Below are 112,046 nucleotides of genomic sequence, written 5' to 3' on the forward strand. Positions count from 1 at the left end.
GCATTCGCCGATGCATTCGGCGCCGCATCGCGCGGAATCGCGTTGCGATCGCGCAGGACGCTCGCACGCGCCGCTTCTTCGCTTGCGCGCGCTCGGTCTTCGTCGCTCGGCGCGCCTTCGTGCACGACTTCTTCCTTCGGATCGGCGCGGCCCAGAAAGCGTTGCAGCAGGATCGACACGGCGATCAACACCGCGCCGATGCCGATCAGCACCGCGAACGAGCCGACCGTCGGATGCCGCAGCGAAGCGATGAGCTGATGCGCGAACGCGACCGTCAGCACGATGCCGGGTCCCATGCCGAGCAGCGTGCCGATGAGAAAGTCCCGCATGCGAATGTGCGACGCGCCCGCCACCATGTTGACGATGGAAAACGGCGCGACAGGCAGCAGCCTCAGCACGACGACCGCGACAATGCCGCGCTTGGCGACGCGTTCGGAGAGCCGGTTGACGCGCGCGCCCGCGAGCTTGCGCACCGCATCGCGGCCGAGCCAAAGACCCAGCAGATACGAGACGGCGGCCGATGTCATGGTGCCTGCGAATGCGTACACGCAGCCCCATCCTGCGCCGAACACGAGGCCGGTCGTCGCAATGAGCAGCGTGACGGGCACCGAAACGACGGCCGCCGCCGCGAAACACAACACGATCCATAGCGGCGCGAGCGGCAACGCGTCGATGCGCCGCGTCGCGCTCGTGAGCGACTTGAGGTTCACGTACTCGCCGAGCGGCGTCCAGTGCCATGCAGCCGCCACGCCGACCGCCAGCAGCGCGAGCACGCCGAGCAGCGCGAAGCGGCCGATGAGCGGCCGCGTCTTTTCGGCGGGCACGAACTGATCGACGAGTTCATCGGCGGCAATGGGCGTTTCGGGATCGATGAGCGCGTCGGGCGGAATGAGCTGATCGAGTTCGCGCGACACCACGGGATCGAGCGGCACCAGCGTGCGGTGTTCGTCGCGATCGCGCGAAAGAGCCGTGATCGCCGCATTCAGGCCGCCGCGTGCTTCGCGCTCCCGGACGACATCCTCGACTTCGCAGCCGAGATGTTCCGCGAGCAGCGTGTCGCGCATCTTCGCAATCGCGCGGCGGATGCGCGCGTCCGCGCCCGCATCGATGGAGACATTGCATTCGCTGTCGAGCACCATCGAGCGATTGTTCAGATTCGCCGAGCCGACGATGAGCAGGTCGTCGTCGACGATCATCAGCTTGCTGTGCACGTTGACGATCTGCTCGCCGAGATCGGGCACCGTCGGACATAACAGACGATACCGGCCGTGCCGGTCCGCCTGCTTCAAAAGCGCGTGCAAACGGGCGCGCAGCACGCCCATCGTGACTTCCTGAAGCCAGCCGCTCTGATTGCGCGGCACCACGATGGCGAGATCGGGACCGTCCTCGCGCGCGAGCGAATCGGAGAGCGCCGCGCCGATGGAGCCCGACGTGAAGTACTGGTTCTCGATATAGATGCTGCGCCGCGCACGCGCGATGGCGTCGAGGTATTGCGTGCGAATCTGCTGCACGGCGGGGCGTCCGAGATACGCGGGCTCGGTGAGCGAAAGCGCGATCTGCACATCGTCGATATCGACCGCGCGCGAAGGGGGCCACGGATCGCCCTGCCACGCCGCGCGATGCGCGCGGATCGCAAGCCGTCTGCCGCATGCGCGCGACCAGCGCTCGCGAGCGAGCAGGCCGACTTCTCGCGCGGCGTCGCCATCGAACATGGAGTGGACATCGTGAAACGGCTGATACGCGGTACCGTTCGCGTCGCGCCGATGCGGGTCCGCCGGCGCATGCGCGGGCGTGTCCCAGCGCGAGCGCGTCAGGTCGAGGCCGCCCACGAACGCGAGCCGGTCGTCGATCACGACGACCTTCTGATGCTGCGAGCCGCCGAGCGGATGCTTGCCGTCCATCTGGAACGCGACGCGCCGATGCGTGCGCCAACCCATCTTGTAGACGGGCAGCCATTCGCGCTCGAAGGCGTACAGCATCGCGAAGTCCCACGCGAGGATGTAGATGCGCAGCCGGCGCTTCTCCGCCGCGATGGCATGCAGGAAGTCGCCGAGCGCTTCGGGATAGCCGTCGTTCGCGCCTTCGGGCGTGAGCTTCATGCGGCTGTCAATGTCCCAGCCGAGAATGAACACGGTGCGTTCGGCGCGCGTGATCGCCTCGCGCAACACGCGAAAATAATCCGACCCGTCGATGAGCAGGCTGAAGCGGTCCGCATGACGCACGCTTGCGCAGTTGCGTCCGGGCTCGAAGAAGGAAGCGCCGAGGTCGTCGGTCGTCGTGGCGTTCGCACGGGAAACGCCCGTGGATGTGTCGTTCAAATGCTCTCCGTGTGAGAAGGCATGCGCAAGAGGTCTCGCGTCAGCAGTTTGCAAGCCGCATGCCCGCGAGCCGCAGTGGCCACAGTCGCCGCTGCGCGCGAACGGCGCTTGCGGTAGTCTCGTCAATCGACGTTATCGACGTTATCGGCGTTCACTGCAACGCGTGAACGACATCCTTCTTCAACGCAGCGTTCAACGACAAGGACACGCAATGGAATATCGACACTTAGGCGCTTCCGGCTTCAAGGTTCCGGTGCTGAGCTTCGGCACCGGAACGTTCGGCGGCAAGGGCGAATTCTTTCAGGCCTGGGGCGAGACCGACGTGAGCCAAGCGCGCCAGCTCGTCGACATTTGCCTCGATGCGGGCGTCACCATGTTCGACTCCGCCGACATCTATTCGCACGGCTCGTCGGAATCCATTCTCGGCGAGGCGCTCAAAGGCCGGCGCGACAAGGTGCTCATCTCGACCAAAGCCACCTTTCGCTTCGATGCGGACGATCCCAACAGCGTCGGGTCCTCGCGCTTTCATCTCATCAACGCGGTCAACGATGCATTGAAGCGCCTCCAAACAGACTACATCGACCTGTTTCAGCTGCATGGTTTCGACGCGAAAACGCCGGTGGAAGAGACGCTTTCGACGCTCGACGATCTCGTGCGCGCGGGCAAGATCCGCTATACGGGCGTATCCAACTTCTCGGGCTGGCATCTGCAGAAATCGCTCGATGTCGCGGACCGTTATGGCTATCCGCGCTATGTCGCTAACCAGACGTATTACTCGCTGATCGGCCGTGACTACGAATGGGAACTCATGCCGCTCGGTCTCGATCAGGGTGTCGGCGCTGTCGTCTGGAGTCCGCTCGGCTGGGGGCGTCTGACGGGCAAGATCCGGCGCGGACAGCCGCTGCCCGAATCGAGCCGGCTGCACAAGACGGCCGACATGGGGCCGCCCGTGCCGGACGAGTATCTGTACCGCGTCGTCGATGCGCTCGATGCGATTGCCGCGGAAACCGGCAAGACCGTGCCGCAGATCGCGCTCAACTGGCTGTTGCAGCGTCCGACGGTGGCCACCGTGCTGATCGGCGCGCGCAACGAGGAACAGCTGAGGCAGAACCTCGGCGCGGTCGGCTGGAAACTGACGGCCGAACAAGTCAAGCGGCTCGACGAGGCGAGCAAGGTGCGCCCTGCGTATCCGTACTGGCATCAGGAAGGCTTCTCGGAGCGTAATCCTTCACCGGTGTAACGGCCGGCGCGCGCCGTACCGGGATTCATATGCGCATCTGTACCGGTACTGTACAGATGCGCGCCCGTACACTGGCAGCAATCCACCTTCCATTCGGATTGCGCCATGTCCTCTACTCTCCTCAGCGCCCTGCCCGCTGCCGCGCTTTTCGCGCTCGTCATGAGCATCACGCCCGGCCCGAACAACACGATGCTGCTCGCCTCGGGCGTCAACTTCGGTCTGCGGCGCACGGTGCCGCATGTGCTTGGGATCAGCGCGGGCGTGGCGCTTCTGATGCTGGCCGCAGGCTTCGGTCTTGCCGAGGCGTTCGGCCATCTGCCGTGGCTTTATACGGTGCTGGAAACCGCGAGCGTCGCGTACCTGCTGTATCTCGCATGGAAGATCGGCACGTCTTCGTCCGTGCAGACGCGCGACGGCGAGCGTCGCCCGATGCGCTTTCACGAAGCCGTCGCGTTCCAGTGGGTCAATCCGAAAGCGTGGATGATGGTGCTGACTGCCGCGACCACCATTCATCTGCACGCGAGCCTTTCGCTGAATGCGGCGTTCATGGCGCTCGTGTTCATCGTGATCGGCCTGCCGTGCATCACGGCGTGGGCAGCGTTCGGCGTGTCGCTGCGGCGCTTTCTCGCCAATCCGCGACTGTTGCGCCTCTTCAACCTGACGATGGCCGCGTTGCTTGTGCTGTCGCTGTATCCGATCGTCGCGCATTTCTTCGAATGACGCTCGTCTTGAAACGCGAGGCCCGGCGGCAATAAAGCGCTTTGCCGCGACGCAGGACCGGCGCATACTCGGCGTACGCGCCGGCCAGGCAAAACTTGCCGTCCCGCTTGCAAGAATGGGACGGCATTTTTCTATCCGCGTCTCTGTCAGACTGCCAAGACGATCGCGCGCAACGTCCCGTAAGCGATCCTTTAAGGCAGCTTGACCTGCCGCTTCATAGCCGATGCGGCATGCCGGTCTGCTCGTTCTTCGCGCCATATGCGATGGCGCGGCCTCGCAATCCGTTCAAGGAGTACGCCATGTCTGGAGCCAACCGCCCATCCGGTCCCGCCACGCGCAAAGCCCTCGACCTCGCCGATCAGATCGAGCGCGACGAATTGGAGAACCACTTGCTGGATGCGCAAAGCCGCGTCGACGACGACGACGAAGACGACGAGGAAACCGACTCCGATCGCACGCCGGGACGTTAGCCCGCTGACGAGCGCGCCCGACGCCGCAATGCCCTTTCGCACGGGGCGTTGCGGCGTTTTTGTTTCTGCGGCCGGCACATCCGCCGAATTAGGCACAGCGGTTGCTTTGACCCTCGTGCCGCCAAACCCTGAACAAAAGCGCGGCACGACCGATGAGCGAAGGCGGCAACGGTTTCAGTCCGCATGCAAATCGAACTACCAACCGAACCCCGTAGGAGGCCTCATGCTCCGTTACGCTGCAATATTTTTCATCATCGCGATCATCGCGGCCGTTTTCGGCTTCGGCGGTATCGCAACGGGCGCGGCGGAAATCGCCAAGATCCTGTTCTTCATCTTCATCGTGATTTTCCTCGCGACTTTGCTGCTCGGCGTGTTCAGGCGATGACGATTGGTTCATCGCATGCGTTGCAAGCGGAACGCGCGGGCCGGATGGCCCGCGCGTTTTGCAAAGTGCTTATTGCTACGGCGTGCTTACGGATTTCTGCGCGACCGGCGCATCGAGACGAACCGTTTGTCCATGCATGAGCACCGTGAAGGCATCGGCGGGCAGACCTGCTTTTCCAACCGCTTCTGCCAGACGACGCGGCGGCTCGTCGAGCGGTTCGTCGGTAAGTTCGAATGTGCCCCAGTGGACGCCGATGGCCCGCTTCGCATGGATGTCCTCGAAGATGCGCACGGCCTCTTCCGGATCGACGTGCTGCGCATGCATGAACCAGCGCGGGTCGTAGGCGCCGACGGGAATTAATGCGAGATCGAAGCCGCCGAAGCGCGCGCCTATGTCGCGAAAGTCCGGCGAATAGCCGGTGTCGCCCGCGAAGAAGAACGAATAAGGACGCGCCGATCCCGGCGGTGTCTTGACGACCCAACTGCCCCATAAAGTCTCGGCGCGATCGAACGGCGTGCGAGCCGACCAGTGTTGCGCGGGCGCGAACCAGATATCGAGGCCGGCGGCGTGTGTTTCATCGCCCCAATCCAGCTCTTCGGCGTTCGTAATGCCGACGCTCGTCATCCACGCTTTTACGCCCATTGGAACGAGAAAACGCGGCGGGCCTCCCGCTTGGCGGTTCAATGCCTCGACGCTCGCTTTGTCGAGATGGTCGTAGTGATTGTGCGAGATCAGCACGACATCGATATGCGGAAGCTCATCGAGCGTGAGTCCGGGCGGCGTCTTGCGCTTCGGCCCGATGAATGTGAACGGCGAAGCGCGCTCGGAAAATACAGGGTCGGTCAGCACGTTGACGCCGTTTATCTGCACGAGTGCAGTCGAATGACCGATCCACGTGAGCGTATCGACGCTACGGTTCGACTTGAGGAACCCAACGTCCGGACGCGCAACAGGAAAGCGATAACCGTTTGCGGGCGGCTTCGGCAATCCCTGCGTGAAGCGTTGCCATTGCCACTTCCAGAATGATTCGCGCGGCAAATGCCCGTAGTTGTTCTCGAAGCCCGACGACGTGTGCTTCGCGTGATGCAGCGGCTGCGGTTCGTTGGACGTTGGCTTCGCTTCGTCACCCACGGCATGTCCTCCGGCGGCGCAGCCAGTCATGAGCGCAAGCGTACAGACAGCCATACGCACGTATGGCTTGACGAAACTGGCAGCAGCATAGGCGAAGCGCATGTCGTGATCTTGAGATGAGATTTCCGCATTGCACATTCGTTCATACGGAATGTAGAAAGGGAGGCCATGCCCCGGTTGACAGAACGTCCACGCGAACGACACGGTAGACGCCAGCCCCATGAACAAAGGCTCAGGAGCAATATGCGCGCCCTCGGCCCGCTTCTTGCCTCTGTCTGCGGCGCTGATCTCAGCGACTCAAAGAAACCAACAGCGGCGCGCATGCAGGATCGCGCAGTACGCCAGCAATACACGGGGGCCCCATGGGCAGCAGCAAATACAGAAGTCTCGCGTCACGCACGTTCAACCCACAACTTCACCCGATGCACGCGATGCTGGTTTCGCGCAGCGCGTCGCATATTGCGAGCGCGTTCACGGAAACCGGACGCGACGAAGCCCTTGCAGAAGGCATCGCCGCTGTCATCGCGCATTGCGGACACGCGGGGCTCGGGCTCTTTCTCGCGGCTGTGTGGCACTGGCTCGACGAGCGCGACTATTACGACGCAGCGGACGCGGTTCAGGACTACATCGAGAAGGGCAAGATGCCGAAGTTCAAGGCCAAGCCACAGACCGCGCGCCCGCGTGACGCGCGTCTGTGACCTGACTGCTCAGTGCGAATGCCGCGGATTGCCGCGCGTTTCGATGACCTTCAGGTAGAGCGTCGCGGGCTCGAGACATCCGCCCGTCGATAGCTGACCCACGGTCTGCCGATAAAGCTCCTGCCACGGCGTTTGCGCGACCGGCACGGCAAACGCCGCGTCCTTGCTGCGGCTTTGCAGTTCCGCTTCATCGATCAACACGTTGACGGAGCGCGCGTTCAGATCGACGCGTATGCGGTCGTTGGTGCGCAACAGCGCGAGGCCGCCGCCGACCGCTGCTTCCGGCGACATGTTGAGAATCGACGGACTTGCCGACGTGCCGCTTTGCCGGCCATCGCCCATGCACGGCAGGGAATCGACGCCTCGCTTGATCAGGTCCGCGGGCGGCGCCATGTTGACCACTTCCGCGCTTCCCGGATAACCCACCGTGCCGCAGCCGCGAATGACGAGAATGCAGTGCTCGTCGATTTCGAGCGACGGGTCGTTGATGCGGGCGTGATAGTCCTCGGGGCCATCGAAGACAATGGCACGCGCTTCGAACACGTTCTCGGCGCCCGGCTCGCTCAGATACGTCTTCCTGAATGCCTCGCCGACCACCGACATCTTCATGATCGCGCTGTCGAAGAAGTTGCCCGACAGGACCATGAAGCCCGCGCCGTGCATCAGCGGTTCGTCGGCGGTACGGATCACGTCCTGATCGGCGACGGGCGCTTCATCGGCGATCTCGCCGATCTTGCGGCCGGAAACGGTAAGGCAACCGCGACGCAAAAGCCCCGCTGCATCCAGTTGACGCAGCACGGCAGGCACTCCGCCCGCGCGATGGAAGCTCTCGCCCAGATATTCGCCCGCGGGCATGCAGTTGACGATGAGCGGAATCTCTTCGCCGTAACGCTGCCAGTCTTCCAGACTCAGTTCGATGCCCATGTGCCGCGCAATCGCGATCAGATGCGGCGGGCAGTTGGTCGACGCGCCGAGCGCGGACGCCACGACGATCGCGTTGATGAACGCATCGCGCGTCATGATCTTCGACGGGCGCATGTCCTCTCGCACCATGTCGACGATGCGCTTGCCCGTTGCGTACGCCATCTGTCCGCGCTCGCGATACGCGGCGGGAATGCTCGCGCACGTCGGCAAGGACATGCCGAGCGCTTCGGCAAGGCTGTTCATCGAGAGCGCGGTGCCCATCGTGTTGCAGTGCCCAATCGAAGGCGACGAAGCCGTCGTCAGGCGCATGAAGCCTTCGTAGTCGATCTCGCCGGCCGCGAGCAAATTGCGCGCATGCCAGATGACCGTGCCGGAGCCGACGCGCTTGCCTTCATACCAGCCGTCGAGCATCGGGCCGCCGGAGAGCACGATCGACGGCATGTCGACCGTTGCCGCCGCCATCAGGCAGGCGGGCGTGGTCTTGTCGCAACCGGTCGTCAGCACGACGCCATCGAGCGGAAACCCATGCATGATCTCGACGAGGCCGAGATAAGCGAGATTGCGATCCAGCGCGGCGGTCGGGCGGCGACTCTGCTCGGCGAGCGGATGCACGGGGAATTCCATCGGAATGCCGCCCGCATCGCGGATACCAGCTTTCGTGCGCACCGCAAGCTCGATGTGATGCCGATTGCACGGCGCAAGGTCGCTGCCGGTCTGCGCAATGCCGATGATCGGCCGGCCCGACTGCAACTCTTCGCGCGTGAGACCGTAGTTCATGAACCGCTCGACATATAGCGCGGTCATGTCGGCATGCGAAGGGTCGTCGAACCATTCCTGACTGCGCAGGCGGCGGGGTGTCTGTTGGGACATGGCGTCTCTCTCCGTGGGGTTTGCTCTCGCGCTCTCGCGTTCTCGGCGCGCGAGCCCGGTATAGTTACCGGTAACATCGGAACATGTTAGCACGCATTCGTGCGACGTCTAAGGCTCAGGCGCTCTCTCGCGCCAGCACCTGATACGCGATTCGCACCCGCTTGCTCGCGTGCTTGACGGCGCCCTGTTCGCGTTCTTCGAGCGCGGCCAGCAATACCTCGCCCGTGCGCAAGCCGATGCCATACGCATCGACGGATACGGTCGTGATCGAAGGCGTGCAACATGCCGCGACCTCGAAGTTGCCGAAGCCGGCTACCGCGATGTCGCCGGGCACCGAAAGCCCACGCCGGTGACACTCCATTATCGCGCCAAAGGCCGACATGTCGCTCACGCACATCACGGCCTGCGTGTCCGGCCACGCGGCGAGCAGCGACGCGATGGCGGGTCCGCCGTGGCTCATCGTAATCGGCGATTCCCCGAGACGCACGACGCGTTCAGCGTCGAGACCGAGGGCCTTCATCTCCATGCGAAAGCCCTTGAGGCGGTCGAGGCCGCGTCGATCGAGTTCGCTCGCCCCGCCCACGAAGCCGATGCGCTGATGGCCGCGCTCGGCGAGATAGCGCACCATCTCGCGCGCGGCGTTGACGTTGGAAAAGCCGACCGCGGCATCGATGGGATCGCCCGGGAAGTCCCACATCTCGACGACAGGCACGCCTGAGCGGCGCAGCAAGGTGCGCGTCGCATCCGTATGACGCGAGCCGGTCAGCGCGATGCAGCGCGGCTGGTGCCGCAGCATCGAGCGAATCAGGCTCTCTTCGCGGTCGAGGTGATAGTCGGTGTCGCCGATCAACAATTGCAGGCCGTGCGGCTCCAGCGCGGCGGCGAGGCCGCGGACGGTATCGGAGAAGTTGGAACTGGCAAGCGACGGCACCATGACCGCGACGAACTCGGAGCGCCCGGAGGAAAGCGCGCCTGCCGCGGCATCGGCCACGTAGCCGAGTTCGTCGATGGCCTGCTGTACGCGTTCACGCGTCGCCGATGCAACGCTATGACCCGCCAGCACGCGCGACACGGTCATCTTAGACACGCCGGCAAGCCGCGCGACGTCCGACATGCGCGGCGGGACGCGCGGGAAATCTTCGGTAGGAGCAGATACGTTGCTCAATCGACCCTCGCCCAGCCGTCCGGACGCTGCTCGAGCGTGACGTGCAGCTTCGTTTCGCCGGCTTCGCGGTCGGCGGCGGTGAGGTCGGAAAACGCGCGCTTGATGTCGCGGTCGTCGGCCCAGGGCGCGACGTTGTCGAGCTTGTACGTGTAAGTGACGTCGGAACGATGCGTGGTCGGGTCGGGCTCCGTCCACGCGGTCACCTTGTCCAGCTTGACGCGCGCGTAACAAATCATCGAGACGCGGGAGTCCGCTGTGGCGTTGGGATCGCCCGCCTGGCGCACGGTTTCCACCGCATATTTCTGACCTTCGCCGGTCAAGCTGTAGGCGACGCCGTCCTGCTTTGCATTGGCGTTGGCGGGCGCCGCAGCAGTGCGCGCGATTAAGCCGCTCTTCTCCAGCGCCGCCAGTTGCTCGCGCAAGGCCGCGGCCGAATATTCGTTGAGATCGCGATTGCTATAGGTAGACGGAAACGTGAAGGGACCCCGGCCGCTGCGATTCAGGCATAGCAGGCCGCGGTTGGTCTTCATGTCAGCGGAAATAGCATCGCCCAAGGTGGACTCGCTCGCATCGTTCTTTTTGCCACAGGCCGCAGCCAACAGCACGACGCTGACAGCGGCGATCAACAGGCTCGTTCTCATGTGCGCTCCGGTGGTATCGGCGTAGTAGTACACCTGCCGATGCCATTCTACCGACAGAATTGTCGCCTCCGGGAAGCGTCGGCGTCGGGATTTTTGCTGAATCTGCCGCCTCAAACGCAAAAGCCCCACCTTTTCGGGGTGGGGTTTTTGTTTTGCAAGGGGGAGCCTGACGATTACCTACTTTCACACGGGCAATCCGCACTATCATCGGCGTGGAGTCGTTTCACGGTCCTGTTCGGGATGGGAAGGGGTGGGACCGACTCGCTATGGTCATCAGGCTTTAAGGGGATGTTGTCTCGCGTTGAGGGCGCGACAACCAATCGGGGAAGAAGTAGTGGTTTGGGGTAGTGACTGTGGGCACAGTCGCTACTCAACCGGTGGCGCACCCGCTTCGGGGTGGCTTAAGACACACCAGTTATAGGATCAAGCCTTACGGGCAATTAGTATCAGTTAGCTCAATGCATTACTGCACTTACACACCTGACCTATCAACGTCCTGGTCTGGAACGACCCTTCAAGGGGCTCGAAGCCCCGGGGATATCTCATCTTAAGGCGAGTTTCCCGCTTAGATGCTTTCAGCGGTTATCTCTTCCGAACATAGCTACCCGGCGATGCCACTGGCGTGACAACCGGTACACCAGAGGTTCGTCCACTCCGGTCCTCTCGTACTAGGAGCAGCCCCCTTCAAATATCCAACGCCCACGGCAGATAGGGACCAAACTGTCTCACGACGTTTTAAACCCAGCTCACGTACCTCTTTAAATGGCGAACAGCCATACCCTTGGGACCGGCTACAGCCCCAGGATGAGATGAGCCGACATCGAGGTGCCAAACACCGCCGTCGATATGAACTCTTGGGCGGTATCAGCCTGTTATCCCCAGAGTACCTTTTATCCGTTGAGCGATGGCCCTTCCATACAGAACCACCGGATCACTATGACCTGCTTTCGCACCTGCTCGACTTGTCGGTCTCGCAGTTAAGCACGCTTATGCCATTGCACTATCAGCACGATTTCCGACCGTACCTAGCGTACCTTCGTACTCCTCCGTTACGCTTTGGGAGGAGACCGCCCCAGTCAAACTGCCTACCATGCACTGTCCCCGATCCGGATCACGGACCAAGGTTAGAACCTCAAACAAACCAGGGTGGTATTTCAAGGACGGCTCCACCGAAACTGGCGTTCCGGTTTCATAGCCTCCCACCTATCCTACACAGATCGGTTCAAAGTCCAATGCAAAGCTACAGTAAAGGTTCATGGGGTCTTTCCGTCTAGCCGCGGGGAGATTGCATCATCACAAACACTTCAACTTCGCTGAGTCTCGGGAGGAGACAGTGTGGCCATCGTTACGCCATTCGTGCAGGTCGGAACTTACCCGACAAGGAATTTCGCTACCTTAGGACCGTTATAGTTACGGCCGCCGTTTACCGGGACTTCAATCAAGAGCTTGCACCCCATCATTTAATCTTCCGGCACCGGGCAGGCGTCACACCCTATACGTCCACTTTCGTGTTTGCAGAGTGCTGTGTTTTTATTAAACAGTCGCAGCCACCAGTTTATTGCAACCCTTTCACCCTCCTGGCGCAGGCCAGTCAAGCTACCAGGGCGTACCTTATCCCGAAGTTACGGTACCAATTTGCCGAGTTCCTTCTCCCGAGTTCTCTCAAGCGCCTTAGAATACTCATCTCGCCCACCTGTGTCGGTTTGCGGTACGGTCATCGTTAGACTGAAGCTTAGAGGCTTTTCTTGGAACCACTTCCAATTGCTTCGTGACCGAAGTCACTCGCGCCACACCCTTGAATTACGTGCCCGGATTTGCCTAAGCACCTTCTCCAATGCAGCGACCGGGACGTCCAACACCCGGACAACCTTCCGCGATCCGTCCCCCCATCGCATCTAACAATGGTGCAGGAATATTGACCTGCTTCCCATCAGCTACGCATTTCTGCCTCGCCTTAGGGGCCGACTCACCCTACGCCGATGAACGTTGCGTAGGAAACCTTGGGCTTACGGCGAGGGGGCTTTTCACCCCCTTTATCGCTACTCATGTCAGCATTCGCACTTCCGATACCTCCAGCACGCTTTTCAACGCACCTTCGCAGGCTTACGGAACGCTCTCCTACCATGCGAGTAAAACTCGCATCCGCAGCTTCGGTGACTGGCTTGAGCCCCGTTACATCTTCCGCGCAGGACGACTCGATCAGTGAGCTATTACGCTTTCTTTAAAGGGTGGCTGCTTCTAAGCCAACCTCCTGACTGTTTTAGCCTTCCCACTTCGTTTCCCACTTAGCCAATCTTTGGGACCTTAGCTGGCGGTCTGGGTTGTTTCCCTCTTGACACCGGACGTTAGCACCCGATGTCTGTCTCCCGTGATTGCACTCTTCGGTATTCGGAGTTTGCTATGGCGTAGTAATCCGCAATGGACCCCACAACCATGACAGTGCTCTACCCCCGAAGGTGATACACGAGGCACTACCTAAATAGTTTTCGGAGAGAACCAGCTATTTCCAAGTTTGTTTAGCCTTTCACCCCTATCCACAGCTCATCCCCTAACTTTTCAACGTTAGTGGGTTCGGTCCTCCAGTACGTGTTACCGCACCTTCAACCTGGCCATGGATAGATCACTTGGTTTCGGGTCTACGCCCAGCAACTGATCGCCCTATTCGGACTCGCTTTCGCTACGCCTGCCTTAATCAGTTAAGCTCGCTACTGAACGTAAGTCGCTGACCCATTATACAAAAGGTACGCCGTCACCCCTTACGAGGCTCCGACTGTTTGTATGCATGCGGTTTCAGGATCTATTTCACTCCCCTCCCGGGGTTCTTTTCGCCTTTCCCTCACGGTACTGGTTCACTATCGGTCGATCACGAGTATTTAGCCTTGGAGGATGGTCCCCCCATCTTCAGACAGGATTTCACGTGTCCCGCCCTACTTGTCGTACCCCTAGTTCTTTCATACTGTTTTCGCTTACAGGGCTATCACCTGCTATGGCCGCACTTTCCAGAGCGTTCAGCTAACAATACAAATAAAGAGTACAGGCTCTTCCCATTTCGCTCGCCACTACTTTGGGAATCTCGGTTGATTTCTTTTCCTGCGGTTACTTAGATGTTTCAGTTCACCGCGTTCGCTTCACATAGCCTATGTATTCAGCTATGGATACTCCATACGGAGTGGGTTTCCCCATTCGGACATCTTCGGATCAATGCTCGTTTGCCAGCTCCCCGAAGCTTTTCGCAGGCTACCGCGTCCTTCATCGCCTGTGATCGCCAAGGCATCCACCACATGCACTTGTTCGCTTGACCCTATAACGAGTGTGTCTCGCGACACCTCTGTCATAGGCTGAGTATTCGCGTTGTGCCGTATTCCAAGTCATCAATGAAGATCACTTTTCATACTCGATACAATCACTACCCTGACTACCCTACTCACACCCATCTCTAAGTGCTTTCAGATAATCTCTTTACTACTTCTTCCTGATTGTTAAAGAACGTTTAGCCGATAGGTGTCTTGCAATACCTACAGCATCAACTGGCTAGCAATCGCCAATGCTTAACATTCACTGCTCGTGAACGCTAGGCATTGAAGATTGATGGTGGAGGATGACGGGATCGAACCGACGACCCCCTGCTTGCAAAGCAGGTGCTCTCCCAGCTGAGCTAATCCCCCGCGTCTATTGACCCTGCCCTCTTCGAGGGTGGGGCCTTCGTAAGCGCTCACGCGCTAACGACCGCCGACATGGTGGGTCTGGTTGGATTCGAACCAACGACCCCCGCCTTATCAAGACGGTGCTCTAACCGACTGAGCTACAGACCCTTAGCCTGTTTCTAAACCACAGCCGATAAGCGTGAGCGCTTAACTTGGTGTGCGAAGCTCGAGAAAGGAGGTGATCCAGCCGCACCTTCCGATACGGCTACCTTGTTACGACTTCACCCCAGTCATGAATCCTACCGTGGTGACCGTCCTCCTTGCGGTTAGACTAGCCACTTCTGGTAAAACCCACTCCCATGGTGTGACGGGCGGTGTGTACAAGACCCGGGAACGTATTCACCGCGGCATGCTGATCCGCGATTACTAGCGATTCCAGCTTCACGCAGTCGAGTTGCAGACTGCGATCCGGACTACGATCGGTTTTCTGGGATTGGCTCCACCTCGCGGCTTGGCAACCCTCTGTTCCGACCATTGTATGACGTGTGAAGCCCTACCCATAAGGGCCATGAGGACTTGACGTCATCCCCACCTTCCTCCGGTTTGTCACCGGCAGTCTCCTTAGAGTGCTCTTGCGTAGCAACTAAGGACAAGGGTTGCGCTCGTTGCGGGACTTAACCCAACATCTCACGACACGAGCTGACGACAGCCATGCAGCACCTGTGCGCCGGTTCTCTTTCGAGCACGTCCGCCTCTCAGCAGACTTCCGACCATGTCAAGGGTAGGTAAGGTTTTTCGCGTTGCATCGAATTAATCCACATCATCCACCGCTTGTGCGGGTCCCCGTCAATTCCTTTGAGTTTTAATCTTGCGACCGTACTCCCCAGGCGGTCAACTTCACGCGTTAGCTACGTTACTAAGGAAATGAATCCCCAACAACTAGTTGACATCGTTTAGGGCGTGGACTACCAGGGTATCTAATCCTGTTTGCTCCCCACGCTTTCGTGCATGAGCGTCAGTGTTGGCCCAGGAGGCTGCCTTCGCCATCGGTATTCCTCCACATCTCTACGCATTTCACTGCTACACGTGGAATTCTACCTCCCTCTGCCACACTCAAAGCCTGCCAGTCACCAATGCAGTTCCCAGGTTAAGCCCGGGGATTTCACATCGGTCTTAACAGACCGCCTGCGCACGCTTTACGCCCAGTAATTCCGATTAACGCTCGCACCCTACGTATTACCGCGGCTGCTGGCACGTAGTTAGCCGGTGCTTATTCTTCCGGTACCGTCATCCTCCACCGATATTAGCGGCGAAGTTTTCTTTCCGGACAAAAGTGCTTTACAACCCGAAGGCCTTCTTCACACACGCGGCATTGCTGGATCAGGGTTGCCCCCATTGTCCAAAATTCCCCACTGCTGCCTCCCGTAGGAGTCTGGGCCGTGTCTCAGTCCCAGTGTGGCTGGTCGTCCTCTCAGACCAGCTACAGATCGTCGCCTTGGTAGGCCTTTACCCCACCAACTAGCTAATCTGCCATCGGCCGCCCCTACAGCGCGAGGTCCGAAGATCCCCCGCTTTCCTCCGTAGATCGTATGCGGTATTAATCCGGCTTTCGCCGGGCTATCCCCCACTACAGGACACGTTCCGATGTATTACTCACCCGTTCGCCACTCGCCGCCAGGCCGAAGCCCGCGCTGCCGTCCGACTTGCATGTGTAAGGCATGCCGCCAGCGTTCAATCTGAGCCAGGATCAAACTCTTCAGTTCAATGCCTGTTACTGTTTTCGGTTCCGTTAGAAACCGGTCGCTCACTCAACGTACTGACGATGATTAATCCGTCCTAAGACAGATAAACCTTCCTCTGATACTTCGTGTGAGACTCTTGATACTTTTGCTTATGCCGCAGCGCCTAAGCACCGCAACCGCACTCGCCATCAAGCGCCCACACTTATCGGCTGTTAGTTTTTAAAGAGCAATTGCACAAGAATCGCGTTGCTTATTTGCTTGCTTTCTTGCGCGCCGTCATTCAACGGGAGGCGAATTATGACTGGCGCAAGACAGGTAGGTCAACCCCTTTTTCCAAATTATTTTCGGGCGACGATTAGGCACTAAAAACGAGAGGTAAAAACGCGCCAGTGCGTGCATTCACAGCACGATATCCGTCTGGCGCGCAGAGCATCGCTATGATTCGGGCGCTCAGTTTCCGAAGAATGGTACGCAGAAGTCCGCCGGACCGACGCAATCCGCCGCCGCAGACGACGAGCCGCCGCGCCGCATAGACCCCGAGGCACCTCCGCCCGAATGCATGCCGCCGTAAGCCTCTTGCGCATTCCGCGCTGCGACCTTGGCCTCCGCCGCCTGAATGTCCGCGGGGTACGTCGCGTTCTCTCCCGTGGCCGGCGAGAATCCGGCCCGCTCCAGCTGCACGAGTTCAGCCTTGACTTGTGCGCGAGTCACCGGGCCCGTCTGGGCCTGAGCGAATGCAAACGCCGGCGCGACGAAAGCGGCGACCGACAAGACAACTTTAGCGATGGTGTTCATGGTGAGTGCAAACTCCGACGAGTAGGGTAGACGTGGATCGCACGCGATCCGCTAACCTCGCTCGGCCCGGGTTCCAAGCATTGAGGCTTCGAATGGTTAACCGCGGCACATCGCGATCTATTCCATCGCGAGAAAACTCGCATGCCGTGCGTGTTCGTCAAATCGTTGGCTATCACCCAACACGTCTGGCGCTCGCGAAGATACGCGCCGGCGACAACGTCGATGCATGCGCCGGCGGGGGCTGTCGTCTCGGACGATCGAAGCGATCACATATCACCACAGCTTCACCGTGTTTATATGTAGGTGTCCTTACGAATCGAAGCGGAGGTGGCTCACACGGGAAACTCCTCGACACTGCGAGCGATATGTGATGGAACACGCGTCACACAGCCGAAATACAGCCTACATCTCCGCGCCCCGCCGATGCCCAAAGCGCTCCGTTGCCCGCCACGAGGCAAAAAACGAAAGACGCGCGCCGCCCGATCCCGCAACCGTTGCCGCCACGCGCATCACAATCGCTTGAACCGGATCGCACGCCGACACCATCGCGAAGGCCGATCACCCCCCAAACCGCCCCTGCACTGCCTTCAAAATCTCCGCGAACGCCACCGGCTTCACCAGATGGTGATCGAAGCCCGCCTCCCTCGATCGCTGCCGATCATTCGCCTGCCCATAGCCCGTTACCGCGAGCATCAGCGCATCCTTCGTCGCAGGACGCGAACGCATCTCGGCCGCGAGCGTGTAGCCGTCCATTCCCGGCAGTCCGATATCGAGGAGGATGATCTGCGGCGCGAAGCTGTCGCTGATGGCGAGCGCCGTGTTCGCGTCATGCGCGGTGCGCACATCGAAGCCATCGGCTTCCAGCAACAAGGACATCGCCGTTGCCGCATCCACGCTGTCATCGACGAGCAGCACGCGCATGCCGCCGCTCACGCTCGCCGGCTCGCGCTCCACCGCACGCGGCGCGACTTCCGCTCCCTTCGCGAGCGGCAGCCACACGACGAACTCGCTGCCCTGATGCGGCCCGGCCGAATGCGCGTCGATACGTCCGCCCTGCAGTTCGACGAGCGTCTTCGCCAGCGGCAAGCCGATGCCGAGCCCGCCTTCCGAGCGTTCGAGCGACGTTTCCGACTGTACGAACAGATCGAAGATATGCGGCAGCATGTCCGCCGCGATGCCGATGCCCTTGTCGCGCACGGTGATGCGCACTTCGTCGCCGACCTGCTCCGTCTCGATAGCGACTTCGCCTTCTTCGACGCTGTACTTCGACGCGTTCGACAGCAGATTGCCGAACACCTGCGCGATCCGCACGCTGTCGCCGATGATGAAGAGCGGCGCATCCGAGAGCTTGGTCGTGAGCCGGTGACGCTTCCTGTCGAGCGCGGGCTGCGTCGTTTCGATCGCCGCTTCCACCGCCGCCGCGATATCCACCACTTCGCGCCGCAGCGTGATCTTGCCCTGCGTGATGCGCGCGACGTCGAGCAGATCGTCGACGAGACGGCTCAGGTGCCGCACCTGCCGGTCGATGATCGAACGCACCGTCGAAAAGTTCTGCGCCGAGGGCGCGCGGTCGGGGTCGAGCAGGTCCACGGCATTGCGAATCGGCGCGAGCGGATTGCGCAGCTCGTGCGCGAGCATCGCCAGGAACTCGTCCTTGCGACGGTCGGCGTCGCGTAACAGCATCTCCGCGGCCTTGCGCTCTGAGATGTCGTTGACGATGCCCGCGATACGCGCCGGCCGCCCCTGCGCATCGCGTACGAGCGACGCACGCTCGGACACCCACCGCGCTTCGCCATGCGCGCGCGGAATACGATATTCGACCTGATACGGCGCGCCGCTCCCGAGCAACTGTCGGTACGCCGCCGCGACATGCTCCCGGTCCAGCGGATGAATCTCGCCCGACCAGTGATCCGGGCCGGGTTCGGGCGTCGGCGCGCCATCGCCGGAATTCCACAGCCGCGCGTAGGCGGGGCTCACATAGAGCAGGCGATTCGCGGCAGGATCGAGCATCCAGAAGACGTCGTCGATATTCTCCGCAAGCTGGCGAAACCGCTCCTCGCTCTCGCGCAGCGCGTTTTCCGCGAGCCGCACGCGCAGCAGCGCGCGCACGTGCGCGATCAGTTCGGCAGGCTCGACCGGTTCCGTCAAATAGCTGTCCGCGCCGCCTTCCAGACCGCGAATGCGATCCATGCTATGGACCGCCGCCGCCGACGTTTGCAGCACGAGCGTTCCCGCCGTTTCCGCCGACGCCTTGATCTGCCGGCACACTTCGAGGCCGTTGATATCGGGCAGCTTCACGTCGAGCAGCACGAGATCCGGCGATTCCGCGCGCACGCGCTCCAGCGCGGCGGTGCCGGTTCCCGCCTCGATCACGTTGAATCCGGCACGCGACAGAATGCGCGTCTTTGCGTAGCGCGCGCCGTCGTTGTCGTCGACGTTGAGGATCAGCACCTCGGTCCAGTCGCTTTTCATGTCGCCAACCCTTCCCCGCGACGCAAGGCCTCCATCGCCTTCGACACCATGTCCAGCACGCCGGCCAGTTCTCCGCCGGAGATCGGCTTCTGGATGAATGCCGCCGCGCCGAGCGCCTCTGCCTCGTTGCGATCCTCGGCCTCGCCGAGCACCACGACCGGCACATTGCGCGTCGCTGCCTGCGCGCGCAATGCGGCGAGCCAGATCCACGCTTCTGACGCCGCGGGCCGCACCGCGAGCAGCAGCGCGGCGGGTGGCGTGCGCGCGAGCGCGCGGCTCGCTTCGTCGAGCGTCGCGGCGCTCACCGTGCGATACGGCGAAGCCTTGAGCGCGGCCTCGCAGTCGAGCCGCTCGATTGGATTGCTCGCGACGACGAGCACCATCGGACGCGCGTCGCCGTGCGCGGCTTGCATGCTGTCCGGCGCGCCGTATTCGGCCGGTATCGTCGCAATGAACGTGGAGCCGCGTCCGAGTTCGCTCTCGAGCGAGACATCGCCGCCGAGCAGCTTGCAGAGCTTTCTGCACAGCGGCAGGCCGAGTCCCGTGCCCTTCACGTATTGCTGGAGCCGGTTCTCGACCTGTCCGAATTCTTCGAAGACGACGTGCTGGTGCTCGGGCGCGATGCCGATGCCCGTGTCCTTCACCGCGAACGTGATGAGGCGCCGCACTTCGTCATAACTCGCCGACACGCGCACCTCGCCCCGCTCGGTGAACTTGAGCGCGTTCGACACGAAGTTGCGCAGCACCTGCGCGACCTTGGCTTCGTCGGTGCGAATGGGCGGAAGCCCTTCGCACGATTCGAAGACGAGTTCGACCGCGCCGCCCGGCGTGAGCGGGCGCAGCATGCCGCGCAGCGCCGAAAAAAGCGTGTCGACCTCGAATTCCGTGGCGCGCACTTCGATCTTTCCGGCTTCGATCTTCGCGAGGTCGAGCAGATCGTCGACCGTTTCGGAGAGATCTTCCGCCGCCTTGCGGATGAAGCGCACCTGCTTTTCCTGCTCCTCCGTCAGATCGCCGTCGATACGTTCGAGCAGCAGCTTGGACAGCGCGCGAATCGACGAAAGCGGCGTGCGGAATTCATGGCTCATGTTCGACAGGAAGCGCGATTTCGACTCATCCGCGCGGCGCAGATGATCGGCGCGCGCGTCGAGTTCGGCGTACAGCGCGACGACGCCGCGATTCGTGTCTTCGAGTTCGCGCGTGAGGCGCGTGAGTTCTTCCTGGCGCTCGCGCAAGTCGGCGAGCGCGCCGATCAGCTCGCGGTTTTGACGCGCGAGTTCCGCCGTCGAATCTTCGCTGTCCTGGCGCGACAGCGTCGCCGATATGGCCTGCACCGCGCTTGCCTCGACAGGCGCGTTGTCGGGCAGCGTCTTCGCGAGCGAAATGGCCGTGCCGCCGCCAACTTCGTCGGCGATCGCGCATTGGTCCATCAGACGCTGCGCGGCGAGCAGGCCGAGCGCGGCTTGCGAGTCGTCGTTCTTCATCGCGCGAAGCCGCTCGCCCGCGCTCGCGCACGCCAGAAATCGCACGACGAAGCGCGGCGGATACGTCGCGTCGTCGACCACGAAATCCGCCCGCGCCCGCGCGCCGGCGGTGAGCACCGTGCGCGCGGCTTCGAGCACCGAGGTCGAAATGCGCGTCTGGTCCTGCGCCGAGAAGCCGAGCGCGGCGCTCGCGTCGCGCGCCTTGCGGCGAGCCGCGACAATGTCGTGCTCGCCGTCGATCTGCATCGAGTAGAGCGGAAGCGTCATCACGCGCTCCCGGCCGCGCGGGCGACGAACACGGTGACGTCGTCGCGGCCACGCGAGAAATCGCGGTACAGCACCGCCGCGACGAGCGCCGGATGCCGCGCGCTCAGGCCCGGATAGCGCGCGAGATCCCAGCGCGAACCGATTCCATCCGAATGCAGCACGACGAGCGCGTTCGGCGGATACGGCACGTCGAATTGCTGCACGCGTCGCGCCCCGTGCCCGACGATGCCGCTGTGCGACACCAGATGCCGGTGCGAATCCTCCGTCCACACGCTCGCCGCGATATTGCCGATGCCGGTGAACGCGACCTTCGCGCCGCTCGCCGACGCGGCATTTGCAAGCACCGGCATGCGCGCGATGCCGACCGCCGCTCCGCGCGTCGGGCGCAAGGCTTCGTTCGCAAGCTCCATGATGCGTTCGAGCGGCGCGTCGCCGTGGCAGCCGAGCACGCGCGCCGCTTCGACCGCCGCGACGTTCGCGAGCGGCCCGTGACCCAGGCCGTCCGCGACGAGCACGGTAAAGCCGTTCTCGCCCGCGCTACAGGACCACGCGTCGCCGCAGACGGTCTCGCTCGGAAGCGGCAGGTTCACGACGCCGTAGGTGACGCGCGCCGCACCGATGGACCCGGCGGCAGGCGCGGCCGCGCGGTTCCAGCAGACGACGCGCATCACCGTGCCTTGCTGCGGCCTGCTCCAGATATCGAGCTCGCCAGACAGACGCCGGATCGCGCCCATGCCGTTGCCGGGACTGCCCGCCGTCGTGTAGCCGTCCTCGAAGCAGCGGTAAAGATCGTGGATGCCGGGGCCGCTATCGACGGACAGAATCTCGATGCCGTAACGGTCGCCCGCATCCAGCAGCGGACGCACGAGCAGCTCGCCGCTGCCCGCATGTTTGAGAAGATTGGTGCCGCATTCGGTGACGACAATCGCGAGCTCGCCCGCGACTGTCTCGTTGAAACCGAGCCCGCGCGCCAGTTCGCCGATCGAGCGTCGGGCGAAGGCGATCTGGCTCGCCTCCGCGATCTCGTGGCGCTGTTGCGCGGCCATCGATTCCTTCAGAACGGTTTCCATTTCGTGATCGAGACGTGCGTACCTTCACCCGGCGCAGAGCGGATATCGAACTCGTCGCACAGGCGTTTGGCGCCGCCGAGACCTAGTCCCAGCCCGCTGCCGGACGTGTAGCCGTCCGAGAGCGCGCGGGCGATGTCGGGAATGCCGGGCCCGTTGTCGACGAATTCGAGTTTGAGGCCACGGCGGCCATTGCGCTCGACGATCGTGCAATGCACGTCGCCGCCGCCACCGTAGATGAGCGTGTTGCGTGCCAGTTCGCTCGCCGCCGTCACGAACTTGGTCTGATCGATGAGCGACAAGCCCTGCGCCACCGCCTTCTCGCGCACGAACTGGCGCAGCCGCACGATCTGCTCGTCCGAGCGGATCGGCAGCGTCTCGGCCGGTGAAGAGGCAGCGCGCGCTGCCGAGGAATCGAAGGTGATCATGGAATGGTTCGCTTGGCGGCCGTCAGACCGCGCCGCCCCCGGTAAGCAGCGCCATGCCTTTTTCCACATTGAGCGCCGTGCGCACGCCCGAGAGCGTGAGCCCGAGTTCCACGAGCGTGATCGCGACTGACGGCTGCATGCCGACGACGACCGTCTCTGCATCCAGCACCCGCGCCATCGCCGCCGTGTTGCCGATCATCCTGCCGATGAACGAATCCACCACGTCGAGCGACGAAATGTCGATCAGCACGCCCTTCGCGCCGTCTTTCACGATGCGGCTCGTCAGATCGTCCTGCAGCGCGAGCGCCAGGCGGTCGTGCATGTCCACTTGAATGGTGACGAGCAGCAGCTTGCCCATCGTGAGAATTGGAATGCGATCCATCGCTTGGTGCCCTGTTCAGTCGCGTTGCATGCGGTTGTCGATCTCGCGCGCCGTCATTCCGGCAGCGACGAATCGTGCAAGCCGCCCGCGCCGTTGCGCGTGGCGTTGTCTTGCGCGCCCGCCGCCGTCACGGACTTGCCGGTGCGCTGCAGCGCGACGATGAACGCCGCCGCGAGCGACGCCTTCGTCGTCACGTTCGACAGGTTCACGCCCAGATGCACGATGGTCTGCGCGATCTGCGGACGAATGCCGCTGATGATGCAGTCCGCGCCCATGAGCCGCGCCGCCGCGACCGTCTTGAGCAGGTGCTGCGCGACGAGCGTGTCGACGGTCGGCACGCCCGTGATGTCGATGATCGCGATGGCCGCGCCGGTTTCCACGATCTTCTGCAGCAGGTTCTCCATCACGACTTGCGTGCGCGCCGAGTCCAGCGTGCCGATGAGCGGCAGCGCGAGAATGCCGTCCCACAGTTGCACGACGGGCGTCGACAATTCGAGCAGTTCCTGCTGCTGGCGCACGATCACTTGCTCACGGCTCGCCTGAAACACTTCGGTGGTGTAGAGGCCGAGTTCGTCGAAGAGCGAGCTGACGGTCCACGTGAGATCCGCGAGCGCGGCGGGATCGGTCGCGAGTTGCTGACGCAGACGCGCGACGAGCGGTTGCTTCAGCGAGAAAACGAACATCGCGGTTTCGACCGGCGAAAAGCCCTGGCGGGCGCGCTGCCCCGACATATCCGCGAGAAACGCGCGTACTTCCTGCCAGTGCGACGCCTTGAAATCGACGCGATCCGACGCAGCGAGCGCGCCCAGCAGCAACGAGATGAACTGCCCGAACTGATTGCGCAACTCGGCTTCCCCGACGAGTCCGCGCCGCGACGCGATGGCATGCTGCTGCGTGATCCACTCGGCGAGCAATTCCGCCTGGTTCGAAGTAAAGAGTTGGGCGAGTCGCGTTCCGCCGACCATTTCCATGCCGAGATCCCTGTGCGAATGATGGTTTTTTTGGGCGCCAAAGCCCCGGATGTCGCCGATATTTGCGTTGAAAGCATCGGGCCGCGTATGCCGCGCCCGCCCCCGCGCAACGCAAAGGCGCTCGGAATGTAGCACGCCATCTTGAAAATCGACAGTGCGCGCGGCCTTGATTTTCAAGCCTTAACGCGATTCCTGCGAAGAATCGTCGTGGAAATTTGGGGATCGGGAAAATGTGCCGGGCGTTCGATAGCGGCTGGACAAAAGACGGTCATATGTCCCTGCCGCGCTTCGAAGAACGTGCGATGCCGCTTATAGCGGCGCGATTATTTTTTTGCGCGTCAGCGGGTGCAATACTCGCTCGCACATCACGCGATTACCCGCCGCCCGGAGCGCACATGGCCCAAACCCATCATCCCGTCGACGAAGTGCTGCCCCTCGGACAGATGCTCGCCGTCGGCATACAGCACGTGCTCGTCATGTATGCGGGCGCCATTGCCGTGCCGCTCATCATCGGCGCGGCGCTCAAGCTGCCGAAGGATCAAGTCGCGTTTCTGATCAGTTCGGACCTCTTCGCATGCGGCGTCGTCACGCTGATTCAGTGCATCGGCATCTGGAAGTTCGGCATCCGGCTGCCCGTCATCATGGGCGTCAGCTTTGCGCCGGTCGGGCCGATGGTCGCGATGGCTTCGTCGGGCGCGGGACTGCCCGCCATTTTCGGCGCGACCATCGCGGCGGGCGTGTTCGCCATCGTCATCGCGCCGTTCTTCGGGCGGCTGATGCGGTTCTTCCCGCCTATCGTGACCGGCACGATCATCCTGACCATCGGCATGACGCTATTTCCCGTCGCGATCAACTGGGCAGGCGGCGGACATGGCGCGCCGCATTTCGGCGAGCCGAAGAACCTGATGATCGCAAGCATCGTGCTGCTCGCCATTCTGCTCATCAACAAGTATCTGAAGGGCTTTGTCGCCAACATCTCGGTGCTGCTCGGCATGGCGATCGGCTTTCTCGTCGCGTTGCCGATGGGCCTCGTGAACTTCTCGGGCGTCGGGCGTGCCGCGTGGTTCGCGCCGGTGCGGCCGTTCGCGTTCGGCTTGCCGACCTTCGACATCGCGGCGATTGCGTCCTTGTGCCTCGTGATGATCGTCATCATGGTCGAATCGCTCGGCATGTTCCTCGCGCTCGGCGATCTCGCGATGCGCCCCGTCACGCGCGCCGATGCCACGCGCGGCCTTCGCACGGACGGACTCGGCACTGTGATCGGCGGCGTGTTCAACACGTTTCCGCATTCGTCGTTTTCGCAGAATATCGGGCTCGTCGGCATTACCGGCGTGAAAAGCCGCTGGGTCGTCGCGGTATCGGGCGTTATCCTGATGCTGCTCGGGCTATTGCCGAAGCTCTCCAATCTGATTGCGTCGATACCGGTCGTCGTATTGGGCGGCGCGGGCATCGCGATGTTCGGCATGGTCGCGGCCACCGGCGTCAAGATCCTCAGCAAAGTGGATTATGAAAACAAGAACAACCTGCTCATCATTGCCATCAGTCTCGGCGTCGGCGTCATCCCGCTCGCGGCGCCGACGTTCTTCGCGCAGATGCCCGCGTGGGCCGGCCCGCTCACGCATAGCGGCATCACGCTTGCCGCGATCTTCGCGATCTGTTTGAACGCGCTGTTCAATCGCAGACAATCTGCGGACACCGTGCAGCGCGACATTGCAGCCGACATGCCGCTGAGTCTGCGGCAAAGCGATGAAGCCCGCATGCGCCCGCGCGAATGACAAACCAATTGCATTGCAGCGACTCATGATCGAAGCACTATGCGTTCTACTGGCGGCCGTTGCTTTGGCGTATCTCTTCGCGCTCGCCGCGCTGTATTGGCTGCAAGGGCGGCTCGTGTATCCGTTGGAACAAATTCAGGCTTTCGTCGATGCGACGCTCGAAGAGGGCACCGAAGTGATCACGCTGCAAACGCAAGACGGCCTCGCGCTGAAGGCGCGTTATCGCGCGCCGCCCGACGCCCACGCGCCGACGGTGCTGCTTTTTCACGGCAACGGAGAAGACCTGACGCAACGCGCGCACATTGCGCTCGAGATGATCGAAGCCGGCTACGGCGTGCTGCTGGCCGAATACCGCGGCTATGGCGGCAATCCCGGCAAGCCGCACGAGGCCGGGCTTTATGCCGACGCGCGCGCCGCTTACGCCTACGCTCGCGCGCGTTCCCCATCTATCGTGCTGCACGGCTATTCGCTGGGATCGGGCGTAGCCGTCCAACTCGCGAGCGAAGCGAGCGTGACCGCGCTCATACTGGAAGCGCCTTTCACCAGCATCGTGGATGTGGCGGCCGCGCGCTTTCGCTTCTTTCCGGTCCGGGCGCTCGCACGCGACCGCTATGACAACCTCTCGAAGATCTCTTCAATACGCGCGCCTATCCTCATCTACGGCGGAACGCGGGACTTCGTGGTGCCGCCTGTTCACTTTCAGCGTCTTTTCGAAGCAGCGCGCGGCGACAAACATCTGGCGATGATCGAAGACGCCGACCATCTCGATGCATGGCGCAACGGCGGGCGCACACACGTCATGCAGTTTCTGGCCTCTCTGAGCGCGCGCGAACGGCAGAAAACCTCCGACGCAACGTGACCGGTCGTGCTTGAAAAAATCGGGCCTCGGACGGGAACCGGCTAGCATGGGCTTCGTCAGAATCAACTCAAAGGCGCGGCTGTCCCGCCCCGCATTTCGTTATTTACCGATTGATATTCGGCTTAAGGAAAGGAGCGGTCAATGTTTCAGTATCCCGGTCTCATCGCTTATCAAATGCCGTCGATCGCAAGCGCCAATCTTCAGGCGTTTCTCAACGCGAGCGAGCGGTTCGCGAACGGCCTGCATGCGCTGACAGAACTGAATGTTCAGACGGTGCGCACGGTCATCGAGGAAAGCACTTCACTGCTGCGCACTGGCGACGAGACGAGCCCCGGCGAAGTGTTGAGCTGGCAGTCGGTGATGCTCGCGCAGTTGCCGCAGAAGGCGGCTTCGTATGGACAGCATGTGCTGTCGATCATCACGTCGACCGAAGCGGACATTCTCGGCGAAGTGCGCAGTCAGTATGAGCGCAACGGCATCACGCTGAAGGGCCTGTTCGATAGCGGCGCGCAAGCTGCGCAGGAGACGACGGAATCGACGAGCCTCATCGTGACCAATCTCGCCGAAACAACGAGCGATGCAGCGGCGAACACGAGCGGCGTAATCCTCGATGCAAGCGGCGAGATCGCAAACGAAGCGGCCAGCGAGTCCGTCGACGAAACCAAGCAACTGGTTCTGCCCGCGGAAGAAGCGCAGAGCGCGCCGGTGAAGCCGCCGCGTTCGTCGTCGCGTCGTCAAGGCTAACTACCCGAGGCGGTCTTACTCGGCCGCCTTCTTCTTCGCACGCGGCTCCTTCAACACGACCCACGCGGGCGCATGGTCGCTCGCGTGCGGCTCGCCGCGCACCCACGTATCGACGCCCGCATCCTGAAGCCGTGGCGCGAGATCCTTGCTGAGCAAGATGTGATCGATGCGCAGCCCCGAGTTCGTCTGCCAGTGCTGGCGGAAATAATCCCAGAAGGTATAGATGCGCTCATCGGGGTGCTTCTTGCGCAGCGCATCCGTCCAGCCCTGCGCGAGCAGCTTCGCGAAAGCCGCGCGGCTTTCCGGCTGAAGCAACGCATCCTTGAGCCATGAGCGCGTGTTGTAGATGTCTTCGTCGGTCGGCACGACGTTATAGTCGCCCGCCAGTACCACCGGATGTCCGCTGTCGAAAAGCGTCTTGGCGTGCGCGTTGAAGCGCTCCATCCATGCGAGCTTGTAGTCGAACTTCGGGCCCGGCTGCGGGTTGCCGTTGGGAAGATAAAGACAGCCGATCAGGATGCCATGCACCGCCGCTTCGATATAGCGGCTGTGCGTGTCGTCTTCGTTGCCGGGCAAGCCGCGACGGCTCAGAACCGGCTCGGCGTCTCTCGCCAGTATCGCCACGCCGTTCCACGATGCCTGTCCGTGCCACACCGCGCCATAACCGGCAGCCTGTATGGCGGAAATGGGGAACTGCGCGTCGGTCGCCTTGAGTTCCTGCAAGCAGACGACATCCGGCGCTTCGCGTTCGAGCCAAGCGAGCAAGGCGTCGAGACGCGAGCGTATGCCGTTGATGTTGAAGGTCGCGATTTTCATCCAGCGGTCTCCATCGGTCATGGCGTCATATCGCCGTCGATCGTACACGCATCGCACGATGCGTGCCGCCACGGTTGACCTTGGAGGATTGGAAGAAAATCAAGTCGATTCGGGCATTCGCAAGTTCTTCTCGATGCCCGAGTCTTCAGTGTGTGCCGCGCCGCATTCAGCCCATTGCAATCTACGACTGAACGCCCCAGCGCCGCACGGTCACGCGTTCGATGGTATCGAAGACGAGATGTTCGACCGCCAACCCGATCACGATGACCGCTGCCAGCCCGGCGAACACGCGGTCCGTATAGAGTTCGTTGCGGTTCTGGAAGATGTACCAGCCCAGTCCGCCCCTGCCCGAACTCGCGCCGAACACGAGTTCCGCTGCGATCAAGGTGCGCCACGCGAACGCCCAGCCCACTCGCAAGCCGGCGAGAATGGACGGCAACGCGGCGGGCACGAGAATCAGCACGACGTGCCGCAGGCCCGTAAGCCCGTAATTGCGGCCGGTCATTCGCAAGGTCGACGGAACGGCCTGGAATCCCGCGTACGTGTTGAGCGCGAGCGCCCACAGCACCGAGTGCACGAGCACGAAAAGAAGACTGCCGGTGCCGAGCCCGAACCACAACAACGCGAGCGGCAGCAACGCAATGGAGGGCAAGGGATTGAACATGGCGGTGAGCATCGAAAGAATGTCACGGCCGATGCGGGTCGATACCGCCAACGATGTCAACACGAACGCGAGCGCCGCGCCGAGCAGATAACCGCGCAGCAGCACGGACAGGGAGATCGCGGTCTTGGCGATCAACTCACCGGAAACAATGCCCTGCGCAAACGCAACGCACGTCGCGCTGAAGGTCGGCAAGAGCAGGTCGTTATCGACCACGCGCGCGACGCATTCCCATAACGCCATGAGCACGAGCGCGATCAGCAACTTACGCAGCCACGCGCGGTCGAAAAGACGCGTCGAAAGCGGCAAGGTCGCGTCGCGCTGCGTCACATCGGCTGCGGGCGAAAGTGTCGACGGATGCCGTTCGAACTCGGGCCGCACCGGCGGTTCGATCAAATGCGGCGTGCTCATTGCGCGATCTCCTCTTCGAACAACAGACGATGGATACGCGCGACGCTCTGTTGAAAGTCGCCTCGGCCCACGCTCTCCTGCGAATACTGATGACTGTTCAATTCGGCGCGCACGCGGCCAGGATGCGGTGTCAACAGCAGAATCCGGTTACCGACGATCAGCGCCTCTTCAATGGAGTGCGTCACGAACAACAACGTGAAGCGTTCATCGCTCCACAGCCGCAGCAGTTCTTCCTGCATGCGGCGGCGCGTGAGCGCATCGAGCGCGGCGAACGGCTCGTCCATGAGAAGCACGCGCGGTTGCATCGCAAGCGCTCGCGCAATCGCGACACGCTGCTTCATTCCGCCGGACAGCGTATGCGGATAAGCGTCGGCCACATGCGCAAGGCCGACCTTGTCGAGATAGTGAAGCGCCCGTTCACGGGCTTCTGCGCGGCCCAGCTTGCGCGCGACACGCAACGGAAAAGCCACGTTTTGCAGGACCGTCTTCCAGGGCGGAAGCTGGTCGAACTCCTGGAACACGACAATGCGGTCCACGCCCGGTCCGCGCACGCGCTCGCCGTCGATTTCGATGCTGCCCGCCACCGGCTGAATGAACCCGGCCACTGCCTTCAGCAAGGTGGACTTGCCGCAACCCGACGGTCCCAGCAGCACGAAGCGGTCGGCGCCATAGACGTCGAAACTCACGTCATGCGTCGCGCGCACGAGACGCTCCGGGGTGCGGTATTCCAGCGAGACATTACGCGCGCTCAACAGCTTGGTGGTCGATAGAACGGCCTTGTTGCTCTCGACCGGATACAGCACATGAGGATTGGCAGCCATGATCGCAGTGCAAAAACGCAAACCATCAAGATACCGGCGCGCGTTTCGGAGCCTAACCAATGAATGCGCATATTAAATGCACGATCGCGGATAAGGCGCTCGCTCGAATCGATCAACTTCCGTCGCGCGTGGCGGGGTCGGAAAAGAAGTAGTCTTGCCACGACTTCGGTTCATTCTTGATGACGCCCACGCGATGCATGAACTGCGCGAGCGCGAAGGTGTTCTGTGGCGCGATCTTGAACTGCACCGAAGGGTCCGTGATGATCTTGACGAGCAAGGCGCGGTCAATCTTGGCCTGATTCACGCGCAGATAGATGTCCGCTGCTTCGTTCGGATGCTGCGTCACGAAGCGCGCGGCATCGGCTAAACCATCGACGAAGGCGCGATACGTCTTGGGATTCGCGTTGCGGAACTTCTCGGTCGCATAGAGCACCGTCGCGGAACTGGGTCCGCCGAGGACGTCGTAGGAACTGAGAACGATGTGCGCCTTCGGGTTGCCCGCCAACTCCTGCTGCTGAAACGGCGGGTTGCCGAAATGCGCGTTTATTTCCGTGCCGCCCGCGATGATCGCGGCGGCTGCATCCGGGTGCGGCACCGCTTGCGTCAGCTTGTCGAGGCGATCGAACTCTTTGTCGCCCCACTGCTTCGCGGCGGCATATTGCAGAATGCGCGACTGCACCGACACGCCCACGGCAGGCAACGCAATACGGTCCTTGTCCGTGAAATCGGCGATGGTCTTCACGCGCGGATCATTCGATACGAGGTAATAAGGCAGATTGCCGAGCGAAGCGACGCCCTTTACGTTCTGGCGCCCGTGCGTGCGGTCCCAGATGGTCAAGAGCGGACCGACGCCTGCCGCTGCAATATCCACGGACCCGGACAGCAGCGCGTCGTTGATGCTCGCGCCGCCGGAGAGCTTCGCCCAATCCACCTTGATATCGATGCCCTGCTTCTTGCCTTCCTGCTCGATAAACTTCTGGTCGCGCGCCACGTTCAGGAGCAAATAGACGACGCCATATTGCTCCGCAATGCGCAGCGTGCCTTCCGCGAAGGCGCTGCAAGTGCCACCGAGCGAAAGCGCCAACGCGCAGACAAAGGCGCGCAACGCGCCCTTCCCTTTTCGAGAATGCATCGAAAAACCCCGTGTTTGTAGGACTATTTGTGGTTCGGCTCAGAAAGGCGCATCGCCTTCGATGGTGGTCCGATACAGCTTGCGGCGCTGATCGTCCGGCGTGCCCGCGGCCAGATGCATGACCGAGCGGTTGTCCCAGAACACCATGTCATGGTCGCGCCAAACATGCCGATAGACGAATTCGGGTCGCACGCTGTGCGCGAAGATTTCGTCGAGCAATGCGCGGCTTTCATCTTCCGGCATATCGACGATGCGCGTGGTGAAGTGCTCGCTCACGAAGAGCGCCTGACGCCCCGTCTCCGGATGCGTGCGCACGATCGGATGCACGACCGGCTTCACTTGCGCGATCTGCTCGGGCGTCAGATTCGGACGCCACGGACTGCGCTTTTGCAGCTCCGCATATTTCGCGAGATAGGTGTGCTCCGCGAAGCGCCCCTCGACCGCGTTCTTCAGATGCGCGGGCAACGTCTCCCACGCGAGATGCTGATTCGCAAACAGCGTGTCGCCGCCTGTCGATGGGAGCTCTTGCGCATGAAGCATCGAGCCGAGGCTCGGCTTCTCTTTGTATGAGAGATCCGAATGCCAGAAGTGGCCGGCGTCGCCGAGTCCAATAGGCTTGCCGTTCTCGATGATGTTCGACACCACGAGCACTTCGGGATAGCCGGCCAGTCCGAACTGGTGCAAGACGTGAATCTGCAATGGACCGAACCGCTTGCTGAAGGCGACCTGCTGCGCGGGCGTGATGCGCTGTTCGCGGAACACGAGCACGTGATAGTCGAGGTGAGCGCGATGAATGCGCGCGAAATCCTCAGCGGACAAGGGCTGCGACAGGTCGAGCCCGATGACCTCTGCGCCCAGCGGGCCGTCGAACGGACGAATGACGATATGTTGCTCGACGGCCTCGGCAGCGTCGTGAGTCGGCGAAAGAATGGTCACGGTGTAGTGAAAAGCGGCGGACAGACGAATAATCTACGCCCGGCGCGCTCGCGCGGCAACGAACGATGCGCGATTTGATTATCTGGCGTGATGCTAAGACCGGGAGAGGTCAGTCTTCGATCGCATCGAAAGGCAATTCGACCTGTACCGGCGCGACGGAAACGCCGGCTTCGTCAGCGGACTCGAGCGCGCTCACGCGCACGCCGAGCAGTCGCAGTCTTTTGTCGAGCACGATTCGTTTGAGGCACTCGGTGGCTGCGCGACGAATCTCGGAGGCGTCGGCCGTGGCGACCGGAATGGTCAGGTCGCGCGTGACGGTGCGAAAGTCGTCGAAACGCAGCTTGATGCCGACGGTGCGCCCCACGTAACCTTTGCGCGCGAGATCGTCCGCCACGCGCTTGCACAGGCCCGTGAATTCCGCCGAGAGCGTGGCGCGGTCGTGTTTGGGATGCAGGTCGCGCTCGAACGTGGTCTCGCGGCTCATGGACTTGGGCGTGGAACTCACGACGACAGGCCGCTCGTCCTGCCCTTGCGCGATCCGCGCGAGCCATGCCGCATAGGTCGGACCGAAGTGCGATTGCAGAAGGCCGAGGTCGGCGGCCGCGATATCGCCCACGGTCACGATGCCTAGCGCTGCGAGCTTGTCATTCGCCTTGGGCCCGATGCCGTTCACCTTGCGCGCGGCCAGCGGCCAGATGCGCGTGGGCAGGTCGTTCATCGTAAGAATGGTGAGACCGTCGGGCTTGTCCAGTTCCGAGCCGATCTTCGCAAGCAGCTTGTTCGGCGCGATGCAAATGGAACACGTAAGGCCGGTCGCTTCGCGCACCGCGTCTTTCATGCGCTGACCAATGTCCGCGGAATCGCCGGGCATGTCGGTGACGTCGATATAAATCTCGTCGATGCCGCGGTTCTCGATCTGCGTGGTGAATCCGGCAATCGCCGCTTTGAAGAGGCGCGAGTAATGCCGGTAAGACTCGAAATCCGTCGGAAGAAGAATGGCGTCGGGCGCGAGCTGGGCCGCTTTCATCATGCCCATTGCGGAGAACACGCCGAACTTGCGCGCTTCGTACGTGGAGGTCGTCACCACGCCGCGGCCCGCGTAGTCGCGCAATCGCTTGAAACGGCGCGTGCCGTCCGCCAGCGTCTCGGGCGCGGCATTCCGGCCGCCTCCGACCACCACCGGCTCGCCGCGCAGTTCCGGATAGCGCAGCAGCTCGACCGACGCGAAAAACGCATCCATGTCGAGGTGCGCGATACGGCGCGGCGGCGTCTGCGAGGCGAACGAGGAAGGCAGTGAGGCGTCCATCGACGGCGAAAGGCGAGCGCAAAAGCAACAGCAAGAGCAAGAGCGCTTAGGGCCGAAGTCGAAAATGGCTTACTGTACATTCATACAGTGCTTTTCGCCAGCGGCCTTTCAGTGACGCTTCAGTGGCTACTCTGCCGCGCGCTGCTCCGCGAGCGCGCGGCGGCAGTCGTCGAAGACCTGCCGGACCACATCCGACTGGTAGTTAAGGTCTTCGCTGTCGAGAATCTCCTCGACGGCGTCGCGCGCCCAGTCGGCCTCGAGTATCGCGCAATGACGCGCGGCCAGATCGCGCGCAATGGCGGCGAGCTTCGCGACCGTCAGCCAGTCCGCGAGCCGTTCATGCCTGTCGAGCCACTTGTGCGCGGCCTGCACATGGAAAGCCGCCGCCGGCCAGTCTCCGTTCAGATAGAACGCGCCCAGACTGCCGCATGTCAGCCAGCAGAGCAATTCGACGCGGTCCCGGGCACTCAAGGTACGAGGCACATCGTTCATGGCGGCGCTCACGAAGGACGTTTCGACGAGAGGTACGTCAGCGAATACGCTGCGTTCCGTATGAATTCCGTATGAAACAAGATAGCACGGGATGGTGCGGCGCGGCAGTGGCTTGCAAGAAAGGCATCGTGTGCTGACGAACGCATGAATCGCGGCTAAGAATTCCCTGCCTCGCGACGAAGGAGCATGTCAAAGGCGGTAAGTTAGACCGCGCCAGCAGTGCGTGGCGCGCCGGGATACCATGACGAGTCGAACCGCGCGTGCCCGCCGCGGATCGCGTCCTCTTTCATCAGATCCCGACCGCATGCCCCAACACAAGCAGACCGTCCGTCCCCTCGTCATTGCCGCAGTGATGGCCTCGATGGCCATGGTGGCGATCGAAGCCACCATCGTTTCGACTGCCATGCCGCAGATCGCCACGCAGCTCGGCGGCCTCAATCTGTATAGCTGGGTCTTCTCGTCGTTCCTGCTGACGCAGACCGCGCTTACCGTCGTATTCGGCAAGCTCGCGGATCTTTACGGCCGCAAGCCCGCGATACTCGCCGGCATTGCCATCTTTCTCGTCGGGTCGATACTCGCGGGCTTCGCGTGGTCGATGCCCGCCATGATCGTCTTCCGCCTGATACAAGGCGTCGGCGCCGGGGCCATTCTGCCGGTTGCGCTGACGGTGGTCGGCGACCTTTACCCGGCACGGGAACGCGGTAAGGTGCAGGGCTACCTCGCCAGCGTATGGGCCGTGTCTGCCGTGCTCGGGCCGATGGTCGGCGGCTTGCTCATCCGGCATCTTTCGTGGAGCTGGATTTTCTGGATCAACCTGCCGATCGGCGCGCTCGCCGCGCTGCTATTCGTGCTCTTTCTGCACGAGGAGAAGCGCCACGAACGTCCGGCAATCGACCTTGCAGGCGCGTTCCTCTTCACGGCCGCCGTCGCTTCGCTGATGATGGCGCTCACCGATGTCAGCACCGCAAGCAGCGCGCGCGTCGGCGTGGAAGTCGCGATATGCATCGTGGCGAGCGTGCTCTTCGTCATGCAGGAAAAGCGCGCCGCCGATCCGATGATCTCGTTCGGCTTATGGGCGCATCGCCCGATCGCGGCGGGCAACGCCGCGACGCTGCTCGCGGGCATGGCGTTGATGGGCCTGACCACGTTCCTGCCGATGTACGTGCAGGGCGTCGTGCATCGCTCGCCGGTCGAAGCGGGCCTCACGCTCACGATGATGATGATCGGCTGGCCCAGCGGCGCCACCTTCACGTCACGCACCTTCAGCCGGATCGGGTTGCGCCGCTTACTGATCGGTGGGACCGTGTTCATTCCGCTCGGCGCGATTCCGTTCGTGCTTCTCACGCCGCAGTCGAGTCCGGTGTGGGCCGGCGTCGGCTCCGCGGTGATGGGCTTCGGCATGGGCATACTGAGCGTGTCGTGCCTGATCCTGATCCAAGAAATCGTCAAGCTGTCCGAGCGCGGGAGCGCTACTGCATCGAACCTCTTTGCCCGCAATCTCGGGAACACGCTCGGCGCGGCGGTGTTCGGCGCCGTGCAGAACTATGGACTGGGTCATGCGAGCGGCGTGCCGGCCGTTAGCGCGGATCAGTTGAAGCGCCTGTTATCGGCCGTGCCGGGCAACTTCGCAAGCAACGCGGAGATTCGCTTCGCGTTGCACCATGCGCTGCATCTGACCTTCACATCGATGTTCGTGATCGCGCTGGGCGCGGTCATTTCGATGCTGTTCATGCCCGCGGTAGACATCGGTCGGGCGCGTCCGACGGTGCAGACGCTCGGCGCGAACGATGCACCGGAACGCGTCGGCATCGACGCCTGATTTGGCGTCGATGCCTTGCACACTGGGTCTCAATCTTGCGCCTGAATGAGCGGGCTGTCCTGCTTGTCTTTGGACACGCTCGCATCTCCGCTTTGGCTTCCCGGCGCAGCGGAATCGTCGGCCGCGATGGTCTGCGTGTTCATGCCTTGTTGCGACGTGGGCGCGCCGGCATCCGGCTTGTAATGCGGCGCAGGACCATAGCCGCTTGCGAGCGCGTAAGGCGCGGCAAGCGAGGCCGCGACGAGAACAATGCCGGTGACTTTGCTGATCATGGTCGTACTCCTGAAGGTTTCAAATGTCCACTTCATCGGCCAATGCACTGCCCTGCCAGCATGCGACCTTCCGAAATGTGCACGCAGTCTACGTGCGTGACTCGACCGTGAAATCCCCCCAGAAGCGCGGATACGAATGGCGGAAGCGCCCTGAATGAAGCGCTTCGCGCACTGGCATCAGACGTTGTCTTCCACCGCTATCGCCACGGCGCCCGCATTGATCGTCAAACGCGTGCGCTTTTGCAAGGGGTTCTGCGGCGCGGTGCCGTCCGCGTTCAGCCCCTTCACCTTGTTGTAGATCGCGACGAACTGCGTGGGCGTGACTGTCGCCGATGCATAGCCGATTGCGTCGTGGTCCGCGTACAGCATGTCCGGATTATTCTGCCTGATGAACGCATCCAGTGCCGACGATGAAGTGATGAGCGATGCCAGCGGCATCCCTGCGACATAGTTCGTCGCATCCTGAAAGAACGGGCGGCTGCTGACGCCCGCCGCCATGAGATCGACGAGCACAGGCGTGCCTGTCGCCGGATCGGGCACGTCGCGCACGATGCCGGCCTGGAACGCGTGGAGATCGCCCGTGATGGCGATGAGATTCGTGATGCCTTGTGCCTTCACGAACGATGTGAGATCGGCCTTATGCGATGGATACCCGTCCCATGCGTCGCAGTCCATCACGAACACGAGGTTGTCGGGCGCAGGGGCGATCGAACGCAGGTCGAGCCACAAGCGATTCATCATCACCTCGTTGCCCCATACCTTCCAGATCGAGGTCGAGGCTTTCAGCGTGTCCTTCCACCATTGCGTCTGCACCGGGCCGAGCATGGACGGAATGCGCCCAAGACGCTGCGTATCCGCCGCCTCGAACTGCGCGAGCACCTGTTGCGGCACCGCGTACCGCGAGCCGACAAGATCGTTGCCGTTCACCGGGTCATGTCCCAGCTTCTGCGCAACAGCCGCTTCGCTGACCACATGATCGTCGCGATAAAGCCGCTCGTCGGTCATGACGAGGTGAATCAGCGAGCCGAAGTGAAAGTCCCGGTAAATGCGAATGTTGTCGTAGCTGGCGTTGTTGAGGTCGAACGACACGTCGCCCCAATCCACCGGCAAATATTCCGCCCACGCCTGATTCGCATTGCGGCGCCGCGCTGTCTGCTGCACGTTCGCATTGGTGTACGTCTGGTGGTCTTGCCAGCAATCGTCCGAGAACTCGTGATCGTCCCAGATGGCGACCACGGGAAAGCGCGCATGAACGGTCTGCAAGCGCGCGTCGCCGCGATACGTGCGATACAGCGTGCGGTAATCGGCGAGCGTGTTCGCATAGACGCCGCCGTCTGACATCGCGACGCCATCGGGCAAGGTGATCTGTGGATGCACCGGCTCGGCGGCATTCTTTTCCTTCGGACTACCGACGGTCTCGTAAATATAGTCGCCCAGATGCACGACGAAATCGAGGTCGGTTTCCGCGGCGAGCAGCGTGAGCGCCTGCCAGTGGTTCACGCTCCAGTTCTGGCAGACGAACCACGCGAAGCGCAGTTGGGGAAGCGATTCGGTGGCCGCCGCTGCGGTGCGTGTCGTGCCGGTCGCGCTGATGTCACTGCCGGCAATGAAGCGGTAATAGTAGGTCGTCTTCGCGCTGAGACCCGTGACCTTGGCTCGCACCGTGAAGTCGTAGTCGGGATTCGCGCTGAGGGGCACGCTCGCCGCGAGTTGCGAGAAATCGGGACGCGTGGAAACTTGCAGCGTCAGGGCGATTGCCGTTTGTGAGGCGTTGCTCGCATTGGCGACGCAGCGTGTCCAGAACACGACGGACGTATCGCGCGGGTCGCCGCTCGCGACGCCCTGCGCGAACGCGTACACGCCCGAAGGCGGTGGCGTGGTGCCGCCGCCCGCGCTGCTGCCGCCCTCGTCATCGCTCGAATGATGACAGGCCGCGAGCGTGCCGGACGCCGCCGCAACGGTATAGAACATGGACAACGACATAAAGCGGCGACGATCCATGACAGCCTCCAGAAAACGACGTGGCAGACAGACCATGCGCGCTCGATGTGTCGACTTCGAATCCGACCGGATAGCGGCTTACGGACGATGTGATGGCTTACACGCTACAAACAGCGGGTGTCAGTGTCAATACCGGACCGGTATAGAACGATCGTTCTATCAAGCATCGCGCTGCGGAACGGTCCGCAGAGGAAAGACGAGCCTTGCGCAAAGCAATCCGATGGCGCCGCCGAGAAGCGTCTCCCATGCGCGCGCGGCGAGTAGCGGCACCGAATGAACGCCGCTCGCGGCCAGCGTCACGACGAGCGCAAAGGCGAAGGCTCCGCACGCGATGTCGTAGCGGTCCGGCAGCGCCATCGCGTAGACGATCATCGCAATGGCAGCCATCGGCCAGACGAGAAGCGGCGCATGCTCAGCAAGCGGCAAGCAAATGATTCCGATGGGGACGCCCACCAGCGTGCCATAGATACGCCTTCGCACACGGTCCGCCGTTCCCACCGCGGACGTCGCGACGACATAGACGCATGCCGTGATGGCCCACGCCGATTCGGCGAGCGCGAACGCCGCATCGAGCAGCGCGACGACGAGCGCGCCGCTCGCTGCTTGCAGACCCATGGCAAAAGCGGGCGACACCGCCTGTCTGCCATAGACCGGCTGCGATGCGAGCGCAGGCGGCACCACAGGATGTTCCGCTGGTCCGCTCAAGAGACGCGGCACGATGGCCGCGAGCATGGCGATCAGCAGGGCGACCACGATTGCCCACGTATCCATCGGCGCGAGCTTCATCACGTAGGCGGCCACCTGGCCGATATAGAACTGCGATCCGATGCCAGCGCCCGTTACGCCGAAACGCTTTAAATAGCCCGCAAAAAAGGCCCCGGAGACGAGGATGAACTCGGCACCGCTGCGGCCGTGTTCGTCGAACCACGGTCCAAGCCATGCAACGGTGAACGCGCCGCACGCCGCCGCGAGGCACAGCACCGCGAGGTCCCGGCTCGATTCACGCCGCGTCGCGCGCGCCTCGGACACGCTCGCCCATAGCGCGAACGTCGCGGCGAGCGAGCCGACCGACACGCTTGCGGGCACGTCGCGCGTCACATCGTGCAGTGCGCCGATGGCCGCCGCAAGGCCATACGCCGTCACGAGCCGCAAGCCCTTGATGCGCCGATGCGTGCCGGGGTCCACGCGTTCGAACCATGCGGTCATTGCCAACAGGTAGCGAGCGTTCATCGCGATTCACCTTGTGCCTCTATCTGCGCTTCTTCCGCGCGGGTCGTTCAACCGCCTTGGCTCGATCTAAACCCGTGCCGTGCGCGGCTGCCTCGGCGATGCATTCGGCAAACCGCGCCGCTGCGTCGTGATCGGCGCGCCGCGCCCGCTCGACGAGACCGATCTCGCGGTGAAACGTATCGTCGCCGAGATCGTGCGCGACGGTGCCTCGCGGCCACGCACCGATGCCCGCCGACTTCGGCAGTAACGCGACACCCATGCCGCGCGCGACGAGTTGCGCGATGCCATGCAGTTCATCGGCCTCGATGGCCTCTCGCACGGCAATGCGCTTCTTGCGCAGGAAGACGTCGACTTGCCGGCCCCCAAACGAGCGCCGGTCGTATCGAATGAACGGCTCGCTTTCTATCAGCTCACGCCATGTCGCGCGCTTCTTTGCGGCCGGCGCGAGCAATACGAACGGCTCCGCGATAAGCGTGCGCCAGCGCAGTTCCGCAGGCAACGAAAACGGCGGGCGAATGATGACGGCCATGTCGGCTTCGGCGGCATCCACCTGTGCGAGCAGATTGAGCGACACGCCCGGCACGAGACGTATCCGCCATGCCGGCATGTCGCGCCGGAACGAAGCGATGGCATCGGGCAACAAGACAGCATGCGCCGATGCGATTGCGCCTACCGAAAGCGTGCCGCCCCGCCCTTCCTCGCCGCCGGGTTCGGCAAGACGCGCATAGAGCGCGATGAGTTCATCGGCGAGTTCGAGCGTGCGGCGCCCTGCTGCGTTCAGCGTCGCTGAGCGGCCGGTGCGATCGAAAAGCGCAAAGCCGAGATGCGCTTCGAGCCGCTGCATTTGCGCGCTCACCGCCGATTGCGTCAAGCCGATATGCGCCCCTGCACCGGCAAAGGTGCCGTGGCGGGCGACCGCCATGAAAGTCCTCAATTCGCGCAGCATGTGATCGATCGATTTCGTTGTTGCTCAGACCCGCAATTTATCGTTTTTCATGGATTTCGCTTATGAATACACTAGCGGCTTCTCTCGATCAACCCTCACGGACCTTCGACCATGAACACCCCGCACGACGCCATGCCGCCGTTTCATCTTGCGTTTCCCGTTCACAGTCTTTCGGATGCGCGCGCGTTCTATGGCGAACTGCTCGGCTGTCCCGAGGGACGCAGTTCGGAAGACTGGGTGGATTTCAATTTCTACGGGCACCAGATCGTCGCGCACCTTGCGCCGGACGAAGTCGGTCATCGCTCGACGAGCGCGGTCGATGGCGACGCCGTGCCCGTGCGCCATTTCGGCGTGGTGCTGTCGATCCCGCAGTGGGAAGCGCTCGCAGAGAAACTGAAGGCGGCGGGGACGCGCTTCATCATCGAGCCGCATATTCGCTTCAAGGGCGAAGTCGGCGAGCAGGCGACGATGTTCTTCCTCGACCCGTCGGGCAATGCGGTGGAAGTGAAGGCTTTCGCCAACATGGCATCGCTATTCGCGAAGTGACTTCCTGACCCTTCGCCCGCTCGCGCTGCAAATGAAACGGGACGCCATCGGCGTCCCGTTTTTACATCATGCGAGCGTAATGCTTACTGACCCGCTTACTGACCCGAGCCGCTTGCGCTGACCGGCGCGCCGGGGCCGCCCGGCGTTGCGCTGTCGCTCTGGCCAGCGGTCGAGCCGCTGTTCGAGGACGAATGCGTGCTGTGCGATTTCTTCTTCGAATGCGAGTGCTTGTGCGACATTCCGGAGCCCTGCGTGGTGGTCTGCGCGTTGTCGCCCGCTTGCAGGCCCGTGGCCGAGCTCGGCGGATTGTCCTGCGCGAAGGCGGATGCGCAAACGAGAGCGAATGCGCCGGCGGCGCAGGAGAGAGCGATACGTTTCATGTCGAATGACTCCTGTTGGCGGTTTGCGAATGCGATGGTTGCAGCTTGTTCTGCATGGCCGTCGAGTGATGCAAGCGACGGCTGGTCGCAAGACGTCTGGAGCATGGGACGTGCCACGGTCTGACGATTCGCAAGCTGACAAGCCCGCATCACCGTGACAATCGACATGACAACGCGGCGCGCGTCACCACGCGCCGCGAATCGCACAACGGGTTCAGTGGCCCACTGGCCCCGTAGCCTTGAGATCGGCATTCACCGCGCGCTGCGGATGAGCGGCCTGTTTGATGAGGAGCGCAACCGCAGAGACGAGCCCCGCGACTGCGATCACCGCGAAGATGCCACCGAAGCTGAAATGCAGGCGCGTGAGTTCGGCAACGAGGAATGATCCGGCAATGCCGCCGAAGCGCCCGATGCCGAGCATCCACGCGACACCCGTGCCGCGCCCCTGCGTCGGATAGAACGCGGCGGCGAGCGCGGGCATCGACGATTGGGCGGTGTTCATCAAGACGCCCGCAAGGAACACTACCAGCACGAGCAAGCCGACGTTGCCCACAGCCTGTCCGATGCAGTAGACGCTCACCGCCGTCAATGCATAGCATGCTGCAATCACGCGGTTCGCGTTGAACTTGTCCATCAGCACGCCGAGCAGCACCGCGCCGACGCCGCCGAGCGGAAACAGCGCGGAAATCAGCGTCGCGCGTTGCGGGCTCAAGCCGGATTCCTTGAGCAGAATCGGCATCCAGTTGATCGATGCATAGAAGATCACGAGGCCCATGAAGTACGCGAGCCACAGCATGATGGAGCCGATCACATAAGAACGCGACAACACCACGCTCATGCCGCTCTGACCCTGCACGGCAGGTGCGGCTTCGGTCATGAAGAACGAGCCGGCATTGCGAGCATCGTCCGAAATGCGGGCAAGCGTCGCGCGAATCTTCTCGACGGGCTTGGACTTCGCCACCATGTAGCGCACCGATTCCGGCAACGTGATGAGGAGCAGCACGGCAAGCGCGAGCGGCGCGACGCCGCCGAGGAACAGCACGCTGCGCCAGCCGAACTGCGGGATCATCCACGCCGCGAGGAAGCCGCCGAATGCAGCGCCCAGCGGAAAGCCGCAGAACATCAGGTTGATGAGCGTGGCGCGACGGTTGTCGGGACAGAACTCGCTCATCATCGTGACGGCGTTCGGCATGGCCGCGCCGAGGCCGAGGCCGGTAATGAAGCGCAGCGTCGTCAAATGCTCGAGGCTCGCGGAATACGCCGATGCAAAGCAGGCGACGCCGAAGATGATCACCGACGACAACAGCATCGCGCGGCGGCCGAGGCGGTCGGACAAGGGCCCCGACAGCAACGCGCCCGCAGCGAGGCCGAAGAGCGCCGCGCTCAACACGGGCGCGAGCGCCGGCCGGCTGATGTGCCACTCGGTCACCAGCGACGGCGCGATGAAGCCGATCGCGGCCGTATCGAAACCGTCGAGCAGCACGATGACGAAGCACATGCCGAAGATGAGCCACTGAAACGGCGAAAACCGGTGCTCGTTGATGAACGTCTGCACGTTCACGTTTGGACTTCTGCTCACTTCATTCCCTTCCGAAAGAGACGATGAATGTTCGCTATGCGAACAGCGATTCACATAGCGAACTATGCGTTTCGCGTGAGAATACGGAATAGCCCCATGTGCCGCAACGCGGGGTTACCCGGAAATGAAAGGGACGTGGCGGCCGACTCGTCAGACTGAATCGACGTCTGGCGCCGTTGCGAACCATACTGACATCACGAGTTGCACTCTACAATCGATCTTCGAACGCGAACATTGCACAGGACATCGCATGAGCAAGATGGAAAGCGCAAGGCTGATCTATGTCATGGGCCCTTCCGGGGCGGGCAAAGACTCACTGTTGGCGTTCGCGCGTGAACGCGTCGGCGCACGCGTGATGTTCGCGCATCGGTACATCACGCGTGCCATGACTGACGGCGAGAACCATATCGCGCTCACGCCCGACGAATTCGCCTCGCGCCTTTCTCACGGCCTCTTCGCGATGCATTGGGAAAGCCTCGGTCTGCGCTATGGCATCGGCATCGAACTGGATGCGTGGCTCGCGCGCGGCATCTCCGTCGTCGTCAACGGTTCGCGGCAGCACGCGCCAGAGGCGCTCGTGCGTTACCCCGACGCATGCTTCGTGCACATCGATGCCGCGCCTGCCGTGCTGGCCGCACGGCTTGCCAGGCGGGGACGCGAAGACGCGCGACAGATCGAGGCGCGGCTCGCACGCAGGCCCGCGTTTGAACTCCCGCGTCATGCGCGCGTGGTCCACATCGATAATTCCGGCTTGCTTGCAGAAGCCGGCAGCCAGTTCTTGAGCATCGTCGGTCACGCCGGGACATAGCGCGCCACGCTCAAATAACGCGTTCTCTGATCCAGCCCGACAATAGTCACGCACGAAGGCGTCAAAATGCATACATGACCGCCGAGGCGACGCCTGCGCGCTTTTACATGCGCCGATAAAATGACCGCATGTCCAAGTCCCAAGAGAACTCGCGGCGGCACGAGCCCGACTTGCCGCTTCATACCCCCAGCACTGCCTCGCTCGCTCTGGCTGCGGCTATCGCAATGGTCGCGTGGCTTGCCATCGCGGCGCAAACGGACCTGACCATCGCACGCTCGCTCGATCGCGGCCTGACCGTCATGGACGGTATCGCGCGGATGAGCAGCTACCTCACGAATCTGACGGTATTGCTCACGGCCATCTGCTTCACGTGTGTCGCCACGCGCGCTCAGGCGCCGCTTGCGCGCTTCTTTCGTCAGCCGACGGTCGTGACGGCAGTCGTCGTGTATATGGTCTTCGTCGGCATCGCGTATAACACACTGCTGCGCTTCTTATGGACGCCATCGGGCTATCGCGCGTTCGTCAATGAATCGCTGCACACGGTGGTGCCCGCGCTTTCCGCGTTGTACTGGCTCTTGTTCGTGCCGCGCTTTCATCTTTCCTGGCGGCGATGCGCGCTCTGGCTCGTCTATCCGCTGGGCTATCTCTTCGTGACGCTATGGCGCGGAAGCGAGTCGGAGTTTTACCCGTACTGGTTCATCGACGTGTCCGAGTTGGGTTACGAGCGCGTGTTTCTCAACGCCGCGATGCTAGTCGTGGTCTTTCTCGTGCTGATGAGCGTCTTTCTCGTTATCAATCACCGGCGCGACGATCTGCGCGTGCCCGATCCGGAAGTCGACTCCGACGACGTATCGGACTCGGGCGCGCCGCATTGAACGACGCTTAGGCGTCCTTGGTATCGAACATCAGCAACTCGACGCCCGCCTGAGCAAAGTTGGACAAATCGCCGGCGGTTGCCCGGCCTTCCGGCGATTCGAGCGCGGACCGGATCGCATCGAGCGAATCGAATTCGAGCACGGCGACGAGGTGATACGGCGATTCGCCTTGCGCCACCGTGACTGGTCCCGTGCTCAACTCATAACGCGTGAGGCCCGGTAGCTTTTTGGCGAGCGGAACATGCGTTGATGTGTAATGGGCATCGAATGCCTGTTTGTCCGACGGCGTTTTATACAGCGCGACCAGCTTGGCCATGTCGTGTCTCCTTGGTGTGGGCCTGCTTGAAAGAACGGGCTACTGCTTTTCCAACTGAAGATAGATGCGTTGCACGTTCTGCGGCTGCGCGGTGGTGTACAGCTTATAGCCGCTGAACGTGGGCAACTGCACTGCGTGCATTGCCTGCGTGAGACTCATGCCGCTCTTATAGGCTTGCTTCACGGATGCATCGAGCTCGCGCAAATACAAGCCGGTCTGCAAGATCGCGTCGCCGCGCAAAGGCGGACCGAACGCGGGCACGACGGTGTTCAGATCGAGCGCACGCAGGTTTTCGAGCGCAGCGAGCCAGCCCGGTATCTGCTCGTTGCGCAGCTCGGGAATTCGGCCATTCGATACCAGACTGCCCGCGAAGAGGACACCGGTTTCGGTATCGAGCACGGCCAGATCGCCGGGTGTGCTCGCGGGGCCGAAATGCAGCAATTGCAGTTTGCGTCCGCCGTTCTCTATCTCAGTGGTCCCGTCGATGGTGCGGTCAGGCACGGTCACGCGCGAGCCCGCCATCTCATCTTCGCCGAGTGTCTTGCGCAGATTCGCAAGACAGATGGAGCAGCGATCATGGATAAGTTGCGCCGCGCGAACATGCGCGAGTATCGGCACGTTCCGGTCGCGAAAGGCAGCGGCGCCGAAGACGAATTCCGGCGCTTGATGCGTGATGATGACGAGCGTCACCGGCAAAGGCGTCACCTTGCGGATGGCTTCGATCATCGCGCGGCCATAGCGATAGGACGGCCCCGTGTCGATCACCGTCACGCCGCTCTTCCCGACGATAAAGCCGTTATTCGCGACGATGCCATGATTCTCCGGCGCCACCGCGTCCCCCGTTCCGATGAACGCGTACACGCCCGGCGCAATGCGCGTTGGCGCAGGCATGCCGGCGAGCGCGGCCATCGCCGGTCCAGCCCACGCACCGCATGCAATCAAAAGCGCGGCGATGACTAGCTTCGCGCAGCGCAGCGTCATTTCATTGCCGACGCTTGCCCGGCCGCTTGCGTCTGAATAGCGATCGCGCCTTCGAACTGCTTGTTCTTGGTGTCCTCTATATGCGCTTTCAACTTCCCACTCCCGGTCGGCAGAAAGTAGAAGCGAAAATTCGGGTTCTCGCTGATCGAGAAGTTGACGTTCGCGGTCATCACCGGTTTATCCGCATACGTGACGGCGACCTTTCGAATGAAATAGGCCGTCGCATAGTTGCGCGTGATCTGGTTCATCGCCATGCCCGTGCGATTCGGGTGCCGCACCATCACTTGCGCGAGTTGCGGCTTGCCGGCGACCGCCGCGCCCTCCGATTGCAATCGAACCGTGCCTGCCGCGCGTTCGGCTGCATCGTCGTCCTTGTCGGCGGGTGCTGAACAACCGCCCGATGCCTTCACGAAGCGCACCGCGCTATACAGGTGCCCGTCGTTGGTTTCGGCGATGGCGCGCATGAACGTATAGTCCTCCACGCGCACACGCGTTTCGACGCTCGCCAGTCCAGACTCGGGCGTGAATTCGAAATAGCCCGCGTATGGCTCGGGATTCTCGTCGATGAAAAGGTAGATCTTCTTGATGTAGTGCGCGGGACTCTGAGCGAACTGTGCGTTGATCGCGATAGGAACGACTGCGGCATCTGCCGCGCGTGCAGGAGCGTCGAGCGTGATGACGGCTTCGCCATGCGTATCGACCGTTTGTCCCTTGAACGCGCCTTCCTTGAAATCGAGCCAGCGAGCGACCTTGTTCGGGTCGTCGTCCGGCTGTGCCGCTTGCGCGAGCGATGCCATCAACGCAAGCAGCGCGAACAGTGCGCCGCGCGCGCGCATAGAGCCAGGCGTATCGGTCATCATGATGCCCTCCATGCTGCCTGTTACTGCTCCCATTCGAGTTCCGCATAAGCCGCCGTCACATTGCGACGATGGTAAATCTCGTAGAGCAGCCACTTCTCGCGCTGATCGAGGCCAACGGTGTCTACGGCTTGTTGAATCGTCGCGCCGCGCTTGATGGCCTCGCGCACGTCACGCGCGAGTTCCGCAAGGTACTGCGCTTCTGCTTCCAGTGACTGCTGCCACGGCGGATCGAGCGGACCATGTCCCGGCACGACATGTCGCGGATTCATCTGCTTAATACGCGCGATGTCTTCCAGCCAGCCGACGACACTTCCATCCACCACCGGAATGCAGCGCACGAAGAGCAGGTCCCCGGTCCATAATGTGCCGCTCTTCTCATCGTATACCGTCAAGTCGTTGTTGGTATGCGCTGTTTGCCATGTCCGCAGCGTCAATGGACGGTCGCCGAGATCGAGCGTTGCGCTGCCATCCACCGTTTGCGTCGGCCCGATAATCTCACTACCTTCGGCGATGTCTCCGAGCTCCCGGTTCAGCGCGCGAAGATAATTCTCCGCGCGCGACGCCTCCGCTTGCGCGAGCTTCACGCTTCCGACGAATTGCGGATGATCGTCCACGAATGCCGCATTGCCGAAGATATGGTCCGGGTGCATGTGCGTGTTGATGACATAGCAGACCGGCAGCGGCGTGATCTTTCGTACCGCCTGCCTCAGCGCGCGTCCCTCTGCGAGCGTGCCGCCCGTGTCGATCACCGCCACGCAGCGCGTACCGACGATGAAGCCCACGTTCGCGATATCGCCTCTGTTCGCGCGTGTCGCAATGTCATCGTGAGCGCGATGCGCGTATTCTCCGGGCGCGATCTGCTGCATGGAGAGCGGCGGTTCCGCGCGCGTCGGTCCGCTAAGAAGCGCAAATAGCGTCAACGCAGGCCATGCCAATGACAGCGCCTTGATGCGTGATCGCGCCGAAATCGCACACATCTGCGGGATGAATGCTTCGCGTCCCGGCGCACGCGTAGTCGAGCGGACGAGATTCACGCGCACCTTGTCGCTCATGCGGCCTTATCGGCTCGCACGCGGCACATTCCCCGCCTTCACAGGCGCGCCCGCGGGCGGCGACAGATTCTTGAGCGCCCCTTGATAAGTGATCGTTTCCCTTTGCAGCGGATGGGCGAAGTCGTTGCCCGCGCCCGGCACTTCGGTGCGAATCATGAGAAGGCCGCCGGGCACATCGTCCGCGATCACGAACGTATAACGCTTGCCCGTGTACTGTGAGAAACGTTCGGCATTGGGATCGTTCAAGTAAGGCTGAATCACGACCTGATGCGCCGTCACATGCTTGCCGCCTCCGATTCCGAGCGCATCGCTCGATACGGGCGTAATCGCCGGAGCGGCTGCCAATGCGAGACGAACGCGCTGCTGAAAATAGCGCCGCTGTCCGCCCGTCAGTTGCTCCATCTCGGCAATGTCGTGTTCCAGAAAATAGATGATGACCGGATTGCAAGGGAGACCGCCGGGTACATTCACAGGACCGGTGCGGTCTGTCACGCGCGCATCGTTCTTGCTGTTGCCGGGACTCACGACGAGCACGCGCACCGTATCGCTGACTTTCGCGGGCGGACCGGAATAGTCCACGGAGTAATCCAGTTCCGTCTGCGGCTCGACGCCGCTCATATGCGGCTGCAGGAACACCAGGCGTTCGGCGGGCGCAATGTCCGCCCCCGGCGCCGAAGCAACCGGCGGTGCTGCGGCCAACGCGCTATGCCCTTGCGTCAGGCCCAGCGCGCACGCGATCATCACCGCGCAAAGAGTGACGGCAGGCGTTCTCATTGTGCTTGCGCGGGTTGCATCGGCTGGAGAGGCAGCAGCGGCACTTGATAGCTCGTCAATATCTGGTCGATCTTCGGCTGATTCGACGCAATCCAGTTATCGACCTTGTCGCGCCATGCTTTCTCTCCGTACCGCACGCCCATCGAGATTTCGAAGTCGAAGCGAATGCCGGGCTGCGGCGGGAACGCAACGAGCCTTACTTTGTTATCCGAACGATTGACAAAATATCCGGCGATCGGTCCCCAGACGAACGCAGCATCGACGTTGCCTTGCGACAGGTCATGCTCGATCATCTCGCCGGGAAACGCCTCGGGATCGCCGCTCTGCCCTTGATACGACACCGCCTGCTCGATAAGGTTATTTCTGAGCAGCCAGTCCACGGCCGGGCTTTTAACGAAGATGCCGAGCTTCATTTTCCTGAGTTGATCCGGCGGCAGACTCATGAGGTCAGCGGGCGTCTTGATGTTCGCGTACTCCGGGCGATTCGGAAAGACCATCGCGTAGGTAGAATGCAGATACGGCCGCGTCGTCGCAGTCAGTTCATAGCCCTTGGGTACGCCGATGATGAGATCGCACTTGTATTGCTCGGTATTCGGCACCTTGTCGCGCAGCGTATTCCTCACGAAACCCATGCGCTGCGGATAGAACGTGTATTCGAGCTTATAGCCGAAATCACTCGCCATCTGGCTCGCGATTTTGTTTTCGAAGCCTTCGCCTTTCTGGTTCGAGAGCGGCATGTTGTTCGGATCGGCGCATACGCGCAACACGCCGTCCGCGCCGTCGTTGTTCGGCAGGTTCGGCGGCGGACCGCCTGCGCCCTGCGCGAACGCGGCGTCGGCCGAAAGCAGAGCAAGCGCTGAAAGCAATGCGGCCATGCGACCGAATCGCACCGTACAACTGGCCTTACGTTGAAACATGAAGCCTCCGGGAGTAGAAGCGGTCATCGTGCGCCGCTCGCGATGCCTTCACTTGGCATCGATTGCTTGCAGGTCGCCCGGATTGATCTTGCCGTCGGACCGTCCCTTCAAATAGGTGTAGAGATTCTCCCAATTCTTCTGCATCATCTGGCTCGCGCTGAAGTCGGGCATGCCCTTGTCGACACGTCCGCCGAAGACCGTGCGATGAAATTCGTTCTTGTCGAGCGTCTTGAAAGCGTCGACCAGCGAGGGACCGACGAGACCTTCCTGCTTCGCCCCGTGACAGCGTTCGCACGCGAGCGCGCGCCAGGTACGCCATCCTTGCAGCGTATCGTTGTCGACCTTGTTGCCATCGACGACCTGATACGCCACCGGCTTCATCTCCCCTGAAGAGGTCTGAGCGAAAGGCGCGGATGACGCAACGAGCGCTATCGACAACACCAGGATGGTTCGGCCTATCATTCGCGTGTCTCCTTCAATATGTTTTTTATGCAAGGCTCTGCTATGCGCGGCGGCACGCATGCCGCCGCGCGATCCTGCTCACGCCTGTATCAACTCGGGACAGCGAAGATGAAGAGCGTGCCGCCCAGCGCCGTATACTTCGCGAGTTCGCGGTACCCGCCTACCGCACCGAGACCTTCCGTCGACTTTTCGAGTCCCGCTGCCATGCCGATGCCGGCCCAGCCGCCGATGCCCGAATACACGCCGACATATTGCTTGCCCTGGTACTGATACGTGAACACGTTGCCGATGATGCCGGACGGCGTCTTGAACTTCCACAGTTCCTTGCCGTCCCTGATGCGTACCGCCTTGATGTAGCCTTCGAGCGTGCCGTAGAACACGATGCCGCCTGCTGTCGCCAGCGCGCCCGACCACACCGAGAACCGCTCGGGCTTGGACCATGCGATCTTGCCCTTGGCCGCATCCCACGCGATGAAGTTGCCCATCGCGCCGTTCTCGTTCGGACCCGGATACATCGAAAGCGTTGCGCCGACGAACGGCTGACCCGACACGTAGTCGACCTGGAACGGTTCGTAGTCCATACAAACGTGATTGGTCGGAACGAGGAAGAGACTCGAGTTCGGATCGTATGCGGCAGGCTGCTGATCTTTCGATCCGAGCGCGGCAGGACAAATGCCCTTCACGTTATGGTCCGGACCCGCCTTCTGTGTCGAATAGCTGGCGTTGCGAATGGGCAGGCCGCTCTTGATATCGACGCTATCGGCCCAATTCACGGCCGGATCGTACTTCTGCGCGACGAGCAGTTCGCCGGTTTCGCGGTTCAGCGTATAGCCGAAGCCGTTGCGGTCGAAGTGAACGATCGCGGGCACTCGCTTTCCGCCGATGCTCAGGTCCGACAAGATCATTTCATTGACGCCGTCATAGTCCCACTCGTCGTGCGGCGTCATCTGATAGACCCACTTCGCTTTGCCGGTATTCAGGTCGCGCGCGAAGATCGACATCGACCATTTGTTGTCGCCGGGGCGCTGGGTCGGATTCCACGTGCCGGGGTTACCCGTGCCGTAGTAGACAAGGTTGAGCTTCGGGTCCCATGCGTACCATCCCCATGTCGTGCCGCCGCCGTATTTCCATTGATCGCCTTGCCAGCTCTTGGTCGACGAGTCGGCGCCCACGGGCATCATCTTGCCGTCGGACCACGTCATGGTTTGCTGCGGGTCCAGCAACATTTCATCGTCGGGGCCCGTGCTATAGGCCTTCCACACTTCCTTGCCGTCCTTGATGTTGTACGCAACGAGACGGCCACGCACGCCGAATTCGCCACCGGATATGCCGGTCAGCACTTTGTCGCCGAACACATGTGGCGCATTCGTATTGGTCTCGCCCTTCTTAGGATCGCCGTTCTGCGCGCTCCATACCACGTCGCCCGTCTTCGCATCGAGCGCGACGAGTTTGGTATCGGCTTGCTGGAGGAAGATCTTGCCGTCGCCATAAGCGAGGCCACGATTCACTGTATCGCAACACATCACGGAGATGACTTGCTGATCCTGCTTCGGCTGGTATTGCCAGATGAAGGTTTGATCCTTGAGGTTGATCGCAATGACTTTGTTGGGAAACGGCGAATGGATATACATCGTGTCGCCGATGACGAGCGGCGATCCTTCATGACCACGTAGCACACCGGTGGACATGGTCCAGGCGACCTGTAACTTGCCGACGTTGTTTTCGTTGATCTGCTTGAGCGTGCTATAGCGGTGATTCGAATAATCGCCCGCCTGCGCTGCCCAATTCGAAGGATTCTTGATAAGGCTGTCGAGTTGCGAATCGGCCTGCGCTACATAGGAATTCAGGCCTGCTGTCGCAACCACCGCCAGTCCAAGAACCAGGGTGCGTAAGTTCATGTCTCCTCCAGAATGGTGATGCCTCCGACCCAGGGATGACCACGCTACCGGGTGCATCGCGCGCGCCTTCTCAATGCGGGTAACGAGCTACGCTGTGCCCGGTCATGGCCGAACGCATGCGTATCGACGCCTTTTGCATATTCCATGCCGGTTTAGTGCGCTCGTGCGCGTATTGCGTTGGGGCGGGAGTGACATCCTGTTCGCTCACGTTAGCGCGTGAGTGCGCGGTGTATCGCGAGACATACTGTGTCAAATACGCGAAATCGCTGGCTTCTATAGCTTCGACTTCTGACGCGCCGCAGCAGTGTTTTGGTTTGCTTGTGTGCCTTTGGCGAAGACGCGCATACTGAATCACTCACGTTCTGTTCCGGACCTGGTCATGACTCAAGCCGAGAAGGTGTACTCCGATGCGGAGATCGCCGAGCGTCTCAACGGTGCGCTCAAACACTGGTACTTCGAGGATGGATGGCTCAGGCGCAGGTTCCGCACGGAAGGTTGGAAGGGCACGCTGATGGTCGTCAATACTGTGGGCCATCTGGCGGAAGCGGCTTGGCATCATCCGGACCTTACCGTTTCTTATGCGTTCGTTATCGTTAAGCTCAAGACGCATTCTGCCAAAGGCATCACCGATAAAGACTTTGCGCTTGCTTCGAAGATAGAAGAAGTCGTGCAGTGGCGGCCCTCGCTCGAAGGAGGGCCTCTTAGCGGGACGCCCACCGATGATCAGCGGTTTCGGTATATCAAGTACGATTGACTTTGTTTGCTTCTTTCTTGAGAGGCGTTTCTTGTCGGGGAACTCGCATTCGTGTCGGTCTATTAGTGTTGCCCCTCCCCGGGGCGGGGGTCACTTTCTTTGCTGCTGCAAAGAAAGTAACCGAAGAAAGCAGCTTTTGTGAGCCCGCAGCAGCGACAGTGTGTGGTCACTCCGCAGAAAGACAATGGCAATCAGTTTGAGACAGCCTTGAATCACCTTCCACGCCCGCTGAACATCAACGTCATGCGAGCCCCTTGGCTCGTCAACACCACACCCCGTTTAGCGCTTCACGCTTGAAATCGCAAACCGTGCCGCGTTAGTTCGTTGAGGCGCGGATCTGCCAGCACTGAGACCAACGTTTGACAAGCACGCATACCGTTGCAAGCGCTCGGTGTTAACGGGCCAAGGGGCTCGGAGGGCTCCGAGGAAGCGGCGCTCAGCGGGCGCGGAAGGTGATTCAGGGTTGATTCAAGCTGAGGGCCAACGACTTTCTGCGAAGTGACCACACCGTTACTGCTGCGGGCGAAAAAAAGCTGCTTTCTTTGGTTACTTTCTTTGCAGCAGCAAAGAAAGTGCCCCCCGCCCCGGGGAGGGGCAACGCCAATAGACCGACACGAAAACAAGTTCCACGAAAAGAGAAGAACGACGAACTTGGTACACCTTTTGCCTGGGCCATGAAAATCCCCGTACGAGCGAAAGCCAAAAGAACATGCCCAATTCCGCCCTGTCGCCACCCCAGGCGATCACCCTTTCGGCGGATGCCCGGCTGCATCTAGGCTTCATCGATCCGAACGGTTCGCTCGGCCGCGCTTTCGGGAGTGTGGGGCTCGTCATCGACGGACATGGCACCCGCATCACCGCGCGCCGCGCACAACGCAAGGCGCGCATAGACGGCGCATCGACGCAAGCGCAGCACGAGCGCATCGAAGCCTATCTCGCGCGACTCCACGCGGCGCTAGGCGTCACGCAACCCGTCGGCATCGAAGTGCACGAAACGCCACGCGCCCACACCGGACTAGGCTCCGGCACGCAACTGGCGCTCGCGCTCGGAACCGCGTTCGCCCGCGTGACCGGGCACGATCTGACCACGACGGATGTCGCACGGCTGCTCGGACGCGGCGCGCGTTCGGGCATCGGCATACATGGGTTCGATCACGGCGGACTGATCGTCGATGGCGGACGCAGCACCGCGCACAGCGAGAACGCAACGCTGCCGCCACTGCTCGCGCGTCAGCGCTTTCCCGATGCCTGGCGTGTGTTGCTCATCGACGACGCATCCCGCGAAGGGCTGCACGGCGAGGCGGAAAAGCGCGGCCTCGCCTCGCTTGCGCCGTTTCCCGCCGCGCTCGCCGCCCATCTTTCGCATCTCGTCTTGATGCGCCTCCTGCCCGCCGTCGCCGAATGCGACTTCGAACCCTTCGCCGACGCAATCTGCGACATGCAGCAGACCATCGGCGAGTACTTCGCGCCCGCGCAAGGCGGCGTGCTCGCGAGTCCCGCAGTGGCGCAAGCGCTGCAAGCGGTCGCGGCCGAACAGAAGGCCGGCATCGGTCAGACGTCGTGGGGGCCGGTGGGCTTCGCGTTCGTCGCAAGCGCGCAGCAGGCCGAGCGCGCGCTCGCCACCGCGCAACGCGCAGCGCCACATGCATCGCTCAGCTTCTCCATTGTCGCGGCCCGCAATCACGGCGCGACGTGGCGCGCAGCCTGTCCGCGCGAATCAGGCGCAAATGCTGCGTGAATCGCGCCGCAACGCATCATTTACCTCACCGACCGAGCCCAGACCATGCCCGATGCCGCCGAAAGACCTTACGTGCTGCACATGTTCACGAGCACGCCGCAAATGAGCCCGTTCGATGTGAACATGGCGGCCGACGCCGGCTATCAGATCGTCGTGCCGTACTGCAACGTCGACGAAGGCAGCGTCGTGCAACTCACGCAGGACGCCATCTTTTCGCGCGGTCCTAGAGGCGTGTCGCGCACGGGCATCTTTCTCGGCGGACGCGACGTCATGCTCGCCGCCGACATGCTGGAACGCGCGCGCAACGCGATGGTGCCGCCCTTCGAAGTGTCCGTGTTCGCTGATCCCAGCGGCGCGTACACGACCGCCGCCGCGGTCGTCGCGCTCGCGGAGAAGCATCTGAAGGCGTCGCATCAGGTCGGGTTCGACGGCAAGCGCGTGTTGATTCTCGGCGGCACCGGCGCGGTAGGACGCGTGGCCGCCGCGATGACCGCATCGCTCGGCGCGGACGTGGTCGTCGCGAGCCATTCGAGTCAGTCGCGCGCCACGCAAGTCAGCGATGAAATCAACCGGCGTTTCGATATCGCCACGACGGGCGTCGCGACCGGTACCACGGAGCAATTGCATCGGGAACTGGCGCGAGCGGAGATCGTCTTCGCCACCGCCGCCGCGGGCGTGCAAGTGATGAGCGCCGCCGATATCGCGCAGGCGAAGCATCTGCTGATCGCCGCCGACGTGAACGCCGTGCCGCCCGAAGGCATCGCCGGGGTCAACGTCATGGACGACGGCAAGCCGCTTGCCGGCGCGGCGCGCACGGATGCGATCGGCATCGGCGCGCTCGCCATCGGCAACGTGAAGTATCAGGCCGAGCACCGCTTGTTCGTGCGCATGCGCACCGGCGGCAAGCCGGTGTACCTGGGTTTTCCCGAAGCATTCGACGAAGCCCGCGCCATCGTCGCGGGACAAGGCGCGTGATGAACGCGCGCGCGCCGCGCGTCGCCGTCGCCGGACTGTCGGCGCGCATGCTCGCGCAGTCGGCCGCGCGCGCGGGCCTGAACGTCGTCGCGCTCGATATTTTCGGCGACCGCGATACGCGCACCCACGCGGGCATGTGGTTCGACATCGGCGGCGAGGGCTTGTCCATCGACCGCGCGCGCCTCTACGACGCGCTGCAGCGCGTGGCACGCATGCCTCGCATGCTGGGGCTCGTCGTGACGAGCGGGCTGGAGCCGCTCGCCATCGAACTGAGCCGCGCGCCGGGCGTGCCGCGTGTCATCGGCAATGGCGCGCAGTCGGCGGCCGTGCGCGATCCGCGGCGCTTCTTCGCCTTGCTCGACGACGCGCGTATCGCCCATCCCGAGGTGCGCTTTACGCGCCCCGCCGATGCGCGTGACTGGCTCATCAAGCGAAGCGACGGCTGCGGCGGCACGCACATCGAATGGGCGCGCGAACTCGACGAAACGCCGTCCGGAGCCTATTTTCAGCGGCTGTCGCAAGGCCGCCCGATGTCCGCGCTCTTCATCGCGGCGCAACGGGAGGCCGTGGTCATCGGCTTCGCGGAGCAGACCACGGTGAGCGCGCATCGTCTGCCGTTCATTCACGCAGGGTCGCTCGGTCCCGTGACGTTGCCGCGCGATACCGCAGCGCGCATCGTTGATGCGATCGAAACGATCGTCTGGCGAACGGATCTCACGGGTCTCGGCAGCCTCGACTTCTTGCTCGATAACGACACGTTCGAGGTGCTCGAAATCAACACGCGCCCGTCATCGACGATGGCGCTCTACGAAGCCGCATGGCCCGACGCGTGGCCGCGCGGTTTGATCGGAGCGCATATGGACGCGTGCCTCGACGGGGAGTTGCCGCACACTGACACGGCGCTAACGCGACCACCGCTGATCGCGGGGCAGCGCGTCGTGTTTGCGCCGCACGGCTTCGTCGCATCGCAGGCATTCAGCGATGCCTGCTTTGCCGATCCCGCGTGCCACGACATACCGCTTCCCGGCGCGCGCATCGAGGCGGGCATGCCTGTCTGCACGATGATGACCACCGCGCCGGAACTCGATTTGCTGCGTACGGCGCTGGACAGCGAATGCGCGCGCATCCTGCAACGCATCAAAAACCATTGAGCCCATGACACTGACTTCTCCCCTTCCCGCTGGATTAAGCGTCAACGCGATGAGCGAGCCGCTCGTCGCGCAGTTGATCGAACGCAGCGAAGAGCTTCGCGTCGGCATCACGCGCACGCCTGCGGGCACGACCATCGTGGATGCAGGCGTCGATGCAGCGGGCAGCGCCGATGCCGGCACGCTCATCGCGCGAATCTGCATGGGCGGGCTCGGGCACGTCGCGCGCCGCATGGCGTCGGAGGCCGCTCCGCTCTGGCCCGTCTTCATCGAAGTGCATACGTCGAACCCCGTGCTGGCCTGCCTCGGGAGCCAGTACGCGGGCTGGAGTCTCTCCGCGACGAAAGAGGAGACCGGCGGCAAGAAGTTCTTCTCGCTAGGCTCCGGCCCGGCGCGCGCGCTCGCGTGCAAGGAGCCGCTTTTCGATGAACTCGGCTATCGCGACAAACACGAACGCGGCGCGCTCGTCATGGAAGTGAACCGCCTGCCGCCGCAAGTGGTGATCGACAAGGTGATCGACGATTGCGGCCTCGCGCCCGACAAGCTCGTCATCGCGGTCACGCCGACACATTCTGTCGCGGGCACGGTGCAGGTCGTGGCGCGCGTGGTGGAAGTTGCGCTGCACAAGACGCACGTACTGGGCGTCGACTTGAGCGAGGTCGTGGAAGCCAGCGGCAGCGCGCCATTGCCGCCGCCCGCGCCCGACGACACGCAGGCAATGGGCCGCACCAATGACGCCATTCTTTACGGCGGCCGCGTGCATCTCACTGTCGAGAGCGATGCGGCCGCAAGACGGCTCGCGGCCGAGCTGCCGTCTTCGAACGCGCGAGACTACGGCAAGCCCTTCGCCGAGATATTCAAGTCGTTCAACTACGACTTCTATCAGATCGACGCCGCGCTCTTTGCGCCCGCCGAAGCGTGGGTGTCGAGTCTCGAAAGCGGCGCGACATATCACGGCGGCAAGCTCGACCACGCGCTGCTTCACGCGCAATGGCACGTCACGCAGGAAACGCCATGACGCGCATCGCGATCATGACCGACGAGACCGGCTGGCACACGAGCCGTCTGAAGAAAGCGTTTCGCGCGCGCGGCGTCGAGGCGCGTTGCGTCGATCTCGCGGATTGCCGCATCGATACGACGTGGCCTCCGCATGGTCTCGCCATTCCCGGCTTCGGCCACGCGCTGCCGGATGCGGTGTTCGTGCGCGGCATCGCGGGCGGCACGTTCGAACAGGTGACGTTGCGGCTCGGCATTCTGCATGCGCTGCGCGAAAGCGGCGTGCCGGTTTATAACGACGCCCGCGCAATCGAACGCAGCGTCGACAAGTCGATGACGAGCTTTCTGCTCAACCGCTTCGGCGTGCCGACGCCCGCGACATGGGCCGGCGAATCGCCCGCATTTGCCAAGCGCGTCTTGATGCGCGAAGCCGCCGCGGGCCGCAAGCTCGTGATGAAGCCGCTCTTCGGCTCGCAAGGCAAAGGCTTGCGGCGGCTCGGCGACGACGCATGCGAAACGTTGCCATCGCTCGAAGACTTCAGCGGCGTGGCTTATCTACAGCGTTATGTCGATGCCGGGCATCCCGGCTTCGACTGGCGCGTGCTCGTAATCGGCACGCGCGCGGTCGCGGCGATGAAGCGCGTGGGCGGCGACGACTGGATTCACAACTTCGCCCGCGGCGCGCGTTGCGAGCCGGCCGAGCTCACGCCCTCGCTCGCCGATACTGCGGTGCGGGCGAGCCATGCGCTCGGGCTGGACTATGCAGGCGTCGATCTGATCGCAGCCGAAGGACGCCCGCTCGTGCTCGAAGTGAACGGCGTGGCAGCGTGGCGCGGCTTGCAGTCGGTGACGCCGCTCGATATCGCCGCGTTGCTTGTTGACGATCTGCTCGACCGCAAGCTCGCGCTATCGCAGCGCACGCTCGCATGGGCAAGCGGCGATGCCCGCGCCTGACCCGATCCACGCGCGCGAAGCGTTCATGCGCGCCTGCGCGCTCGATGTGGAGACGCGCAAACCCGGCAACGTGAGCATCGCGAGCGCGGGCCACGGCATGACGGCTGCGCAGTTCATCGAGAGCGCGGAAATGGCCGCAACGGGTCTCTTTGTCGCGGGCGCAAGCGTCGGCATGCGCATTCTGGACGCCGTGCGCCATACATCTAATGCAGTCGGCTGCAACACGAATCTCGGCATCGTGCTGCTCGCCGCGCCGTTGTGCGCCGCACTCGAACGCCTGCCGCGCGATCATCCTGTCGACCTCGGGCACTGGCATGCCGCGACCGAAGCCGCGCTTGCAACGCTCGATCTGGACGATGCCCGTCTCGCCTATCGCGCGATCGCGCTCGCGAATCCCGGCGGCCTCGGCGAAGCACGCGAGCAATCCGTGCATGCGCCGCCGACCGTGGACCTGCGCGCCGCGATGACGCTCGCCGCGAACCGCGACAGCATCGCGCGGCAATACGCGAACGGGTTCGCCGACGTATTCGGCGCGGGCCTCGATGCGGCGCGAGACGCGGGCATCGCGAATCCGCGCGCAGCCATGCTCGATGCGTTCCTCATGTTTCTCTCGCGTTGGCCGGACTCGCACATTGTGCGCAAGCACGGCGCGACGACGGCGCAAAGTGTCACGCGCGATGCAGCCGTTCAACGCGCGAACTGGCGCGCAGCCGGCCGTCCTTCGCACGCGCCCGCGCTCGACGTATGGGACGCCGAACTCAAGGCGCAACGCATCAACCCGGGAACGAGCGCGGACCTCGCGGTGGCGACGCTTTTCGTCGCGCTGATGACCGCATGACTCGTCGATGCGCGCGCCGCTGTACCTGAAAAATTGGCACGGATCATGTTTAGGACGTACGCGGTTATGCCGCCCTCTGTGCAGCCGTTTGCATCGAGGATGCGTTGCGCGGTCTTCGGGTTATCGACCGTGGCCGCCTGAGCCCTGGAGCAAGTCGATCGTCCCAAGAACCCTTCACTGGAGGAACAGCATGGCCAAGATCAACCGCGTCCTGATAGGCGAGTCGCTCGTCGGCGACGGCAACGAGGTCGCACATATCGACTTGATCATCGGACCGCGAGGCTCCGCTGCGGAGACCGCGTTCTGCCACGCGCTCACGAACAACAAGGACGGCTTCACGTCGCTGCTGGCCGTGGTCGCGCCCAATCTCATCACCAAGCCCAACACGATTCTCTTCAACAAGGTCACCATCAAGGGCGCGAAGCAGGCCGTGCAGATGTTCGGGCCGGCGCAGCATGCGGTGGCGCTCGCGGTCGCCGACAGCGTGGAAGACGGCACCATTCCCGCCGACGAAGCCGACGACCTCTTTATCTGTGTCGGCGTGTTCATTCACTGGGAAGCAACCGACGACAAGAAGATTCAGGAGTTCAACTATCAGGCGACGAAGGAAGCCATTCAGCGCGCGGTAGCGGGCGAACCGAAGGCATCCGAAGTGGTGTCGAGGAAGTCATCGGTCGCGCATCCGTTCGCGGCGGCCTGATCGTCACTATGCCGTCGATAGTGCGGCCGGCGTCGCCGTTGAGCGCCGGCCGCATGTCATCGACCACGATACGAGGTTCATCGAATGAGTCCACGTTGTAGCGCGCTTAGCGTGTTCGTCGCGTTGGCGTCCGTGTGCTCGCTGTCGTTCGCGGCCGCAGGCGTGCCGGCGCAAGGGCACGACTATCCGACCGAAGGCCGCGTGGAATACGTGCTCGCCTGCATGGACGACAACGGGCATGACTTCGTGAACGTCTACAAGTGCTCGTGCGCCATCGACAAGATCGCGCAAGTGCTCACCTATGACGACTTCGTGGAGCAATCGACGTTTTCGAAATACGCCGCGCTGGGCGGCGAAGGCGGCGCCGAGTTTCGCGTCGATCGCGCGAAGGCGCAGACGAAGAAGTATCGCGAGTTGCAGCGCGAAGCGTTCAGGGCGTGCGGACTCGTGAAGCCCGCAGCGGCCGCGAAATAACGCTTCACGCAAGGCTTATTGCGGCACGTAGCCCAGGCCGATCCACCCGAGCCCGCCTTGCATCGACGGCGCGCGCCGCCGCTCAATCACGACGCCGACTGCATCGACATCATTGAACTTGGCGGGTTTCGCCAGCGACACCCTCACCCAATGCGCGCCGAATCGCGCGATGACGAGTTGCGCGATGTGCTCGGCCAGCGCCTCCAACAGCTGAACGCCATGCGACGCAAGCAGTGCGTGAATGGCCTCGCGCACCGCGGCGTAGTTCACCGTGTCCTCGATGCGATCCGTCGTGCACGCACGCAACGACGGCACGCCGATCGCGAGACTCATGCGTACGGGCTGCGCGATGTGCAGTTCGCTCTTGTCGATGCCGATCACCGTCTGCCCTGTGAGTCCCTCGATAAAAACAATATCCATCGGCGGGTTTTCCTCGGCAGCGCGCGGCGCCATGTCGCGAACGGCTTCGCGGATCGGATCGAATCGGCCCATGTGCGTGTCGCCGCGCGAGCGGCCCGGTGAGTGATGAAAGCGTGAAACGCGGGTGATTCGAGGACAAAAGCAAAAACCGCGCGCAGCGCCAAACTCTATGCGACTACTTATTGAACCGGCGCGCCATCGGATGTAGAGTTTTTGGGAACCGGGCCAGATCGGGGCGGAAAACCTGACCGAACCGCACGCCCGGCCACGAGGCGCGCACGCGTGCGGCTAACAGCACGACGGCAACGAGACGGCCGCGGCGCCCGCGGAAAACACAAACAGATTCGGCGTCGGACGCAACGCGCGGCTCATGCGCGACCGCAACGAAAAACGCCACGGAGACACGGCCCCATGTCGTCGCTAGCTGACGTAGACACGCATGTCCGGGAAGTGCTGAACATCGTCAATAACCCGCTCGCCACGCGGCGCGCGAGCGATTCCGTCGCGCAATCGTGGATGCGTTGCCTCACCGAGTTCCACCTCGACCCGGCGCGCTTCGTGATGCCGCCCGTGCTGACATCGCGCGAACTCACCGAGCGCCGTGAAGCCGCGAGCGACCTCATCGCGTGCTCCAAGCTCGAAATGACGACGCTGTATCAGCAGCTCGCCGATCCCGAGCTCGCGGTCGTGCTCGTCGATGCGGACGGCGTGATCGTGCATCAGGTGTCCTCCGTGCCGTTCGGCGAGGCTGTCGCCGCGGACGGCCTGCGCGTGGGCGCGCTGTGGAGCGAGCGCGAAGCCGGCACCAACGGCATGGGCACGTGCCTGATCGAGCGCGACTGCATTGCCGTGTGCCAGCACGAGCACTTCTATCCGCGCTATACGTCGCTCACCTGCTCCGCCGCGCCGATCTTCGACGAACGCGGCACGATCGCCGGCGCGCTCGATGTCACGAGCCGCTCGAAGCTCTTGCAGCAGCATTCGCTGGTGCTCGTCGGCATGTCGCGGCAGATGATCGAAAATCGTCTGATCGATGCGCGCTACCGGCACGCGAACATGATCCACTTTCATAGCCGGCCCGAATTCGTCGGCACGCTGCACGCGGGCAAGCTCGCGGTCAGCGACGATGGCGTGGTGCTGGCCGCGAGCCGCAGCGCGCTCTTTCAGCTCGATCTGCGCACGCCCGCGGAACTGTGCGGCAAGCGCATCGAAGAGGCGTTCAACGCGTCGCTCGAAGACATGATCGCGCGCAGCATACGCGGCTCGTTTCATCCGGTCACGGTGTATAGCGCGAAGGCGAACAGCCGCTTCTTTCTCACCGCGCAGACGCCCCGCGAAGCGGCGGGCGGCGCAACGCGCATCCTGATGAACGACTCCGCGCTGACGACACGCGCGAAGCCCGCGCGCAAGGAGTCGCGCGAGAACGCCGGCTCGGGCGCAGGCCGTCTCGACAAGCTCTCGCATCTGGAATTCGGCGATCCGCGCATGGCCTCGCAGATTCAGCTTGCCGCGCGCGTGATTCAACGCAAGATACCGATCATCCTGCGCGGGCAAACGGGCACCGGCAAGGAAGTCTTCGCCAACGCGCTGCACAGCATCAGCCCGAACGGAGCGGGCGCGTTCGTCGCGGTGAATTGCGCGTCGCTGCCGGAGAACCTCATCGAGAGCGAACTGTTCGGTTACCGCGCGGGCGCTTTCACCGGCGCGCAGCGTGAAGGACGGCGTGGCAAGATCGTGCAGGCGAACGGCGGCACGCTCTTCCTCGATGAGATCGGCGACATGCCGCTCACGCTGCAGGCGCGGCTGCTGCGCGTGCTCGAAGAACACGAAGTCACGCCGCTCGGCGCGGAAACGACCGTGAAGGTGGACTTCCAGCTCATTAGCGCGAGCCACCGCAATCTCGCGGAACTCGTGCAGACAGGCCTCTTTCGCGAAGACCTGTATTACCGGCTCAACGGCATCGAGATCAACTTGCCGCCGCTGCGCGAACGCGCCGATGCGCTCGCGCTCATCGCCCACATTCTCGAAACCGAATCCACCGACCCGCCCGCGCTGAGCGCCGAGGCACGACAGGCGTTGCTGAGTTATTCGTGGCCCGGAAACATACGGCAATTGCGGCACGTCCTGCAGATGGCGATCGCGCTTTGCGACGGTCCCGAGATTCGCTGCGCGCACCTGCCGCCCGAGATCGTGAACGGCGCGCGTGCCGTGAGCGCGACGAATGCATCCACGGCAAGCGCCACGGCGCCACTGCCGCATCTCACCGACGACGCCGACACGTCCGCGCTCAACGCGATACAGGTGAGGGAACGCGAGACCGTGTTGCTGCTGCTCGACGAACATCGCTGGAACGTGAGCAACGTCGCGAAGGTGCTCGGCATCAGCCGGAACACGTTGTATCGCAAGATGCATCGGCTGCATATCAGGCTGTCGCACGATTCGGCCACGCCGGATCACGCATGACGCAGCCCGCGCCCGCTCGCCGGCTCGACGAGTTCAAGCCCGACGCGCGCTTCGCGTGGTGCGTGACCGGTTCGGGGCACATGATCGAGGAATCGCTCGAACTCGCCTTGCGCCTGCCGCGCTGCGATCTCTTTCTGTCACGCGCGGGCGAAGAAGTGTTGCCGCTCTATGGCTGGCCCATCCGTAAGCTGCGCGAGCACTTCAAGGTCTTTCGCGACAACAGCGCGAGCAGCGTGCCCGTGGGCATGCTCTATCACGGCGAATATCACACCGTCGTGATTGCGCCCGCAACCAGCAACACGGTGGCGAAGTGCGCGCTCGGCATCTCCGATACGTTGCCCACGAATCTCTATGCGCAGGCCGGCAAGCAATGCGTGCCGGGCATCGTTTTCGCATGCGATACGGCGCCGAGCGTCATCACGCAAACGCCCCACGAATGGGTCGAAGTCAGGCCGCGCGCCATCGAGTTGGATAACGTCGAACGCCTGGCGCGCATCGAATATACGACTGTCGCGCACACGCTCGACGACCTGAAGGCCGCCCTCGAACAACGGCTTTCGGACCTGAATCTCGCATGGAACACATCGTCTTCCTGACGGGCAGGCTCGCCGAACAGAGCCTTCGTCGCGTGCTCGAAGGCATTGCGCCGACGAGCACTGCATCGCCCTTTACATGGGAAGTGCGCGAGATCGGTCTGCAAGTGGCAGGACTCATGACCGCCGACATGATCCGCCGGCGCGTCGCGACGCCGCTCGGCGAAGGCACGAGCCGCATGATCGTGCCGGGCCGATGCCGCGGCGACCTCGATGCGCTGACCGCGCACTACGGCGTGAAGGTCGAGCGCGGCCCGGAGGAAGTGAAGGACTTGCCGCAGTTTTTCGGACGCGAAGCGAGGCATGTCGATTTATCGCGCTACGAGACGGAGATCTTCGCCGAGATCGTCGATGCGCCGCGACTCGACCTCGCAGGCATCGCCGCCCGCGCGCGCGACTACGCCAAACAGGGCGCGGATGTGATCGACATCGGCTGCCTGCCCGAGACGCCGTTCCCGCATCTCGAAGACGCCGTGGCGATGCTCAAGGAACAGGGTTATCGCGTGAGCGTCGATTCGATGCTCGCCGACGAACTGGTGCGCGGCGCACGCGCAGGCGCCGATTACCTGATGAGCCTGAACGTCGATACGCTGTGGATCGCCGACGAAACGGCATCGACGCCCGTTCTCGTGCCGCGCGAGCCGCACGACATGGCATCGCTCGAAGCGGCGATCGACGCGATGAAAGCACGCAATCGCCCGTTCCTCGCCGACCCGATTCTCGATCCGATTCCGTTCGGGCTCGCGGCATCCATCGCGCGTTATGTGAGCTTGCGCGAGCGTCATCCGGATGTTGCGATCATGATGGGCATCGGCAACGTGACCGAGTTGACGGAAGCGGACACGACCGGCATCAACGCGGTGCTGCTCGGCATGGCGGCGGAACTGCGAATCGCGGCCGTGCTCACGACATCCGTGAGCCTGCATGCGCGCCGTGCCGTGCGCGAAGCCGATGTCGCAAGACGCGTGATGCACGCCGCGCGCGAAACGCAGAGGCTGCCCAAGGGCCTGTCGGGCGACCTGTCCGCGCTGCATGCAAAGCGCCCCTTTCCTTACAGCGCTGAGGAGATTAACGAGCTCGCGCAATCCGTACGTGATCCTAACTTTCGCGTTCAGGTTTCGGCCGAAGGGATTCATGTCTATAACCGTGATGGACATCGCATCGCCACCGACCCGTTCGCGCTCTATCCTGACCTGAAGCTGGAAGCCGACGGCGGCCACGCGTTCTACATGGGCGTGCAACTGGCGCGGGCCGAAATCGCATGGCAACTCGGGAAGCGATTCGATCAGGACCAGGCTCTCGATTGGGGATGCGAGGTGGATCGCCCTGAGGAAGACCTGACGGCATGGCACGCGCCCGGCACGACGATGAAAAAGCGTTGATCGACGCGCGTTCATCGGATGGAGCATCACGCAGACGGGACACTTTGCTGTGTTTCCGTGACACTGAAGCGCGCACGAACGATTGGATCTTTTTGGCATGGCGCTTGCGTGGGTTCGCACGCGCACGCCGCTCGAATTGAAAGGGCGTCGTTGGCATCGACCGATTCACTCGTTCAACCAAGGAGAAATTGCCATGCAATGGACTACGCCGAGCTTCACCGATATGCGCTTCGGTTTCGAAATCACGATGTATATCGCCACGCGCTGAGTGCGACGTCCCACTTGCACGAAGCCGCGTGCGTCAACGCGCCTTCGTGCGAGCCCCATGCCTATGCACGCGCGCGCGGACAGCCATGATCTACGAGACGATCGTCACCACGGCGGATCGCGATGGCCGTCCGCATGTCGCGCCGATGGGCGTGCGCTTCGAGCAAGACTCAGCCATCCTCGCGCCGTTTCGCCCGTCGACGACGCTCGATAACGTCATCGCAACCCGAAGCGCCGTCATCAACTTCACGACGGACGTGCGCGTGTTCGCGGGCTGCGTCACGGGCTTTCAGCGCGACTGGCCGACGCTTCACGCGACAGTGGTGCCGAGCGTGCGGCTCGCGCAAACCCTCGCGCATGCGGAACTCCAACTGATTGAAATGAACGATGACGACACGCGCCCGACGCTGCGCATGGCGTGCGTGCATCGCGAGACGCACGCGCCGTTTCCCGGCTTCAATCGCGCGCAGGCTGCCGTTGTAGAGGGCGCGATTCTGGTTAGCCGTCTCTTCATGTTGCCGCAAGAGAAGGTAGATAGCGAGATCGACTATCTGCGTATCGCCATCGACAAGACAGCGGGCGATGCGGAACGCACTGCGTGGAACTGGCTATTGCAGGCCATCGAACAGCATCGCGCAAAGACGCCTCCTCCCTGATTCAACGCTCCGGAGTTCGACCATGACCGCATTGCTGGCAAGCGTCCGCTCGGTGGATGAAGCGCTCGATGCCGCGCAAGCCGGCGCGGATGTCATCGATCTGAAGGAACCGCGCGCGGGCGCGCTGGGCGGCGTCGCGACGGACGACATAAAGCGCATCGTGCGCGCATTGCGGGCGCGGTACGCGGTTCGGCCCATCAGCGCGACGATTGGAGACTTGCCGAACGACGCGCTCGATGAAATGACGAGCCGCGTGCTGGACGTTGCGAGCACGGGCGTCGATTACGTGAAGGTCGGCGTCGCGCCGGGTCCACGCGCCGCGGCGTGCTTGCGTCATCTGGCGTCCTTGCCGGCGACGGTCGTGCCGGTGCTGCTTTCGGACGACGGCATAGAGCGTTCGCTGATTACATTCGCCGCGCAACTCGGCTTCGTCGCGATCGTCTTCGATACGGAGAACAAAGACGGCCGCACGCTGTTCGATTGCGTCGATACGGCGACGCTCGCCACCTGCCTTTCGCAAGCGAGGTCACGCGGCATGATGACGGCCATCGCAGGATCGCTAGGCTGGCGCGATCTCGAACGGATACGCGCGCTTGCACCGGATATCGCGGGCTTCAGAGGCGCGCTATGCGACGAGCGCGATGGACGCACGGGGCAGCTCGATGCATCCCGTGTGCGTCAGTGGTCGCGGGCGCTGCATGGCGAGCGCATGACCGCTCACGCGTGAAATGCGAGCAGCCGCTCGCGCATAACCGACGCATCGCTCTTGCTGAACACTTCCACCAGATAATTCGCGTCTTTCACGTAGGCCGGAAAACGTCTGTCGATAATGCCGCTTGCGGCGAGCGCTTCGAGCGGCGCATGCGCTTCGATCGCGCACGACTTCACGATCATCAGACGCTCGGCATTGAGCGTGGTCGAAAGCCACGCGGCGAGACTGTCGGATGTCGTGTCCCAGTTGGTCATCGAGTCGGGCGTGGTGCGCATCAGATCGGTCGGCACCCATACGGCCACCTGGCCATCGCGCAACGCGCGCCGAATGCGTTCTTCATTCGAGGCGAGCACGAGCTCGGGCAGCACGCCTTGCATGAGAATCGCGTATTGGGTCATCGCGAGCAGACACATGTTGTGCGCGGCGAGGTCGTCGAAGCGCCATTCGCGCTGATATTGCCGCACCGCATCCGCGAAATCGCCGCCGCCAGGCACGATCACGACACGCCCGCCGCCCAGTTCCCAGAGCCGCGTGAGCCACTCGCGCAGCACGGGATCATGGCTCAGGCTTCCGCCGATTTTGATCACCCACATGCCCGTTATCCTCGTTCGAGATTGACCGCCTCGTTCGCGCCGCCCGTATTCATATCCGTTACGGGCGACGAAGCCAGCAGCGCGACCGCCACGCTCGGCGCGCACGTCGAAGCCCATTCGTATTGCCCGGCATCGTCCGACGCGACTCCAGCAAGCCGCGCGAAATCCACGTAGCTGCGCGCCTCCCGTTGCGCCAGCGCGGCGGCCAGGAAGCGCCCGCATCCCGCGCCGACGATAGGCGCCCTTGCCAACGACTCGTGCTGCGCGCTCACGCGAGCGAGATTCGCTTCGAGCACGCGCAACTGTTCGCGCCGCCATGCGAGCGCGAATCGCCGCCATTCATCGGGGCTTGCATCGCACGCGTCACGTCCGATCATTCGTGCGATACGGGCACGGCTCGCGGCTTCCGTCTTCGGGCCGTTGTCCGCGCTCGGATGCTGATCATGCTCGGCCCACAACTCGCCGGTCAGGCGATACACGTCCGCTGTCGTCGCGAACCACTCGTTCATCACGCCCGTGGTTTCGCCCCTGAATGCGATGCGATGCGCGACGCCGCACAACGGCGTGCGAACGACGCCTTGATACACGAGCTCGCCGCTCATGAGACGCTGTGCATCGTTCATGCCGCGTGCGGCGACCTGGCCCGCGACGATCGGAATGATGTCCGTGGTCGTGCTGCCGATATCGACGAGCAAGGCATGAGGCAAGCGCGTCGCGACGTATTCAGCAGTGGCGAACCAGTTCGCCGATGCGATCTTGCGCCAGCCGTCGCGGCACGCGGAACGCGCGAGCCAGTTCGCCTTGCCGCCGTAAAAGACCGTGCGCGGCCCGAGCCGTTGCGCGAGCATGCGGGTCAGCGTGCGCACGCCTTCTGCGCGGTCCGCAAAGAGATCGACCATTTCGCCGGTCATGGTGACCGCGTGGCGCGCGGTGGCGTCGGCGGCTTGCGGCCAGCGTTCGAACACGCTATCGACCGTTCGCTCAAGATGCGCGATGCCTTGCCACAACGGACACGCCCATTGCGCGACATCGACCGGCGCGCCCGCCGTCGCGAGGCACACCTTCACATGCGCGCCGCCCACGTCCCAGCCGAAGACCGGCGCGCCGCCCGCACGCGTCGTCATGACGACGCTCCGCATGCGCGCAAAGATGACTCACGTTGTTCGAAGCCCGGTACACCATGCGCCGCGAGCAAGTCGGCCGCGATGTTCCGTGTTCTGCTGAGCTCGGCATAGGCCATCGTCAGGCGGGGATTGATTTCGATAACCACCGGTCCGCGTCGCGGGTGCCATACGAGGTCGATGCCCGCGAACCCGCGCAAGCCGGGAAGCGCATGAGCCACGCGCTGCGCGAGTCTTTCGAGCACGCGCCCTCGCTCGCCGTTGCGCGCAACGGTATTCACATCGACGCCGTCGAACTGTACGACGCATTCGCGGCGCTTCGACTGCGCCGCTTCCGAAAGCGCGATACGTTGATGGTTGATGGACAAGAGCCGCGCGCCCGCGTCATCGCAAAGAAGCGAAAGACTGAGCGGTTCGCCATCGACCCATTCTTGCAGAACGGGATTGCGTCCTGCCGCAGCGCGCGCTTCGTGTTCTTCGCGGGCTGCGTCGAGTCGATCGTAGACATACGTATCGAGGCCGCCCGCGCCGTCATCCGGCTTCACGACCCAGCGGCGTCCCTGTGCGGCGACCGCTTGCTCGGGTTCGAGCGCGGGCGTCACGGGGATGTCGTGTGCGGCGAGGCATGCGGCTGTCGCGCTCTTGCTCGAGGCCGTGCGTATGGCTTCTTTCGCGCAGCCGAGCCAGCGCGCGGCGCCGACGGCATCGTGCAACTGCAACAACAGGCCGTCGCATTCCGGCGCGATGATGATGGCATAGTCGTGCTCGCGCGCGATGCGTGAGACGAAGCGCGTGATCGACTCGCCGGGCAGCGGGCGCGCATGCGCGTGATCCTTGCTCATCAGTTCGAAGCGCGACGTGGCGACGGTGACATCGACGCCTTCGAGCGCGCGCAAGTCGGCAGCGATGGCGTCGCGCATGACGCGTCCTTCGACGATGAGCGCGCTGAGATCCGCGAGCGTGCTTGCGCTCGCGACATCCGGTTCGATGCCGCCGCCGGTGAGATACTCGAACACGAATATTCTGGTCAAGGGGAAGCCATCCATGCAGGTGATACCCGTTCTCGATCTGCTCGACGGCCACGCGGTGCGCGCAGTGCGCGGCGAGCGTTCGCGCTACCGGCCGATTCAGTCTTCGTTGTGCGCGACGAGCGAACCTCTGGAGGTCGCCCGTGCGTTGCTGGCCGCGACCGGCGCTCGCACGCTATACGTGGCCGATCTCGGCGCGATTCTCGGGCGCGGCGCGCATATCGACACGCTGGCGGCGCTGCGGGAGACGCTCGGCGATGGCGTCGCTATCTGGCTCGATGCGGGCTTTCGCGATTTCGCGTCGATGCGCGCGTTGTTCGATCGCATCGTGAACGTGAAGCCATGCGCTGCGGTTGCGACGCTCGTGCCCGTGTTCGGCACGGAGACCTTGCTCGACGCAGGCGCGATTGCCGAAGCGAGCGCCGCCGGCTATGAACCGATTCTCTCGCTCGACTTTCGCGGCGGGCGCGCGCTGGGTGCGCTCGACGGCGATAGCGCGTGGTGGCCTTCGCGCGTCATTGTGATGACGCTGGATCATGTCGGTGCCAAGGCCGGGCCGGACTTCGATACGTTCGATGCCGTGCGGGCTTTGGCCGGTGAGCGCTCTTTGATCGGCGCGGGAGGGGTGCGGGATCGCGACGACCTCACGCAGGTCGGGTTGCGCGGCGCGCACGGGTGGCTCGTTGCTTCTGCGATTCATGATCGGACGGTTTAGTTTGGCGTTCGCTTCTCCGGGACTCAATATTTGTGCCAATGGCATTGGTTCGGTGTTGTGGTCCATGAGCTGCCGCTCGGGCGTGACAGTGTGTTTCATATGTCTTTCTTCTGCGTCGGTTTTTTTGCGTTGAACTTGTGTTCGTGTCGGTCTATTGGCGTTGCCCCTCCCCGGGGCGGGGGTCACTTTCTTTGCTGCTGCAAAGAAAGTAACCAAAGAAAGCAGCTTTTCTTTGGCCCGCAGCATTAACAGTGTGGTCACTCTGTAGAGAGACCGTGGCACTCAGTCAATAGACAGCCTTGAATCACCTTCCACGCCCGCTGAGCGCCACGTCCTCCGAGCCCCTTGGCTCGTTAACACCGAACGCTTGCAGCGCTGTGCGTGCTTCTCATGCGTTGGTCTAGTCATATTGGGAAACGACGTCTCAACGGACTCTTGCGCGGCACAGTGCGCGATCTGAAGCGCGAAGCGCTGAACGGGGTGTGGTGTTGACGAGCCAAGGGGCTCGGAGGACGTGGCGCTCAGTGGGCGCGGAAGGTGATTCAAGGTTGATTCAAGCTGAGTGCCAATGCTCTTCTGCGAAGTGACCACGCTCTTGCTGCTGCGGGCCCACAAAAGCTGCTTTCTTTGGTTACTTTCTTTGCAGCAGCAAAGAAAGTAACCCCCGCCCCGGGGAGGGGCAACACTAATAGACCGACGCGAAATCAAGTTCCACGAAAAGACAAGCGCGAGCAAAGAGAAGACCCTCGGCATAGACCTTGCAAACACCCGCGCACCATGCCGAAACCAGCGCCAGCAAAATCCCACTGGACGTGTCCATTCTGCCCGCTCTTATGCGACGACATCGCGCTGGACGTCACAGCCGACGCGCGCCTGAGCGCAACGAACACTTCATGTCCGCGGCTAGCGAACTCACTCGCGAGCATCAACGCCGGAACGGCAAACGCACAGCCAAAGGTCAACGCAACTCAAACCGACGTACCAACAGCAATCTCGCGCGCTGCAGACATACTGACGAAAGCCCGCCGCCCGCTCTTCGGCGGCCTCGCCACCGACGTCGCCGGCGCACGCGCGCTCTACGAACTCGCGGCTCACAGCGGCGCCATCCTCGATCACATGCACGGCGATTCGCTCGCCGCGGCCACGCTCGCGCTGCAAGACCGGGGCGCGCTCTTCACCACGCTATCGGAAGTGCGTTCACGCGCCGATCTCATCATCGTGTTCGTGTGCGAACCCTCGCGCCGTTATCCGCGCTTCTATGAGCGGCTGCAAACCGCGCAGCGCGAGAAGAAGATCGTCTTCATCGGATGCGATGTCGATACGGCCGCCCCGCACGGCGAGACATTGCTGCGCGATGTCGATCCCTTCGATACGCTCGCCCTCTGGTCCGCGCTCGTCGAAGATCGCAAGCCCGATGCGTTCGCAGACGCAGAAACGGCCCGCAATTTGCAGGCGCTGACCGATCGCATCCACACGGCCCACTACACCGCGGTCGTCTATGAACCCGCCGCATTGCCACACCCGCACACGGCGCTCGCGATCGAAGCGCTACACCGAATCGTGAAGACGCTGAATCGCACCGCGCGCGCAGGCGTGCTTGCATTGACCGGGGACGACGGCGCGCTCTCGGTCAATCAGACGGTCACGTGGCTCTCCGGCTTTCCGCTCCGAACGCGCGTCACCGTGGGAATGCCGCTCGATCACGATCCGTATCGCTATCGCACGCAGACGCTTTTGCACAGGCGGGAGGCCGACGCCCTGCTATGGGTATCGAGCTTCGGTCCCGAGCCGATGCCCGATGCACTCGCCGACGATATTCCCGCCATCATCCTCGCGCATCCCGCCACCGCGCTCGTCGAACGCAGCGCGCCCACCGTGTTCATTCCCGTTGCGACACCCGGCGTCGATAGCAGCGGACATCTCTTTCGCATGGATACATCGGTGGTCGCGCCGCTCGTGCCTGCACGCGATACGGCATTGCCCACCGTGGCCGCCATCGCGAGTGAACTCGTGCAGTCGATACGCGCAAGGAGAACATAGTGAGCACGGCGCGACTGAGAGGCGGCACCGTCTATGATCCGACGAACGGGATCAACGGCGAACAGCGCGACATCACGATCCGCGACGGCCGTATCGTGGATGGTCTGAACAGTCACGACATTCCGCCTGAACGCGACTTCGATGCGAGCGGCATGGTGATCATGGCGGGCGGGATCGATCTGCACTCGCATATCGGCGGCGGCAAGACCAATCTCTCGCGACTGCTCTTGCCGGAGGATCATCGCGACGATCCGCGCGCCGTGCCGAACAGGCCCGACGAAGGCCGCTACATGCGTCTGCCTTCCTGCGGCACATGCGCGCCGGGCACGCTCGCCACCGGATATCGTTACGCGGAAATGGGCTATACGGCTGCATTCGAGCCCGCGATGATCGCCTCGAACGCGCGTCATACTCACCTCGAAATGGGCGATACGCCGATAATCGATCACGGCGCCTATGTGATGATGGGCAACGACGAACTGTTCCTGCAGATGCTGGCGGCGCGCGAAGACTACAAACGCATGCGCGATTACGTCGGCTGGACCATCAACGCGAGCAAGGCGCTCGGCGTCAAAGTAGTGAACCCCGGCGGCATATCCGCTTTCAAGTTCAATCAGCGTTCGCTGGATCTCGACGAAGCACACGTGCATTACGGCATCACCCCGCGTGACGTGCTGAAGACACTCACGCGCGCGCTCACCGACTTGCGCGTGCCGCATCCGTTGCATGTGCACGCGAGCAATCTCGGCGTGCCCGGCAACGTCGATTCGACCATCGCGACGATGGATGCGGCAGAAGGCCTGCCCGTGCATCTCACGCACATCCAGTTCCACAGCTACGGCACCGAAGGGCCGCGCAAGTTTTCATCCGGCGCGCGCGCCATTGCTGAAGCGGTCAACGCGCGTCCCAATGTGACGATCGATGTCGGACAGATCATATTCGGTCAGACCGTCACCGCTTCCGGCGACACGATGATGCAGTTCCGCAATGCGCCGCTCGCTCGACCGCGTAAATGGATACTCGGCGATATCGAATGCGATGGCGGCTGTGGCGTGCTGCCCTTCCGGTATCGCGAGCAGAGCTTCGTGAACGCGCTGCAATGGATCATCGGGCTGGAAATCTTTCTGCTCGTGGACGATCCGTGGCGCGTATCAATGACGACCGATCATCCGAACGGCGGTCCGTTCACGAGTTACCCGCATCTCATTCGGCTTCTAATGGACAAGTCCTTTCGCGACGAGCAACTCGACAAGCTGCACGCCGATGCGAAGACCGCGACCGCGCTCGGTGAACTCACTCGCGAGTTCTCGCTCTACGAGATCGCCATCATCACGCGCGCCGGACCCGCGCGGTTGCTCGGGCTGATGGATCGCGGGCATCTCGGAGTCGGCGCAGCAGCGGACATTGCCGTTTATCGCGAGGATGCGGACCGCGAGCGCATGTTCACGTCACCCGCCTATGTTTTTAAGGATGGCGAATTAATCGCGCGCGATGGCACACTTTTGAACGTACCGACAGGCGGCATCCACTACGTGCAGCCGGACTATGACCGTTCCATCGAAGCGCGCGTGCGCGCTTTCACCGAAGCCAACCTTGCGGCGCGCTTCGAGAATGCAGCCATCAGCGACGACGAGATCTGCGCATGCTGCAACGGCGGCCGGCTGTTGCCGGTCGCGTGCTTCGCCACGCGCGGGAACGCACAACCATGACCGCCATGCACATCAACGACACGGAGATCGACGACACCTTCGCCGAAGCGTTCCCGATGAAGGCGACGCGCCTCGTCATTACCGCGCATACGCCGACATGGGCGCGTCACGCCGCCAATTCGCTGACGGGCTTTGCGACATCCGTGATCGATTGCGGATGCGAAGCGGGCATAGAACGCGATCTCACAGCCGATGAAACGCCCGATGGCAGGCCGGGCATCTCGGTGCTGATCTTTGCCGTGTCGTCGAAAGAACTGGCGAAGCAAGTCGCGCGGCGCGTCGGGCAATGCGTGCTCACGTGCCCGACCACGGCAGTCTATGGCGGCATCGATCCGGCAACGAGCCGCGCGCCGCTCTCCGACAACGCACCGCTCGGCGCGGGACTGCGCTTCTTCGGCGACGGCTTTCAGATATCGAAAGTGCTCGGCGCGACGCGCTACTGGCGCGTGCCCGTGATGGACGGCGAATTCGTCTGCGAGGAATTTACGGCTACCGTGAAGGCCGTGGGCGGCGGCAATCTGCTGTTCCTGGCGCGCGATCTCGACAGCGCATTGCACGCCGCCGAAGCCGCCGTTGCCGCCATGCACGCGCTGCCGGACATCATCACGCCGTTTCCGGGCGGCGTCGTGCGCTCCGGCTCCAAGATCGGCTCGAAATACGCGGGCGCGACCGCCTCCACGAACGATGCGTTCTGCCCCACGCTCGTCGGCTTGTCGAGGAAGAGCGAGCTCACGCCCGAGGTCGCATGCGTGCTCGAAATCGTGATCGACGGTCTGACCGATGCGGATGTGCGCGCCGCGATGACTGCCGGCATCGCGGCCGCGACTGCCATCGGGCGAGCGGGCGGCATGCTGCGCATATCGGCGGGCAATTACGGCGGCAAGCTCGGGCCGTATCACTTCAAGCTGCATGAACTCGCAGCCGGCATCGATGGGAGCCATGCATGAGCGCCATCACACTTCGTGTAAAAAGTGCGCCAGGCTTTCGCGTCGATGCGTCGAAGTTACTTCCTTGCGCACTCGGTCGCTTGGAAGATAGCGAAGTCGCGGGATTCATATTGCAAGGGCACGGCGAACAGTGCGCGATAGCCGATCTGTTCGACATCAGCAGAACGCAGAGCGAAGCGCCAACGCTTCGAATCGAAGGCGATGTTGCCTGGCTCGACCGCATCGGAGCCTCGCTCGATGCCGGTTCGCTTTTCGTGCACGGCGAAGCAGGCGACTACGCGGGCATCGGCATGAGCGGCGGCGAGCTGCATATCGACGGCAATGCGGGCCGCTTTACCGCATGCGAAATGCAAGGCGGCCGCATGACGGTGCGCGGACATGTCGGCGATTTCGCAGCGGGCGCGCTGCCCGGCGACATGGAGGGCATGCGCGGCGGCGTTTTGATCGTCCACGGCGATGCAGGCGCGCGTCTTGCAGACCGCATGCGGCGCGGCACTGTGCTGGTCGGCGGCAATGCGGGCGATTTCGCGGCATCGCGGCTCGTGGCGGGGACGCTTTGCATCGCGGGCGAAACGGGCGCGCATCTCGGTTATGGCATGCGACGCGGCACGGTCGTACTATTGAAGGCACCGCGACGCATCGCACCGACTTTCGTCGAAGGCGGCCGTGGCTTCGACGTCTTCTGGCGGCTGCTGACCCGCATGCTCGCGCGCGAGATGCCGCTCTTTGCGACGCTCGCCGACAGCATGATGCCGACGCGCTATGCGGGCGATCTCGCCGTGGACGGACGGGGGGAATTGCTGATCGCCAATTCGTGAACAGACGAGAACAATGGACTTCTATCCCGCGGATGATTGCCCTTTGACGAAGGAGGCGCGCCATGACCGCTGCACGAATTCCCGCTGCGGCGCACGGCAAGGCGGTCGCGGCGAACGATCGCTTCGCGCGTCCTCTCGTCGCGCTGCACTGGATCATCGCAGCCGCCATTATCGCGATGTTGTGCATCGGCTTCTACATGGTCGGCCTGCCGCGCGGGCTGCCGTTCAAGTCGGCGCTCATCAACTTCCACAAGTCGCTCGGCATGACGGTTTTCCTGCTGGTGCTGATCCGCATCCTGGTACGCCTGGCCTATGGCCGCCCGCCTCTGCCGCCGATGGGAGCGTGGCAACGCGCCGCCGCGAGCACCACGCAGGGTCTTTTATACGTTGGCATGATCGCGATGCCGCTGACCGGTTACCTCGGCTCGTCGTTCAACAAGTACGGCACGCGCTTTTGGGGCGTGCCGTTGCCGCAATGGGGATGGGACGACAAGGGCATGCGGGAACTGTTCTTCGGCATCCACGTTTATCTGGCGTGGATCATGGCCGTGCTGATCGCGCTGCATTTTCTGGGCGCGATGAAACATCAACTGATCGACAAGGACGGACTGTTAAGGAGAATGTGGCCATGAGCGCCGTGATGCAGGTCAGCGAGGCTGGCTTATGAAGATTCGTGTGCTGGGCTCGTCGGCAGGCGGCGGATTCCCGCAATGGAACTGCAACTGCCGCAATTGCGACGGCGTGCGTCGCGGCACGATAGCGGCGCGGGCGCGCACGCAGTCCTCCATTGCCATCAGCGATAACGGCGAGGACTGGCTGCTCGTCAATGCTTCCCCCGACATACTCGCGCAAATCGCGGCGAATCCGGAGTTGCAGCCCGCGCGTCGCGTGCGCGATACGGGCATCGCAGCGGTCATCGTGATGGACGCGCAGATCGATCATGTCACCGGTCTTCTGATGCTGCGCGAACGCGGCACGCCCTTGCCGCTCTATGCGACCGACGCCGTGTGGCAAGACCTCTCGACGGGTTTTCCGGTCACGTCGATTCTCTCGCATTACTGCGGCGTCGAACATCGGCGCATCGCGCTGGACGGGGCCGCGTTGAGCGTGCCGGAACTGCCGCGCGTGCAGATAAAAGCGCTACCGCTTTCGAGCAAGGCGCCGCCTTACTCGCCGCATCGGGAAGCGCCCGAAGTGGGCGACAACATTGGCCTCGTGTTCACGAACAGCGCAACGGGCAAGCGGGCGTTCTATGCGCCGGGGCTAGGCGCGATCGAACCGCAGGTGCTCGAGGCGATGCGCGGGGCCGACCTCTTGCTGATCGACGGCACGGTCTGGACCGACGACGAAATGATTCGTCTGGGCCTGACGAAGAAGACCGGCGCCGACATGGGTCATCTCGCTCAGAGCGGCGCAGGCGGCATGATCGAGGTGCTCGATTCGATCGCGCGCGCGGGAATGCGCAAAGTGCTAATCCATATCAACAACACGAACCCGATTCTCATCGAAGATGGTCCCGAACGCCGCATGCTGTCGGAGCATGGCATCGAAGTGGCGCACGACGGCATGAGCTTCGAGCTATGAAGAATCCCTGGAGAACGATGAATGTCTGACCACCCGTTCACGCCGATGCTCAATCCCACGACCGGCCCGCACTTCACCGCAGTGAAGACCGCGGAGCCAGCGTGGACGCGCGAACAGTTCGAGGAACAACTGCGCGCGAAAGGCACGGCGTACCACATCCATCATCCGTTCAATGTGAAGATGAATGGCGGTGGATGTTCGCCAGAGCAGATTCGCGGCTGGGTCGCTAACCGCTTCTACTATCAGATCAACATTCCGCTGAAGGACGCGGCGGTCATGTCCAACTGCCCGGACCGCGAGACGCGCCGCCGTTGGGTACTGCGCATTCTCGATCACGACGGCTATGAAGATCAGCCGGGCGGCATCGAAGCATGGGCGCGACTGGGCGATGCAGTGGGTCTCTCGCGCGACGATCTGTGGTCACTTCGGCTCGTCACGCCCGGCGTGCGCTTTGCCGTCGACGCTTACGTGAACTTCGCGCGGCGCGCGCCGTGGCAGGAATCGGTGTGCTCGTCGTTGACTGAGATGTTCGCGCCGCAGATTCACAAGGATCGCCTGGCGACATGGCCCGAGCATTACAAGTGGATCGAAGCCGATGGTCTCGCTTATTTTCGCTCGCGTGTGTCGCTCGCGCAGCGCGATGTCGAACATGGTCTCGAAGTGACGCTCGCTCACTTCACGACACGCGAGCAACAACAACGCGCGCTCGATATTCTGCAATTCAAGCTGGATATTCTCTGGACCATGCTGGATTCCATCGAAAAGGCCTTTCCGTCATGAGCGATATGAACCCGACGCAGCGTGTTCAGGAAGCCGTCGAAGCACCGGATGACTCACTGCATCCGAAGCTCAAGCGTCTCTTTCGCCTGCAATGGGAGCCCGCGCAGGATGCGCACGTCCTGCTTTATCCCGAAGGCATGGTGAAACTCAATCAAAGCGCCGCGCAGATTCTTTTGCGCTGTGACGGCACACGCGACATTCCCGCGCTCGTCGCGGATCTGGAACAGGCGTTCAACGCAAGCGGCCTCGGCGACGACGTGCGGGCGTTCATCGCCGGCGCACGTTCGCGCGGCTGGCTGGAGTAACGAGGCACAAGCAGAGGCACAAAGAGAGGCACGAGCATGACCGATCTTTCCGAACCCATTGCGAAGCCCGAGCACGAAGGCGCGGTCATACCGCCGCCGCTCTGGCTGCTCGCCGAACTGACGTACCGCTGTCCGCTGCATTGCGTTTTCTGCTACAACCCTGTGAACTACGCGGAACACACGCAAGAGTTGAACACCGAGCAATGGCTCGACACATTGCGGCAGGCGCGCGCGCTCGGCGCGGCGCAACTCGGCTTTTCGGGCGGCGAGCCGTTGCTTCGCGACGATCTGGAAACGCTCGTCGCAGAAGCACGCAAACTCGGCTTCTATACGAATCTCATCACGTCGGGCATCGGGCTCACGGACAAGCGTCTGACTGCGCTGAAGGACGCGGGACTCGATCATATTCAACTCTCGTTTCAGGACTCGACGCAGGAGCTGAACGACTTTCTCTCCAGCACGAAGACCTTCGACCTGAAGAAACGCGTCGCCAATCTCATCAAGGCCCACGGCTTCCCGATGGTGCTCAATTGCGTCTTGCACCGCTATAACCTGCCGCATATCGGCCGCATCATCGACATGGCCCTCGCGATGGACGCCGAGTATCTCGAACTCGCGAACACGCAGTACTACGGCTGGGCGCACGCGAACCGCGCGCAACTCATGCCGACCGCGGAGCAGTTGCAGGAAGCCGAAGCGGTGGTCGAGCGTTACCGGCGCGAGATAGGCGACAAGTGCAAGATTTTCTTCGTCGTGCCGGATTACTACGAGCGTCGGCCGAAGCGTTGCATGAACGGATGGGGCTCCGTGTTTCTCGGCATCGCGCCGGATGGCGCCGCGTTGCCGTGTCATACGGCGCGCTCTTTGCCAGGCCTCACCTTCCCCAACGTGACGCAGACGCCGCTCAAAGACATCTGGTATGAGAGCGATGCGTTCAACCGCTTCCGCGGCTTCGGCTGGATGAAGGAGCCGTGCCGCAGCTGCGACGAGAAAGCCATCGACCTCGGCGGCTGCCGCTGTCAGGCGTACCTGCTCACGCAAGATCCGGCGAACGCGGACCCGGTATGCGACAAGTCCCCGCATCATGAACGCGTCATCGAAGTGGTGCGCGCGGCATCGGTCAGGCAAGAGCCAGCGGAACAGCCCATCGTCTTTCGCAACGATGCGAACTCGCGGCGCATGGCGGCGGCACATCGCGCACTTGATTCGGACAACGAAGGATAGTCACATGACCGCCGACATCTCCGTGCTGCTGGTGGACGATCACGCAGTCGTGCGTGAGGGCTACAAGCGTCTGCTTGAACTGAGCCCCCACGTGAGCGTCGCGGGCGAAGCAGCGGACGCGGCGCAGGCTTACCAAAAGTTCTGCGCGTTGCAGCCGGACGTCGTCGTGATGGACCTTGCATTGCCGGGTGCAAGCGGCATAGAGGCGATGCGGCGCATGCTCGCACGCGAGCCGCAGGCGCGCGTGCTCATATTCAGCGTGCATGAAGAAGCGATCTTCGTACGCCGCGCACTCGATGCCGGCGCGCGCGGCTATGTGACGAAAGCCAGCGCGCCGGACGTGCTCGTTGAAGCCGTGCGCTCCGTCGCGCGCCGCATCGGCTATCTGAGTCCCGACATATCGCAGGCGCTGGCATTGCGCGAAACGATTCGTGAAGGCCCGCCGGGACGGCAGTTATCGGCCCGTGAGTTCGAAGTCTTGCGTCTGCTGGTGCAGGGTTATACGTTGCCGAGCATCGCGGAGAAACTCGGTTTGAGCCAGAAGACCGTGGCGAATCATCAGTCGGTCATACGCCAGAAGTTCGGCGCGGACAATGGCGTGCAGCTTGCGCAAATCGCGAGCCGCCTCGGTCTTCATTTCTCCGATTTCACCGGCGCAGCCGATGCGCCGTTCGGCTCGCTCGGCAACGGCAGTCCCGCTTGAGCGGGCACGCGGGCGCAAAAGAGCAAGCCTTCGCCGGGGCTGCTTGCAAGATGGAACTCGCCGCCGAGCGCCTCGACACGCTCGCGCATGCCGACCAGTCCCAGGCCCTTGCGGGGAATCGTGAGGTCGATGCCGGGACCGTCATCGGCCATCGTGACGACGATTTCATCCGCGGCTGAGTTCGCATCTTGCGGCGTGCGCACGAGATAGATCTCGACACGCGAATCGCGGGCGAACTTCGAGATATTCGTGAGCCCTTCCTGCACCAGCCGATACAAAGTGATATTGAGCGCATCGCTCAGATGATCGAAGTCGCCTTCCACCGTCAGCGAAAACACCGCCTGCGGCAAGCGTTCGCGCCAGCCTTCGATGCAATGTTCGAGCGCGGTCGGCAAGCCGAATTCGTCGAGCCCGATGGGTCGTAGCTTGCGTATCATTCCGCCGATCTCGCGATACACATGCGTCGCGCTTTGCATCAACGCGAGAGAGAGCCGATGAATCTCCTCTTCGCGGCCCGCAGAAAGGTCGCGAATGCGCGCTGCATCGAGCGACATGGCGTTCAGGTATTGACCGAGTTCATCGTGCAATTCGCGTGCAAGATGACGACGCTCGTTCTCCTGCGCGGACATGGCCTGATTGGCGAGGCGGCGATTCTGCGCAAGCAGTTGCTCGGCTTCCTCTTCCAACGTCCGACGCCGCCGCGCTTCGCGTTGTGCTTCCCGATAGCGGCGCCACGCGAACCACGCAAGGCCGAGCGCCAGCACGACAAGCGTCGCGGGCATTTCGTCGAGCTGGAAGCGCTCCGCGCTGCGCGTCCAGCGATACGTGAACTCGCTGAAGTCGAACGTCGCGAACAGGGTGCCCGCGGCGAACGTGACGGCGAGCACGCAGGCGAGATCGCGCACGACCGTCGAGCGCGGCGTGCGAGTGGAAGACGCTTTCGCAGGCGAGGAGAAGGACTCGGATGGCATCACGCGAAACATTCTACGCACGCCTGTGGGAAGCGGCGCAGTAGGCATCGCACGTTTGAGCGCTTCTTTCGATGAACGGGAGAATTTCCCGCATCAGCGCGGCTTGAATGGATAGACCTTGGCCGGCCGCCGCTGCCGCAGTTCCGCCAAGTAGTTCTCCACGAAGCGGCTTAGCGCATGCGCTTTCAGTTGTTCGAGCATGCGCATGGCGTCGCTCGGCGATTCCGGTCCCATGACGAGCGCGCCCACGCCGAGCGCGCCGAGATGCACGACCAATGCGCAGGAAGAGAGCGAGCCGGCATCGAAGAGGCGCACTGCATCGGCGGCTTCGTCGTCGATCTCGAAGCCCTCTTCTTCGCACACGTCGAAGCGCAACTCGCCGTGTTTGCCTATGGACGCAGGCAGCCAGCGGCAATTGCCCGTGCCGCCCTGAGACGCGATGAGCACGCGCTTGCGCGTGGGTGTATCGCTGATGGTGTCAAACGCCTCGGCTAATGTACACATGATTGTCCTCGCCGGCGAGCCTAACTGATACTAGCAGTCGCCCGCCGCGAGACGCGACGTGTAATGCGCAATGATGCGCGGCACAAAACGAAACGGCTGTGCGCTCGAACTTAACGTCCGGTGATGGAGCCCGCGCTCGGAGGGTACGTCACGATGCCCCATGCAAGCGGTACATCGTTTATCTGCTTGACGGTCGCGTAGTTCGAAGCGTCGAGCACATACACCGCGTTCGAACGGCCGCATGCAAGCAGCACCTTCGAGCCATCCGGCGTGAAGCTGAAGTGCCAGCAACGCTGCCCAATCGGCGCGTCGCTCACGTGCGCGTATGTGGAAGCATCAAAGACTTGCAGCGTCTTGTCGCGAGATGCGGCTACGAAAAGACGCTTGCCCGATGGATCGAACGACACGCCATAAGGTCCGGCTTTCGTATCGACGGTCTTCGCCGGCTTGAGCTCGTTACCCGCGAGCACCATGAACTTGTTCGCGTTCTCCAGCGTAACGACATAAGCCTTGCCATCAGGCGATGCCTTGATGCCGCGCGGCCGCGACCCTTTGGGCAGATTGACCGTGCGCACGGGCTGGCCGCTGCCGGCGCGATAGACCGATACCGTATCGTCGCCCTCGTTCGTCACGAGTATAAGCTTGCCGTCGCGCGAAAACTCGACGCCTTCCGTCTCATGGCCGCTCTTGACCGAACGCCTGACCTTCATCGTCTTCAGATCGACAATGGCGATTTCCGCGGGCGGCGATTGAGCGTCATCGTCTTCTTTCTGCTGCTCTCCGGGTTTCCCCGGCGCGCCCGATTCGCCCGGCTCATACGTGACATAAGCCGCGCCGCCGTGCACGCGCACGAACTCCGGATTCTTGCCGATCTTCGCGCGGCGCAGCACGTTGCCGGATGCCGTATCGATCTCGGACAGATCGCCCGTCGACTTGTTCGCGACGTAGAGGCGCGTGCCGTCGCTGTTGAGACTCAGGCCACGCGGACCGTCCTTGCCCACGTCGATGGTCTTCGTAAGCGACAGGCCGTCGAGATCGATCACGCCGACGCCGCTGCTTTCGCTCGTCACATAGGCCAGCGGCGCTGCCGCGTGTGCGTGACTTGCGCAAAGCAGCAGCGCAGGCGCTAACAGCGACGATAGTGAAAGGCGCGTCGCGTTGAAGCTCACATGCATGATCGTCTCCGGCTGAACGTTCTTGGTATCGTTTTAAGGGCGTATTAAACGCCGGCCCCACAGCCAACTTAGCGCAGGATCCCGCGCGCAGGCAACGTTGCAACACGGGAGAAATTCCCGAAATGCGGATAGTGCATGCGACCGCAGCCTAACGCATGACGGAGGCTTCGGTCGTCAGCAGATCGACGAGCGCCTTTGCGCCGCGCTGCCACGACTGGTCCGTGTTGCCGCGCATATCGACCGAACGCTGGAAGAGCGTCGCGCCGCTATCGACGTCCTCCACGCGCAGATTGATATTGAGGATGAGGTTGCTGATCTTCTGCACCCAACACACGCCGACGCGCGATACACCCAGTTCGCGCGCGACGCGAAGCTCGCAGCCATTGCAGGCGCTCACGTCCTGCGCGCGTTGAAGCGCTGCAATGAGATCGCTCGCCTGTGCATTGTCCGTCACATGTAAGGGCGTCTTCTCTCTCAGTTGTTCGCGCAGTGCGTTGCTGACCATCGCGAGGCGCTCGGCCTGTATGCGATTGGTGTCCGCATCGTTATAGGCGGCGTTGTCGTCGATCAATGTGCAATCCAGCAGCGCGATGGATTGTTGGGCTCGCTGAGCTTGCGCCTGTCCACTCAATGGCAGACCACATAGAACGAGTAACGCCAGCATACGGACGACGGATGTCATGGTCTTGGTCTCGATCGTTGCGTGGTGACGCGGGAGCCAACAGCATGCGCCGGTCTGTCGGCTTCTGTCCAACATTCCTGTGCACCTTGCATCGGTTAAGCGCGGCCTTCGAACCTCGAGGGCCATAGCGCGCGCGCCGACGCGAGCTCGAGCGTCGCATTGGCATAGGCTTTGCAGAATTTCGCGCGAGCACTCGATGTGCTCGCCGCCCATGCGATCCACCACGCCACGCTGCCAGGAGAAACGCCATGAAGCCCGCTCTCGTCATTACCGACCTCACGCTCGACACGAACACGCGCCCCAACGAAGCCGCCCTATCGCGGCAACAGATGCAGCAGATCGCCGGAGGACGGTCCGTTCTCGCGACTGTCGACGGCCGTTCGACCGCGGCCATCGACGACTGGCAGATGAATATCGCCATCTTCGAAGGACGGGTTGGCGGTCCTTATATCGTTTGAAGCCAATGCCGATCGACGTTCAGCGGCGGCGCGGGTGCGTGCACGCGGGCCGCCACTGCTTTATCGATGCATTCGCCAATGGATTACTCACGTTGAGAGGAGTAAGGTCAGATTGCCGGCATGGCGAAACAGGAGACGATCATGACCGTCGACCTCTCTACTCAATGGCATGTCTTCGAATACGAAGGCTTCGATATCCACGTGCTTCCGCAGTTAAAGCCCGGGTCCGAACCGGCGCAACGGTACGCCTTCATCGGACATGTGTGCCTTCATGGCGCGAATGCGGACGTGCCTGGAGAAGCCGTTCACTTTCACTCCGATGGCGACGACGCATATAAGACCGCCGCAGACGCTTTAGACGATGCGCGGCACATCGGCAAGAGCATCGTGGATGGCACGCATCCGGACCTGTCCGTGCTGTCTATCGTCTCGCACCACCACCATTCCTGAGCTACATGACGACACCCATCGACGATGCTCGTATCGTCAGTCTCAGCGCAGTCACGCTCGCGACGCACGACATGGCGCGGGCCGTAGGCTTTTATCAGGCGCTGGGCTTTCGCATCGTGCACGGCGGCGCTAACGAGGCGTTCACATCGTTCGCGCTCGGCGACTCTTACCTCAACATCACGAGCGAAACGCACGGCCCCATCTCGTGGTGGGGCCGCATCATCTTCTATGTATCTGATGTCGATGCGTTCTATCGCAAAGTGAAGGCGCTCGGTATCGAGCCTCAGTTCGCACCACGCGACGCGCCGTGGAACGAGCGCTATTTCCATCTTACCGATCCCGACGGCCACGAACTCAGCTTCGCGCGCCCGCTTTGATATAAGCGCTGCCGACCGGCACGCGCGCTTCCTGTTGCTATTTCGCCAAACTGCGCGTGCACGGGATATTCAGGCGTACAGTTCAAGTGCTTTGTCATGAGTGTGGTGCGTTGCGGCAGGCGTCTTTCATGGGACCGCTCAAGCGTCGAATGCTTTCGGCCGATATACAGCCTCGAACGCCGCATGCAGGAGACTTCAGATGAAATGCGCGAACGAACGATCGCTTCGTTTTCTGGTCGAGAAATGGCTCGCGCCGGCAAGCGTGCCGGTCCATGTCAAGCAGTTCAGCCGCACGCGAGCCGATCATCGGCGTTTCGTGTGCGTGGAGACGATGCAAGGCACTGCGTCGAAGGCGCTGTTCTTCTTCCGTCACGACGACGGGCAGTGGTGCGTCTATCCCGCCGCGCCGCGCAAAGAGAACATGCGCACCGAACGACTCGCGGCCTAGAAGCGCAGATTGTTGAAGAACTGATACCACATCGCGCCGAGCGGGTTGGCTGCGTTGGGCTCGTCGGCTTTTGGTTTCTCGGGTGTAGGCTCTGCAGACTGCTCTTCTTTCGCTTCGCTCGTCGCGGGTTCTTGACGTGACTCGTGCAACGCGACGACGCTTTCCGCAATATGACGCGCAGTGGGTTCATCGCAGTCGTGCCCAAGCAATACGCCGAACACGACATCGCGGTTATGACCCTGCGATGCAAAGCGCATGGCAAGCGCTACGCGCTTCGCGTAAAGCGCCTCACGCTCCGCTTCCTCTTCGCGCATGCGTGCTTCCCAGCGTTCGATTTCTTCGGCGAAGGTTCGGTCGTACACCTCGCGTTGCGCGGGGTCGGACAGGATCGCGTACGCTTCCTTCACTTCCTGAAAGCGGGCCCGCGCCTCCTCTTCCTGACCGGCATTTCGATCCGGGTGGCAGCGCATCGCGGCCTTGCGATAGGCACGCTTGATCTCGTCTTCGGTGGCGTGTTCATCGACGCCTAGCGTTTCGTATAACGTTGCCATGTGCGGTCGTTGAGAAGGGACGCAAGGCATCGTAACACGCTAAAAACGGGGACTTTCCGTGGCTTGCCTATCGGCGCGTGCGGATGATGGAGTCGAGGCTTGCCGGTCCCAAGGCATCGTAGATGGCGCGCGCCGCGCGCAGATAATGCGCGATATGCAGCCGAATCACGACCACCGCGGCCGCGAACAGCCCGAGCGTCACGAACAGATACGCGCGCGGCTCAGGCACGAGGCCGAAGCGCGTATGCAGCGCGACGAAGACGATCCATGCAAAGGCTGGCGCATGCAGCGTCCAGTGACGCTGCGCGAAGTGCCACGCCAGGCGTCGCACGTCGCTTCGCGCGCGACGGTTGAGACCTGCGAGTTCCGGGCGTCGGTGGAAAAGAAACGGCATGACTGACTCGCTGCGCCATGAGCGCGTCATATTGCGCGTGGATAATGCCGGGCTTTGTTCCATCTAGCATACGCCGAGGCGACTGACTCACGATGGCGCTTTCTCTCGACGATATCCGGCATCTCTTCGATGCGCACGGTTCGATGGCCTACAGCGGCGAACCTGTCACCCAGTTGCAGCACGCGCTGCAGACGGCCTGGCTCGCGGAAGAAGCAGGCGCGAGTCGCGAGTTGATCGTCGCAGCGCTACTGCACGACCTCGGGCATTTACTGAACGTGCGAGGCGAGACGCCGACCGAGCGCGGCATCGACGATCTGCACCAGTACTACGCGCTGCCGTTCTTGCGGCCCGTGTTTGCCGATGCAGTGCTCGAACCGATTCGCCTTCATGTGGATGCGAAACGCTGCCTGTGCGCGATGGATCCTGCGTATCACGCGCGGCTGTCGGCGGATTCCGTGCGCAGCCTGCAATTGCAAGGCGGCGTGTTCGATGCGGACGAAGCGCGCGCTTTCCTAGCGAAGCGTTACGCGCAAGACGCGATGACCCTGCGACGCTGGGACGACGCCGCGAAGGACGCAAGCCGCGTCACGCCGCCTCTTTCGCACTATTTGGGGATCGCGGCGAGCGTTACGTAGTGGGCAACGGTGCGACGGCCGTTCGAGTAAACTGCGGTGCATGCACGCTGATTACATCACAACTACGCGGCCGCAACGTCCGGACGTCTTCGCGAGCCGGGCGTCATGAAAGGCGGCAACTTCCGCATCACCGCCGCCGTCGTCGCTAGCGCCCTCTTCATGCAGAACATGGACGGCACGATCGTCGCGACCGCCATCCCGACGATGGCCCGCGATCTGCACGTCGATGCCGTCCACCTGAGCAGCGCCATTACCGCGTATCTGGTCGCGCTGACGGTCTTCATTCCCGCAAGCGGCTGGGTGGCCGACCGTTTCGGCGCGCGACGCGTCTTCATGTGGGCCATCGCCACGTTCACGCTCGCTTCCATCGCCTGCGCCGCCGCGATGAACCTGCCGCAGCTCCTCGCAGCGCGCGTCGTTCAGGGACTCGGCGGCGCCATGATGGTCCCCGTCGGCCGGCTCATTCTGTTTCGCGGCGTCAAGCGCGAGGAATTGCTTCAGGCGACGACGTGGCTGACGATGCCCGCGCTCGTCGGTCCGCTTCTCGGTCCGCCGCTCGGCGGCTTTCTCACCGACGCGCTCTCATGGCGCAGCATCTTCTGGGTCAACGTGCCCGTGGGAGTGGCCGGCCTGCTCCTGACGTGGCAGCTCTTGCCGCCTTCGCCGCCCGAAGCGCGCACGCCGCCGGACCTGCGCGGCATGGTGCTCTCGGGCGCGTCGCTCAGTCTCTTCATGGTCGGGATCGAAAGCGCGGGCCGCCACGTGTTGCCGGACGGCGTGCCGTGGGTATGCGTCGTCATCGGCGTGCTGCTTTTCAGGGCCACAGTCGTGCATTGCCGCAAGACGCCGAATCCGGCCATCGACTTCTCGCTGCTTTCCATTCCGACGTTCCACGCCGCGACCGTCGCGGGCAGTCTCTTTCGCGCGGGTGCCGGCGCGTTGCCGTTTCTCGTGCCGCTGACGTTGCAGACAGGCTTCGGCTATAGCGCGTCGGCGAGCGGGCTCGTGACCTTTGCGAGCGCGCTCGGCTCGTTTTGCATGCGGCCGATGACGGCGCTCGCGCTGCGGCACTTTTCCGTGCGCACGGTGCTGTGCGCGGGCAGCGTCTCGTTCGCCGCCGTGCTCGCCGTCTGTTCGACGATGTCGCAAGCGTGGCCCGCCAGCGCCATCTTCGCGCTGCTGCTCGTCGGCGGCCTCGGCCGTTCGCTCAGTTTCGCGACGATGGGCGCGCTCGCCTTCGCCGACGTTCCGAAGCCGCGCCTATCGGCGGCGACTTCGTTCCAGGGCACCGCGCAGCAATTGATGAAGGCGCTCGGCGTGACCGTCGCGGCGGGAACCATTCAGGCCACGATGCTCGTCTCCGGCGGCGCGCAGACCGAACGGTGGCAACTCGCTTGCGGATTCGCAGCAACCGCGTTGCTCGTCCTCGCCTCGTGGCCGATGTTCGCGCGCCTATCCGCCGACGCTGGCGAGGGCATCTCGGCTTCTTCCGCGAAGTAAATTCTTCCGGCTATCGAAACGATTCTTCGTATTTAAGACAAGTGACTGATCGAAAAGGAGATTTTTCGACGATATAATGCGGCACCGCTTTCCTTGCTAGACCGATGCGCCGCACATTCTTACTCCTCGCCCTTGTTCTGACCTTCGCGAACACCGCCTTCGCCCAGTCAGACCCGCTCGCCGCCAGCGACACGAACCCGCAAGAGGTCGTGCAGCAGGACTCTCGCCTCGACGCGGCGCGCCACAAAATCTCGGAAGTCATCACGCGAAAGTTCGGCGTCGCGCGCGAGAAAGCGCAAACGATAGCGAGCGCGGTCATGGCGTCCGCGTCGAAATACTCGCTGCCGCCGGCGCTGCTGCTCGCCATCATTTCAATCGAATCGCGTTTCAAGGAAACGGCCGTCGGTGCGAACAACGCAACCGGGCTTATGCAAGTGGTGCCGTCCGCGCACAAGAAGCTCGTGCGCAATGTGGACCTGACGGAGCCTGAAACGAATATCGAAATCGGCTCGTCCATCCTGCATGGCTATCTGAAATCCGCGCAAGGAGATGTCGACGCCGCGCTCAAGAACTACGGCGGTTCGCGTGCTTATGCGGAGAAAGTGAGTCTGAGAGCCAAGACGTTTGAGCCGGTAGCGGCTGTCTATTCAACGTCCGCGCCTGCTCAGTAATAGCTTTTAGTTGTTTTTCATGCGCGCCGCCGCGTGGCGGATGCCGCAAACTTCACGGCGATAAAACCCGCTTGCGCGCTGAGATGCGGCTCTAGCCGCTTCGGTCGTGTTCAACTGCTGTTACTGCGAGTTGTTGCCGTGCGCCATGCCGCCAGGGCTTCTGCTGCTCGAGCTACCGGTGCTGCCGGGGCCACTGCGTTGCATGGTGCCTTGGCCCATGCCGTTGTTCGCTCCGTTGTTGCCCATGCCGCTGTTCACGCCGGTACCGCTCGTGCCGTCGCTCGAACCGCCCATGCCGGTGCCGCCCATGCCGACGCCGCCACCCTTGCCCGACGCGCTCGAGCCTGCTCCCGCCGAGCCATTGCCGCCCGCGCCCATCCCGCCTGCCGCTCCGGCGCCACCACCACCGCCTGCGCTACCGCCGCCGCCCGCACCGCCACCGCCGCCGCCTGCCTGCGCATAGACGCCGCCCGACAAGCCCAACACCAGCGCTGAAACTACCAGCTTCGTCCTGATCGCTTTCATTGCAAGTCTCCAAGAGTTAGCGTGCCGGCCGATGCAGCCAATCCGCCGCACCCGCCGCATCTATTGAGCGCAAGCAACGTGCCGCATCTGCTTCGCGCGCGGCAGTTCAATAGCCATAGCCGGCTGGCGCGCACGGGACATAAGCGCGGCGGTAGCCGTCGTAGCAATAACCAGCCGGCGGCGCGGGTTGTGCATAAGCAGGCTGCGCATAGGCTGGTTGCGCGTACGCCGGTTGCGCGTAGACCGGCTCCGAATAAGCTGGCTGCGCATTCACGACCGACGTGACCAGAGCGCCGAGCACCGCGCCACCGATCAGGGCGCCGACGATCGCGCCGCCATCGCCGCCGCCGCGGCCATGACCGCCGCCGTGCCCATGCGCGGACGCCTGACCGGCCATCGACAAACTACCAATCATCAACAAGACAAGGGCTGCGCGTTTCATGACTTCTTCTCCGTTCCGGGAATGCCGGGTGTATGGACGCATCTTAAGCAGACGCTTTGGAAATATCTGCAGCAGTTGGTAACGGCGCATTTCAACGATTACAAATTTCGTTTCGTTCGGATTCCCAATCAACCGACGTAACATGCTTGACTGAATTTGCCATGTGGTAACAAAGCTTATATTGACTTCCAACGTTGGCATGCATTGTGATCGAAACCGCTGTTACGCCGTTGCATTTGCTCGCACCGGTTACGGTTTGTCACGAGATCACGGTCAACGACGCGCGACGGCACAGCGTTTTCATCGTCACATGCCGATCATGGCGTGTCCAAAGAAACGCAGGATCATAGGAGTCGAACATCATGAAGAAAATCGTCGCCGCTCTCGCATCCACGCTGCTCGCAAGCACTGTCTTCGCTCAAACGGCCGCATCCGATGCCGCCAAGGCGCAAGTCAAAGCCAACCACGAAAAGGCGGAGGCTCAGTCCACTGCCAATCGAAAGAAGACCGATGCTCAACAGGATGCCGCCAAGGCGCAGGCATCCGCCAACAAGGACAAGGCATCCGCTCAGGACGATGCCAACAAGGAAGCCGCGAAGGTAGCGCAGGCGACCACGCCGGAGCAAGCCTCCGACGCCCGCGGTGATGCCGCCAAGGCACAGGCGAAAGCCGACAAGAAGAAGCACGCTGCACAGTCCAAGGCCGACAAGAAGAAGCAGGACGCAGCGCAAGATGCCAAGGTGGCGCAAGCCAAAGCCGACAAAGAAAAAGTCGAGGCACAAAGCGACGCGAACAAGGCGGCTGCCGATGCGAAGGTCGACGCGGCGAAGAAGTAAGGGAGGCCGGCGTCAATCGCATCGCGCAATGGGGCGCGTCGGCAGAAGCGTCCCATGCGTTGTGACATCTGGCGAGCCTGCGGGCTCGCTTTTTTATTGGCGCTTGCGCGAACGCCAACCCATGGCGTCAACGAACACCTTCGATGAACACTCGCGCCGTGTTTCGATGCCTGCGCCGCTCTTGCTGCCTGTCGCGAACGGGCAAGCACCCGTTCGAGCGCACACCGCCATGCAATCGTCCTGTAGGTACTTAACGCTATAGCAACCACCAGTGTTCAGCCCTGCTTTACGCGTTAGCCGTTCCCTTGCGTAGTCGCGTCGACGATGGCGCGCTATCGTAGCTGCACTGGCTGGCGAATCGAAACAGACTCCTTCGTGCGCGGTTGCGTGCAGCGAACGCCATCAACGCTCACTTTGGTTGCGCTGTTTCTATCGGACGTCAATGGTTGCCTTAGCATAGGATCGCGAAGACGATGCATCGAACTCTTCCACTGCGCATAAACGGGCGGGCATCACAGTCGACTTCACTGCGGCCGCGCTCTCCGCGGACATCGAATGCGAGCGGCGGCGCGCAGCCCGCACTGGCGCGCTTAGAAGCTGATTCACAGCGCCGCCTCCGTATCGAAGCGTTGCTGCCTCACGCGCTGGCCGCTGGCGAATTGACGCTCGCCTATCAACCCGTCATCGACAGCGTCACGCGCGAAACCGTAGGCGCCGAGGCCTTGCTGCGCTGGAAGAACAACGAATTGGGCGACGTCGGGCCGGCAGAGTTCATACCGATCGCCGAAAAGACCGGCTTTCTCAAGAACATTGGCGACTGGGCGTTGCTGCGAGCCTGTGTTCAGGTTGCTCGCTGGCGACGGATCATTGCGCCGCGCCTCGTCGTATCGGTGAACGTGTCGGCCGTGCAATTCGACGACAGCCTCTTGCGCCATATCACGACCTGCCTCGAACGCACCGGACTCGAAGCCTCCGCGTTGCAACTGGAAATCACCGAGAGCATGCCGATGCCCGACACCGCGGCCAGCGTATCGACGGCACAGGCGCTTTCCGACCTTGGAGTGAAGCTCGCCATCGACGACTTCGGGACGGGCTATGCGTCGTTGTCGTACTTGAAGCGGTTTCGTCTGCACAACCTGAAGATCGACCGTCTGTTCGTCGCCGATCTTCCGCGCAGTCACGATTCGATTGCAATCACTCGCGCGCTCATCGACATGGCGCATGCGCTCGACATGACCGTGACCGCCGAAGGCGTCGAGACCGCGGATCAGGCCACGGCCTTATGGGCGCTCGGCTGCGACTTGCTGCAAGGCTATCTGTTCGGCCGCGCGACAAGCCCGACAGAATTCACTCACCTATTGGCCCAAAATCGCGCAAGGCCCGCGCATTGACGCAAGTCAGAGAGAAGCAAACGACTCGACCGCGTGTGGCCGTATCCCCGCCAGAACAAGCATGCCATGACAGCGCCAGAGGAGATGGCGCAAAAATACGGGAGGAAACCATGTTCGATGCAGAATTCGTCGCAATGTTTTTGAATCGTTGTGCTAATCATTCGAGCGATGAAGACGTTGACGCTTACCTCGGGGTGTTGCGTGAAGGCAATCTACAGTTCACTCATGAACTCGGTTATGTCGGCACCTGCGGCGCTCCCGACACCAACGCCTTTCGTGCGGAGTCGCTGATCTTCGGCGACGGCTCGCGGGCATTGCGCGTCGCCAAGCCGGACAGCGAAACCGGCTGGTCTCCGTGGACTGCACTGCAACCGCTTCCGTGAGGCAGGCTAGATGAGTATGTCGACCGAGTGCATTGCTCGCTGTATCTCCGGTGTGTTGATCGACGTTGGATCGCGGATGGTGTCGATGAGGCAATCGACGAAGCACTCGACCGCGGCGCTGCGCGGTTGTCCCGTGCGCGTGATGACCCCGACGATCGAGTCGTCGAGTTGCTCGCGCAGCGGAATGGCGCAGAGCGATTCGCGCGGCGCGCAGCGTTCGACGAGCGGCCAGGGAAAGATGCTGACCATATCCGTTCTTTGCAGTAACGAAACGGCAACGGTCAGCGAATGCAGGAAATGGACACTGCGTGGCGCGGGCAACCCGTGCTTCGCGAACATCGTGTACGGCGCGAGCCCCTCGGTCTCCGGATCGAGCGCGACGAGCCAGTCGCAATCGAGGAGATCAGCAAGCGAGCGACTCTCCGCGCGCGGATGACCCTGCCGCGCGACCACCGCCAGCGTCGTCAGAAAAAGCGGCCTGAACGTGAACTCCGACGCGATCTCGCCCGGCGTCTGACGCCCGATGTAAATGTCGAGACTGCCATCGCGCAGCCGCGGATTCGCGATCGCGAGCAGTCCCTCGAAGAATTCCAACTGCACGTCCGGCATGATCCGCCGAAACCGCAGCACGACCTCGGGCAGGAACGTCATCGCGCCCCAGGCCGTCACCGCAATCGAAAGCCGTCCGCGCGCCTCGCCGCGCATGGTGTCCACAGCTTGATGCGCGCGAGCGATCTGACCGACGATCAGGCGTGCGTGTTCGAGAAGCGTTCGCCCGTCCGACGTGAGCGTGACTCCAGATGGCGTGCGCGCGACGAGACGCAGCCTGAGATCGCCCTCGATCTGCTGAAGGCTCTGCGTGATGGCGGCCGGCGACGCCTGAAGCAGGCGCGCGGCGCCGCGCACGCTGCCCGTATCGGCGACAGCGACAAGCGCGCGAAGCTGGTGAATCTTCATGTCATCTCAAGTCCGGCGTGGCACCGGGGCCGTTTGCTGATGCGTGCGCGGCGAATCGCCCGGCAGCGTGTTTGAAATCCGCGATCAATCACCGCGCGATCCTTGTCTTCAGCATGCGAGTCATCGCGATCATGGTCGTGCTTACGAGCCAATATGTCGCGCCCGCGAATAGCAGCATCGGAATGAGCGTGCCGTCACGTTCGCCGATGGCTGTCGTGCGCCGAAAGAAATCGCCGAGCGCGATCACATATACGAGCGACGTGTCCTGAAAAATCACGATGCATTGCGTAAGCGCGACAGGCACCATCGCGCGAAACGCCTGCGGCAAAATCACATAGCGCATCGATTGCGCGGGCGTCATGCCGAGCGCCTGCGCCGCGTGCATCTGGCCGCGCGGCAAGCTGGCAATCCCGGCCCGGATGATCTCGCAGAAGAATGCGCCCTCGAGTAGCGAGTAAGCGACCATCGCCGAGACGAGCCGCACGTCGACGCTCGATGGAAGATCGAACAGCGCCTTCAGAAACTGAGGCACGATGAGGAAGAACCATAACAGCAGCATCACGAGCGGTATCGAGCGAAAGAGCGCGACATACGCATGCGCGCCCGTCCTAAGCAGCCTGACCGGCGACAGGCTCAGCACCGCGAGCACGGTGCCCCACGCCAGGCCGCAGAGGATGGCAACCACGGTGATCTGCAACGTGACGCCCATGCCTTCGAGCAAAACCGGTGTAGCGGCATATAGAGCCTGCCAGTCCATCTCGAACATATCGGTCAACTCTCCATCGAACCGGGCACGGTATTCAGCCGACGCAGCCGGCCCACGCCCCACAAGATCACGAAGTTCAGCGCTACGTAGACGACCGTTACGCAGATGAACGACTCATACGGCTGTGCGGTGTAGTCGACGAGTTGCCGCGCCTGTCCCGACAATTCGAGAAGGCCGATTGTCGATGCCACCGCCGAGTTCTTCGAAAGGATGAGGAACTCGGACGTCAGCGGCCCGGCAATAGTGCGCAGCGTCATCGGCAGCAGGACATGTCGATAAGCCTGCGGACGCGTGAGTCCCAGCGCGAGTGCTGCGTGAAGCTGTCCGGGCGGGCGCGCCAGCAAGCCCGCGCGCACCTGTTCGCAGATGCGAGAACCGGTGTAGACAGCGAGCGTGAGCACCGATGCGCTCAGGAACTGCACATTCGGCGACAGGTCCTTGAGCCGGTCGCCGAGCGACGCCGGCAGCCACTCCGGCAGCGCGAAGAACCAGATGAAGAACTGCACGATCAGCGGCACGCCGCGAAAGATCGACACATACACCGCAGCGGCCGTCCGTATCGCGCGATTGGGCAACGTGCGCATGATGCCGAGAGCCATGCCGATTACCAGCGCGAGCATGAATGCGAGCAAGGTCAGCACGACCGTATTCAGCAGGCCCGAGATGAGCCAGTTGACATAGACTTCCGGCTCGCCCGTCGCCACCGGCTGAAACAGCACGCGCCAATTCCACGAGTAATCCATTGCTTGGTTTGCCCTTTCGCTACGCCAGCGTCACACGCGGCTCAGGAGGACGGCTTGTCGCTCGGCTGCGCGAAGAGCGCCTGAATGCGCGGCGACATCTGAAAGTCGAGGTTGATCTGCCTGGGCGGGATTGGCTGCGTGAACCAACGCGCGTAGATGCGCGAGGCTTGTCCGGATCTTTCAGCGTCGGCGATGGCGGCGTCCATCAAGGCCTTCATCGGCGCGTCGTTCTTGCGCAGCATGCAGCCGTACACCTCGTGCGACTGAGGGGTGCCGACGATCTCGTAGTCGTCGGGATGCGGCGACTTCGCGCGCTCGCCGGCGAGCAAGGCGTCATCCATCATCATGGCTTTCGCTCGGCCCGTCGACAACAGAAGAAAGGACTCCGAATGATCCTTCGCGCTGATGATCTTCATGTTCATCGACTTCTCCGCGTTCAACCGGCGCAGGATTTTTTCCGACGTCGTGCCTGCTCCGACGACGACGGTGTTGTCGTGAAGGTCGGCAAAATCTTTGATACCGGTCGACTTCTTGACAAGCAGGCGCGTGCTGATCGCGAAGAAGCTGTTCGAGAACGCGACCTGTTGCGCGCGCTCGGCGTTGTTCGTGGTGCTCGTGCATTCGAAGTCGATCGTGCCGTTCTGCAAGAGCGAGATGCGGTTCTGCGACGTGATCGGAATCATGCGCACCGTCAGTTCGGAGAGCTTGAGCTGAGACTTGATGCGTTCGACGATCAGATTGGCGAAGTCTATCGAATAGCCGATCGGCTTTTGCTGTGCATCGTAGTAGGACAGCGGGATGGAGGCATCGCGATAGCCGATGGTGACGGCGTGTTCGCTGCGTATCTTGTCGAGCGTGCCGCTAACGGCCGGCTCGGCGGCAAACGCACCCGCCATCCACGCCAGCGCAGAGAGGCCGGCCGTCATGCGCGTGGCGGGGCGCAACGAATAGTGTCGTTTCATGCTCGGCTCCATGGAAGCTAATGCGCGGGGCTCGCGGACTGCAATCGGCCGCGCGTGCCCGTGATGGGCGAGACGTCGATCACGTACATCTGACGCATGCCTTCGTGAACCGAGTCGATGCAAACGGCCATGCCGTCGCGGCTCCAGCGCGGGTGCAGATCGCAGCGGTTTTCCTTCTTGAGCTCAGGTGTCGCGTAGAACTCGCCTATGTCGATGCGCACGCCGTCGCGCGCGTCGAAGAGAAACAGGACGCGCTTGTTGCTCTGCGCGTCGGGATAAGTATCCGAGACCAGCCAACGCGAGTCGACCGGAGAGAACGACATGTGGCCGTTCTCGGTGAGCACGTCGCGGCCCAGCACTTCCACGCCGCCTGCGTCGCTGTCTTCGTAAAGGTGATAGTGAATCTCGCCGGCATGCGGACTCCACACGACGATGTGCGAGTCGTCGCGCCACAATGGATGCGAAATCTGGTGCTCCGACTTCTCATAGTCGAACGTGCCGACGGCCTTCGGATCGAAGCGCCTCGCGATGTGTGGCAGCGGATGGTCCGAGCATTCGAGCAGCCGCATGCCGGAACCGTCCGGATTCATGGTAATCAGGCGATGCAGGAAGCAGGTTTCATCTTCCACGCGCTCGGTCCAGCGATGCAAGAACAACACGCGCGACGACGAAGGATTAATCTCGATGTGGCTGACCCAATGAATGGCGCGCTCCATCGATAACTTTGGCTGGAAGCGGCGCAGCGCCGCGTAGCTCACGAGGAGCGCCACCTTTCCCGTCGCGAGATCCATCCGGTAGATGCCGTCCGTCGCGGGCGCGCGCAGCAGGCAGAGCGGTCCGCCGTGCGCGCTGTAGCCGATGGTTTCGTGCGTGACATAAAGACGCCGGTAGTCGACGCATAGCGCATAGCGGCTATTCGGCGCCGTCACGTAGACGGGCATCGGCAACGACTGCTTCGCGCCGGTGTCCAGATCGAGAATCGTCGCGCCAAAGCCCGGAAAGCGCGCAGAAACGTCGTCGGTGCGCACGTTATAGATGACCTTGCGGCCAGGCTCGCCCTCCAGCCATTGCAATTGACTGCCCATTTGCCAGTTCCACGCGCCGGTCGTGTCGAAGGCGTGGAACGCTGCATTGTCTTGCAAGTCGAAGCAGCCGACCTCGACTTGCAGTTCCGGAGCGAGCCGCGCATCCATCATGGCGGCGCGATGGGCCAGCATGTATCGCCCGGTGCGATCCCACGCCGTCTTGTTGTAGTAGCCGAAGAAGTGATGTCCTGTGCCCTGGCCCAAGCGGCTGACCGCGCACGGACGAACGACGCCGGGCGTAGCGGACGACATGGCTCCGGCCATCGCGGCGGTTGGAAGCGGATAAAGCAAACGCATCGGCGCGACCCTTGACGAAAGATAGACGTCAGGATATCTCTGCGATTAGAACCGATAAAATTCGATTTTGTCGCGATGCTATTCAGTTTCGATATAGCCTCTCTTGCGCGACGCGCGGTGCATCCTCGTTCGACAGATCGCGAAACACATGACCCGACCGTTGAATTTTCAGCTTATCCAGGCGTTTCGCGCCGTGATGCAGAAGGGCACCACCACTGGCGCCGCAGCGATGCTCAACACGACGCAGCCTTCCATTAGCCGCCGCCTCTCCGAGTTGCAGAGGTTCTCGGGCCTCAAACTGTTTGAAGTGCACCATGGGAGATTGAGACCGACGAGCGAAGGCAAGCTGCTGTACAAGACCGTGCAGAAGCACTTCGACGGCCTCGAGAAGATCGAGTCGGTGGTGTCGCTGCTGCGCAAGTCGGGCACCGGCGCGCTCTGCCTGGGCTGCACGCCCACGCTGGGAGTTGGACTGCTGCCGGAGGTCGTTCGGGCGTTTAGGGCGCAGTTTCCGGAGACGTACATCAACATTCAGACGCTCGCCACGACACAACTGACCGACTTGTTGCGCCAGGATCTGTTCGATCTCATTCTGACCACGGGCAAGCTCGACGAGCACGACTTCGAGACGACGATCGTGAAGACGATGCCGGCCGTATGCGTGCTGCCGCCGGGGCATCGGCTCGAAAGCGAATCCGTGGTGCATGTGCGGATGTTGCAATCGGAGCCGTTGTTGTCGCTGGGCGAGATGGACGACCTGACGATCGACATCGAGAACGTGCTCCTCGCCCACGACATGCCGGCCGAGTTCTCGATCCAGACGACATCGTCGATCACGATCTGCGCGCTGGTGGCGGCCGGCAACGGCGTGGGCATCGTGAACCCGTATGTCGCCAACACGTATGCCGGGAAGTTGTCGATCCGGCCGCTCATGCCGTCTATCGACGTTCCTGTGCGCATGGCCATGCCTTTGCACACGGCTCCGTCTCTGCTCGCGCGCCGTTTCGTCGAAGCCCTGCATGCGCATCTGCATACGCTCGGCGCGGAAGTGTGCGAGTAAAGATGCGGCGCGACCTGTAGAGGACCGCTTAGTCGACGCGCTCGGCACCCGTTTCGTGTTCGACGCTCGCGTGATGTTCGCTCATCGGCAACGCGGCCTTCGACGCGCGCTCGCGCATCAAGAGCCGCGCGCTATGCACAGCCGTCAGCGCGACAGCGACCCATATCGGTCCATACGTTCCCAACTGACTCGCGCTGAACGGCTCGCCGAGCAGCAAGACCGCGACAGCCACGAGCAACACCGGTTCGACATAGCCGAGAATGCCGAACAGCACGAGCGGCAAATAGCGGCTTGCCCGCAGATACGAGCCCAGCGCAATCGTGCTCAGGGCGCCGAGGCCCGGCAGCAAGACACTCCATAGAAGCGGCGAATTTGCGACGACGGCGAACGAACCACGCACGATCAGCGCGATCACGCAGAACGGAGCCAGCATCATCATTTCGATGGCGAAGGCCACAAGCGCATCGACGTTGAGCCGCCGCCGCAGCATGAAATACGGCGGATAACCGAGCATCACGACGAGCGTCGGCCACGCGAACGCACGCGTCACGAAGAACTCGTGCGCCACGCCCACCGCAGCCGCGGCCACGCCCGCCCATTGCAGCGCGTCGAGCGGTTCGCGGTAATAGAAGCGCCCGATCAGCACCATCGCGAGCGGCAACAGAAAGTAGCCGAGCGACACTTCGAGCGCGCGTCCATGCAGCGGCGCCCACAGGAATATCCATAGCTGCACGCCGAGCAGCGCTGTGGAGACAACGAAAGCCGCGAGCAGGCGCGCGTTTTTGGCGAGGTTCGCCACGAGCGCGCATAATTGCGGCCATCGCCTGGAGAGCGCCACGAGCAGCAGCGCACCCGGCAATGTCCAGACGATGCGCCATGCAAAAATGTCGAGTCCGTCGAGCGGCGCAAGCCATTTCGTATAGCCCGACAGGAGCGCGAACAAAGCGGAAGCGGCGACGGAAAGCGCAATGCCGCGTCCGAGGACATGCTGATTCATCGAAAAAGCGCGAAGCGCCGAGTGGTTGCGTTGGCCGGCAAAGCGGACGAAGTGCGCATTCTAAACGTCGTATCGCGCGAACACCGGCGCATGAACCGCGAATAGGTCTGAACTGGCTGCACCGGAACGTTGTCTTAAACCGTCTACGCCCACGGGCAACCCAGAAGTCCACAGAAAGTCGAGCAACGCGCGAAGCCGCCGCTCACGTCATTGCATCAGCAGCATCCGAACGCCGTGCCCGATTCACGCCAGCACGCGAAGAAAACGCCGCATCGATGGAGACGTCATGACTCAAGCTGCCCCGTCGCCCCGCTTTTCCAGTGCCTTTGCCGAAGCCGTCCATGCGGGGCTATCCAAGCGCCCGCAGAAAGAACTGCCTTCGATGTATCTGTATGACGAAGTCGGCTCCGCCCTCTTCGAAGTGATCACCGCGCTGCCGGAATACGGCGTGACGCGCGCCGAAGAACGCGTGCTGAAGGCGCACGCCACCGACATCGTGGCCGCGCTGCCGGGAAATGTGAAAGTCGCGGAACTCGGAAGCGGAAGCGGACGCAAGACGCGCCGCATTCTTGAAGCACTGTGTAAAAAGCAGCCGACCGCCTATTACCCAATCGAGATCTCCCGCACGGCTTTACAGCTGTGCCGTCGAGAACTGGGCGATATCGAGCGCATTTCGATTGTCGGCTACGAACGCGACTATCTGGCCGGCCTGTCCGAAGTGAGCGCCCGGCGTAACGAGGGCGAGCGGCTGCTCGTGCTTTTTCTCGGCAGCACCATCGGCAACTTCGCGCGCCTTGCGGCCACCAAGTTTCTCCAGTCGATCCGCAGCATGCTCGAACCCGGCGATGCCCTCCTGCTCGGCACCGATCTGATCAAGCCCCTGCCGATGCTGATCGCGGCCTACGACGATCCCATCGGCGTGACGGCGGCGTTCAACCTGAACCTGCTCGCGCGCATCAACCGCGAGTTGCACGGCGACTTTCCGCTCAACGCGTTCGAACACGTCGCGCGCTTCAATCCCGACGCGCGCAGCATCGAAATGCATCTTCGCGCGAAACGCCCCTTGACGGCGCGCGTGCGCGATGCCGGCTTGCACGTCGACTTCCGCGAAGGCGAAACCATCTGGACGGAAAGCAGCCACAAGTACGCGGCCGAAGAAGTCGCGCCGATTGCCATCGATGCCGGCTTCGAATGCACGCATCAATGGCGCGACGACGAATGGCACTTCGCGGAGAGCCTGCTGGTCGCGCGCTAAACGTGCCGCTCAGTGTCGCTCAGTGCTGCTCGAAGCGTTCGTAGCGCTTTTCGACGTAACGCTCTTCGCTGAAGAAATCGGTGACGCGGGCATGCGGCGGCCCGCGTCGCAGCCATTCGAGCATCAGATCGACCTGATTCGCCGCGCCCTGAATGACGGCTTCCACCGAGCCGTCGTTGAGATTCGCGACATAGCCGCGCACGCCGAGCGCATGCGCGCGCCGCACCGTGTGATGGCGAAAGCCGACGCCCTGCACCACGCCTTTCACACGCACGTAATAGGTTTCGATTCTCGTATCGAGATCCGGGCCGGACATCATGCAATTCCTCGTGACTGATTCATACGCCGCATTGTAGTCACGCGCGCGAATCTGCGTGGACCGCGCGTTGGACCCGCGCGTTCAGCCGAGACGAAACGTCTGCGCGTTGTCGTCCCGATCGCCCGTAGTGGGACGCGCCACGCGAGGCAGCGTGACTTCGAAAATGGTGCCCGTCTCCGCTGACGAGCGCACTTTCACGTCGCCGCCGTGCATCCGCGCGATTTCCCGCGTGATGTACAGGCCGAGCCCGAGCCCGCCCGACTCATGCTGACGCCGCCCCGAGCGATACGGCGCGAAGATGTTCGGCAGCACGTCGGCCGGAATCTCGCCTGCGTTCTGCACGATGATGCTGACGTCCTTCGCGCCGCCTTCGAGCCGCACTTGTATCGCCGCGCCTTCGAGCCCGTGCTGCAGCGCGTTGCCGATCAGATTCGAGAACACTTGCGAGAGCAGATCGCCGTCGGCCTGCAAGAGCGTATCGCCCTGACGCAGCACGAAAATGCGTCCCTTGCCGACGCGCGCCTCGTATTCCTCGACGATATTCTTCGCGAGCGTACTGAGTTCGACCGCACGCGGCTGCAACGTCACGCGCCCGCCGCGCAGCCGCGCGAGGTTCAGCAACTGATCGACCATGCGGACCATGCGCATGCCGCTCGACTTGATGCGCGTGCCGATATTCGCGACGTTCTCGTCCTTCACGAAGCGCGACAGATATTCGGCCGACGCGATCACCGCCGACAGCGGCGTGCGCAGGTCATGACCGAGCACGGCCATCAGCATCTCGTTCGCATCGAGCAACTGCTGCACGGTGGCGAGTTGCGTCGCGAGTTGCTGCTTCTGCCGTTCGATCTGAATGAAGACATCGACCTTCGAATTGAGGATGCGGGAATCGAACGGCTTGTACAGGAAGTCCACCGCGCCCGCTTCGTAGCCGCGAAACGTGCGGTTCGTGTCCTGCGCCGTCGCGGTCAGGAAGATGATCGGCACATGCGCGGTGCGCGGGCTGCCGCGCATGAATTCCGCGAGCTCGAAGCCATCCATGCCGGGCATGTTGACGTCGAGGATCGCGAGCGCGACTTCGTGCTTGAGCAGGAGTTCGAGCGCAGCCGGACCCGATTCCGCCTTCAGCACCGACAGATCCGGCCGCGCGAGCGACGCTTCGAGCGCGGTGATGTTGTTGCGGATGTCGTCGACGATCAGCACGTGAATGGGTTGCGTCATCTGGTGACTCCTTGCCTTCGTTGTTGCGTGTCGAACGTCTTATCGGCGCGCGCGCCCCGCGAGGCGCGCGACCATGTCGTCCAGCGTGAGAATGTCCTGCACCCCTTGTGCGATGGCCCCGAGCGGCATCGCGGTCGCGGACGCCGTGTTCGGGTCCTGCGCCCAGCACAGGCCGCCCGCGTCGCGAATCGCCCGCGCGCCGCGCGCGCCGTCGTCGTTCGCGCCCGAGAGCACGATGCCGAGCAGCCGCTTGCCGTACGCATGCGCCGCCGATTCGAACAGCACGTCCACCGACGGCCGCGAGAAGCGCACCGGCGGATCCACCGACAGCGCGATGGCAGGCGGCTCGCCGCCTTCGGCCTCGACCATCATGTGATAGCCGGGCGGCGCGAAATACACGGTGCCGGGCGCGATCTCGTCCTTGTCGAACGGTTCCACCACGCGCAACCGACAGCGCTCGGCGAACAGCGCGGGCAAGAGGCTCGGCTGACCGTGCCGCACATGCACCACGATCAGCACCGGCGCCGCGAAGTCGCGCGGCAACTCGGGCAGCAGCAGGTTGAGCGCCTCGACGCCGCCCGCGGATGCGCCGATCACCACGGCGTCGAAGGCATCGGGGATGGCTGCGGGGCTCATCGCTATACCTTCTGATAAAGCCGCTCGCGCGCGTTGAAATCCGCGAAGCGGTCCGAGTGTCTGGAAAAGCGCAGGCTTTCCTTGCTGCCGAGTCCGAGAAAGCCGCGCCGCACGAGCGAATCGCTGAAGAGTCCGAGCGCGCGGTCCTGCAACGCGCGATCGAAATAGATCAGCACGTTGCGGCACGAAACGAGATGCGCTTCCAGAAACACGCTGTCGGTGGCGAGACTGTGATCCGCGAACACGACGCGCGACTTGAGCGTCTGCGAGAACTTCGCCGCGCCGTATGCCGCGTGATAGTAGTCCGACAGCGAACGTTTGCCGCCCGCCGCAAGATAGTTCTGGCTGAAGCCCGCCATGCGCTCCAGCGGATAAATGCCGCTCTCGGCCTGCCGCAACGCTTCGGCGTTGATGTCGGTGGCATAGAACAGCGTCCGCTCCGCAATGTTCTCTTCGGCGAACAGCACCGCGAGCGACCACAACTCTTCGCCGCTGCTGCACCCCGCGACCCAAACCTTGATGGACGGATACGTCTGCAGAATCGGCACGACCTGCTCGCGTATCGCGCGGAAATAGCTCGGGTCGCGAAACATTTCGCTGACCTGCACCGTGAGGTACTGAAAGAGCCGCGCGAAGAGCGCCGGTTCGCGCAGTATGCGCTCCTGCAATTGCGAAAGTGTGGCGCACTCCAGGTCATGCACGGCCTGCGCGAGCCTGCGCCGCAGCGAACTCACCGAGTAATGCCGGAAGTCGTGCTGATACTTGAGATAGATGGCTTCGAGGAGCAGCTTCAGTTCGATGTCGAACGTGGCGTCTTCCTCGTGCTTGCTGTCGTTCATCGGGTCGAATTCGGGTTCATCGCTGCCGCAGCCAGACGCGGCATAACGACACGAGCTTATCCACGTCGATGGGCTTCGATATGTAGTCGTCCGCACCCGCCTCGAGACATTTCTCGCGATCGCTCTGCATGGCTTTCGCCGTCAGCGCGATGATCGGCAGGCGCGCGTGCTCGGGGTGCTTGCGAATTTCGGTCATCGCGGTGAGGCCGTCCATCTCGGGCATCATCACGTCCATCAGAACGAGATCGATGTCGTCGCGGCGCGCGAGCGCCTCCAGCGCCTCGCGTCCGTTGCGCGCGATTTCGAGCGTCGCGCCGAGCGGCTCGATCACGCGCGAAAGCGCGAAGATATTGCGCACGTCGTCTTCCGCGAGAAGGATGTTGCGGCCTTCGAACACGTCGTCGCGCTGGCGCGCCGCGCGCAGCATGCGCTGCTGCTCCGGCGGCAGCGCGCTTTCGACGCTATGCAGAAACAGCGTGACTTCGTCGAGCAAGCGCTCCGGCGACTTCGCGCCCTTGATGATGATGGACTTGGAGTAACGCCGCAGACGCTGCTCTTCTTCCGCCGAAATCTGCCGGCCGGTATAGACGATGACCGGCGGCGACGCGTTTCCGCTGCTCGTCGAGACTTTCTCCAGCAACTCGTAGCCCGAGCCGTCGGGCAGCGCGAGGTCCATCACGACGCAATCGAACGGCGCGCGCTTCATTTCCTCAAGCGCCTCGGATATCGACCCCGCTTCCACGATGCCGACCGTCTCGCTCGCCAGCAACGCGTGAATGCTTTGCCGCAGCGCAGGGTCGTCCTCGACCACGAGCACGCGCCGCGCGCCCTGCGACGAACGCGCTTCCAGCTTGCGGATGGCCTGCGCGAGATCATCGCGGGCGCTCGGCTTGAGCGTGTAGCCAATTGCGCCCAGATGCAGCGCGACATCGGCGTGATCCGTGGCGGACACGATATGAATCGGAATGTGGCGCGTCATCGGGTCGTGCTTGAGCCATTCGAGCACGGTGAGACCCGACTGATCGGGCAGGCCGATATCCAGCAAAATGCCGTTCGGTTGCATGGACCGCGCGAGCTCGACGCCCTGCGTCGCCGTGGCCGCGTGCACGCAATCGAAGTCGAGTTCGTGCGCGAGGTCGTACAGGATATGCGCGAAACGCTGATCGTCCTCGATCACGAGAATGACGCGATCCGGCCGCTGACGTTTCGCGCGGTCATCGGCGATGCCTTGCGGCTCGGGCATCGCGGGAACCGGTTGCGGGGCAAGGGGCGCGGGCGCAGGCGCCACGGCGCGCGGCGGCTCGATCGCAGCCGGTTCCGGCTCCTTCATGTGGCCGATGGTGTCGAGCTTCGCGGTCACGGTGCCTTCGCGGGCGGCGATCGGCAGCGTCACCGAGAACACGCTGCCCCGGCCCACTTCGCTCGATACCCCGACCGAGCCGCCGAGCAGCCGCGAGAATTCGCGCGAGATCGACAGGCCGAGGCCGCTGCCGCCGTATTTGCGGCTCGTCGTGCCGTCCGCCTGCTGGAACGCCTGGAAGATGAGGTCTTGCTTGTCGCGCGGAATGCCGATGCCTGTATCGCGCACTTCGAAGCGCACTGCGTCGTCGCCCGCGCGCTGCACGGCGACGGTCACGCTGCCGCGCTCGGTGAACTTGAACGCGTTGGACAGCAGATTGCGCAGCACTTGCAGCAGCCGCTGACTGTCGGTGACGAAGTACTGCGGCACATCGGCGGCGATTTCGGTGATGAACGAAAGGCCCTTGGTTTCCGCGACCGGCGTGAACGATTGCCGCAGCGCCTGCATCAGCGATTCCACGGCCGTCGGCGCGAACTGCACGTCCATCTGGCCGGCTTCGACCTTCGACAGATCGAGAATGTCGTTGATGAGCGAAAGCAGATCGCTATTGGATGAGTGAATCGTCGCGGCGTAGCGCACCTGCTCGTCCGTCAGGTTGCCTTGCTTGTTGTCCTGAAGGAGCTTCGCGAGAATCAGCGAGCTATTAAGCGGCGTGCGCAACTCGTGCGACATGTTCGCGAGGAACTCGGACTTGTACTGGCTCGCGCGCTCCATTTCCAGCGCGTTGGCGGTCAACTCCTGTTGCGCCTGAAGCAGTTCGGTCTTCTGCCGCTCCAGATGCTGCGCGTGTTCTTCGAGCTGCACATTGGTCTGTTCGAGCTCGGCCTGTTGCTGTTCGAGACGCGCCTGCGAGTCCTGCAGCGCGCGGCCGCGTTCCTCCAGTTCTTCGTTCGAGACGCGCAGCTCTTCCTGCTGGACCTGCAACTCTTCGCTCTGGCGCTGTGTTTCTTCCAGCAATTCGACAAGCCGCATGCGATACCGCGCCGAGCGCATCGCCATGCCCATCGCTTCGCCGGCCATTTCGAGCAGCACGCGGGCGTCGTCGAAGCGGCCCTCGTCGCCGACGAAACCCACTTCGATTGCGCCCGCCACATCGCCATCGGCGTAAAGCGGCGACACGATCACGCGCGATGCCGCCGCCGCGCCGAGCGCCGATCCCGCCTTCAGATAATGCGCGGAGGCATCGCGAAGCTGAAGCACGCGCTTGTCGACGATTGCTTGTCCGACGAGCCCCTCGCCGCGCGCGATGCGGCGCGGCGCGCCGTTCTCGTCCGGCAGCGCCCAGGCGGCGATGCGTTCGAGCGTCTCGCCTTCGAGAGCGTAGACTACGCCGACCTTCGCGTTCACATACGGAATGAGAGAACGCAAAATGCTGACGCCGATGGACGCCGGAGATTGCTCGCCGCGCAATTGCAGACTCATCTGCGCGACGCCTTCCTGCAACCAGGCGGTGCGTTGTACCGCGAGCCGCGATTTGATATACAGGTGCGCCACGATCGAAAGCACGAGCAGCACGAATATGCCCATCGCGCGATTCAGTTGCAGCACTTCGCGGCTGGCGACGGAGTCTCCCGTGGAAAGCACGTAGCCGAGAATCATCAGCACCGACGCCGCGCCGGCGGTAATCATCGGCACGGCCGGGCGGTTGATCCACATGCACAGCACGACCGGCAACACGTAGAACACCCAGATCGCGACGCGCATGGGCGTCAGCACATCGACGGCGAACACCAGCGCAAGAGAAATCGCGATGGCGAAGTAGATCCACAAGGAGTGGTTGCGGTTGTCCTGAGGCATCGTTGACCAGTAGTGTGTCCGTTTCGCGAAGGCCGCGCGCCCCGCAGCAGGCACGGACCATAGCACGAGCCGCAACGCCTTGTCACATCGGCTCCGGCGGCGATTTGCGCAGCCATTTCGGCGCGGCACTTGTTACGAACGATCGCGCGAAGAGCGCATCTCACGAGGTAAGAATGACAGATATATCCGGCTCTCGCGTGCTCATCACCGGCGCCTCGGGTTTCGTCGGGTCGGCGCTCGCGCGGCTCGCCATCGAACGCGGTTTCGACGTGCGGCTGCTCGTGCGCGCGACGAGTCCGCGCAAGAACGTGGAGTCGCTCGACGCGGAGATCGTCGTCGGCGACATGCGCGACGAAGCGTCGATGCGCGCGGCGCTCAAGGGCGTGCGCTATCTCTTTCACGTCGCGGCGGACTATCGCATCTGGGCGCCGGACCCGAGCGAGATCGAGCGCGCGAATCTGCAAGGCACCGAGGCCACCATGCGCGCGGCGCTCGCGGAAGGCGTCGAGCGCATCGTGTACACGAGCAGCGTCGCGACGTTGAAGGTGACGAGCTCCGGCGCGATCGTCGACGAAACGAAGCCGTCGGATGCGGCGAGCACCATCGGCGCGTACAAGCGCAGCAAGGTGCTGGCCGAGCGCGCGGTGGAGCGGATGGTCGCGAACGACGCGCTGCCCGCCGTCATCGTCAATCCGTCGACGCCCATCGGCCCGCGCGACGTGCGTCCTACGCCGACGGGGCGCATCATCGTCGAGGCGGCGACCGGCAAGATTCCCGCGTTCGTCGATACGGGGCTGAATCTCGTGCATGTGGATGACGTCGCGAACGGCCACTTCCTGGCGCTGGAACGCGGCAAGGTCGGCGAGCGCTACATTCTCGGCGGCGAGAACCTGCCGTTGCAGCAGATGCTCGCGGATATCGCCGGACTCGTCGGCCGCAAACCACCGACCATCAAGCTGCCGCGCGGGCCGCTTTATCCGCTCGCCATCGGCGCGGAAATGTTCGCGAAGATGAGCGGCAAGGAGCCGTTCGTGACCGTCGACGGCCTGCGGATGTCGAAAAACAAGATGTACTTCACGTCGGCGAAGGCGGAAGCGGAACTGGGCTATCAGGCGCGGCCGTATCGCGAAGGCTTGCGCGACGCGCTCGACTGGTTCCGGGCGAACGGCTATCTCGACGCGTAACAAGCGCGGGCGCAGTCCGTCGATCGCCTGCAACGCACTCTTGTATAAGACCCAAAAATTCTAAGTCATTGAAATAACGGAGAAAGGCCTGTTTTCTGATGCTTCGGCGAGCGATTTTGCGCACGCGACGCCCGCAAAATCAGGCAAAATAGCGGACTGATGCCGGAAGGCGCGAGCAACCATGTTGCGTGCGACCGCAGCGCGCGAAAGCGCCCGCGCAGGTCCACAGCAGCCGGCGGTCCTTTTTCAACCCGTTTCTGGATGTCGAGACAAGCGATGAGTAATCAGCAACCCACCATCATCTACACCCTGACCGACGAAGCTCCGCTGCTCGCGACCAGCGCCTTTCTGCCGATCATCCGCACGTTCACCGCGCCGGCCGGCGTGAACGTGGAAACCAGCGACATCTCGCTCGCCGGGCGCATTCTCGGCGAATTTCCCGAATTCCTGACCGAAGAGCAGCGCGTTCCGGACAACCTCGCCGAACTTGGCCGCCTCACGCAGCTTCCGGACACCAACATCATCAAGCTGCCGAACATCAGCGCTTCGGTGCCGCAGCTCGTCGCCGCGATCAAGGAACTTCAGGGCAAGGGCTACAAGGTGCCCAACTATCCGGAAGAGCCGAAGAACGACGAAGAAAAGGCCATCGCCCAGCGTTACTCGAAGTGTCTCGGCAGCGCGGTGAACCCGGTTCTGCGCGAAGGCAACTCGGACCGCCGCGCGCCGCTCGCCGTCAAGAACTACGCGAAGAAGCATCCGCACAGCATGGGCGAATGGAGCATGGCGTCGCGCACGCACGTCGCGCACATGAAGCACGGCGACTTCTATCACGGCGAAAAGTCCATCACGAATGACAAGGCGCGCGAAGTGCGCATGGAACTCGTCACGAAGCGCGGCGAAACCATCGTGCTGAAGCCGAAGGTCAAGCTGCAGGATGGCGAGATCGTCGACAGCATGTTCATGAGCAAGAAGGCGCTGATCGCGTTCTACGAAGACCAGATGGAAGACGCGCGCAAGACCGGCGTCATGCTGTCGCTGCACGTGAAGGCGACCATGATGAAGGTCTCGCACCCGATCGTCTTCGGCCACGCGGTGAAGGTGTTCTACAAGGACGCGTTCGCCAAGCACGCGAAGCTCTTCGAAGAACTCGGCGTGAACGTCAACAACGGTCTCGTCGATCTGTACTCGAAGATCGAGGCGCTGCCGGAATCGCAGCGCGATGAAGTCATCCGCGACATGCACGCGTGCCACGAGCACCGTCCGGCACTGGCGATGGTGGATTCGGCGAAGGGCATCTCGAACCTGCACGCGCCGAACGACGTGATCGTGGACGCGTCGATGCCCGCGATGATTCGCGCCGGCGGCAAGATGTGGGGCGCCGATGGCCGCCCGCAAGACACGAAGTGTCTGATTCCGGAAAGCACGTTCGCGCGCATCTATCAGGAAATCATCAACTTCTGCAAGACCAACGGCGCATTCGATCCGCGCACAATGGGCACGGTGCCGAACGTCGGCCTGATGGCGCAGAAGGCCGAAGAGTACGGCTCGCACGACAAGACCTTCGAGATTCCGGAAGACGGCACGGCGCGTATCGTCGATAACGCGACGAACGAGGTCATCGAATCGCTCACGCAGCAAGTGGAGCAAGGCGACATCTGGCGCATGTGCCTCGTGAAGGACGCGCCGATCCGCGACTGGGTGAAGCTCGCCGTCACGCGCGTGCGCAACTCGGGCATGCCGGCGGTGTTCTGGCTCGACCCGTACCGTCCGCACGAAAACGAGCTCATCAAGAAGGTCGAGAAGTACCTGAAGGATCACGATACCGAAGGGCTCGACATCCAGATCATGTCGCAAGTGCGCGCCATGCGTTACACGCTCGAGCGCGTGATCCGCGGCCTCGACACCATTTCGGTGACCGGCAACATTCTGCGCGACTACCTGACCGACCTGTTCCCGATCATGGAACTCGGCACGAGCGCGAAGATGCTGTCCATCGTTCCGCTGATGGCGGGCGGCGGCCTGTATGAAACCGGCGCGGGCGGCTCGGCGCCGAAGCACGTGCAGCAACTGGTGCAGGAGAACCATCTGCGCTGGGATTCGCTCGGCGAGTTCCTCGCGCTGGCCGTATCGCTGGAAGAGCTCGGCATCAAGAGCAACAACGCGAAGGCGAAGCTCGTCGCGAAGGCGCTCGACGCCGCCACCGGCAAGCTGCTCGACAACAACAAGGGCCCGTCGCCGAAGACCGGCCAGCTCGACAACCGCGGCAGCCAGTTCTACCTCGCCATGTACTGGGCGCAGGAATTGGCGAGCCAGACGGAAGATCGCGAACTGGCCGAGTTCTTCGCGCCGCTCGCAAAGAGCCTGGCCGAGAACGAGCAGAAGATCGTCGAGGAACTGACCGTCGTGCAGGGCAGCGAAGCGGATATCGGCGGCTACTACAAGCCGGAAGACGCGAAGCTCGCCGCCGTGATGCGTCCGAGCCAGACGCTCAACGCCGCGCTCGCACAGGCGCAAACGAAGTAACGCAGCAACGAGCGCGGGCGGCATGCCCGCGCTCACCATCGCGTTGGCGTTCGGCGCCAACGCGATTTCTTTTCGAGCGCCTTTTCGCGGCGTTCCGTCTCAGCGGTATTCCGCTCCGCGCCGTTTCAACGCATTTGGTTACAACGTGTGCCGGCTCGCAGGAAGGGGAGCAGGTAAAATTCTTGCCCTCGCTGCCAGCTTCGCAAGACATCCAACTTCGCATGAATCTACATGACCAGCTCGGCGCGCTGGAGTCGAGCCTCGATGCGCTCCTCCGGGCCGCCACCGTTCCTCCTGTTACCGGCGCTGCCGCTCAGTCTGCCGCTGCGTCCGTCGCTGCGTCCGCCACCGACGATATCGCCGAGCCGCCCGCGCCGCTGCCGCCTCGCGCGGACGAGTTCGAGGACACCGCGCTCGCAGCCGCCGACGCTCAGAAGCAAGCGCCCGCCGAGGCCGAGCCCGAGTCCGAGCCCGAGTCCGACGCGCCGCCCGCGCTGACCGTTTCGCGCCCGGACCGCGACACCATTCAGATGACCATCGCGGGCAAGTCCGTGCTGCTGAATCCGCAGGGCGTGTCGGAACTGATCGAGGAGTTGTCGAACGTGCGGGCGTCGATGTCGGTGGAACAGCCGATGGGCGTCGCGCCCGGCTGGCGCTTCGCGGCGACGAAGAACCCGGTGATGGCGGTGCAGAAGCACGCGAACGGCGACCGCCTGCTGATCATGCGGCACACGGGTCACGGCTGGGTGCCGTTCACCTTTTCGCCGGACATGGTCGTCGAACTGTACGCGATGCTGACGCGGCGCTAAGTCCCGCGCCGCCGCCCAATCAAGAACCTTCCTGCGTCGGCGCCTGAACGCGCGCCTTCCACTGACCGCCCTTGCCGCTCCAGTAGCGCACGGCCGAACCGATCGTCGCCGAAACATAGAACAGCGCGACGAGCGGCAACATCGGCGCCCACAACAACGACCGCCGGTAGTATCGCAACATCGGGCCATAGGCGATGCACATCATCGCCCAGGCTGCGCAAGCCGGCCATGCGCGCGCGCCCCACGTCAGCGCGAAGACCGGCGGCACCAGATAGATCAGCGCCATGCCGAGCACCGTGCCGGCAAGCAGCAGCGGCGAATAGCGCAACTGCGTGAACGCGGTGCGGGCGATCATGTTCCAAATTTCGCGCCAGTCGTCGTACGGGCGCAGCGACTCGCTGCGGTCCGCGAGATCGAGGCGAATGGGGCGCGCGTCCGCTTTGCCCGCGCGATGCTTGATGCGCAGCGCGAGACTGCAATCGTCGATCAGTTCGCCGCGAATCGATTCGATGCCGCCCGCCTCCGCCAGCGCCGAACGGCGCACGAGCATGCAGCCGCCCGCCGCGCCCGCGGTCATCTTGCGCCGGTCGTTGACCCACGCGAACGGGTACAGCTTCGCGAAAAAAAACACGAACGCCGGAATCAGCGCCTTCTCCCACGGCGAATCGCAGCGCAGGCGCACCATCAGCGAAACGAGATCGCGATCTTCCAGAATGGTACGCG

General features: G+C 62.8%; 110 protein-coding genes, 2 tRNA genes and 3 rRNA genes (2 of these 115 only partly in view). 53 read left to right on the forward strand and 62 right to left on the reverse strand.

Going from position 1 to position 112,046, the window contains the following annotated elements; translation table 11 throughout:
- Positions 1-2,318 carry the 5' portion of a VTT domain-containing protein gene (locus tag JYK05_RS18685; protein WP_206468800.1) on the reverse strand. 58 nt of this gene lie to the left of the window's left edge, so only the first 2,318 of its 2,376 coding nucleotides appear in the window; the start codon lies at positions 2,316-2,318; the stop codon falls past the left edge of the window.
- A 211-nt stretch (positions 2,319-2,529) separates the two neighbouring features.
- Here JYK05_RS18685 and JYK05_RS18690 point away from each other — a divergent pair, with 211 nt between their 5' ends.
- From JYK05_RS18690 to JYK05_RS18705, 4 genes are all read left to right on the forward strand, one after another.
- Positions 2,530-3,558 carry an aldo/keto reductase gene (locus tag JYK05_RS18690; RefSeq protein WP_206468801.1) on the forward strand — a complete coding sequence of 343 codons (1,029 nt, stop codon included), beginning with the start codon at positions 2,530-2,532 and terminating at the stop codon, positions 3,556-3,558.
- A gap of 105 nt (positions 3,559-3,663) precedes the next feature.
- A complete protein-coding gene (locus JYK05_RS18695) occupies positions 3,664-4,278 on the forward strand; it encodes a LysE family translocator (RefSeq protein WP_175942281.1) in 615 nt (204 codons plus the stop codon).
- Positions 4,279-4,577: 299 nt separating this feature from the next.
- Complete coding sequence (locus JYK05_RS18700) at positions 4,578-4,748, forward strand: hypothetical protein (RefSeq protein ID WP_175942283.1); 171 nt, start codon at positions 4,578-4,580, stop codon at positions 4,746-4,748.
- Between the two features lie 223 nt (positions 4,749-4,971).
- Positions 4,972-5,133, forward strand: a complete 162-nt coding sequence (locus tag JYK05_RS18705; RefSeq protein WP_044042785.1) for a DUF1328 family protein — start codon at positions 4,972-4,974, stop codon at positions 5,131-5,133.
- 75 nt (positions 5,134-5,208) lie between these two features.
- On the opposite strand, the gene JYK05_RS18710 is transcribed toward JYK05_RS18705, so the two are convergent.
- A complete protein-coding gene (locus JYK05_RS18710; RefSeq protein WP_206468802.1) occupies positions 5,209-6,294 on the reverse strand; it encodes an MBL fold metallo-hydrolase in 1,086 nt (361 codons plus the stop codon).
- A 332-nt stretch (positions 6,295-6,626) separates the two neighbouring features.
- On the opposite strand from JYK05_RS18710, the gene JYK05_RS18715 reads away from it, so the two are divergent.
- Positions 6,627-6,962, forward strand: a complete 336-nt coding sequence (locus JYK05_RS18715; protein ID WP_206468803.1) for a hypothetical protein — start codon at positions 6,627-6,629, stop codon at positions 6,960-6,962.
- A 9-nt stretch (positions 6,963-6,971) separates the two neighbouring features.
- Here JYK05_RS18715 and JYK05_RS18720 read toward each other — a convergent pair whose 3' ends face one another.
- The 15 genes from JYK05_RS18720 to JYK05_RS18790 all read right to left on the reverse strand — a co-directional run bounded on the left by JYK05_RS18720 (position 6,972) and on the right by JYK05_RS18790 (position 23,814).
- A complete protein-coding gene (locus JYK05_RS18720) occupies positions 6,972-8,756 on the reverse strand; it encodes an IlvD/Edd family dehydratase (RefSeq protein ID WP_206468804.1) in 1,785 nt (594 codons plus the stop codon).
- A gap of 115 nt (positions 8,757-8,871) precedes the next feature.
- The gene (locus tag JYK05_RS18725) at positions 8,872-9,870 is read right to left on the reverse strand and encodes a LacI family DNA-binding transcriptional regulator (protein WP_206469660.1); all 999 of its coding nucleotides are present in this window, start codon (positions 9,868-9,870) and stop codon (positions 8,872-8,874) included.
- 47 nt (positions 9,871-9,917) lie between these two features.
- Positions 9,918-10,547 (reverse strand): hypothetical protein, encoded by a 630-nt coding sequence (locus tag JYK05_RS18730; protein ID WP_241269949.1) that lies wholly within the window; start codon positions 10,545-10,547, stop codon positions 9,918-9,920.
- A 179-nt stretch (positions 10,548-10,726) separates the two neighbouring features.
- Positions 10,727-10,840: ribosomal RNA gene (rrf, locus tag JYK05_RS18735) — 5S ribosomal RNA — on the reverse strand.
- A 141-nt stretch (positions 10,841-10,981) separates the two neighbouring features.
- Positions 10,982-13,863 (reverse strand): 23S ribosomal RNA (locus tag JYK05_RS18740).
- Positions 13,864-14,151: 288 nt separating this feature from the next.
- Positions 14,152-14,227 (reverse strand) — tRNA-Ala (locus tag JYK05_RS18745).
- Between the two features lie 70 nt (positions 14,228-14,297).
- Positions 14,298-14,374: transfer RNA gene (locus JYK05_RS18750), tRNA-Ile, on the reverse strand.
- A 63-nt stretch (positions 14,375-14,437) separates the two neighbouring features.
- A 16S ribosomal RNA gene (locus JYK05_RS18755) occupies positions 14,438-15,969 on the reverse strand.
- Together the 16S, 23S and 5S rRNA genes with 2 tRNA genes alongside form the textbook arrangement of a ribosomal RNA operon.
- Positions 15,970-16,398: 429 nt before the next feature.
- On the reverse strand, positions 16,399-16,743 hold the full coding sequence (locus tag JYK05_RS18760; protein WP_206468805.1) for a DUF4148 domain-containing protein: 345 nt from the start codon (positions 16,741-16,743) through the stop codon (positions 16,399-16,401).
- A 558-nt stretch (positions 16,744-17,301) separates the two neighbouring features.
- Positions 17,302-19,215: a response regulator gene (locus JYK05_RS18765; protein WP_206468806.1), complete on the reverse strand. Its 1,914-nt coding sequence runs from the start codon at positions 19,213-19,215 to the stop codon at positions 17,302-17,304.
- Positions 19,212-20,966: an ATP-binding protein gene (locus tag JYK05_RS18770; protein ID WP_206468807.1), complete on the reverse strand. Its 1,755-nt coding sequence runs from the start codon at positions 20,964-20,966 to the stop codon at positions 19,212-19,214. Before JYK05_RS18770 ends, JYK05_RS18765 begins: the two co-directional genes overlap by 4 nt.
- Complete coding sequence (locus tag JYK05_RS18775) at positions 20,966-22,036, reverse strand: ATP-binding SpoIIE family protein phosphatase (protein WP_206468809.1); 1,071 nt, start codon at positions 22,034-22,036, stop codon at positions 20,966-20,968. The genes JYK05_RS18770 and JYK05_RS18775 overlap by 1 nt, the downstream gene beginning before the upstream one ends.
- Positions 22,021-22,461 (reverse strand): anti-sigma regulatory factor, encoded by a 441-nt coding sequence (locus JYK05_RS18780; protein WP_175942294.1) that lies wholly within the window; start codon positions 22,459-22,461, stop codon positions 22,021-22,023. The genes JYK05_RS18775 and JYK05_RS18780 overlap by 16 nt, the downstream gene beginning before the upstream one ends.
- A gap of 22 nt (positions 22,462-22,483) precedes the next feature.
- Positions 22,484-22,843, reverse strand: a complete 360-nt coding sequence (locus tag JYK05_RS18785; RefSeq protein WP_175940676.1) for an STAS domain-containing protein — start codon at positions 22,841-22,843, stop codon at positions 22,484-22,486.
- Positions 22,844-22,896: 53 nt separating this feature from the next.
- Entirely contained in the window at positions 22,897-23,814 is a 918-nt protein-coding gene (locus JYK05_RS18790; RefSeq protein ID WP_175940677.1) for an STAS domain-containing protein, read from the reverse strand.
- A gap of 395 nt (positions 23,815-24,209) precedes the next feature.
- Here JYK05_RS18790 and JYK05_RS18795 point away from each other — a divergent pair, with 395 nt between their 5' ends.
- The 3 genes from JYK05_RS18795 to JYK05_RS18805 all read left to right on the forward strand — a co-directional run bounded on the left by JYK05_RS18795 (position 24,210) and on the right by JYK05_RS18805 (position 27,192).
- Positions 24,210-25,589 carry a nucleobase:cation symporter-2 family protein gene (locus tag JYK05_RS18795; RefSeq protein ID WP_206468811.1) on the forward strand — a complete coding sequence of 460 codons (1,380 nt, stop codon included), beginning with the start codon at positions 24,210-24,212 and terminating at the stop codon, positions 25,587-25,589.
- A gap of 25 nt (positions 25,590-25,614) precedes the next feature.
- A complete protein-coding gene (locus JYK05_RS18800; protein WP_206468813.1) occupies positions 25,615-26,448 on the forward strand; it encodes an alpha/beta hydrolase in 834 nt (277 codons plus the stop codon).
- Positions 26,449-26,589: 141 nt separating this feature from the next.
- Positions 26,590-27,192, forward strand: coding sequence for a phasin family protein (locus JYK05_RS18805; RefSeq protein WP_206468815.1), 603 nt, complete (start codon positions 26,590-26,592; stop codon positions 27,190-27,192).
- 15 nt (positions 27,193-27,207) lie between these two features.
- Here JYK05_RS18805 and JYK05_RS18810 read toward each other — a convergent pair whose 3' ends face one another.
- The 7 genes from JYK05_RS18810 to JYK05_RS18840 all read right to left on the reverse strand — a co-directional run bounded on the left by JYK05_RS18810 (position 27,208) and on the right by JYK05_RS18840 (position 33,767).
- Positions 27,208-28,008, reverse strand: coding sequence for an exodeoxyribonuclease III (locus JYK05_RS18810; RefSeq protein ID WP_206468817.1), 801 nt, complete (start codon positions 28,006-28,008; stop codon positions 27,208-27,210).
- A 181-nt stretch (positions 28,009-28,189) separates the two neighbouring features.
- Positions 28,190-29,080 (reverse strand): ABC transporter permease, encoded by an 891-nt coding sequence (locus JYK05_RS18815; protein ID WP_206468819.1) that lies wholly within the window; start codon positions 29,078-29,080, stop codon positions 28,190-28,192.
- Entirely contained in the window at positions 29,077-29,901 is an 825-nt protein-coding gene (locus JYK05_RS18820; RefSeq protein WP_175940683.1) for an ABC transporter ATP-binding protein, read from the reverse strand. The genes JYK05_RS18815 and JYK05_RS18820 overlap by 4 nt, the downstream gene beginning before the upstream one ends.
- Before the next feature lie 112 nt (positions 29,902-30,013).
- Positions 30,014-31,033 carry an ABC transporter substrate-binding protein gene (locus JYK05_RS18825; RefSeq protein ID WP_175940684.1) on the reverse strand — a complete coding sequence of 340 codons (1,020 nt, stop codon included), beginning with the start codon at positions 31,031-31,033 and terminating at the stop codon, positions 30,014-30,016.
- A gap of 39 nt (positions 31,034-31,072) precedes the next feature.
- Positions 31,073-31,969: a TauD/TfdA dioxygenase family protein gene (locus tag JYK05_RS18830; protein ID WP_371826437.1), complete on the reverse strand. Its 897-nt coding sequence runs from the start codon at positions 31,967-31,969 to the stop codon at positions 31,073-31,075.
- Positions 31,970-32,078: 109 nt separating this feature from the next.
- Positions 32,079-33,275 carry a DNA polymerase IV gene (gene dinB / locus JYK05_RS18835; RefSeq protein ID WP_206468821.1) on the reverse strand — a complete coding sequence of 399 codons (1,197 nt, stop codon included), beginning with the start codon at positions 33,273-33,275 and terminating at the stop codon, positions 32,079-32,081.
- Between the two features lie 126 nt (positions 33,276-33,401).
- Positions 33,402-33,767, reverse strand: a complete 366-nt coding sequence (locus JYK05_RS18840) for a hypothetical protein (RefSeq protein ID WP_206468823.1) — start codon at positions 33,765-33,767, stop codon at positions 33,402-33,404.
- A 304-nt stretch (positions 33,768-34,071) separates the two neighbouring features.
- Here JYK05_RS18840 and JYK05_RS18845 point away from each other — a divergent pair, with 304 nt between their 5' ends.
- Positions 34,072-35,586, forward strand: a complete 1,515-nt coding sequence (locus JYK05_RS18845) for an MFS transporter (RefSeq protein ID WP_241269950.1) — start codon at positions 34,072-34,074, stop codon at positions 35,584-35,586.
- A gap of 29 nt (positions 35,587-35,615) precedes the next feature.
- Here the strand turns inward: JYK05_RS18845 and JYK05_RS18850 are convergent, their stop codons facing one another.
- The 4 genes from JYK05_RS18850 to JYK05_RS18865 all read right to left on the reverse strand — a co-directional run bounded on the left by JYK05_RS18850 (position 35,616) and on the right by JYK05_RS18865 (position 40,035).
- On the reverse strand, positions 35,616-35,858 hold the full coding sequence (locus tag JYK05_RS18850; protein ID WP_175940688.1) for a hypothetical protein: 243 nt from the start codon (positions 35,856-35,858) through the stop codon (positions 35,616-35,618).
- Between the two features lie 177 nt (positions 35,859-36,035).
- Positions 36,036-37,859, reverse strand: coding sequence for an alkaline phosphatase (locus tag JYK05_RS18855; RefSeq protein ID WP_206468825.1), 1,824 nt, complete (start codon positions 37,857-37,859; stop codon positions 36,036-36,038).
- Between the two features lie 159 nt (positions 37,860-38,018).
- On the reverse strand, positions 38,019-39,089 hold the full coding sequence (locus JYK05_RS18860) for an FUSC family protein (protein WP_206468827.1): 1,071 nt from the start codon (positions 39,087-39,089) through the stop codon (positions 38,019-38,021).
- Between the two features lie 19 nt (positions 39,090-39,108).
- Positions 39,109-40,035, reverse strand: coding sequence for a LysR family transcriptional regulator (locus JYK05_RS18865; protein ID WP_206468829.1), 927 nt, complete (start codon positions 40,033-40,035; stop codon positions 39,109-39,111).
- A gap of 111 nt (positions 40,036-40,146) precedes the next feature.
- Here JYK05_RS18865 and JYK05_RS18870 point away from each other — a divergent pair, with 111 nt between their 5' ends.
- Complete coding sequence (locus JYK05_RS18870) at positions 40,147-40,581, forward strand: VOC family protein (protein ID WP_206468830.1); 435 nt, start codon at positions 40,147-40,149, stop codon at positions 40,579-40,581.
- Positions 40,582-40,676: 95 nt separating this feature from the next.
- Here JYK05_RS18870 and JYK05_RS18875 read toward each other — a convergent pair whose 3' ends face one another.
- Complete coding sequence (locus JYK05_RS18875) at positions 40,677-40,961, reverse strand: hypothetical protein (RefSeq protein WP_206468832.1); 285 nt, start codon at positions 40,959-40,961, stop codon at positions 40,677-40,679.
- Between the two features lie 214 nt (positions 40,962-41,175).
- A complete protein-coding gene (locus JYK05_RS18880) occupies positions 41,176-42,540 on the reverse strand; it encodes an MFS transporter (protein WP_206468834.1) in 1,365 nt (454 codons plus the stop codon).
- Positions 42,541-42,790: 250 nt separating this feature from the next.
- Here JYK05_RS18880 and phnN point away from each other — a divergent pair, with 250 nt between their 5' ends.
- Positions 42,791-43,348, forward strand: a complete 558-nt coding sequence (phnN, locus tag JYK05_RS18885) for a phosphonate metabolism protein/1,5-bisphosphokinase (PRPP-forming) PhnN (protein ID WP_206468836.1) — start codon at positions 42,791-42,793, stop codon at positions 43,346-43,348.
- A 128-nt stretch (positions 43,349-43,476) separates the two neighbouring features.
- Positions 43,477-44,223: a Pr6Pr family membrane protein gene (locus JYK05_RS18890; protein ID WP_206468837.1), complete on the forward strand. Its 747-nt coding sequence runs from the start codon at positions 43,477-43,479 to the stop codon at positions 44,221-44,223.
- A 7-nt stretch (positions 44,224-44,230) separates the two neighbouring features.
- Here the strand turns inward: JYK05_RS18890 and JYK05_RS18895 are convergent, their stop codons facing one another.
- The 8 genes from JYK05_RS18895 to JYK05_RS18930 all read right to left on the reverse strand — a co-directional run bounded on the left by JYK05_RS18895 (position 44,231) and on the right by JYK05_RS18930 (position 51,483).
- On the reverse strand, positions 44,231-44,539 hold the full coding sequence (locus JYK05_RS18895) for an EthD family reductase (protein ID WP_206468838.1): 309 nt from the start codon (positions 44,537-44,539) through the stop codon (positions 44,231-44,233).
- Positions 44,540-44,578: 39 nt separating this feature from the next.
- On the reverse strand, positions 44,579-45,448 hold the full coding sequence (locus JYK05_RS18900) for an MBL fold metallo-hydrolase (RefSeq protein ID WP_241269951.1): 870 nt from the start codon (positions 45,446-45,448) through the stop codon (positions 44,579-44,581).
- Positions 45,449-45,516: 68 nt separating this feature from the next.
- Positions 45,517-46,413: a quinoprotein dehydrogenase-associated SoxYZ-like carrier gene (locus tag JYK05_RS18905; RefSeq protein WP_241269952.1), complete on the reverse strand. Its 897-nt coding sequence runs from the start codon at positions 46,411-46,413 to the stop codon at positions 45,517-45,519.
- Positions 46,401-47,246 carry a quinoprotein relay system zinc metallohydrolase 2 gene (locus tag JYK05_RS18910; protein ID WP_241270016.1) on the reverse strand — a complete coding sequence of 282 codons (846 nt, stop codon included), beginning with the start codon at positions 47,244-47,246 and terminating at the stop codon, positions 46,401-46,403. The genes JYK05_RS18905 and JYK05_RS18910 overlap by 13 nt, the downstream gene beginning before the upstream one ends.
- Positions 47,247-47,438: 192 nt before the next feature.
- The gene (locus JYK05_RS18915) at positions 47,439-48,206 is read right to left on the reverse strand and encodes a hypothetical protein (protein WP_206468840.1); all 768 of its coding nucleotides are present in this window, start codon (positions 48,204-48,206) and stop codon (positions 47,439-47,441) included.
- On the reverse strand, positions 48,203-49,123 hold the full coding sequence (locus tag JYK05_RS18920) for a substrate-binding domain-containing protein (RefSeq protein ID WP_371826438.1): 921 nt from the start codon (positions 49,121-49,123) through the stop codon (positions 48,203-48,205). Before JYK05_RS18920 ends, JYK05_RS18915 begins: the two co-directional genes overlap by 4 nt.
- Positions 49,124-49,171: 48 nt before the next feature.
- The gene (locus tag JYK05_RS18925; RefSeq protein ID WP_175940700.1) at positions 49,172-49,585 is read right to left on the reverse strand and encodes a c-type cytochrome; all 414 of its coding nucleotides are present in this window, start codon (positions 49,583-49,585) and stop codon (positions 49,172-49,174) included.
- Positions 49,586-49,674: 89 nt separating this feature from the next.
- A complete protein-coding gene (locus tag JYK05_RS18930; RefSeq protein WP_206468841.1) occupies positions 49,675-51,483 on the reverse strand; it encodes a methanol/ethanol family PQQ-dependent dehydrogenase in 1,809 nt (602 codons plus the stop codon).
- 379 nt (positions 51,484-51,862) lie between these two features.
- On the opposite strand from JYK05_RS18930, the gene JYK05_RS18935 reads away from it, so the two are divergent.
- From JYK05_RS18935 to JYK05_RS18975, 9 genes are all read left to right on the forward strand, one after another.
- Entirely contained in the window at positions 51,863-52,237 is a 375-nt protein-coding gene (locus JYK05_RS18935) for a 4a-hydroxytetrahydrobiopterin dehydratase (protein ID WP_206468842.1), read from the forward strand.
- 709 nt (positions 52,238-52,946) lie between these two features.
- On the forward strand, positions 52,947-53,975 hold the full coding sequence (locus JYK05_RS18940; protein ID WP_206468843.1) for a beta-ribofuranosylaminobenzene 5'-phosphate synthase family protein: 1,029 nt from the start codon (positions 52,947-52,949) through the stop codon (positions 53,973-53,975).
- Positions 53,976-54,020: 45 nt separating this feature from the next.
- The gene (locus tag JYK05_RS18945; RefSeq protein WP_206468845.1) at positions 54,021-54,950 is read left to right on the forward strand and encodes an NAD(P)-dependent methylenetetrahydromethanopterin dehydrogenase; all 930 of its coding nucleotides are present in this window, start codon (positions 54,021-54,023) and stop codon (positions 54,948-54,950) included.
- Positions 54,950-56,101 (forward strand): ATP-grasp domain-containing protein, encoded by a 1,152-nt coding sequence (locus JYK05_RS18950; RefSeq protein WP_206468847.1) that lies wholly within the window; start codon positions 54,950-54,952, stop codon positions 56,099-56,101. The genes JYK05_RS18945 and JYK05_RS18950 overlap by 1 nt, the downstream gene beginning before the upstream one ends.
- A 4-nt stretch (positions 56,102-56,105) precedes the next feature.
- Positions 56,106-57,116: a methenyltetrahydromethanopterin cyclohydrolase gene (gene mch, locus JYK05_RS18955; RefSeq protein ID WP_206468849.1), complete on the forward strand. Its 1,011-nt coding sequence runs from the start codon at positions 56,106-56,108 to the stop codon at positions 57,114-57,116.
- The gene (locus JYK05_RS18960; RefSeq protein WP_175940707.1) at positions 57,089-58,048 is read left to right on the forward strand and encodes a RimK family alpha-L-glutamate ligase; all 960 of its coding nucleotides are present in this window, start codon (positions 57,089-57,091) and stop codon (positions 58,046-58,048) included. Before mch ends, JYK05_RS18960 begins: the two co-directional genes overlap by 28 nt.
- Positions 58,035-58,886 (forward strand): triphosphoribosyl-dephospho-CoA synthase, encoded by an 852-nt coding sequence (locus JYK05_RS18965; RefSeq protein WP_206468851.1) that lies wholly within the window; start codon positions 58,035-58,037, stop codon positions 58,884-58,886. Before JYK05_RS18960 ends, JYK05_RS18965 begins: the two co-directional genes overlap by 14 nt.
- A 190-nt stretch (positions 58,887-59,076) precedes the next feature.
- Positions 59,077-59,586, forward strand: coding sequence for a formaldehyde-activating enzyme (fae, locus tag JYK05_RS18970; RefSeq protein WP_206468853.1), 510 nt, complete (start codon positions 59,077-59,079; stop codon positions 59,584-59,586).
- An 84-nt stretch (positions 59,587-59,670) separates the two neighbouring features.
- Positions 59,671-60,060: a hypothetical protein gene (locus JYK05_RS18975; RefSeq protein WP_206468855.1), complete on the forward strand. Its 390-nt coding sequence runs from the start codon at positions 59,671-59,673 to the stop codon at positions 60,058-60,060.
- 15 nt (positions 60,061-60,075) lie between these two features.
- Here JYK05_RS18975 and JYK05_RS18980 read toward each other — a convergent pair whose 3' ends face one another.
- Positions 60,076-60,480 carry a dihydroneopterin aldolase gene (locus JYK05_RS18980; protein WP_371826439.1) on the reverse strand — a complete coding sequence of 135 codons (405 nt, stop codon included), beginning with the start codon at positions 60,478-60,480 and terminating at the stop codon, positions 60,076-60,078.
- A 411-nt stretch (positions 60,481-60,891) separates the two neighbouring features.
- Between JYK05_RS18980 and JYK05_RS18985 the strand changes: the two genes are divergently transcribed.
- The 6 genes from JYK05_RS18985 (at position 60,892) to JYK05_RS19010 (ending at position 66,568) form a co-directional block, all read left to right on the forward strand.
- Positions 60,892-62,943, forward strand: a complete 2,052-nt coding sequence (locus JYK05_RS18985; RefSeq protein WP_206468859.1) for a sigma-54-dependent Fis family transcriptional regulator — start codon at positions 60,892-60,894, stop codon at positions 62,941-62,943.
- Positions 62,940-63,539 carry a flavoprotein gene (locus tag JYK05_RS18990; RefSeq protein WP_206468861.1) on the forward strand — a complete coding sequence of 200 codons (600 nt, stop codon included), beginning with the start codon at positions 62,940-62,942 and terminating at the stop codon, positions 63,537-63,539. Before JYK05_RS18985 ends, JYK05_RS18990 begins: the two co-directional genes overlap by 4 nt.
- Entirely contained in the window at positions 63,518-64,918 is a 1,401-nt protein-coding gene (locus JYK05_RS18995) for a DUF6513 domain-containing protein (RefSeq protein WP_206468862.1), read from the forward strand. Before JYK05_RS18990 ends, JYK05_RS18995 begins: the two co-directional genes overlap by 22 nt.
- Before the next feature lie 193 nt (positions 64,919-65,111).
- The gene (pqqA, locus tag JYK05_RS19000; protein WP_008354335.1) at positions 65,112-65,186 is read left to right on the forward strand and encodes a pyrroloquinoline quinone precursor peptide PqqA; all 75 of its coding nucleotides are present in this window, start codon (positions 65,112-65,114) and stop codon (positions 65,184-65,186) included.
- 85 nt (positions 65,187-65,271) lie between these two features.
- The gene (locus JYK05_RS19005) at positions 65,272-65,841 is read left to right on the forward strand and encodes a DUF447 domain-containing protein (RefSeq protein WP_206468863.1); all 570 of its coding nucleotides are present in this window, start codon (positions 65,272-65,274) and stop codon (positions 65,839-65,841) included.
- 22 nt (positions 65,842-65,863) lie between these two features.
- Complete coding sequence (locus tag JYK05_RS19010) at positions 65,864-66,568, forward strand: (5-formylfuran-3-yl)methyl phosphate synthase (protein ID WP_206468864.1); 705 nt, start codon at positions 65,864-65,866, stop codon at positions 66,566-66,568.
- On the opposite strand, the gene JYK05_RS19015 is transcribed toward JYK05_RS19010, so the two are convergent.
- From JYK05_RS19015 to JYK05_RS19025, 3 genes are read right to left on the reverse strand one after another with little or no spacing between them, the layout of a single operon-like run.
- The gene (locus JYK05_RS19015; protein ID WP_206468865.1) at positions 66,559-67,146 is read right to left on the reverse strand and encodes an aspartate kinase; all 588 of its coding nucleotides are present in this window, start codon (positions 67,144-67,146) and stop codon (positions 66,559-66,561) included. The two genes, JYK05_RS19010 and JYK05_RS19015, sit on opposite strands and share 10 nt — an antisense overlap.
- A 5-nt stretch (positions 67,147-67,151) precedes the next feature.
- Positions 67,152-68,270 carry a hydantoinase/oxoprolinase family protein gene (locus JYK05_RS19020; protein WP_206468866.1) on the reverse strand — a complete coding sequence of 373 codons (1,119 nt, stop codon included), beginning with the start codon at positions 68,268-68,270 and terminating at the stop codon, positions 67,152-67,154.
- Positions 68,267-69,298 (reverse strand): ATP-grasp domain-containing protein, encoded by a 1,032-nt coding sequence (locus JYK05_RS19025; protein WP_206469672.1) that lies wholly within the window; start codon positions 69,296-69,298, stop codon positions 68,267-68,269. Before JYK05_RS19025 ends, JYK05_RS19020 begins: the two co-directional genes overlap by 4 nt.
- 13 nt (positions 69,299-69,311) lie before the next feature.
- Between JYK05_RS19025 and JYK05_RS19030 the strand changes: the two genes are divergently transcribed.
- The 11 genes from JYK05_RS19030 (at position 69,312) to JYK05_RS19080 (ending at position 80,120) form a co-directional block, all read left to right on the forward strand.
- Positions 69,312-70,010 (forward strand): HisA/HisF-related TIM barrel protein, encoded by a 699-nt coding sequence (locus JYK05_RS19030; protein ID WP_206468867.1) that lies wholly within the window; start codon positions 69,312-69,314, stop codon positions 70,008-70,010.
- Positions 70,011-70,787: 777 nt separating this feature from the next.
- Positions 70,788-72,050, forward strand: a complete 1,263-nt coding sequence (locus tag JYK05_RS19035) for a formylmethanofuran dehydrogenase (protein ID WP_206468868.1) — start codon at positions 70,788-70,790, stop codon at positions 72,048-72,050.
- The gene (locus JYK05_RS19040) at positions 72,050-73,759 is read left to right on the forward strand and encodes a formylmethanofuran dehydrogenase subunit A (protein WP_206468870.1); all 1,710 of its coding nucleotides are present in this window, start codon (positions 72,050-72,052) and stop codon (positions 73,757-73,759) included. The genes JYK05_RS19035 and JYK05_RS19040 overlap by 1 nt, the downstream gene beginning before the upstream one ends.
- Positions 73,760-73,764: 5 nt before the next feature.
- Complete coding sequence (gene fhcD / locus JYK05_RS19045) at positions 73,765-74,706, forward strand: formylmethanofuran--tetrahydromethanopterin N-formyltransferase (protein ID WP_206469674.1); 942 nt, start codon at positions 73,765-73,767, stop codon at positions 74,704-74,706.
- Complete coding sequence (locus JYK05_RS19050) at positions 74,703-75,524, forward strand: formylmethanofuran dehydrogenase subunit C (RefSeq protein WP_206468872.1); 822 nt, start codon at positions 74,703-74,705, stop codon at positions 75,522-75,524. The genes fhcD and JYK05_RS19050 overlap by 4 nt, the downstream gene beginning before the upstream one ends.
- Positions 75,525-75,586: 62 nt before the next feature.
- Positions 75,587-76,156 carry a cytochrome b gene (locus tag JYK05_RS19055; RefSeq protein WP_206468874.1) on the forward strand — a complete coding sequence of 190 codons (570 nt, stop codon included), beginning with the start codon at positions 75,587-75,589 and terminating at the stop codon, positions 76,154-76,156.
- 31 nt (positions 76,157-76,187) lie between these two features.
- On the forward strand, positions 76,188-77,108 hold the full coding sequence (gene pqqB / locus JYK05_RS19060) for a pyrroloquinoline quinone biosynthesis protein PqqB (protein WP_206468876.1): 921 nt from the start codon (positions 76,188-76,190) through the stop codon (positions 77,106-77,108).
- Between the two features lie 45 nt (positions 77,109-77,153).
- Positions 77,154-77,888, forward strand: coding sequence for a pyrroloquinoline-quinone synthase PqqC (pqqC, locus tag JYK05_RS19065; protein WP_206469676.1), 735 nt, complete (start codon positions 77,154-77,156; stop codon positions 77,886-77,888).
- A gap of 5 nt (positions 77,889-77,893) precedes the next feature.
- Positions 77,894-78,193: a pyrroloquinoline quinone biosynthesis peptide chaperone PqqD gene (gene pqqD / locus JYK05_RS19070; protein ID WP_241270018.1), complete on the forward strand. Its 300-nt coding sequence runs from the start codon at positions 77,894-77,896 to the stop codon at positions 78,191-78,193.
- A 36-nt stretch (positions 78,194-78,229) separates the two neighbouring features.
- Entirely contained in the window at positions 78,230-79,417 is a 1,188-nt protein-coding gene (pqqE, locus tag JYK05_RS19075; RefSeq protein WP_206468878.1) for a pyrroloquinoline quinone biosynthesis protein PqqE, read from the forward strand.
- 4 nt (positions 79,418-79,421) lie between these two features.
- Positions 79,422-80,120 (forward strand): response regulator transcription factor, encoded by a 699-nt coding sequence (locus JYK05_RS19080; protein WP_206468880.1) that lies wholly within the window; start codon positions 79,422-79,424, stop codon positions 80,118-80,120.
- Here the strand turns inward: JYK05_RS19080 and JYK05_RS19085 are convergent.
- The 4 genes from JYK05_RS19085 to JYK05_RS19100 all read right to left on the reverse strand — a co-directional run bounded on the left by JYK05_RS19085 (position 80,051) and on the right by JYK05_RS19100 (position 83,452).
- Positions 80,051-81,091, reverse strand: a complete 1,041-nt coding sequence (locus JYK05_RS19085; protein ID WP_206468882.1) for a sensor histidine kinase — start codon at positions 81,089-81,091, stop codon at positions 80,051-80,053. The two genes, JYK05_RS19080 and JYK05_RS19085, sit on opposite strands and share 70 nt — an antisense overlap.
- 93 nt (positions 81,092-81,184) lie before the next feature.
- Positions 81,185-81,595, reverse strand: coding sequence for a hypothetical protein (locus JYK05_RS19090; RefSeq protein WP_206468884.1), 411 nt, complete (start codon positions 81,593-81,595; stop codon positions 81,185-81,187).
- 110 nt (positions 81,596-81,705) lie between these two features.
- Positions 81,706-82,770 carry a beta-propeller fold lactonase family protein gene (locus JYK05_RS19095; protein ID WP_206468886.1) on the reverse strand — a complete coding sequence of 355 codons (1,065 nt, stop codon included), beginning with the start codon at positions 82,768-82,770 and terminating at the stop codon, positions 81,706-81,708.
- 148 nt (positions 82,771-82,918) lie between these two features.
- Entirely contained in the window at positions 82,919-83,452 is a 534-nt protein-coding gene (locus JYK05_RS19100) for a DUF3280 domain-containing protein (protein ID WP_206468887.1), read from the reverse strand.
- A gap of 248 nt (positions 83,453-83,700) precedes the next feature.
- On the opposite strand from JYK05_RS19100, the gene JYK05_RS19105 reads away from it, so the two are divergent.
- From JYK05_RS19105 to JYK05_RS19120, 4 genes are all read left to right on the forward strand, one after another.
- Complete coding sequence (locus JYK05_RS19105) at positions 83,701-83,910, forward strand: hypothetical protein (RefSeq protein ID WP_206468889.1); 210 nt, start codon at positions 83,701-83,703, stop codon at positions 83,908-83,910.
- A 141-nt stretch (positions 83,911-84,051) separates the two neighbouring features.
- The gene (locus tag JYK05_RS19110) at positions 84,052-84,360 is read left to right on the forward strand and encodes a hypothetical protein (protein WP_206468890.1); all 309 of its coding nucleotides are present in this window, start codon (positions 84,052-84,054) and stop codon (positions 84,358-84,360) included.
- 5 nt (positions 84,361-84,365) lie between these two features.
- Complete coding sequence (locus JYK05_RS19115; RefSeq protein WP_175940734.1) at positions 84,366-84,737, forward strand: VOC family protein; 372 nt, start codon at positions 84,366-84,368, stop codon at positions 84,735-84,737.
- Between the two features lie 199 nt (positions 84,738-84,936).
- Complete coding sequence (locus JYK05_RS19120) at positions 84,937-85,185, forward strand: hypothetical protein (RefSeq protein WP_206468891.1); 249 nt, start codon at positions 84,937-84,939, stop codon at positions 85,183-85,185.
- Here the strand turns inward: JYK05_RS19120 and JYK05_RS19125 are convergent.
- Both JYK05_RS19125 and JYK05_RS19130 read right to left on the reverse strand, forming a co-directional pair.
- Positions 85,182-85,736, reverse strand: coding sequence for a J domain-containing protein (locus tag JYK05_RS19125; RefSeq protein ID WP_206468893.1), 555 nt, complete (start codon positions 85,734-85,736; stop codon positions 85,182-85,184). The genes JYK05_RS19120 and JYK05_RS19125 overlap by 4 nt on opposite strands.
- A 67-nt stretch (positions 85,737-85,803) precedes the next feature.
- Entirely contained in the window at positions 85,804-86,130 is a 327-nt protein-coding gene (locus JYK05_RS19130) for a hypothetical protein (RefSeq protein ID WP_241269954.1), read from the reverse strand.
- Between the two features lie 92 nt (positions 86,131-86,222).
- On the opposite strand from JYK05_RS19130, the gene JYK05_RS19135 reads away from it, so the two are divergent.
- The 3 genes from JYK05_RS19135 (at position 86,223) to JYK05_RS19145 (ending at position 88,936) form a co-directional block, all read left to right on the forward strand.
- A complete protein-coding gene (locus JYK05_RS19135) occupies positions 86,223-86,765 on the forward strand; it encodes a phosphonate degradation HD-domain oxygenase (protein ID WP_206468894.1) in 543 nt (180 codons plus the stop codon).
- Positions 86,766-86,870: 105 nt separating this feature from the next.
- Positions 86,871-88,265, forward strand: a complete 1,395-nt coding sequence (locus tag JYK05_RS19140; protein WP_206468896.1) for a DHA2 family efflux MFS transporter permease subunit — start codon at positions 86,871-86,873, stop codon at positions 88,263-88,265.
- A 104-nt stretch (positions 88,266-88,369) separates the two neighbouring features.
- Entirely contained in the window at positions 88,370-88,936 is a 567-nt protein-coding gene (locus JYK05_RS19145) for a transglycosylase SLT domain-containing protein (protein WP_175940740.1), read from the forward strand.
- 120 nt (positions 88,937-89,056) lie between these two features.
- On the opposite strand, the gene JYK05_RS19150 is transcribed toward JYK05_RS19145, so the two are convergent.
- Both JYK05_RS19150 and JYK05_RS19155 read right to left on the reverse strand, forming a co-directional pair.
- Positions 89,057-89,461: a hypothetical protein gene (locus JYK05_RS19150; protein ID WP_175940741.1), complete on the reverse strand. Its 405-nt coding sequence runs from the start codon at positions 89,459-89,461 to the stop codon at positions 89,057-89,059.
- Between the two features lie 106 nt (positions 89,462-89,567).
- Positions 89,568-89,903 carry a hypothetical protein gene (locus JYK05_RS19155; protein WP_206469680.1) on the reverse strand — a complete coding sequence of 112 codons (336 nt, stop codon included), beginning with the start codon at positions 89,901-89,903 and terminating at the stop codon, positions 89,568-89,570.
- Positions 89,904-90,265: 362 nt separating this feature from the next.
- On the opposite strand from JYK05_RS19155, the gene JYK05_RS19160 reads away from it, so the two are divergent.
- The 3 genes from JYK05_RS19160 to JYK05_RS19170 all read left to right on the forward strand — a co-directional run bounded on the left by JYK05_RS19160 (position 90,266) and on the right by JYK05_RS19170 (position 92,513).
- The gene (locus tag JYK05_RS19160; protein ID WP_206468897.1) at positions 90,266-90,739 is read left to right on the forward strand and encodes a hypothetical protein; all 474 of its coding nucleotides are present in this window, start codon (positions 90,266-90,268) and stop codon (positions 90,737-90,739) included.
- A 629-nt stretch (positions 90,740-91,368) separates the two neighbouring features.
- On the forward strand, positions 91,369-92,130 hold the full coding sequence (locus tag JYK05_RS19165) for a putative bifunctional diguanylate cyclase/phosphodiesterase (protein WP_371826440.1): 762 nt from the start codon (positions 91,369-91,371) through the stop codon (positions 92,128-92,130).
- 110 nt (positions 92,131-92,240) lie between these two features.
- Positions 92,241-92,513 carry a hypothetical protein gene (locus tag JYK05_RS19170; protein WP_206468901.1) on the forward strand — a complete coding sequence of 91 codons (273 nt, stop codon included), beginning with the start codon at positions 92,241-92,243 and terminating at the stop codon, positions 92,511-92,513.
- 6 nt (positions 92,514-92,519) lie between these two features.
- On the opposite strand, the gene JYK05_RS19175 is transcribed toward JYK05_RS19170, so the two are convergent.
- The 5 genes from JYK05_RS19175 to JYK05_RS19195 form a co-directional block, all read right to left on the reverse strand.
- Positions 92,520-93,470, reverse strand: coding sequence for a LysR substrate-binding domain-containing protein (locus JYK05_RS19175; protein ID WP_206468903.1), 951 nt, complete (start codon positions 93,468-93,470; stop codon positions 92,520-92,522).
- Positions 93,471-93,558: 88 nt separating this feature from the next.
- Positions 93,559-94,236 (reverse strand): ABC transporter permease subunit, encoded by a 678-nt coding sequence (locus JYK05_RS19180; protein WP_206469682.1) that lies wholly within the window; start codon positions 94,234-94,236, stop codon positions 93,559-93,561.
- 5 nt (positions 94,237-94,241) lie between these two features.
- Complete coding sequence (locus tag JYK05_RS19185) at positions 94,242-94,979, reverse strand: amino acid ABC transporter permease (protein ID WP_206468905.1); 738 nt, start codon at positions 94,977-94,979, stop codon at positions 94,242-94,244.
- 41 nt (positions 94,980-95,020) lie between these two features.
- Complete coding sequence (locus JYK05_RS19190) at positions 95,021-95,941, reverse strand: glutamate/aspartate ABC transporter substrate-binding protein (protein WP_206468907.1); 921 nt, start codon at positions 95,939-95,941, stop codon at positions 95,021-95,023.
- Between the two features lie 17 nt (positions 95,942-95,958).
- Complete coding sequence (locus tag JYK05_RS19195) at positions 95,959-97,290, reverse strand: hypothetical protein (protein WP_206469683.1); 1,332 nt, start codon at positions 97,288-97,290, stop codon at positions 95,959-95,961.
- 181 nt (positions 97,291-97,471) lie between these two features.
- On the opposite strand from JYK05_RS19195, the gene JYK05_RS19200 reads away from it, so the two are divergent.
- The gene (locus tag JYK05_RS19200) at positions 97,472-98,383 is read left to right on the forward strand and encodes a LysR substrate-binding domain-containing protein (RefSeq protein ID WP_206468909.1); all 912 of its coding nucleotides are present in this window, start codon (positions 97,472-97,474) and stop codon (positions 98,381-98,383) included.
- Positions 98,384-98,411: 28 nt separating this feature from the next.
- Here JYK05_RS19200 and rarD read toward each other — a convergent pair whose 3' ends face one another.
- The gene (gene rarD, locus JYK05_RS19205) at positions 98,412-99,380 is read right to left on the reverse strand and encodes an EamA family transporter RarD (RefSeq protein WP_206468911.1); all 969 of its coding nucleotides are present in this window, start codon (positions 99,378-99,380) and stop codon (positions 98,412-98,414) included.
- 286 nt (positions 99,381-99,666) lie between these two features.
- On the opposite strand from rarD, the gene egtD reads away from it, so the two are divergent.
- On the forward strand, positions 99,667-100,635 hold the full coding sequence (gene egtD, locus JYK05_RS19210; protein ID WP_206468913.1) for an L-histidine N(alpha)-methyltransferase: 969 nt from the start codon (positions 99,667-99,669) through the stop codon (positions 100,633-100,635).
- 19 nt (positions 100,636-100,654) lie between these two features.
- Here the strand turns inward: egtD and JYK05_RS19215 are convergent, their stop codons facing one another.
- The 5 genes from JYK05_RS19215 to JYK05_RS19235 all read right to left on the reverse strand — a co-directional run bounded on the left by JYK05_RS19215 (position 100,655) and on the right by JYK05_RS19235 (position 106,807).
- Positions 100,655-100,951, reverse strand: coding sequence for an acylphosphatase (locus JYK05_RS19215; protein ID WP_175942315.1), 297 nt, complete (start codon positions 100,949-100,951; stop codon positions 100,655-100,657).
- Positions 100,952-101,035: 84 nt separating this feature from the next.
- Entirely contained in the window at positions 101,036-102,175 is a 1,140-nt protein-coding gene (locus JYK05_RS19220; protein ID WP_175940752.1) for a hybrid sensor histidine kinase/response regulator, read from the reverse strand.
- A 39-nt stretch (positions 102,176-102,214) separates the two neighbouring features.
- Complete coding sequence (locus JYK05_RS19225) at positions 102,215-102,811, reverse strand: chemotaxis protein CheB (RefSeq protein ID WP_206468915.1); 597 nt, start codon at positions 102,809-102,811, stop codon at positions 102,215-102,217.
- Between the two features lie 2 nt (positions 102,812-102,813).
- Positions 102,814-103,650, reverse strand: a complete 837-nt coding sequence (locus JYK05_RS19230) for a protein-glutamate O-methyltransferase CheR (RefSeq protein ID WP_206468917.1) — start codon at positions 103,648-103,650, stop codon at positions 102,814-102,816.
- A gap of 16 nt (positions 103,651-103,666) precedes the next feature.
- Complete coding sequence (locus tag JYK05_RS19235; protein ID WP_206468918.1) at positions 103,667-106,807, reverse strand: response regulator; 3,141 nt, start codon at positions 106,805-106,807, stop codon at positions 103,667-103,669.
- A 173-nt stretch (positions 106,808-106,980) separates the two neighbouring features.
- Here JYK05_RS19235 and hpnA point away from each other — a divergent pair, with 173 nt between their 5' ends.
- From hpnA to JYK05_RS19250, 3 genes are all read left to right on the forward strand, one after another.
- Positions 106,981-107,991, forward strand: coding sequence for a hopanoid-associated sugar epimerase (hpnA, locus tag JYK05_RS19240; RefSeq protein ID WP_206468919.1), 1,011 nt, complete (start codon positions 106,981-106,983; stop codon positions 107,989-107,991).
- 276 nt (positions 107,992-108,267) lie between these two features.
- Positions 108,268-110,514 carry an NADP-dependent isocitrate dehydrogenase gene (locus JYK05_RS19245; RefSeq protein WP_206468920.1) on the forward strand — a complete coding sequence of 749 codons (2,247 nt, stop codon included), beginning with the start codon at positions 108,268-108,270 and terminating at the stop codon, positions 110,512-110,514.
- Positions 110,515-110,735: 221 nt separating this feature from the next.
- Positions 110,736-111,323, forward strand: coding sequence for a hypothetical protein (locus JYK05_RS19250; RefSeq protein WP_206468921.1), 588 nt, complete (start codon positions 110,736-110,738; stop codon positions 111,321-111,323).
- A gap of 19 nt (positions 111,324-111,342) precedes the next feature.
- On the opposite strand, the gene JYK05_RS19255 is transcribed toward JYK05_RS19250, so the two are convergent.
- Positions 111,343-112,046, reverse strand: the 3' portion of a protein-coding gene (locus tag JYK05_RS19255) for a glycosyltransferase (protein ID WP_206468922.1). It continues 499 nt past the right edge of the window; 704 of the gene's 1,203 nt are visible here — the last part of the coding sequence; its start codon lies off the right edge, out of view; the stop codon is at positions 111,343-111,345.

The organism is Caballeronia sp. M1242, from assembly GCF_017220215.1.
GTDB lineage: Bacteria > Pseudomonadota > Gammaproteobacteria > Burkholderiales > Burkholderiaceae > Caballeronia.

What these genes read in the sequence shown, in the direction of transcription:
- JYK05_RS18690 (WP_206468801.1), top strand. Translation starts at nt 2,530, where the DNA reads ATGGAATATCGACACTTAGGCGCTTCCGGCTTCAAGGTTCCGGTGCTG.
- JYK05_RS18695 (WP_175942281.1), top strand. Translation starts at nt 3,664, where the DNA reads ATGTCCTCTACTCTCCTCAGCGCCCTGCCCGCTGCCGCGCTTTTCGCG.
- JYK05_RS18700 (WP_175942283.1), top strand. Translation starts at nt 4,578, where the DNA reads ATGTCTGGAGCCAACCGCCCATCCGGTCCCGCCACGCGCAAAGCCCTC.
- JYK05_RS18705 (WP_044042785.1), top strand. Translation starts at nt 4,972, where the DNA reads ATGCTCCGTTACGCTGCAATATTTTTCATCATCGCGATCATCGCGGCC.
- JYK05_RS18710 (WP_206468802.1), bottom strand. Translation starts at nt 6,294, where the DNA reads ATGACTGGCTGCGCCGCCGGAGGACATGCCGTGGGTGACGAAGCGAAG.
- JYK05_RS18715 (WP_206468803.1), top strand. Translation starts at nt 6,627, where the DNA reads ATGGGCAGCAGCAAATACAGAAGTCTCGCGTCACGCACGTTCAACCCA.
- JYK05_RS18720 (WP_206468804.1), bottom strand. Translation starts at nt 8,756, where the DNA reads ATGTCCCAACAGACACCCCGCCGCCTGCGCAGTCAGGAATGGTTCGAC.
- JYK05_RS18725 (WP_206469660.1), bottom strand. Translation starts at nt 9,870, where the DNA reads ATGTCGGACGTCGCGCGGCTTGCCGGCGTGTCTAAGATGACCGTGTCG.
- JYK05_RS18760 (WP_206468805.1), bottom strand. Translation starts at nt 16,743, where the DNA reads ATGAACACCATCGCTAAAGTTGTCTTGTCGGTCGCCGCTTTCGTCGCG.
- JYK05_RS18765 (WP_206468806.1), bottom strand. Translation starts at nt 19,215, where the DNA reads ATGAAAAGCGACTGGACCGAGGTGCTGATCCTCAACGTCGACGACAAC.
- JYK05_RS18770 (WP_206468807.1), bottom strand. Translation starts at nt 20,966, where the DNA reads ATGACGCTTCCGCTCTACTCGATGCAGATCGACGGCGAGCACGACATT.
- JYK05_RS18775 (WP_206468809.1), bottom strand. Translation starts at nt 22,036, where the DNA reads ATGGAAACCGTTCTGAAGGAATCGATGGCCGCGCAACAGCGCCACGAG.
- JYK05_RS18780 (WP_175942294.1), bottom strand. Translation starts at nt 22,461, where the DNA reads ATGATCACCTTCGATTCCTCGGCAGCGCGCGCTGCCTCTTCACCGGCC.
- JYK05_RS18785 (WP_175940676.1), bottom strand. Translation starts at nt 22,843, where the DNA reads ATGGATCGCATTCCAATTCTCACGATGGGCAAGCTGCTGCTCGTCACC.
- JYK05_RS18790 (WP_175940677.1), bottom strand. Translation starts at nt 23,814, where the DNA reads ATGGAAATGGTCGGCGGAACGCGACTCGCCCAACTCTTTACTTCGAAC.
- JYK05_RS18795 (WP_206468811.1), top strand. Translation starts at nt 24,210, where the DNA reads ATGGCCCAAACCCATCATCCCGTCGACGAAGTGCTGCCCCTCGGACAG.
- JYK05_RS18800 (WP_206468813.1), top strand. Translation starts at nt 25,615, where the DNA reads ATGATCGAAGCACTATGCGTTCTACTGGCGGCCGTTGCTTTGGCGTAT.
- JYK05_RS18805 (WP_206468815.1), top strand. Translation starts at nt 26,590, where the DNA reads ATGTTTCAGTATCCCGGTCTCATCGCTTATCAAATGCCGTCGATCGCA.
- JYK05_RS18810 (WP_206468817.1), bottom strand. Translation starts at nt 28,008, where the DNA reads ATGAAAATCGCGACCTTCAACATCAACGGCATACGCTCGCGTCTCGAC.
- JYK05_RS18815 (WP_206468819.1), bottom strand. Translation starts at nt 29,080, where the DNA reads ATGAGCACGCCGCATTTGATCGAACCGCCGGTGCGGCCCGAGTTCGAA.
- JYK05_RS18820 (WP_175940683.1), bottom strand. Translation starts at nt 29,901, where the DNA reads ATGGCTGCCAATCCTCATGTGCTGTATCCGGTCGAGAGCAACAAGGCC.
- JYK05_RS18825 (WP_175940684.1), bottom strand. Translation starts at nt 31,033, where the DNA reads ATGCATTCTCGAAAAGGGAAGGGCGCGTTGCGCGCCTTTGTCTGCGCG.
- dinB (WP_206468821.1), bottom strand. Translation starts at nt 33,275, where the DNA reads ATGGACGCCTCACTGCCTTCCTCGTTCGCCTCGCAGACGCCGCCGCGC.
- JYK05_RS18840 (WP_206468823.1), bottom strand. Translation starts at nt 33,767, where the DNA reads ATGAACGATGTGCCTCGTACCTTGAGTGCCCGGGACCGCGTCGAATTG.
- JYK05_RS18845 (WP_241269950.1), top strand. Translation starts at nt 34,072, where the DNA reads ATGCCCCAACACAAGCAGACCGTCCGTCCCCTCGTCATTGCCGCAGTG.
- JYK05_RS18850 (WP_175940688.1), bottom strand. Translation starts at nt 35,858, where the DNA reads ATGATCAGCAAAGTCACCGGCATTGTTCTCGTCGCGGCCTCGCTTGCC.
- JYK05_RS18855 (WP_206468825.1), bottom strand. Translation starts at nt 37,859, where the DNA reads ATGGATCGTCGCCGCTTTATGTCGTTGTCCATGTTCTATACCGTTGCG.
- JYK05_RS18860 (WP_206468827.1), bottom strand. Translation starts at nt 39,089, where the DNA reads ATGAACGCTCGCTACCTGTTGGCAATGACCGCATGGTTCGAACGCGTG.
- JYK05_RS18865 (WP_206468829.1), bottom strand. Translation starts at nt 40,035, where the DNA reads ATGCTGCGCGAATTGAGGACTTTCATGGCGGTCGCCCGCCACGGCACC.
- JYK05_RS18870 (WP_206468830.1), top strand. Translation starts at nt 40,147, where the DNA reads ATGAACACCCCGCACGACGCCATGCCGCCGTTTCATCTTGCGTTTCCC.
- JYK05_RS18875 (WP_206468832.1), bottom strand. Translation starts at nt 40,961, where the DNA reads ATGAAACGTATCGCTCTCTCCTGCGCCGCCGGCGCATTCGCTCTCGTT.
- phnN (WP_206468836.1), top strand. Translation starts at nt 42,791, where the DNA reads ATGAGCAAGATGGAAAGCGCAAGGCTGATCTATGTCATGGGCCCTTCC.
- JYK05_RS18890 (WP_206468837.1), top strand. Translation starts at nt 43,477, where the DNA reads ATGTCCAAGTCCCAAGAGAACTCGCGGCGGCACGAGCCCGACTTGCCG.
- JYK05_RS18895 (WP_206468838.1), bottom strand. Translation starts at nt 44,539, where the DNA reads ATGGCCAAGCTGGTCGCGCTGTATAAAACGCCGTCGGACAAACAGGCA.
- JYK05_RS18900 (WP_241269951.1), bottom strand. Translation starts at nt 45,448, where the DNA reads ATGGCCGCGCTCGCCGGCATGCCTGCGCCAACGCGCATTGCGCCGGGC.
- JYK05_RS18905 (WP_241269952.1), bottom strand. Translation starts at nt 46,413, where the DNA reads ATGGGAGCAGTAACAGGCAGCATGGAGGGCATCATGATGACCGATACG.
- JYK05_RS18910 (WP_241270016.1), bottom strand. Translation starts at nt 47,246, where the DNA reads ATGCAGCAGATCGCGCCCGGAGAATACGCGCATCGCGCTCACGATGAC.
- JYK05_RS18915 (WP_206468840.1), bottom strand. Translation starts at nt 48,206, where the DNA reads ATGAGAACGCCTGCCGTCACTCTTTGCGCGGTGATGATCGCGTGCGCG.
- JYK05_RS18920 (WP_371826438.1), bottom strand. Translation starts at nt 49,123, where the DNA reads ATGTTTCAACGTAAGGCCAGTTGTACGGTGCGATTCGGTCGCATGGCC.
- JYK05_RS18925 (WP_175940700.1), bottom strand. Translation starts at nt 49,585, where the DNA reads ATGATAGGCCGAACCATCCTGGTGTTGTCGATAGCGCTCGTTGCGTCA.
- JYK05_RS18930 (WP_206468841.1), bottom strand. Translation starts at nt 51,483, where the DNA reads ATGAACTTACGCACCCTGGTTCTTGGACTGGCGGTGGTTGCGACAGCA.
- JYK05_RS18935 (WP_206468842.1), top strand. Translation starts at nt 51,863, where the DNA reads ATGACTCAAGCCGAGAAGGTGTACTCCGATGCGGAGATCGCCGAGCGT.
- JYK05_RS18940 (WP_206468843.1), top strand. Translation starts at nt 52,947, where the DNA reads ATGCCCAATTCCGCCCTGTCGCCACCCCAGGCGATCACCCTTTCGGCG.
- JYK05_RS18945 (WP_206468845.1), top strand. Translation starts at nt 54,021, where the DNA reads ATGCCCGATGCCGCCGAAAGACCTTACGTGCTGCACATGTTCACGAGC.
- JYK05_RS18950 (WP_206468847.1), top strand. Translation starts at nt 54,950, where the DNA reads ATGAACGCGCGCGCGCCGCGCGTCGCCGTCGCCGGACTGTCGGCGCGC.
- mch (WP_206468849.1), top strand. Translation starts at nt 56,106, where the DNA reads ATGACACTGACTTCTCCCCTTCCCGCTGGATTAAGCGTCAACGCGATG.
- JYK05_RS18960 (WP_175940707.1), top strand. Translation starts at nt 57,089, where the DNA reads ATGGCACGTCACGCAGGAAACGCCATGACGCGCATCGCGATCATGACC.
- JYK05_RS18965 (WP_206468851.1), top strand. Translation starts at nt 58,035, where the DNA reads ATGCCCGCGCCTGACCCGATCCACGCGCGCGAAGCGTTCATGCGCGCC.
- fae (WP_206468853.1), top strand. Translation starts at nt 59,077, where the DNA reads ATGGCCAAGATCAACCGCGTCCTGATAGGCGAGTCGCTCGTCGGCGAC.
- JYK05_RS18975 (WP_206468855.1), top strand. Translation starts at nt 59,671, where the DNA reads ATGAGTCCACGTTGTAGCGCGCTTAGCGTGTTCGTCGCGTTGGCGTCC.
- JYK05_RS18980 (WP_371826439.1), bottom strand. Translation starts at nt 60,480, where the DNA reads ATGGATATTGTTTTTATCGAGGGACTCACAGGGCAGACGGTGATCGGC.
- JYK05_RS18985 (WP_206468859.1), top strand. Translation starts at nt 60,892, where the DNA reads ATGTCGTCGCTAGCTGACGTAGACACGCATGTCCGGGAAGTGCTGAAC.
- JYK05_RS18990 (WP_206468861.1), top strand. Translation starts at nt 62,940, where the DNA reads ATGACGCAGCCCGCGCCCGCTCGCCGGCTCGACGAGTTCAAGCCCGAC.
- JYK05_RS18995 (WP_206468862.1), top strand. Translation starts at nt 63,518, where the DNA reads ATGGAACACATCGTCTTCCTGACGGGCAGGCTCGCCGAACAGAGCCTT.
- JYK05_RS19005 (WP_206468863.1), top strand. Translation starts at nt 65,272, where the DNA reads ATGATCTACGAGACGATCGTCACCACGGCGGATCGCGATGGCCGTCCG.
- JYK05_RS19010 (WP_206468864.1), top strand. Translation starts at nt 65,864, where the DNA reads ATGACCGCATTGCTGGCAAGCGTCCGCTCGGTGGATGAAGCGCTCGAT.
- JYK05_RS19015 (WP_206468865.1), bottom strand. Translation starts at nt 67,146, where the DNA reads ATGTGGGTGATCAAAATCGGCGGAAGCCTGAGCCATGATCCCGTGCTG.
- JYK05_RS19020 (WP_206468866.1), bottom strand. Translation starts at nt 68,270, where the DNA reads ATGACGACGCGTGCGGGCGGCGCGCCGGTCTTCGGCTGGGACGTGGGC.
- JYK05_RS19030 (WP_206468867.1), top strand. Translation starts at nt 69,312, where the DNA reads ATGCAGGTGATACCCGTTCTCGATCTGCTCGACGGCCACGCGGTGCGC.
- JYK05_RS19035 (WP_206468868.1), top strand. Translation starts at nt 70,788, where the DNA reads ATGCCGAAACCAGCGCCAGCAAAATCCCACTGGACGTGTCCATTCTGC.
- fhcD (WP_206469674.1), top strand. Translation starts at nt 73,765, where the DNA reads ATGCACATCAACGACACGGAGATCGACGACACCTTCGCCGAAGCGTTC.
- JYK05_RS19050 (WP_206468872.1), top strand. Translation starts at nt 74,703, where the DNA reads ATGAGCGCCATCACACTTCGTGTAAAAAGTGCGCCAGGCTTTCGCGTC.
- JYK05_RS19055 (WP_206468874.1), top strand. Translation starts at nt 75,587, where the DNA reads ATGACCGCTGCACGAATTCCCGCTGCGGCGCACGGCAAGGCGGTCGCG.
- pqqB (WP_206468876.1), top strand. Translation starts at nt 76,188, where the DNA reads ATGAAGATTCGTGTGCTGGGCTCGTCGGCAGGCGGCGGATTCCCGCAA.
- pqqC (WP_206469676.1), top strand. Translation starts at nt 77,154, where the DNA reads ATGCTCAATCCCACGACCGGCCCGCACTTCACCGCAGTGAAGACCGCG.
- pqqD (WP_241270018.1), top strand. Translation starts at nt 77,894, where the DNA reads ATGAACCCGACGCAGCGTGTTCAGGAAGCCGTCGAAGCACCGGATGAC.
- pqqE (WP_206468878.1), top strand. Translation starts at nt 78,230, where the DNA reads ATGACCGATCTTTCCGAACCCATTGCGAAGCCCGAGCACGAAGGCGCG.
- JYK05_RS19080 (WP_206468880.1), top strand. Translation starts at nt 79,422, where the DNA reads ATGACCGCCGACATCTCCGTGCTGCTGGTGGACGATCACGCAGTCGTG.
- JYK05_RS19085 (WP_206468882.1), bottom strand. Translation starts at nt 81,091, where the DNA reads ATGCCATCCGAGTCCTTCTCCTCGCCTGCGAAAGCGTCTTCCACTCGC.
- JYK05_RS19090 (WP_206468884.1), bottom strand. Translation starts at nt 81,595, where the DNA reads ATGTGTACATTAGCCGAGGCGTTTGACACCATCAGCGATACACCCACG.
- JYK05_RS19095 (WP_206468886.1), bottom strand. Translation starts at nt 82,770, where the DNA reads ATGCATGTGAGCTTCAACGCGACGCGCCTTTCACTATCGTCGCTGTTA.
- JYK05_RS19100 (WP_206468887.1), bottom strand. Translation starts at nt 83,452, where the DNA reads ATGACATCCGTCGTCCGTATGCTGGCGTTACTCGTTCTATGTGGTCTG.
- JYK05_RS19105 (WP_206468889.1), top strand. Translation starts at nt 83,701, where the DNA reads ATGAAGCCCGCTCTCGTCATTACCGACCTCACGCTCGACACGAACACG.
- JYK05_RS19110 (WP_206468890.1), top strand. Translation starts at nt 84,052, where the DNA reads ATGACCGTCGACCTCTCTACTCAATGGCATGTCTTCGAATACGAAGGC.
- JYK05_RS19115 (WP_175940734.1), top strand. Translation starts at nt 84,366, where the DNA reads ATGACGACACCCATCGACGATGCTCGTATCGTCAGTCTCAGCGCAGTC.
- JYK05_RS19120 (WP_206468891.1), top strand. Translation starts at nt 84,937, where the DNA reads ATGAAATGCGCGAACGAACGATCGCTTCGTTTTCTGGTCGAGAAATGG.
- JYK05_RS19125 (WP_206468893.1), bottom strand. Translation starts at nt 85,736, where the DNA reads ATGGCAACGTTATACGAAACGCTAGGCGTCGATGAACACGCCACCGAA.
- JYK05_RS19130 (WP_241269954.1), bottom strand. Translation starts at nt 86,130, where the DNA reads ATGCCGTTTCTTTTCCACCGACGCCCGGAACTCGCAGGTCTCAACCGT.
- JYK05_RS19135 (WP_206468894.1), top strand. Translation starts at nt 86,223, where the DNA reads ATGGCGCTTTCTCTCGACGATATCCGGCATCTCTTCGATGCGCACGGT.
- JYK05_RS19140 (WP_206468896.1), top strand. Translation starts at nt 86,871, where the DNA reads ATGAAAGGCGGCAACTTCCGCATCACCGCCGCCGTCGTCGCTAGCGCC.
- JYK05_RS19145 (WP_175940740.1), top strand. Translation starts at nt 88,370, where the DNA reads ATGCGCCGCACATTCTTACTCCTCGCCCTTGTTCTGACCTTCGCGAAC.
- JYK05_RS19150 (WP_175940741.1), bottom strand. Translation starts at nt 89,461, where the DNA reads ATGAAAGCGATCAGGACGAAGCTGGTAGTTTCAGCGCTGGTGTTGGGC.
- JYK05_RS19155 (WP_206469680.1), bottom strand. Translation starts at nt 89,903, where the DNA reads ATGAAACGCGCAGCCCTTGTCTTGTTGATGATTGGTAGTTTGTCGATG.
- JYK05_RS19160 (WP_206468897.1), top strand. Translation starts at nt 90,266, where the DNA reads ATGAAGAAAATCGTCGCCGCTCTCGCATCCACGCTGCTCGCAAGCACT.
- JYK05_RS19170 (WP_206468901.1), top strand. Translation starts at nt 92,241, where the DNA reads ATGTTCGATGCAGAATTCGTCGCAATGTTTTTGAATCGTTGTGCTAAT.
- JYK05_RS19175 (WP_206468903.1), bottom strand. Translation starts at nt 93,470, where the DNA reads ATGAAGATTCACCAGCTTCGCGCGCTTGTCGCTGTCGCCGATACGGGC.
- JYK05_RS19180 (WP_206469682.1), bottom strand. Translation starts at nt 94,236, where the DNA reads ATGTTCGAGATGGACTGGCAGGCTCTATATGCCGCTACACCGGTTTTG.
- JYK05_RS19185 (WP_206468905.1), bottom strand. Translation starts at nt 94,979, where the DNA reads ATGGATTACTCGTGGAATTGGCGCGTGCTGTTTCAGCCGGTGGCGACG.
- JYK05_RS19190 (WP_206468907.1), bottom strand. Translation starts at nt 95,941, where the DNA reads ATGAAACGACACTATTCGTTGCGCCCCGCCACGCGCATGACGGCCGGC.
- JYK05_RS19195 (WP_206469683.1), bottom strand. Translation starts at nt 97,290, where the DNA reads ATGGCCGGAGCCATGTCGTCCGCTACGCCCGGCGTCGTTCGTCCGTGC.
- JYK05_RS19200 (WP_206468909.1), top strand. Translation starts at nt 97,472, where the DNA reads ATGACCCGACCGTTGAATTTTCAGCTTATCCAGGCGTTTCGCGCCGTG.
- rarD (WP_206468911.1), bottom strand. Translation starts at nt 99,380, where the DNA reads ATGAATCAGCATGTCCTCGGACGCGGCATTGCGCTTTCCGTCGCCGCT.
- egtD (WP_206468913.1), top strand. Translation starts at nt 99,667, where the DNA reads ATGACTCAAGCTGCCCCGTCGCCCCGCTTTTCCAGTGCCTTTGCCGAA.
- JYK05_RS19215 (WP_175942315.1), bottom strand. Translation starts at nt 100,951, where the DNA reads ATGTCCGGCCCGGATCTCGATACGAGAATCGAAACCTATTACGTGCGT.
- JYK05_RS19220 (WP_175940752.1), bottom strand. Translation starts at nt 102,175, where the DNA reads ATGACGCAACCCATTCACGTGCTGATCGTCGACGACATCCGCAACAAC.
- JYK05_RS19225 (WP_206468915.1), bottom strand. Translation starts at nt 102,811, where the DNA reads ATGAGCCCCGCAGCCATCCCCGATGCCTTCGACGCCGTGGTGATCGGC.
- JYK05_RS19230 (WP_206468917.1), bottom strand. Translation starts at nt 103,650, where the DNA reads ATGAACGACAGCAAGCACGAGGAAGACGCCACGTTCGACATCGAACTG.
- JYK05_RS19235 (WP_206468918.1), bottom strand. Translation starts at nt 106,807, where the DNA reads ATGCCTCAGGACAACCGCAACCACTCCTTGTGGATCTACTTCGCCATC.
- hpnA (WP_206468919.1), top strand. Translation starts at nt 106,981, where the DNA reads ATGACAGATATATCCGGCTCTCGCGTGCTCATCACCGGCGCCTCGGGT.
- JYK05_RS19245 (WP_206468920.1), top strand. Translation starts at nt 108,268, where the DNA reads ATGAGTAATCAGCAACCCACCATCATCTACACCCTGACCGACGAAGCT.
- JYK05_RS19250 (WP_206468921.1), top strand. Translation starts at nt 110,736, where the DNA reads ATGAATCTACATGACCAGCTCGGCGCGCTGGAGTCGAGCCTCGATGCG.